General features: G+C 66.3%; 93 protein-coding genes, 1 tRNA gene and 1 riboswitch (2 of these 95 only partly in view). Of the genes, 56 read left to right on the forward strand and 38 right to left on the reverse strand.

Features of this window, described 5'->3' with window-relative positions; translation table 11 throughout:
• The 3 genes in view from IB257_RS00515 to IB257_RS00525 are tightly spaced (each overlapping or abutting the next) and all read left to right on the forward strand, a layout consistent with a single transcriptional unit that may run on beyond the window.
• Positions 1–141, forward strand: the final stretch of a protein-coding gene (locus tag IB257_RS00515; protein WP_175162590.1) for a DUF4105 domain-containing protein. The gene continues 894 nt to the left of window position 1, outside the view; the window shows 141 of its 1035 coding nt (coding positions 895–1035); its start codon lies beyond the left edge, outside the window; its stop codon occupies positions 139–141.
• Positions 138–2030 (forward strand): alpha/beta fold hydrolase, encoded by a 1893-nt coding sequence (locus IB257_RS00520; protein WP_192491705.1) that lies wholly within the window; start codon positions 138–140, stop codon positions 2028–2030. Before IB257_RS00515 ends, IB257_RS00520 begins: the two co-directional genes overlap by 4 nt.
• On the forward strand, positions 2030–2248 hold the full coding sequence (locus IB257_RS00525; protein WP_119449095.1) for a hypothetical protein: 219 nt from the start codon (positions 2030–2032) through the stop codon (positions 2246–2248). Before IB257_RS00520 ends, IB257_RS00525 begins: the two co-directional genes overlap by 1 nt.
• Positions 2249–2295: 47 nt before the next feature.
• Here the strand turns inward: IB257_RS00525 and IB257_RS00530 are convergent, their stop codons facing one another.
• A complete protein-coding gene (locus IB257_RS00530) occupies positions 2296–3576 on the reverse strand; it encodes an LLM class flavin-dependent oxidoreductase (protein ID WP_054456544.1) in 1281 nt (426 codons plus the stop codon).
• A 174-nt stretch (positions 3577–3750) separates the two neighbouring features.
• A riboswitch (TPP riboswitch) is annotated at positions 3751–3857 on the forward strand.
• 107 nt (positions 3858–3964) lie between these two features.
• Here IB257_RS00530 and IB257_RS00535 point away from each other — a divergent pair.
• Positions 3965–5416 carry a sodium:solute symporter family protein gene (locus IB257_RS00535; protein WP_119449093.1) on the forward strand — a complete coding sequence of 484 codons (1452 nt, stop codon included), beginning with the start codon at positions 3965–3967 and terminating at the stop codon, positions 5414–5416.
• Positions 5417–5463: 47 nt separating this feature from the next.
• Here IB257_RS00535 and IB257_RS00540 read toward each other — a convergent pair whose 3' ends face one another.
• Genes IB257_RS00540 through IB257_RS00550 form a run of 3 tightly spaced genes read right to left on the reverse strand, consistent with a single transcriptional unit; the run spans position 5464 to position 9340 of the window.
• Positions 5464–6969, reverse strand: a complete 1506-nt coding sequence (locus IB257_RS00540) for an AMP-binding protein (protein ID WP_192491706.1) — start codon at positions 6967–6969, stop codon at positions 5464–5466.
• Entirely contained in the window at positions 6966–8180 is a 1215-nt protein-coding gene (locus tag IB257_RS00545) for a thiolase family protein (protein ID WP_175162600.1), read from the reverse strand. Before IB257_RS00545 ends, IB257_RS00540 begins: the two co-directional genes overlap by 4 nt.
• A gap of 26 nt (positions 8181–8206) precedes the next feature.
• On the reverse strand, positions 8207–9340 hold the full coding sequence (locus IB257_RS00550) for an ABC transporter substrate-binding protein (protein WP_175162602.1): 1134 nt from the start codon (positions 9338–9340) through the stop codon (positions 8207–8209).
• 121 nt (positions 9341–9461) lie between these two features.
• Here IB257_RS00550 and IB257_RS00555 point away from each other — a divergent pair, with 121 nt between their 5' ends.
• Entirely contained in the window at positions 9462–10418 is a 957-nt protein-coding gene (locus IB257_RS00555; RefSeq protein WP_119449089.1) for a LysR substrate-binding domain-containing protein, read from the forward strand.
• 161 nt (positions 10419–10579) lie between these two features.
• Complete coding sequence (locus tag IB257_RS00560) at positions 10580–11293, forward strand: autoinducer binding domain-containing protein (protein ID WP_054456550.1); 714 nt, start codon at positions 10580–10582, stop codon at positions 11291–11293.
• A 134-nt stretch (positions 11294–11427) separates the two neighbouring features.
• On the opposite strand, the gene IB257_RS00565 is transcribed toward IB257_RS00560, so the two are convergent.
• A tRNA-Ala gene (locus IB257_RS00565) sits at positions 11428–11503 on the reverse strand.
• Between the two features lie 66 nt (positions 11504–11569).
• Entirely contained in the window at positions 11570–12352 is a 783-nt protein-coding gene (xth, locus tag IB257_RS00570; protein ID WP_054456551.1) for an exodeoxyribonuclease III, read from the reverse strand.
• 360 nt (positions 12353–12712) lie between these two features.
• On the opposite strand from xth, the gene IB257_RS00575 reads away from it, so the two are divergent.
• The 9 genes from IB257_RS00575 to IB257_RS00615 all read left to right on the forward strand — a co-directional run bounded on the left by IB257_RS00575 (position 12713) and on the right by IB257_RS00615 (position 33830).
• Positions 12713–13234, forward strand: coding sequence for a sigma-70 family RNA polymerase sigma factor (locus tag IB257_RS00575; RefSeq protein ID WP_054456552.1), 522 nt, complete (start codon positions 12713–12715; stop codon positions 13232–13234).
• A gap of 151 nt (positions 13235–13385) precedes the next feature.
• Entirely contained in the window at positions 13386–13634 is a 249-nt protein-coding gene (locus tag IB257_RS00580) for a DUF4880 domain-containing protein (RefSeq protein WP_175214466.1), read from the forward strand.
• Between the two features lie 287 nt (positions 13635–13921).
• Complete coding sequence (locus IB257_RS00585; RefSeq protein WP_119449085.1) at positions 13922–14176, forward strand: MbtH family NRPS accessory protein; 255 nt, start codon at positions 13922–13924, stop codon at positions 14174–14176.
• Complete coding sequence (locus IB257_RS00590; RefSeq protein ID WP_175214467.1) at positions 14176–14928, forward strand: thioesterase II family protein; 753 nt, start codon at positions 14176–14178, stop codon at positions 14926–14928. Before IB257_RS00585 ends, IB257_RS00590 begins: the two co-directional genes overlap by 1 nt.
• Positions 14906–15604 carry a 4'-phosphopantetheinyl transferase superfamily protein gene (locus tag IB257_RS00595; protein WP_175214468.1) on the forward strand — a complete coding sequence of 233 codons (699 nt, stop codon included), beginning with the start codon at positions 14906–14908 and terminating at the stop codon, positions 15602–15604. The genes IB257_RS00590 and IB257_RS00595 overlap by 23 nt, the downstream gene beginning before the upstream one ends.
• A complete protein-coding gene (locus IB257_RS00600; RefSeq protein WP_175214469.1) occupies positions 15601–16578 on the forward strand; it encodes a TauD/TfdA family dioxygenase in 978 nt (325 codons plus the stop codon). Before IB257_RS00595 ends, IB257_RS00600 begins: the two co-directional genes overlap by 4 nt.
• Before the next feature lie 26 nt (positions 16579–16604).
• Positions 16605–21878 (forward strand): non-ribosomal peptide synthetase, encoded by a 5274-nt coding sequence (locus IB257_RS00605; protein ID WP_192491707.1) that lies wholly within the window; start codon positions 16605–16607, stop codon positions 21876–21878.
• A gap of 4 nt (positions 21879–21882) precedes the next feature.
• Complete coding sequence (locus IB257_RS00610) at positions 21883–29736, forward strand: non-ribosomal peptide synthetase (protein WP_192491708.1); 7854 nt, start codon at positions 21883–21885, stop codon at positions 29734–29736.
• Positions 29736–33830, forward strand: coding sequence for a non-ribosomal peptide synthetase (locus IB257_RS00615; RefSeq protein ID WP_192491709.1), 4095 nt, complete (start codon positions 29736–29738; stop codon positions 33828–33830). Before IB257_RS00610 ends, IB257_RS00615 begins: the two co-directional genes overlap by 1 nt.
• Positions 33831–33913: 83 nt before the next feature.
• Here IB257_RS00615 and IB257_RS00620 read toward each other — a convergent pair whose 3' ends face one another.
• The 3 genes from IB257_RS00620 to IB257_RS00630 all read right to left on the reverse strand — a co-directional run bounded on the left by IB257_RS00620 (position 33914) and on the right by IB257_RS00630 (position 38211).
• Complete coding sequence (locus IB257_RS00620) at positions 33914–35200, reverse strand: lysine N(6)-hydroxylase/L-ornithine N(5)-oxygenase family protein (RefSeq protein ID WP_192491710.1); 1287 nt, start codon at positions 35198–35200, stop codon at positions 33914–33916.
• A 136-nt stretch (positions 35201–35336) separates the two neighbouring features.
• Positions 35337–36116: a siderophore-iron reductase FhuF gene (gene fhuF, locus IB257_RS00625; protein WP_192491711.1), complete on the reverse strand. Its 780-nt coding sequence runs from the start codon at positions 36114–36116 to the stop codon at positions 35337–35339.
• Positions 36117–36141: 25 nt separating this feature from the next.
• Complete coding sequence (locus tag IB257_RS00630; protein WP_370540081.1) at positions 36142–38211, reverse strand: TonB-dependent siderophore receptor; 2070 nt, start codon at positions 38209–38211, stop codon at positions 36142–36144.
• A gap of 392 nt (positions 38212–38603) precedes the next feature.
• On the opposite strand from IB257_RS00630, the gene IB257_RS00635 reads away from it, so the two are divergent.
• The 5 genes from IB257_RS00635 to IB257_RS00655 all read left to right on the forward strand — a co-directional run bounded on the left by IB257_RS00635 (position 38604) and on the right by IB257_RS00655 (position 44479).
• Entirely contained in the window at positions 38604–39437 is an 834-nt protein-coding gene (locus IB257_RS00635) for a N(5)-hydroxyornithine transformylase PvdF (RefSeq protein WP_192491712.1), read from the forward strand.
• Positions 39438–39503: 66 nt separating this feature from the next.
• The gene (locus IB257_RS00640; RefSeq protein WP_225588705.1) at positions 39504–42011 is read left to right on the forward strand and encodes a penicillin acylase family protein; all 2508 of its coding nucleotides are present in this window, start codon (positions 39504–39506) and stop codon (positions 42009–42011) included.
• A gap of 126 nt (positions 42012–42137) precedes the next feature.
• Entirely contained in the window at positions 42138–43799 is a 1662-nt protein-coding gene (locus IB257_RS00645) for a cyclic peptide export ABC transporter (protein WP_192491713.1), read from the forward strand.
• 200 nt (positions 43800–43999) lie between these two features.
• On the forward strand, positions 44000–44242 hold the full coding sequence (locus tag IB257_RS00650) for a hypothetical protein (protein WP_054456554.1): 243 nt from the start codon (positions 44000–44002) through the stop codon (positions 44240–44242).
• A gap of 18 nt (positions 44243–44260) precedes the next feature.
• Positions 44261–44479, forward strand: a complete 219-nt coding sequence (locus tag IB257_RS00655; RefSeq protein WP_125472666.1) for a hypothetical protein — start codon at positions 44261–44263, stop codon at positions 44477–44479.
• Between the two features lie 31 nt (positions 44480–44510).
• Here the strand turns inward: IB257_RS00655 and IB257_RS00660 are convergent, their stop codons facing one another.
• Together IB257_RS00660 and IB257_RS00665 are read right to left on the reverse strand one after the other, a co-directional pair.
• The gene (locus IB257_RS00660; RefSeq protein ID WP_175162609.1) at positions 44511–45296 is read right to left on the reverse strand and encodes a 3-oxoacyl-ACP reductase; all 786 of its coding nucleotides are present in this window, start codon (positions 45294–45296) and stop codon (positions 44511–44513) included.
• A gap of 18 nt (positions 45297–45314) precedes the next feature.
• Positions 45315–46118: a FadR/GntR family transcriptional regulator gene (locus tag IB257_RS00665; RefSeq protein ID WP_054456557.1), complete on the reverse strand. Its 804-nt coding sequence runs from the start codon at positions 46116–46118 to the stop codon at positions 45315–45317.
• A 248-nt stretch (positions 46119–46366) separates the two neighbouring features.
• On the opposite strand from IB257_RS00665, the gene IB257_RS00670 reads away from it, so the two are divergent.
• Together IB257_RS00670 and IB257_RS00675 are read left to right on the forward strand one after the other, a co-directional pair.
• Positions 46367–47800: an aldehyde dehydrogenase family protein gene (locus IB257_RS00670; RefSeq protein WP_370540082.1), complete on the forward strand. Its 1434-nt coding sequence runs from the start codon at positions 46367–46369 to the stop codon at positions 47798–47800.
• A 90-nt stretch (positions 47801–47890) separates the two neighbouring features.
• Positions 47891–48595: a riboflavin synthase subunit alpha gene (locus tag IB257_RS00675; RefSeq protein WP_192491714.1), complete on the forward strand. Its 705-nt coding sequence runs from the start codon at positions 47891–47893 to the stop codon at positions 48593–48595.
• A 37-nt stretch (positions 48596–48632) separates the two neighbouring features.
• Here IB257_RS00675 and IB257_RS00680 read toward each other — a convergent pair whose 3' ends face one another.
• The 3 genes from IB257_RS00680 to IB257_RS00690 form a co-directional block, all read right to left on the reverse strand.
• Complete coding sequence (locus IB257_RS00680; protein WP_175213187.1) at positions 48633–49154, reverse strand: 2'-5' RNA ligase family protein; 522 nt, start codon at positions 49152–49154, stop codon at positions 48633–48635.
• Between the two features lie 64 nt (positions 49155–49218).
• Positions 49219–50712, reverse strand: a complete 1494-nt coding sequence (locus tag IB257_RS00685) for a M81 family metallopeptidase (protein WP_192491715.1) — start codon at positions 50710–50712, stop codon at positions 49219–49221.
• A gap of 23 nt (positions 50713–50735) precedes the next feature.
• Positions 50736–52037, reverse strand: a complete 1302-nt coding sequence (locus tag IB257_RS00690; RefSeq protein WP_175162611.1) for an MFS transporter — start codon at positions 52035–52037, stop codon at positions 50736–50738.
• Positions 52038–52232: 195 nt separating this feature from the next.
• Here IB257_RS00690 and IB257_RS00695 point away from each other — a divergent pair, with 195 nt between their 5' ends.
• On the forward strand, positions 52233–53147 hold the full coding sequence (locus IB257_RS00695) for a LysR family transcriptional regulator (RefSeq protein ID WP_119449121.1): 915 nt from the start codon (positions 52233–52235) through the stop codon (positions 53145–53147).
• Between the two features lie 57 nt (positions 53148–53204).
• Complete coding sequence (gene speG, locus IB257_RS00700; protein WP_013393257.1) at positions 53205–53789, forward strand: spermidine N1-acetyltransferase; 585 nt, start codon at positions 53205–53207, stop codon at positions 53787–53789.
• Positions 53790–53849: 60 nt separating this feature from the next.
• Here speG and IB257_RS00705 read toward each other — a convergent pair whose 3' ends face one another.
• The gene (locus IB257_RS00705) at positions 53850–56258 is read right to left on the reverse strand and encodes a heavy metal translocating P-type ATPase (protein ID WP_370540083.1); all 2409 of its coding nucleotides are present in this window, start codon (positions 56256–56258) and stop codon (positions 53850–53852) included.
• Between the two features lie 133 nt (positions 56259–56391).
• Here IB257_RS00705 and cadR point away from each other — a divergent pair, with 133 nt between their 5' ends.
• From cadR to IB257_RS00735, 6 genes are all read left to right on the forward strand, one after another.
• Positions 56392–56826: a Cd(II)/Pb(II)-responsive transcriptional regulator gene (gene cadR, locus IB257_RS00710; protein WP_054456564.1), complete on the forward strand. Its 435-nt coding sequence runs from the start codon at positions 56392–56394 to the stop codon at positions 56824–56826.
• A 188-nt stretch (positions 56827–57014) separates the two neighbouring features.
• Complete coding sequence (locus IB257_RS00715; protein ID WP_054456565.1) at positions 57015–58196, forward strand: CaiB/BaiF CoA-transferase family protein; 1182 nt, start codon at positions 57015–57017, stop codon at positions 58194–58196.
• Between the two features lie 81 nt (positions 58197–58277).
• Positions 58278–59024 carry a FadR/GntR family transcriptional regulator gene (locus IB257_RS00720; protein ID WP_054456566.1) on the forward strand — a complete coding sequence of 249 codons (747 nt, stop codon included), beginning with the start codon at positions 58278–58280 and terminating at the stop codon, positions 59022–59024.
• Complete coding sequence (locus tag IB257_RS00725; protein ID WP_119449125.1) at positions 59021–59836, forward strand: enoyl-CoA hydratase; 816 nt, start codon at positions 59021–59023, stop codon at positions 59834–59836. The genes IB257_RS00720 and IB257_RS00725 overlap by 4 nt, the downstream gene beginning before the upstream one ends.
• Positions 59837–60013: 177 nt before the next feature.
• Positions 60014–60997: a tripartite tricarboxylate transporter substrate binding protein gene (locus IB257_RS00730; RefSeq protein ID WP_082401186.1), complete on the forward strand. Its 984-nt coding sequence runs from the start codon at positions 60014–60016 to the stop codon at positions 60995–60997.
• Between the two features lie 86 nt (positions 60998–61083).
• Complete coding sequence (locus IB257_RS00735) at positions 61084–61677, forward strand: nitroreductase (protein WP_041653427.1); 594 nt, start codon at positions 61084–61086, stop codon at positions 61675–61677.
• 60 nt (positions 61678–61737) lie between these two features.
• On the opposite strand, the gene IB257_RS00740 is transcribed toward IB257_RS00735, so the two are convergent.
• Positions 61738–62064: a hypothetical protein gene (locus tag IB257_RS00740; protein WP_192491717.1), complete on the reverse strand. Its 327-nt coding sequence runs from the start codon at positions 62062–62064 to the stop codon at positions 61738–61740.
• A gap of 144 nt (positions 62065–62208) precedes the next feature.
• On the opposite strand from IB257_RS00740, the gene IB257_RS00745 reads away from it, so the two are divergent.
• From IB257_RS00745 to lpdA, 7 genes are all read left to right on the forward strand, one after another.
• Positions 62209–62721: a sigma-70 family RNA polymerase sigma factor gene (locus tag IB257_RS00745; RefSeq protein WP_192491718.1), complete on the forward strand. Its 513-nt coding sequence runs from the start codon at positions 62209–62211 to the stop codon at positions 62719–62721.
• The gene (locus tag IB257_RS00750; protein WP_175182245.1) at positions 62718–63689 is read left to right on the forward strand and encodes a FecR domain-containing protein; all 972 of its coding nucleotides are present in this window, start codon (positions 62718–62720) and stop codon (positions 63687–63689) included. The genes IB257_RS00745 and IB257_RS00750 overlap by 4 nt, the downstream gene beginning before the upstream one ends.
• A gap of 61 nt (positions 63690–63750) precedes the next feature.
• Positions 63751–66147, forward strand: coding sequence for a TonB-dependent siderophore receptor (locus tag IB257_RS00755; RefSeq protein ID WP_192491719.1), 2397 nt, complete (start codon positions 63751–63753; stop codon positions 66145–66147).
• A gap of 172 nt (positions 66148–66319) precedes the next feature.
• Positions 66320–67552 carry a 3-methyl-2-oxobutanoate dehydrogenase (2-methylpropanoyl-transferring) subunit alpha gene (locus tag IB257_RS00760; protein ID WP_054456572.1) on the forward strand — a complete coding sequence of 411 codons (1233 nt, stop codon included), beginning with the start codon at positions 66320–66322 and terminating at the stop codon, positions 67550–67552.
• Between the two features lie 2 nt (positions 67553–67554).
• Positions 67555–68598 (forward strand): alpha-ketoacid dehydrogenase subunit beta, encoded by a 1044-nt coding sequence (locus tag IB257_RS00765; RefSeq protein WP_054456573.1) that lies wholly within the window; start codon positions 67555–67557, stop codon positions 68596–68598.
• 3 nt (positions 68599–68601) lie between these two features.
• Entirely contained in the window at positions 68602–69930 is a 1329-nt protein-coding gene (locus IB257_RS00770) for a dihydrolipoamide acetyltransferase family protein (protein ID WP_175213194.1), read from the forward strand.
• A 2-nt stretch (positions 69931–69932) separates the two neighbouring features.
• Positions 69933–71336, forward strand: a complete 1404-nt coding sequence (lpdA, locus tag IB257_RS00775; RefSeq protein ID WP_119449133.1) for a dihydrolipoyl dehydrogenase — start codon at positions 69933–69935, stop codon at positions 71334–71336.
• A gap of 56 nt (positions 71337–71392) precedes the next feature.
• Here lpdA and IB257_RS00780 read toward each other — a convergent pair whose 3' ends face one another.
• Positions 71393–72280 carry a LysR substrate-binding domain-containing protein gene (locus IB257_RS00780; protein ID WP_244958633.1) on the reverse strand — a complete coding sequence of 296 codons (888 nt, stop codon included), beginning with the start codon at positions 72278–72280 and terminating at the stop codon, positions 71393–71395.
• 113 nt (positions 72281–72393) lie between these two features.
• Between IB257_RS00780 and IB257_RS00785 the strand changes: the two genes are divergently transcribed.
• Positions 72394–73677, forward strand: a complete 1284-nt coding sequence (locus IB257_RS00785) for an amidase (protein ID WP_192491720.1) — start codon at positions 72394–72396, stop codon at positions 73675–73677.
• A 1-nt stretch (position 73678) separates the two neighbouring features.
• A complete protein-coding gene (locus tag IB257_RS00790) occupies positions 73679–74656 on the forward strand; it encodes a tripartite tricarboxylate transporter substrate binding protein (protein WP_192491721.1) in 978 nt (325 codons plus the stop codon).
• A gap of 3 nt (positions 74657–74659) precedes the next feature.
• Here IB257_RS00790 and IB257_RS00795 read toward each other — a convergent pair whose 3' ends face one another.
• The gene (locus tag IB257_RS00795; RefSeq protein WP_192491722.1) at positions 74660–76669 is read right to left on the reverse strand and encodes a PEP/pyruvate-binding domain-containing protein; all 2010 of its coding nucleotides are present in this window, start codon (positions 76667–76669) and stop codon (positions 74660–74662) included.
• A gap of 430 nt (positions 76670–77099) precedes the next feature.
• Here IB257_RS00795 and IB257_RS00800 point away from each other — a divergent pair, with 430 nt between their 5' ends.
• Both IB257_RS00800 and IB257_RS00805 read left to right on the forward strand, forming a co-directional pair.
• A complete protein-coding gene (locus IB257_RS00800) occupies positions 77100–78026 on the forward strand; it encodes a tRNA U-34 5-methylaminomethyl-2-thiouridine biosynthesis protein (protein WP_054456579.1) in 927 nt (308 codons plus the stop codon).
• A 16-nt stretch (positions 78027–78042) separates the two neighbouring features.
• Positions 78043–78861, forward strand: coding sequence for a tRNA U-34 5-methylaminomethyl-2-thiouridine biosynthesis protein (locus IB257_RS00805; RefSeq protein WP_192491723.1), 819 nt, complete (start codon positions 78043–78045; stop codon positions 78859–78861).
• A 61-nt stretch (positions 78862–78922) separates the two neighbouring features.
• Here the strand turns inward: IB257_RS00805 and IB257_RS00810 are convergent, their stop codons facing one another.
• Genes IB257_RS00810 through IB257_RS00845 form a run of 8 tightly spaced genes read right to left on the reverse strand, consistent with a single transcriptional unit; the run spans position 78923 to position 87165 of the window.
• Entirely contained in the window at positions 78923–80476 is a 1554-nt protein-coding gene (locus tag IB257_RS00810) for a fumarate hydratase (RefSeq protein ID WP_192492136.1), read from the reverse strand.
• Between the two features lie 38 nt (positions 80477–80514).
• The gene (locus tag IB257_RS00815; RefSeq protein WP_175163930.1) at positions 80515–81867 is read right to left on the reverse strand and encodes an MFS transporter; all 1353 of its coding nucleotides are present in this window, start codon (positions 81865–81867) and stop codon (positions 80515–80517) included.
• A gap of 53 nt (positions 81868–81920) precedes the next feature.
• Positions 81921–82589 carry a maleylacetoacetate isomerase gene (gene maiA / locus IB257_RS00820; RefSeq protein ID WP_119449485.1) on the reverse strand — a complete coding sequence of 223 codons (669 nt, stop codon included), beginning with the start codon at positions 82587–82589 and terminating at the stop codon, positions 81921–81923.
• Between the two features lie 12 nt (positions 82590–82601).
• The gene (locus IB257_RS00825) at positions 82602–83636 is read right to left on the reverse strand and encodes a fumarylacetoacetate hydrolase family protein (protein ID WP_192491724.1); all 1035 of its coding nucleotides are present in this window, start codon (positions 83634–83636) and stop codon (positions 82602–82604) included.
• Positions 83637–83692: 56 nt separating this feature from the next.
• The gene (locus tag IB257_RS00830) at positions 83693–84652 is read right to left on the reverse strand and encodes an MBL fold metallo-hydrolase (protein WP_192354152.1); all 960 of its coding nucleotides are present in this window, start codon (positions 84650–84652) and stop codon (positions 83693–83695) included.
• Between the two features lie 32 nt (positions 84653–84684).
• Complete coding sequence (locus tag IB257_RS00835; RefSeq protein ID WP_225588707.1) at positions 84685–85287, reverse strand: VOC family protein; 603 nt, start codon at positions 85285–85287, stop codon at positions 84685–84687.
• On the reverse strand, positions 85284–85490 hold the full coding sequence (locus tag IB257_RS00840; protein WP_192491725.1) for a DUF2783 domain-containing protein: 207 nt from the start codon (positions 85488–85490) through the stop codon (positions 85284–85286). Before IB257_RS00840 ends, IB257_RS00835 begins: the two co-directional genes overlap by 4 nt.
• Positions 85465–87165, reverse strand: coding sequence for an FAD-dependent oxidoreductase (locus IB257_RS00845; RefSeq protein ID WP_192491726.1), 1701 nt, complete (start codon positions 87163–87165; stop codon positions 85465–85467). The genes IB257_RS00840 and IB257_RS00845 overlap by 26 nt, the downstream gene beginning before the upstream one ends.
• A gap of 148 nt (positions 87166–87313) precedes the next feature.
• On the opposite strand from IB257_RS00845, the gene IB257_RS00850 reads away from it, so the two are divergent.
• The 4 genes from IB257_RS00850 (at position 87314) to IB257_RS00865 (ending at position 89227) form a co-directional block, all read left to right on the forward strand.
• The gene (locus IB257_RS00850; protein ID WP_119449488.1) at positions 87314–88123 is read left to right on the forward strand and encodes a helix-turn-helix transcriptional regulator; all 810 of its coding nucleotides are present in this window, start codon (positions 87314–87316) and stop codon (positions 88121–88123) included.
• Between the two features lie 56 nt (positions 88124–88179).
• Positions 88180–88404, forward strand: a complete 225-nt coding sequence (locus IB257_RS00855; RefSeq protein ID WP_225588708.1) for a LysR substrate-binding domain-containing protein — start codon at positions 88180–88182, stop codon at positions 88402–88404.
• A gap of 162 nt (positions 88405–88566) precedes the next feature.
• Positions 88567–88752, forward strand: coding sequence for a type II toxin-antitoxin system HicA family toxin (locus IB257_RS00860; protein ID WP_119449491.1), 186 nt, complete (start codon positions 88567–88569; stop codon positions 88750–88752).
• A gap of 55 nt (positions 88753–88807) precedes the next feature.
• Complete coding sequence (locus IB257_RS00865) at positions 88808–89227, forward strand: type II toxin-antitoxin system HicB family antitoxin (protein ID WP_054456849.1); 420 nt, start codon at positions 88808–88810, stop codon at positions 89225–89227.
• An 83-nt stretch (positions 89228–89310) separates the two neighbouring features.
• Here IB257_RS00865 and argH read toward each other — a convergent pair whose 3' ends face one another.
• Positions 89311–90729, reverse strand: a complete 1419-nt coding sequence (argH, locus tag IB257_RS00870) for an argininosuccinate lyase (RefSeq protein ID WP_054456589.1) — start codon at positions 90727–90729, stop codon at positions 89311–89313.
• A gap of 135 nt (positions 90730–90864) precedes the next feature.
• Between argH and IB257_RS00875 the strand changes: the two genes are divergently transcribed.
• From IB257_RS00875 to IB257_RS00885, 3 genes are all read left to right on the forward strand, one after another.
• The gene (locus tag IB257_RS00875) at positions 90865–92214 is read left to right on the forward strand and encodes a mechanosensitive ion channel family protein (RefSeq protein WP_119449493.1); all 1350 of its coding nucleotides are present in this window, start codon (positions 90865–90867) and stop codon (positions 92212–92214) included.
• A gap of 90 nt (positions 92215–92304) precedes the next feature.
• Positions 92305–94362, forward strand: coding sequence for an NAD(+) synthase (locus IB257_RS00880; RefSeq protein WP_192491727.1), 2058 nt, complete (start codon positions 92305–92307; stop codon positions 94360–94362).
• A 127-nt stretch (positions 94363–94489) separates the two neighbouring features.
• Positions 94490–94828, forward strand: a complete 339-nt coding sequence (locus IB257_RS00885) for a P-II family nitrogen regulator (RefSeq protein WP_013393295.1) — start codon at positions 94490–94492, stop codon at positions 94826–94828.
• A 117-nt stretch (positions 94829–94945) separates the two neighbouring features.
• Here IB257_RS00885 and gspF read toward each other — a convergent pair whose 3' ends face one another.
• Positions 94946–96151 carry a type II secretion system inner membrane protein GspF gene (gene gspF, locus IB257_RS00890; RefSeq protein ID WP_059374497.1) on the reverse strand — a complete coding sequence of 402 codons (1206 nt, stop codon included), beginning with the start codon at positions 96149–96151 and terminating at the stop codon, positions 94946–94948.
• A 176-nt stretch (positions 96152–96327) separates the two neighbouring features.
• On the opposite strand from gspF, the gene gspD reads away from it, so the two are divergent.
• Positions 96328–98685, forward strand: coding sequence for a type II secretion system secretin GspD (gspD, locus tag IB257_RS00895; RefSeq protein WP_054456591.1), 2358 nt, complete (start codon positions 96328–96330; stop codon positions 98683–98685).
• Complete coding sequence (gene gspE, locus IB257_RS00900; RefSeq protein ID WP_175163913.1) at positions 98682–100109, forward strand: type II secretion system ATPase GspE; 1428 nt, start codon at positions 98682–98684, stop codon at positions 100107–100109. The genes gspD and gspE overlap by 4 nt, the downstream gene beginning before the upstream one ends.
• A gap of 36 nt (positions 100110–100145) precedes the next feature.
• Here the strand turns inward: gspE and gspN are convergent, their stop codons facing one another.
• The 9 genes from gspN to IB257_RS00945 form a co-directional block, all read right to left on the reverse strand.
• Positions 100146–100898: a type II secretion system protein N gene (gene gspN, locus IB257_RS00905; RefSeq protein ID WP_192491728.1), complete on the reverse strand. Its 753-nt coding sequence runs from the start codon at positions 100896–100898 to the stop codon at positions 100146–100148.
• Between the two features lies 1 nt (position 100899).
• Complete coding sequence (gene gspM / locus IB257_RS00910) at positions 100900–101487, reverse strand: type II secretion system protein GspM (RefSeq protein ID WP_192491729.1); 588 nt, start codon at positions 101485–101487, stop codon at positions 100900–100902.
• Complete coding sequence (gene gspL / locus IB257_RS00915) at positions 101484–102494, reverse strand: type II secretion system protein GspL (protein WP_225588710.1); 1011 nt, start codon at positions 102492–102494, stop codon at positions 101484–101486. The genes gspM and gspL overlap by 4 nt, the downstream gene beginning before the upstream one ends.
• The gene (gene gspK, locus IB257_RS00920; protein ID WP_175182102.1) at positions 102473–103417 is read right to left on the reverse strand and encodes a type II secretion system minor pseudopilin GspK; all 945 of its coding nucleotides are present in this window, start codon (positions 103415–103417) and stop codon (positions 102473–102475) included. Before gspK ends, gspL begins: the two co-directional genes overlap by 22 nt.
• Positions 103414–104019 carry a type II secretion system protein J gene (locus tag IB257_RS00925; RefSeq protein WP_192491730.1) on the reverse strand — a complete coding sequence of 202 codons (606 nt, stop codon included), beginning with the start codon at positions 104017–104019 and terminating at the stop codon, positions 103414–103416. Before IB257_RS00925 ends, gspK begins: the two co-directional genes overlap by 4 nt.
• A 2-nt stretch (positions 104020–104021) precedes the next feature.
• Entirely contained in the window at positions 104022–104423 is a 402-nt protein-coding gene (gene gspI / locus IB257_RS00930; RefSeq protein ID WP_175163274.1) for a type II secretion system minor pseudopilin GspI, read from the reverse strand.
• Positions 104410–104898: a type II secretion system minor pseudopilin GspH gene (gene gspH, locus IB257_RS00935; protein WP_175213208.1), complete on the reverse strand. Its 489-nt coding sequence runs from the start codon at positions 104896–104898 to the stop codon at positions 104410–104412. Before gspH ends, gspI begins: the two co-directional genes overlap by 14 nt.
• On the reverse strand, positions 104870–105298 hold the full coding sequence (gspG, locus tag IB257_RS00940) for a type II secretion system major pseudopilin GspG (RefSeq protein WP_054456600.1): 429 nt from the start codon (positions 105296–105298) through the stop codon (positions 104870–104872). Before gspG ends, gspH begins: the two co-directional genes overlap by 29 nt.
• A gap of 133 nt (positions 105299–105431) precedes the next feature.
• The gene (locus IB257_RS00945) at positions 105432–105866 is read right to left on the reverse strand and encodes a general secretion pathway protein GspC (protein WP_192491731.1); all 435 of its coding nucleotides are present in this window, start codon (positions 105864–105866) and stop codon (positions 105432–105434) included.
• 211 nt (positions 105867–106077) lie between these two features.
• Between IB257_RS00945 and IB257_RS00950 the strand changes: the two genes are divergently transcribed.
• The 3 genes from IB257_RS00950 to IB257_RS00960 are packed head-to-tail and all read left to right on the forward strand — an operon-like array spanning position 106078 to position 110492.
• Entirely contained in the window at positions 106078–108084 is a 2007-nt protein-coding gene (locus IB257_RS00950) for an alkaline phosphatase family protein (protein WP_192491732.1), read from the forward strand.
• Between the two features lie 18 nt (positions 108085–108102).
• On the forward strand, positions 108103–108285 hold the full coding sequence (locus IB257_RS00955; protein WP_054456602.1) for a hypothetical protein: 183 nt from the start codon (positions 108103–108105) through the stop codon (positions 108283–108285).
• Positions 108286–108320: 35 nt separating this feature from the next.
• Positions 108321–110492 carry a phosphocholine-specific phospholipase C gene (locus IB257_RS00960; protein WP_192491733.1) on the forward strand — a complete coding sequence of 724 codons (2172 nt, stop codon included), beginning with the start codon at positions 108321–108323 and terminating at the stop codon, positions 110490–110492.
• Between the two features lie 3 nt (positions 110493–110495).
• On the opposite strand, the gene IB257_RS00965 is transcribed toward IB257_RS00960, so the two are convergent.
• A complete protein-coding gene (locus tag IB257_RS00965; protein ID WP_054456604.1) occupies positions 110496–111398 on the reverse strand; it encodes a LysR family transcriptional regulator in 903 nt (300 codons plus the stop codon).
• A gap of 93 nt (positions 111399–111491) precedes the next feature.
• On the opposite strand from IB257_RS00965, the gene ggt reads away from it, so the two are divergent.
• From ggt to IB257_RS00980, 3 genes are all read left to right on the forward strand, one after another.
• A complete protein-coding gene (ggt, locus tag IB257_RS00970; protein ID WP_054456605.1) occupies positions 111492–113120 on the forward strand; it encodes a gamma-glutamyltransferase in 1629 nt (542 codons plus the stop codon).
• Positions 113121–113155: 35 nt separating this feature from the next.
• On the forward strand, positions 113156–114667 hold the full coding sequence (locus IB257_RS00975) for an ABC transporter substrate-binding protein (RefSeq protein WP_175182115.1): 1512 nt from the start codon (positions 113156–113158) through the stop codon (positions 114665–114667).
• Between the two features lie 126 nt (positions 114668–114793).
• On the forward strand, positions 114794–115343 hold the 5' portion of the coding sequence (locus IB257_RS00980) for an ABC transporter permease (RefSeq protein ID WP_054456607.1). It continues 395 nt past the right edge of the window; the window shows 550 of its 945 coding nt (coding positions 1–550); the start codon lies at positions 114794–114796; its stop codon lies off the right edge, out of view.

The raw sequence follows: 115343 nt of genomic DNA on the forward strand, positions 1-115343 counted from the left end.
CAAGGCGGCCTGGATACCCGCAAGCCGCTGGCCAAGCTGCGCGAACAAGCCTACCTTGGCAAGCCCGCATTGCCGGGCCCCGATCCGGTCGAGTTTTCGCGGGCCATCCGCCAACCGGCATCCGCTGGGGCCGCGCAGTGAGCGGAATCCGGGCGGCCGGCGCGATCCTGGCCCTGCTGCTGTGCGCCGGCTGCGCAGGCGTCAAGGTGTCTTCCGTCAGCACCCAGGACTACATCGCCCAGCGCCGCGGCGACGTGCTCACCACCGGCCAGTTGAGCGCCTCCGCGCGCGAGTCCATGGCCGTGCTGGGCCTGAACGCGCAGGAATGCCGCAAGGATCGCGACGCCTGTACCCGCGCGCTTGCCACCATGGATGGGCTGGACAGCGAACGGCGCCTCTCCACGCTGTCTGAAGTCTGGCTGATGGAGGCGTTGGCCACGGAGAAGCAGCGCCCCGACGGCCAGGCCGGCCAGGACGAGCTGCTGGACGCCTATCTGCAGACGGCGCGGGCCGCCTATGCCTATCTGTTCTTCACGCCGCGCTCGCCCAGCGACCGCGCCTTCGAGGACCGCCAGACCCAGGTGCGCGACTATTACAACTACGCGGTGCAGCAGGCCGTCACGCGCCTGTTCGAGCAGCATCGCGGCCGCCCGCCGGAACCCGGGGCCAGCATGGCGGCGGGGCCCTGGCAGGTCGTGGGCGAGATGTCCGATGTCAAGCTGCCCGGCGGCAAGCAGTTTCCGCACGAACTGGTGCCCGCGGCTAACTTGACCTTCCGGGGGCTGCGCAGCATGTACCGGCGCGACGGCTTCGGCGCCGAGTTGGTGGCGGTCACGGCGCGCCGTGTCAACGATGCCGACACCTTCAAGACGCCGTACAGTGAAACGCCGTTTCCGGCAGTGACCGTCATCATGGCTTTTCCCGGCGGCACGCTGGAGGAAGTCATGGCCACGCACAATGCGACCGTGGCGGCCTACGATCCATACAAGCGGGACTCGGTCGAACTGGCCGGCACGAAGGTGCCGCTTGCCGCCAACTTCACGTCGGGCTACGGCCTGTGGCTGGCGCGGTCGGGCTTCGCCACCCAGGCGCTGCGCAACGTGCTGGGCAAGGAAGAGGGCATCGAGGCGCCGCACGTATATCTGTTACAGCCCTACGACCCGGACCGGCGCACCGTCGTCATGCTGCACGGGCTGGCGAGCAGCCCCGAGGCCTGGATCAACGTCGCCAACGAGGTGCTGGGCGATGAAACCCTGCGCCAGAATTACCAGATCTGGCAGGTCTATTACCCGACCAACACGCCGCTGGCGCTGAACAACCGCGCCATCCGCGATGCGCTGCGCCAGACGATCGAGCATTTCGATCCCATGGGGGCGGCGCAGGCTTCACGCGACGCCGTTATCATCGGGCACAGCATGGGGGGCGTGCTGAGCCGGCTGCTGGTATCCTCGTCCGGCACCGTGCTGTGGGACGCATTGCGCGACCACGCCAAGCTGGACGAGACCCGCCTGGCCGAGGCGCATGCTGAATTCGACCCGGTGCTGAGCTTCGAGCCATTTCCCGGCATCTCGCGCGCGGTGTTCATCGCGGCGCCGCACCGGGGTACGCCATTTGCCGAGAACACTTTGTCGCGTTGGCTGTCCAACCTGATCACGCTGCCTGTGACCGTAGTCAGGCAGTTCGCCAAGCTCAACAGGCTGGCCGACGCCGATGGGCCGCCCCGGCCAGAAACCTCGATCCGGGTGCCCAATGGCGTGGACAACCTGAGCGAAAAGGACCGATTTGTGAAACTGACCGAGTCCATGCCGATTTCGCCGGCGGTGCGCTACCACAGCATCATTGCGAACAATACGCCCGGCGTCCCGCTGGCGGATTCGGACGACGGGCTGGTGCCGTACCGCAGCGCGCATCTGGAAGGAGCCGAGTCCGAGAAGATCATTCCGTTCTCGCACAGCGTGCAGGAGACGCCGCAGGCGATCCTGGAACTCAGGCGCATTCTGCGGCTTCAGCTGGAACAGGGAGCGCGCTGATGCACGGGTTGTTGTTCGGCCTGCTGGGCGCCGCCGCCGGTATCTTGACCGCGGCGCTGTTGCGCCAGCCGGGCGTACTGCTCTACGACTGGATCGCGACGCGCGCAGCGGCCAGGCGCCAGGCCACTTCGCGTAAACGCCAGGCCCTGATCGTCGAGGCAGCCGCGCGCGATGCCGCGAAGGCCAAGCACAGGCGGCCTGTCACGCAAGCCGGATAATCCTGCGCGCAGGACCGAAATGGCCGGCCAGGGGCCGCTGCGCCGGCCTATCGGGATTCCAGCCCCAGGTGCCCGCGCAGCGTGCGGTGCTGGTACTCGGTGCGGAACAAACCCCGGCGTTGCAACACCGGAATCACTTGTTCGACGAAATCGTCGATGCCTCCGGGCAGGGAAGGCGGCATCAGATTGAAGCCGTCGGCGCCTTCGTTGCGGTACCAGTGTTCCATCCTGTCGGCGATCTGTTCGGGCGTGCCCACCATGGTGCAGTGGCCGCCGCCGGCCGCCAACCTTCCGAGCAACTGGCGCACGGTGGGCTTTTCGGTTTCGATGATGCGCAGGATGGTGGCGTAGCGGCCCTTGGGGCCGGTGAATTCGGCCAGGGGCGGCAGGGTGGGGACGGGCGCGTCCAATTCCCAGGCGGAGCAATCCTGCAGCACGAACATGCCCAGCTGGCGCAGCGATGCGTCGCTGGGCAGCAGCGTGTCCAGTTCGCGCTGCTTGGCCCGGGCTTCGGCCTCGGTCGAGCCCACGTAGGTGACCAGACCCGGCATGATGGGCACGAAATCCGGGCGTCCGGCGGCCAGCACGCGCCGCTTGATGTCGCGGTAGTAGGCCTGCGCCGCGGGCAGGTCGTAGGCGACGGCGTAGATCGCTTCGGCGCGCCGCGCGGCCAGATCGCGGCCCTGGTCCGAGGCGCCGGCCTGGAACAGCACCGGGCGGCCTTGCGGGGGACGCGGCACCGTCAGGGGGCCATCGACCAGGAAATGCTCGCCATGATGGCCGATCTTGTGTACGCGCGCAGGCACGCCATAGTCGCCGGCGCGATCGATGGCCAGGGCATCCGCGTCCCAAGAGTCAAACAGCTTCAATGCGACGTCGACGAACTCCTCGGCGCGCGCATAGCGCCAGTCGTGCCCCGGCATGGACTCGTAGCCGTGGTTGCGCGCTTCGGCGTCGAACATGGACGTGACCACGTTCCAGCCCATGCGACCGCCTGAAATATGGTCCAGCGAGGCCACCATGCGGGCTGCGTGAAAGGGCGTGAAGAAGGTGCTGGAGACCGTGCTGATCAGGCCGATGCGGGAGGTGGCGCGCGCAATCGCGGCCATGGCGGTCAGCGGTTCCAGGTGCCAGCGCGGGCCGTCGCCGATGTTGTCGACCGATTGTCCGTCGGCAAAGAAAATGGCGTCCAGCTTGCCGCGTTCGGCGGTGCGCGCCAGTTCCTCGTAATAGGCGATGTCGCCCAGCCGCTCGGCGGCCGAATCCGGATGGCGCCAGGCGGCGCGATGGTGGCCGCAGCCGAAGATGAACAGGTTCAGATGCAGCATGGCGATCCGGCCAGGGCAGGGGCGGTAAAAGGCGCGATAGGCATGGTCAGGCTCTACGATTGCGGCGGCGGGCAGGAAAACTGCCGCCGCACGCGGGCGAACTTAGCACAAAAGCCGTGGGCGGTCGTCCGTGCCTGGCGCGTTGACATTGCCGTGCCGCTCTCCTAATCTTGCGGCAATTCCTGGGGGAGCCCTGCAAGGGCTGAGATTCCGCGGCATCGCGGTAACCCTTTGAACCTGATCCGGGTAATGCCGGCGAAGGGAAGGACATCGCGCAGTCCGCGCGCCCTCCCTAGACTTTCATTCATCTTGCGGCCTGCGCACCAGCGTGGCGGGGCCGCCGCGTTGCGCGTCCGGCTGTCCGCCGGCAGCGGGAGGACCGATACCCATGTTGACCCAATCAACCGCCCTGATGTGGCTGCTGCTGTTTTCGGGCGGCTTTGCCGTGGCCAGCGTGCTGTACACCCGCCGCAAGCGCGGCACGCTGGAAGACTACATCGTCGCCCGCAACAGCCAGGGCGCCTTCGGCACCATCCTGACGCTGATGGCCTCGACCCTGGGCGCCTGGATCCTGTTCTCGCCGGCGCAGGCGGCGACCTGGGGCGGCCTGGCTGCGGTCATCGGCTACGCGCTGGGATCGATGTCGCCGCGCCTGGTCATGATTCCGCTGGGACGGCGCATGCGCGAACTGATCCCCCACGGCCACACCCTGACGGAATTCCTGATGGCGCGCTACGGCCGGCCCATGTACGGCCTGGCGCTGTTCATCATGCTGTTCTATCTCTTCATTGCGCTGTCGGCCGAAGTCACGGCGATCGCCAAGCTGGTCACCATGCTGGCCCCCGTGCCGCTATGGGCCACCGCCGCCATCGTGATGGGCACCACCTTGCTCTACACCACCTACGGCGGCCTGCGCTCGTCCATCTTCACGGACCAGGTGCAGATGATGGTGATCGTGCCCCTGCTGGTGATCCTGTGCCTGGTCGGCTGGCAAGCCGCGGGCGGGGCCATGCCCACCATCGAAGCGCTACAGGCCAAGGCGCCGCAGTTGCTGGACCTGACCGATCCGGTGGGCATCAAGGCGGGGCTGACCTTCTTCGTCGCCATCCTGCTGACCGGGATATTCCACCAGGGCAACTGGCAGCGCATCTATGCCGCCCGCGACGCGCGCTCCATGCGCAACGGTTTCCTGCTGGGCGGCCTGCTGGTCGCGCCCTTCATCTTCCTCATGGGATTGTTCGGCCTGGCCTTCGTCGGCCTGGCGCCGCAGGGAGACAGCTCCATCGCGCTCTTTAGCGTCATCATGCCGCATGCCCCCGCATGGTTCGTGATCGCGCTGATTCCATTGGGGCTGTCGCTGGTCATGAGCACCGCCGACACGGCGATCAGCGCCGTCTCCAGCATCATCGCGGTCGACATGCGCCGCCTGATGCCCAACGCCAGCTCCATGACCATGAAGCGGCTGGCGCGCTGGCTGGTGCTGTTGATGGCCATTCCGGTCATGATCGTGGCCTCGCAAGGCTACAGCGTGCTGTACCTGTTCCTGCTGGCCGACCTGCTGTGCTCCGCAGCCGCCTTCCCGGTCTTCTACGGATTGTTCAGCCGCAAGCACGACGGCCTCACCGCCACCGTCGCCACCATCTCCGGCTTGGCGGCCGGCCTGTTCTACTTCCCGGCGCCGGGCGACAAGCCCTCGTTCCTGCTGGAGTCCTTCCTGCTGGCGGCGGTGGTGCCGGTGGTGACGACCGTGCTGATGCGCTGCCTGTTGCGCGGCCGCAAGGAGTTCGATTTTTCGACGCTGAGCGCGGCGGTGCGCCGGCTGGATCGGGATCCCGTCTAGGCGCCCGCTTTGCAGCGCGGCGCTTTTCAGCGAGCGCCGCGCTGCGTTCATGGCGCGCGCAGCGCCTTCTTGTCCACCTTGTTGGCGCCCGTGTAGGGCAGGGCGTCGAGTATGCAGATGACCGCCGGCACCTTGTAGCGCGCCAGATTCGATTGGCAGTGCGCGATCAGCCCGGCTTCGTCGATTGCCGCGCCCGGCCGCAGGACGACGAAGGCGCGGATGACCTCGCCGCGGTAGCTGTCGGGCCAGCCCACTGCCGCGGCTTCGGCCACGTCGGGATGCAGGTATAGCACTTCGTCGACCTCGCGCGGGTAGACGTTGTAGCCGCCGGAAATCACCAGATCCTTCTTGCGGTCCCGGATGTACAGGAATCCGTCCTCCGCGAATTCGCCGATGTCGCCCGTGTACAGCCAGCCGTCGCGCAGGGTTTCAGCGGTAGCGTCGGGCCTGGCCAGATAGCCTTGCATGATCTGCGGCCCCCGCGCGCGGATTTCGCCGCGCTGGCCGGGCGGCAGCACGACCGAGCCTGTTTCCAGGTCGACCACCTGCACCTCGGTGCGCGCGACGGGCGTGCCAACCGAGCCATGGCGGGTTCCGGCCGGGCCGTTGTAAGTCAGGATGGGGCCGGCCTCGGTCTGGCCATAGCCTTCGTAGATCGGCGCGCCTACCGCAGCTTCCCAGCGCCGGTGCACCTCTTCGGCCAGCGGCGCGGAACCGGAATAGCAGGCCCGCACGCTGGACCAGTCGGTGCCGCCAAAGCGCGGATGCGACAGCAGGCCGGTATAGATCGTGGGGCTGCCCGGAAACAGCGTGATACGCTCGCGCTCCACCGCGTCGCAGACGTCGTCGGGCCGGTAGCGCGGCAGCACCACCAGCGTGGCCGCGGCGCTGGCGGCCAGGAACAGGCCCATGGCCATGCCATAGGAATGGAATAGCGGCATGGCGCAAAGCACGCTGTCGGCGCCGTAGCGGGTGGGCAGCGCCAGTTCCCGCTGCAACACATTGGTGGCGATGGCGTCGCGTCCGAGGATCACGCCCTTGGGATGTCCGGTCGTGCCGCCGGTGTATTGCAGCAGGGCCGGCGCCTGGGCCTCGGCATCGTCCAGCGGCGCATCGTCCATGCCAGGCTTCAGCCACGCACGGGCTTCGTCTTCCGCGACCAAGCGGATGCCCAGCGCCGCAGCCAGCGGCGCCGCAACGGCGATGGACGCGGCATCGGCAATCAGCAGCGCGGGCTGCGCGTCGCGCAGGATGAATTCCAGTTCGCGCGCCGTATAGAGCGGATTGAGCGGCACATGCTGGTTACCGGAGCACTGCAACGCCAGCGTCACCACACAGGCCAGGTCCGAATTGCCCAGCAGGGTTGCGATCCGCGCGCCGGACACCGTACATGCTTGCAGACGGCGGGCCGTCGCCCAGACTTCGGCGGCGTAGCGCCGGTAATCGACGCGCCGCGCGCCGCAGACCAAGGCCGTGCGTTCGGGCCAGTCGCGCACCGCGCGGGCCAGCAGCGCGGGGATGCGCAGGACGCCTTCGAGGCTGGATTGGCTCATCGTGCAGCTCCGCCAGCGTCCACGCGCAGGACCACTGCCATTGCACTGTCGCCGGCCGCGCAGCCCGTGAAGAGGCCCAGTCCGCCGCCGCGCTCGGCCAGTTCCTCGATAAGCTCGATGACGGACCGCAGGCCGGTCGGGCTTTGGGGATGGCCCCACACCAGCGAGCAGCCATAGTTGTTCATGGCCATGACGTCCAACCCCGTGGCGCGCGCCAGCGCGATGTCGGAGACCACGAAGGGATTGTGCGTCTTCACCGCATGCAGGTCGGCCGCGGCCAGGCCGGCGCGTTGCAGCGCATGGCCGGCGGCTTCGATGGGCGCCTGCGGCATGTAGCCCTTTTCGGTGCGCGACTGGCCGAAGCCCAGTATCTCGATGCCGATTTCAGGACGTTGTGACAACTCACGCGCACGTTCGGCGGTTGCCAGAATCATGCCGGCGTTGCCGTCGGCCGGATGCGTCTGCCCGCCATAGGTAATGGTGCCGCCGGGCAGCACGGGCGTCAGCCGCGCCAGACCCTCCGCCGTCGTCGCGTGGATGCCTTCATCGCCTTCCAGCACCGATGCGGTCTTGGCGTAGCGCGCGTCGGGCACCTCGAAGGGCAGCGTCATGTAGCGCTGCTGGAACCGGCGGCCGTCGGCGCAGGCCTGCGCATATTGCTCGTAGCGGCGCAGCGTGACCGCATTCTGCTCGTCCGTGGAAATGCCGTGGCGCTCGGCCACGCGCTCCCCGGTCTGCAGCATGGACAGGCCGCTCCAGGGATCGTGGGAAAAATTGTCCAGCACCCAGTTTTCATGCGCGCCGGAGCCACCCGGGCCGGCGGGATCGGGATGGTAGAGCTGCGGTCCGTTGGACACGCGGTCGGCCATGAGGACCAGCGAGGTCTCGGCGTTGCCGAGCATGAGTTCGGCCGCGGCCGTGGCCAGGCCCCGCGCCGAGGTGGCGCAAGCCTGCGAAACCACCGGCCCCGCCAGATGGGGCGCGCCGAGCATGCCGGCCACCCAGGGCAAGCCGTAGAACGAGCCCTGCTGCGGCACCGAGCAGCCCAGCACCGCGCTCTGCAGCGCCGCGGGCGCGATGCCGCGGCGTTCCAGTTCGCGGCTCGCGGTCCAGGCCGCGAAACGCAGGCTGTGCAGGCGTGACAGGCTGCCCTGCCAGCGCGAGAAAGGCGTGCTCCAATACGCGCCATAAGGAATGTGTACGCCGGTCATGCGGACTCCTGCTGCAAATGGGCGGCTTACGGCAGGAACTGCCAGGCGCCCGAACGGGCCTGCATCAGCACGACGCCGCGCTCGTCCAGGCCGTTGTGGTTGGTGGGCGACATCATGTAGATGCCCTGTGTGCCGACGGTGCCCTGCAGGCTTTCCAGGGCGTCGCGCAGCGCCTGGCGGAAGGCCGGGGTGCCAGGCTGGGTGCCCGCCGGAATCTTGGCCACGGCCGCGTCCAGCAGCAGATAGGCGTCGTAGGTATATGGCGCGAAGGCGTTGCGAGAGTCGGCGCCGTAGGTCGATTCATACTGCTGGGCGTAACGCGTGGCGACCGGCTTGATCGGGCTGTCCGCGGGCAGCTGTTCCACCACCTGCACGGGCCCGCTGGGCACGATCACGCCATCGACTCCCTTGCCGCCGAGCTTCAGGAAATCCTTGTTGATCACACCATGCGTGTTGTACTGAACGCCCTGATAGCCGCGTTCGCGCAACGACAGATGGGGCAGGGCGCCCGGCGTGCCCGAGCCCCCGACCAGCACCGCGCCCGGATTGAGGGCGACGATCTTCAGCACCTGCGCCGTGACCGAGTTGTCGGTGCGCGCATAGCGTTCGTTGCTGAGCACCTTGATGCCGCGCTTGGCGGCCGATTCCTGCAAGGCGCGGTAGACAGCGTCGCCCCAGGCGTCCGAAAACCCGATGTAGGCCACGCTCTTCACGCCGCGCTTGACCATGTCGGCGGTCAGCGAGTCCACCATGAGGTCTATGCCGTGGGCCACCACGAAGATCCATTCGGCGCGGTCCGGGCTGACCGCGATGGGTGCCAGCGAGAGTTGCGGCGTGCGGGCTTCGCGGGCGACTTCCGTGACCGCCATCGAGGTTGGCACGTTGCTCGGGCCGATGATGGCGTCCACCTTGTTTTCGGTGATCAGCTTGCGGGCGGTCCTCACCGCGGACGACGGATCGGTCGCATCGTCCAGCGCGATGTATTCCACCGGCTGGCCGCCCAGCGTCTTGGGCAGGAGCGGCACGGTGCTGCGGTACAGCGAACCCATGGAGGCTCCGGGTCCGGTGCTGCTGGCAATCACGCCAATGCGGATGTCGGCGGACGCGGCGGCAGGCGCCAGGGCGCAGGCCAGCGCCAGCGCGGCAAGACGATGAAACATGGCTATTCCCCTTTTTTGGATATCGCCCGACTAGCGGGATGCCCCCAGTATGGGCGTGTCGGCGATAACTGGATAATTGCGGTTCCTTATCAATCGATAACCAACTCACCGACCGCATTCCATGCCGGACATCCCCACTCTGCAGCAGCTGCGATCGCGCCTGCGCATCCGCCACCTGGTCTTGTTGCACGAGCTGGGACGGGTCGGAAATCTGCACCGGGCAGCCGAAGCCATGCACCTTAGCCAGCCCGCGCTGAGCAAGCTCCTGGGCGAGGCCGAGGCGCTGGCAGGGCAGCCCTTGTTCGAGCGTTCGCATCACGGCGTCGCGCCGACCGCGCTGGGCCTGCTGATGATCGATCGCGCGCGTCTGCTGCTGAATGAGCTGGACGCCACGCACGCCGAACTCGCGGCGGCCGCCAACGGCGCGACCGGCAAAGTCCGGGCAGGCATTTTTCCGGTGGTCGCGCACCTGCTGGTGCCGCTTGCGGTGCAAGGCCTGCAAGAAAGCCATCCAGCTCTGCGCATAGAGCTGTCCGAGGGCCTGGAAAAGCAGTTGCTGCCCGCCTTGCGTGCGGGCGAGCTGGACTGCGTCGTGGGACGGCTGGGGGTGGAGGGTGCGGACGCGGATCTGCAATGCGAGATCCTTTACGACGAGGCTACCGCAGTCGTCTGCGGCCCCGCCCATCCGCTGGCCTCGCGCAGCCGCCTGAGCGGCGCCGCGCTGGACAACTGCCGCTGGGTGCTGCCGTCGCGCAACGCCGCGCTCTACAGCATGGTCGCCGCCGCCGTCTCGGCGCGCGGCGCGGGCTTTCCGCAGGTAGCCATCGAATCCAGCGCCATTCTGACCATCGTCTCGTTGTTGCAGCGGACCTCGCTGCTGTCGGCCATCCCGCTGCGTGTGGCGCGCTCTCTGGCGGCAAACGGGCAACTGGCCATCCTGCCGCTGGCCTTGCAGGCGCGGCTGCATCCCGTGGGCATCATGACGCGACGAGATGCGCGCGCCGCGGCTGCGGCATCGTTGTTCCTGGATGCGCTGCGAGTCGCTGCGACGACGGTGCGCGCCGACGCAAGCGTTTGAATGCCGGCAGTCAATAAATAAAATATAAACAAGTAATCATGTTTGTTTATATTTTGAAATATTTCAGGAGTTTAACTATATTGCGACAGCGGCCTTTTCTTGATTTCAGCCGTGCGATTTTCAAATGATTGCGATGCAAATGCACGGGGACGGAATTCGGAATGAAGCCGTGGGCACAAGACCTTCTATTGGCGACTAATAGCGCAACCACTGAGCAAGCTGTTTTCACGAAGGTGGCAGCCGCTGCATTGGATTTGGGGTTTACTTATTGCGGGTATGCAGTGGGGACGGCCTTGCCGTTTACCAACCCTCAGGTCGTCATGATCAGCAATTATCCGACTGTGTGGCAGGAGCGCTACGCACAGGCGCGTTACGTGGAAGTCGACCCTACCGTAAAACACTGCAGCCAGTCTGCGCTGCCTATCGTCTGGTCGGAGAGGGTATTTGCCGAAACGCCAGAGCTTTGGGACGAGGCGCAGGCAGCCGGGCTTTGTGTGGGATGGGCCCAGTCGAACCTGGACGCGTACGGAACCGGCGGAATGCTGACGCTGGCCAGGCAGAAGGAGCAACTCTCCGATGAGGAACTGCTCAGCAAGGAATTGCGCATGCGATGGCTGGTGACCGTTGCGCACCTGGCGCTCAGCAGGGTCTTGCTGCCGCGATTTAAATTAACGCCAGATACTCCGCTGACCCGCCGCGAGACCGAAATTCTAAAATGGGCGGCGGACGGCAAGACCAGCAGCGACGTGTCCGAAATACTGGCGATTGCCGAGTCGACGGTCAGATTCCATACGAAAAACGCCATTTCCAAGCTCGGCGCCCGGAATCGGACTGCAGCCGTCGCTCGCGCCGCGTTGCTCGGACTTCTACGATAAGTGGGCGGCGCCTTGGCAGCCAGTCGATTTCCGCACGTTGCGGGATCGAGATTCGGCAGATGCCGGAACCCGGCGCATAAAGCAAGACAGGGCACTACATCGTTAAATGTAGTGCCCTGTCTTGGCGGGAATTTTGGTGGAGCGGAGGAGGATCGAACTCCCGACCTTCGCATTGCGAACGCGACGCTCTCCCAGCTGAGCTACCGCCCCAATGAAGCAAGACCAAGACTATACAGGAATGTTCTTGGCCTGCGCAATATGCCGCCGAACAAAAAATCAGGCGAATGCCAAGGTCGCAACGACCGGGGCGTGATCGGACGGTTGTTCGTTGCGGCGCGGCTCCTTGTCGATGACGCAGGCGGTGCAGCGCTTGACCAGCGGCGCGGACAGAAGGACATGATCGATGCGCAGGCCGGCATTGCGGCGGAACGCGAACTGGCGGTAGTCCCACCAGCTGAAGGATTTCTCCGGTTGCTCGAAAAGGCGGAAGGAATCCGCCAGTCCCAGGTCGAGCAGGGCGCCGAAAGCCTTGCGCTCCGGCTCGGACACCAGCACCTGGCCTTCCCATTTTTCGGGGTTGTGCACGTCTTCGTCGGCCGGCGCGACGTTGTAGTCGCCCAGCACGGCCAGCCGCGGATACTGCTTGATCTCGTCGGCCAGCCAGGCTCGCATGGCTTCGAACCAGTCCAGCTTGTAGGCGTACTTGTCCGAACCCACCGACTGGCCATTGGGACAGTAGGCGCAGACCACGCGCACATCGCCTTCGGGGCTGGGGAAAGTCAGCGCCAGGACGCGCTGCTGCGGATCTTCATACCCGGGAATGTTGCGCACCATCGACGTGCCGGGCACGCGCGAAATGATGGCGACGCCGTTATAGGTTTTCTGGCCCGCCCAGACGGCGTGGTAGCCGGCTTCGGTGAAGGCGGCCTCGGGGAACTTGTCGTCCGTGAGCTTGAGTTCCTGGATACACAGCACGTCGACGGGATTGGCTGCCAGCCAGTCCAGCACCTGCGGCAGGCGCACATTCAGGGAGTTCACGTTCCAGGTGGCTAATTTCATGGTTTTTGTAGACCGTTCATTCATGCGGCTTGCGGCGGCGTCGCCTGCCACGGTCCCGGTTCCAGTTAATCATCTGGCCATACATCCGGGGCGTGGTCGGCGGTCGCCGGGGACAGACGCAGATGATACCGTGGCCGCGCCGCTCGAGCCGGCGGGCTGTCCATTCTGAAGTTGACGTAGAGGCTTTCGAGGCTTCGTGCCGCAAGCAATCTGGAGCAGATTCGAAGCCCTGTAAAAAGCGCCAGGTTAGGGCGAAAACGAGGGCGCGGCGATAGACATTCGATTTTTCATTAATGATAATTTTTCGCAATAGATTGAGTTATTACAAGTCACCATAAATCTTTGCGCGGAGGCGCTTCAATGTCCATGGGTACGCAGGGAGTGGGGCTTGGAGACATATTCATTGCGCATCGGGCGCAGCTTCGTCGCATCGCGCAAAGAATCGTGGGCACGCCGGAGATCGCGGACGAAGTCACGCAAGACGCCTACCTGAAACTCATGGAAGGGGCATGCGCGCGCGATGTCAGCAAACCTTATAGCTATTGTTGCCAAGTGGTCCGCAATCTGGCGTTGGACCACTGCCGCCGTCAGGCCGTCGAATCTACGTATCGCATCTATACCGACGACGGGGAATTGCCGCAGGTCGCCGGCGGCTGCGTGCCGGACCGGCGCTTCCAGGAGCGGCAGGTGATCGATGCCATTGACCAGATCCTGGGCACCTTGCCGCCCAGGACGCGGCGCGCTTTCGAACTCTACAGGCTCGGTGGTTTGACGCAGCGGGAGGTTGCGCGGCAAATGGGCTGCTCAGCCACGCTTGTGAACTTCATGCTCCGGGATGCCGCCGAGGCCGTCGCCAGCTGCCGCGATTTGCTGGAGGCCTGAGCCCGCAGGCATCAGGCTGCGCAGTTGCCCCTGCGGCCAGGTGGGCGCAGGCATGCGGTTTGGACAGCATGTCGTCCCTCAGAGAGGTTATCGTGGATAACCTTTTCCTTTACCATAGCGCCAACCAGCCTTTTAGCCCCCAAGGTAGCCTATGGGCGATGACATCAATTCGAAGCAAGACCCGGTCTGGGATGTTGCCTGGTCCTGGGTGCTGCGCCAGCACGAGCACGATAGTTTCGATGCAACCGACGAAGCCGAGCTGGTGCAATGGCTCGCCGCCGATGCGGCACATCGCCAGGCCTACGACAAGGCTGGCCGCCTGTGGTTGATGGCGGGTCTGGTTCCTTCCGCGAACGATATCGATGTTCCGGGCGCCGAGGACCTCGGCGGCAAGGCCTAGTTTTCAGGCCTGTTCTCGCCACGTCTGCCTCCATTGACGCCATGCCGCCATGCGCGGCTTGCATCTCCTGCCGCGCAGCAAACTCGATCAGCGTGGCATCCGCAAGGATGCGTTTGCATGTGTCCGCGCGCAACCAACGTGTGTAGAGAAGTTCGCTCTTGTCCGCTCCGGGAGGACGTCGCGGGTAAACAAACCGAACAGCTGACTCGTCTTTGCTTGCGGTGACCCGCAAGTCGGCATTGGGCCGGCGCAGCGAGGGTCACCTCCTTCAATGCGCGAGGCAGCCCATGTCGACCAGTTGTTTTGACCGCGAGGACGAGACTTTCATCGTTCTCGTCAATCACGAAGAACAGTATTCGATCTGGCCTCACTGGAAGGCCGTACCCGGCGGCTGGCGCGCCGTCGACGGCGTCAAGGGAGACAAGAAAGCCGTTCTCGACTATGTCGAGAAGACCTGGACCGACATGCGGCCTCTGTCGCTGCGCCGATGGATGGACGAACAATCCGCGGTCGCGGTTCAATCCAGCGCCACGGCGGCCTGATGTCCAGCGCCACGCATACGCCATCCATCAATCTGCTCGTCTTGCCCTGCGCGGGCGCGAGCGCAACCATGTATCTGCGGTGGCGCCGCCACTTGCCGGCATGGATCGGCATCGTTCCGGTGGAGCTGCCCGGGCGCGGAATTCGGCTGGACGAGCCGTACGTCGAAGATTTTGCGCAACTCGTCGAGCGGATCTGCGATGAACACGCCGCGGCGATGCAAGGCCGCTATGCATTGTTTGGCCACAGCATGGGAGCCTTGCTGGCCCATGCCGTGGCTCAGCGTCGGCATGCGCTGGCCCTGCCTCTGCCCCAGGCTGTATTCGTGTCGGCCAGCCCGGCGCCGTCGCGCCGGGATCCGGATCGCTTTGCCGACCTGGACAATGACGCCGCCTTGATGGCGGATCTGCGCAAACAGGGTGGCACGCCGCAAGCCGTATTCGACAGCGTCGAATTGCTGCGCCTGACCCTGGATGCGCTGGCTGCTGACTACCGCGTTTGCGGAAGCTTCCGCTATCGCCTGTCCGAGCCGCTACCGGTGCCGGTGCATGCCTTTGCCGGAAGACTGGACGACATCGACGCGGAACGTATCGAGGCCTGGCGACGTGAGACCCGTCATGACTACACGCTCGACTGGTTCGATGGCGGACATTTCTTCATCCGCCAGCACGAGCAGCAAGTGCTGGCGGCCATTACGCGCGAGTTGGCTCGCCAATGTTCCGGAGCAGGCCATGCAGCCGCGGCAACTGCCTGATCCGCTGCCGGCGGGCATCCAGGTGTTCCAGCTTGCGGTCGATCTGGCCGCACCCGTGGCGGAAAGCGACCTGGCTTTGCTCAGCAGTGAAGAGACCGCGCGCGCGCAGCGCTTCCATCGGCACGGCGACAAGGTCCGCTTCGTCAGCGCGCGGGCGGCATTGCGCAGACTGCTGGGCGCGCGCCTGGATTGCCGCCCGGAACGCCTGAGGTTCGCGGCCAACAAGCATGGCAAGCCGCGTCTGGACGTAGCGTGCTCCGCCGATCCCGCTCCGTACTTCAACGTTTCCCATGCCGGAGACTACGCCTTGATTGCCTTATCGGACAGCGTTCCGGTCGGTGTCGATATCGAACGCCGCGATCCGAATTGCGATTTCGCGGGCCTGTCCCGGTTGGTGTTGTCGATGCAGGAATGTGAGCTGCCCGCAGCGCGGCGGCTCGATTTTTTCGATTGCTGGACCGCCAAGGAAGCCGTGCTGAAAGCTCTGGGCCTGGGCGTGTCGGAGCACTTGCAGCGCTTGTCGGTACTGGCGCCCGATCCGGGTGAGGGTAGCCGCTATGTGTTGCGTCGTGTGGATCTGCAAGGGCCGTGCGTGGATGTTCTGCGTCTCGGCGCTCCGTCCGGCTATGCCGCCGCCTTGGCCTGGCAGCCCGACGCCAAGGGAGGATTGCGATGAATGATCTGGTGACTCGATTTGAACGCCGGGCTCCGCCTGGATCCGATCTGCCTGCACTGATTACGCCCGCCCGCGCGGGCGAGCCCTTGCTGGATGCCTTGCCGCGCTTGCGCGCCGAGATCGAGGCTAAGGTGGCGACCGTCGGCGGGGTATTGCTGCGCGGCTTCGACGTACCTTCCGTGGAGGGCTTCCGGGAGTTCGCCGCCCGCTTCGGGCATCCGCTGTTGAGCTACGAGTTCGGCTCCACGCCGCGAACGGCCGTGGGCGGCGGGGTCTACACCGCGACCGAGTATCCGGCCCACCAGTCCATTCCACTGCACAACGAACAGGCCTACACGCGCCAGTGGCCGATGAAAGCCTGGTTTCATTGCGTGATGCCCGCGCTGGAGGGCGGCGAGACGCCGATCGCCGACAGCCGTGCGATCTACCGGCGCATGCCCGCTGCGATCCGCGACCGCTTCGCGCCCGGCGTCATCTATGTGCGCAACTATGGCGACTTCGATGTGCCCTGGCAGGCGGTGTTCAACACAGAGAACCGCGGCGAGGTCGAAGCCTTCTGCCGCAACAACGGCATCCACTGGGAATGGAAGTCCGATGGAGATCTGCGCACGACCCAGCGGTGCCAGGCCATCGAGACGCATCCAGTGACTGGCGAGGTGGTCTGGTTCAACCAGGCCCATCTGTTCCATGTTTCCAACCTGCATCCCGAGGTGCGCGACTCTCTGGTTGAGCTGTTGGGCGTGGACAACCTGCCGCGCAACACCCTTTTCGCGGACGGCTCGCAGATGCCGGACGCAGTGCTCGACGAAGTGCGGGCCGTGCTGGACGCCGAGACCGTTTCCTTCAAGTGGGAGCAGGGCGACGTCACGATGCTGGACAACATGCTGGTCGCCCACGCGCGCTCGCCCTTCAAGGGACTGCGCAAGGTGGTGGTGGCCATGGCCGAACCGCACGGCAATCTGGGCAAGTTCTGAACGCATCGCCGAACAAGGGAATCCTCATGACGAAGCTGGCCATGCCGCAAGAGAGTTTTTTACACCCCGAGAATTTTGTCGACGGCCTGCGCCTACTCGCTGCCGACCGTCCCGAGGACATCGCGCTGACAGTGGTCGCGGATCGGGAAGGCGAGCTCGTCGAGACCGCCTTGACCTATGGCGCGTTCGCCCAGCGTGTGTTGGCGCTTGCTGCGGTTTTGCAAGTGCGCTATCGCAAGGGCGACCGCGCGCTGATCCTGCTCGACAACGATGAGCACTATGCGGTCAGCATGTTTGCCTGCTTCCATGCCGGCGTGATTGCGGTGCCGGCATTCCCCCCCGAATCCGCGCGTCCGCAACATCTGGCGCGGCTTAGAGGTATAGCCGAGGACGCCCAGGCGCGGGGTGTGCTGACCTCCGGCGCGCTATGCGCACTGGTCGAGGAGGCGGCGCGCCAGTTCGGCATGCTGGATATCGTGGCCGTGGACGAGGTCGACCTGGCGGCTGCGAGCCTCTGGCACCCGCAGCGGCCGGACGGCGCGGACGTCGCCTTTCTGCAGTACACCTCCGGATCCACCTCCGCGCCCAAGGGCGTGATGGTCACGCACGCCAACCTGATGGCCAATGAGCGTGCCATCCGCGCAGGGCTTTCGATCGGTCCCGAGGACAAGTTCGGCGTGTGGTCGCCCTTGTTCCATGACATGGGCCTGATCGGCGGACTGTTGCAGCCCTTCTACAGCGGCATCCCCTGCGTGCTGTCATCGCCGCGCTTCTTCCTGGAGCGCCCGGTGCGATGGCTCGAGACGATCTCGCGTCATCGGATAACGATTAGCGGCGGTCCGGATTTTGCCTACCGCTTGTGCCTGGATCGAATCAAGGAAGGCCGCGCGGAGGGCCTGGATCTGTCGAGCTGGCGCGTGGCCTACACCGGCGCCGAGCCTGTGCGGCACGACACGATGGAAGCGTTTGTCGAACGGTTCGCGTCGGTGGGATTCAGCGCCGGCGCCGTTTACCCCTGCTATGGCCTGGCCGAGGCGACGTTGTTCGTCACCGGCGGGCGCAGGGGGAGCGGCATGGCGGTGGGCCGCTATGACTGCGAAGCGCTTGCAATGCGGCAGGCGATAGCGCGAGTCGATGGCGCCGTGCTGGTCGGATGCGGCGGCGTGGCGTCGGAGCATGAATTGCGGATTTCCGATCCGGTGTCCGGCGCGACCGCGCCTGAGGGTGTCATCGGCGAAATCTGGGCTGGCGGGCCCAGCATCGCAGCGGGCTATTGGAACAAGCCACGCGAAAGTGCCGAGACTTTCGTCGAGTGCGACGGACGCCGCTGGTTGCGCACTGGTGACCTGGGCTTTGTGCAGGATGGTCAGCTCTTTGTTGCTGGCCGGCTCAAGGACATGATCATCGTGCGCGGGCACAATCTGTACCCGCAGGACATCGAACGCGTGGTGGAAGAGCAGGTCGAGGCCGTACGCAAAGGCCGGGTGGCGGCCTTCGCGGTGGAACTCGACGGACAGGAAGGTATAGGCGTCGCGGCCGAGGTGTCGCGTGGTCTGCAAAAGCTCGTGCCGCCGCAGGCGCTGGTCGATGCCCTGGGCGCGGCCGTGAGCGAGCAATGCGGAGAGGCGCCGAGAGTGGTTGTGTTGCTGCAGCCCGGAGCGTTACCCAAGACTTCCAGCGGCAAGCTGCAGCGCGCCGCTTGCCGCAAAGGATGGGCCGAGCGCACGCTCGATGCCTACGCGCTGTACGAGAGCGGGCGTTTCGTGGCGGGCGTGAACATTGGCGCGGCGGCTGTGGATGGCATAAATGTCCACGCAGAGGATCAGATCCAGGCGTTGGCGAACGTTTGGCGCGAGGTTCTTGGACACGAAGAGGCACGGCGGTACGGCAGTGAAGCGCACTTCTTCACGCTGGGCGGGAATTCCCTGGCCGCGATACAGTTGGCTGCACGCATCTCTCAAATCTGGGAGACAGACTTCCCGGTACGCCAGGTGTTCGAATCGCCGAGGCTGAGCGAGCAGGCTTTGGCCTTGAAGACCTGCCTGCGAGTCGGATCGCGCACGCGTTTGGCCTGCATCCCCGTGCTGTCTGCGGAACGGCGCTCCAAGCCCCTGCCTTTGTCGCCCGCCCAGCAGCGGCAGTGGTTCCTGTGGCGGCTGGATCCGCACAGCACCGCATATCATGTTCAGGGCGCGCTGCGTATCGCGGGCGCGCTGGATGTCGAGGTCTTGCGTGCGGCCGTAGCTGGTTTGACCACGCGTCACGAGGCGCTGCGCACCCTGTTCCGCGCGCGGCCGGATGGCGAGGTGGAGCAGATGGTCCTCCCTGGGGGCGGCCTGGAACTCCAGGTAGTTGACCTGCGCACCGTGGCGCGCGCCGAGCGTGATGCGCAGGCTGGAAAATCGCTGCGCGCATTTCTGGCGCCGCCCTTCGATCTGACGGTCGGCCCCTTGGCGCGGGCGGCGCTGATACGACTCGACGATCAGAGCCATATCCTGACGCTGGCAATGCACCACATCATTGCCGATGGCGCTTCGATGCAGGTCTTGGTTGACGACCTGGCTGCGCTGTATGCGGCAGGGCCCGCGGCCGACGAGGCGCCGCCTGCCTGCCCAATCCAATATGCTGACTATGCCAGTTGGCAGCGCGACGCCGCCGTGCGGGATGCTCAGGAGCGCCAGTTGGCGTATTGGGTGGAGCAGCTCGGCATGCCCCCGGGCGAGCCACAGCCCAGCCTGGCGCTGCCTGTCGATCATCCCCGCCTGCCGGTTGCTCAATACCGGGCGGGATTGCATACCTTCGAACTCCCGGTTGAGCTGCTGGCTGCCCTGCGTCGCCAGGCCGAAGCCCACGGCGCGACCTTGTTCATGGTGTTGTTGGCCGCCTTGCAGGCGTTGCTGTACCGCCATACCGGGCAACGGGACGTCCGCGTCGGTGTGCCTGTCGCCAACCGCCCGCGAGCGGAACTGCAGGGCGTGGTGGGCATTTTCGTCAATACGTTGGTACTGAAGAGCAGTATCGAGACTCGTCAGAGCCTGGAGCAGGTGCTGGCTCAGGTCCGGGAGCGCGTGCTGGGCGCGCAGGCAAATCAAGAGGCGCCGGTCGACCAGGTCGTCGAGGCGCTGCGGCCAGTGCGCAGTGCAGGCGCCGCGCCGCTTTTCGACGTGATGTTCAACCATTTGCGGCGAGACTACTCGCTACTTCAACAGCGGCTGGGCTGCCGAGTGTCTGAAGAGCCCGCGGGTAATGAGCATGCGCAGTTCGAGCTGGCCGTAGACACGGTGGAAGATGTTGACGGGCGCTTGGTCGTGAACTTCCGTTATGCGGCTGAGCTGTTTGATGCTGCGACCATGGCACGGCTGGGTGGGCACTATGTTGCGATGCTCGAAGCGCTGGCGGGCGCGCCACGCCAGGCGGTGGGCGAAGTCGAGTTGTTGAGCGGCGCGGAGAGGAACAAACTGAGGGCCTGGGGCGAGAATCCGCTCCGGCCTTCCAAGATGGAGCCGGTGCACCGACAGATCGAGCAACAGGCGGGGGCCCGTCCGCGGGCCGTGGCGCTATGGTTCGGCGAGGAGAGCGTGAGCTACGAGGAGCTCAACCGCCGCTCCAACCGCCTGGCGCACCGGCTGATCGGCCTCGGGGTCAAGCCGGAGACGAGAGTCGGCATTGCCATGGAACGTTCCATCGAGATGGTGACGGGGTTGATGGCGATCCTGAAGGCGGGGGGAGCCTACGTGCCGCTGGAACCGGAACTTCCCGGCGAGCGGCTGGCGTACATGGTGGAGGACAGCGGCATCGAGCTGCTGCTTACGCAGCGCTGGGTCCGGGGCCGGCTCTGCGTGGACAAGAGGCTGCGGTTGCTGGAGGTCGACGCGCTGGATCTCGACGGCGAGCGGGAAGACGATCCCGGCGTGGTCGTACACGGAGAGAACCTGGCGTACGTGATCTATACCTCGGGTTCCACGGGCAGGCCCAAGGGAGCGGCTATCCGCCACCGGTCGCTGGCGATCTGCATGAATTGGATGCAGCAGACCTATGGCCTGACCTCCGAGGATGCCGTGCTGCACAAGGCGCCGTTTGGGTTCGATGTATCTGTCTGGGAGATCTTCTGGCCGCTGACGGCCGGGATACGGCTGGTGCTGGCCGCGCCGGGCGATCACCGTGATCCCGAGCGGATCACGGCACTGATCCGTCGGCATCAGATCACGACGCTGAATTTCGTGCCGGCGATGCTGCAGGCCTTTCTGGCGCATGAAGGCATCGAGACGCAGACGCGGCTGCGGTACGTGATGTGCGGCGGCGAGGCCATTTCCGCGGCCATTCAAGGCGAGGCACTGCGCCGGCTTAGGGGGGGGAGCCTGCAGAATCTTTACGGCCCGACCGAGACGACCATCCACGTGACGCAGTGGACGTGCCGGGACGACGGTCAAAGCCGGGTGCCGATTGGGCGGCCGATCGCCCAAACCAGGTCCTACGTATTGGATGCATCGCTGAATCTGGTTCCGCAAGGAGTGGAAGGCGAGTTGTACATCGGTGGCGATCTACTGGGCCGTGGCTATCTGAGTCGACCGGGTTTGAGTTCGGAGCGTTATGTGGCGGACCCGTTCGACGAGGCGGGCGGCCGGCTGTACCGCACGGGAGACCTGGCGCGGTGGAATGGGGAGGGGCAGCTGGAGTTCCTGGGCCGGACGGACCATCAGGTGAAGATCCGCGGCTTGCGGATCGAGCTGGGGGAGGTGGAGGCCCGGTTGCTGGCCCAGCCTGAGATTCGCGAGGCGGTAGTAGTGGACAAGGGCGCCCGATTGGTCGCTTACGTGTCCCTGGCGACCGAAAAGATGCTTGATGTGCGCGAACTGCGCGCTCGGCTTGCCCGGGCGCTGCCGGATTACATGGTGCCTGGCGTGATCATTTCAATGGAATCCTTGCCCCTCAACGCCAACGGCAAGGTGGATCGCCGCGCGCTGCCGGAACCCGAAACGCCGACCCTCCCGATGTTCGAGATGCCTGTGGGTGAGGTGGAGACCGTGTTGGCACAGCTCTGGACCGAGGCGCTGGGCGTCGAGCGTGTTGACCGTAATGACAACTTCTTCGAATTGGGCGGGCATTCGCTCATTGCGGTCCGGATGGCGGCGGTTCTGGCGAATCGCTATGCATGCGACGTCCCGGTGCGCATGTTCTTCGAAGCGCCGACCCTGCGCGACTTTGCGTTTCGCCTTTCTGAGGAACGGATGCCCGACGCAGGCTCGCGTCAGGACCGACTTGCGCTGATGCACAACCTGATGAGCGAATTCGAGGTCTGAAACGATGGAACTGGACGAAAAAAGCCTAGCCCGCCGCTTTATGGCGCTGTCCCCGGAAGCGCGGCGGGGATTTCTGACGAAACTTGGAGAAGCGGGTCTGAGTTACGTCGATTTGCCCATTGTTCCGGTGAATCGTAGCGAGGCGCTGCCGATCTCTTATGCGCAGAGAGGCCTTTGGTTGACCTGGCAGCTTGATCCGTCCAGCCCAGCCTACAACATGCCGGGGTTCCTGCGCTTCAGGGGCGCGTTGGCCAAGGATGCAATGCTTGCCGCGATGCGAGATCTGGCGCGACGACATGAAACTCTGCGCACAATCTTTCGTGTCGGCATCGACGGTGAACCCGCCCAGGTGATTCTGCCGTCGGAAGCCGTTCAGGTGAATGTGGCGGATCTCCGCGCGGAGCCTGAAGACAGGCGCGTGCGGACGCTGAATTCACAGCAACAGGCTCTGGTTCGTCAGCCATTCAAGCTCGATGCCGAACCGCCGGTGCGGGCCACGTTATGGGAGGTCAGCGAAGATGAGCATGTGCTGGGCATCGTATTGCACCACATAGCGGGGGATGGCGCGTCCGTGCGAATACTGCTGGACGAACTCCTGATTCTGTATCGAAATGCTTGCGGCGCACACTCGCAAGAGCTGGATGCTCTGCCAGTGCAGTTTGCCGACTATGCCGTCTGGCAGCGGAATTGGTTCGATGCCGGCGAGCGCGACCGCCAGTTGGAGTACTGGCGGTCGCGGCTGGGTATCGAGCATCCGCCCATCGAGTTGCCTATGTTGCGACCGAGAGGCGGCGTTATCGAATCAAAGGAAAATCACTACGAGTTCCAGCTGCCGCGTGAATTGAGCGAGCGCATTCGCGTTCTGGCACGGTCTCACCGAGCCTCGCTGTATATGGTGATGCTGGCGTTGTTGAAACTGACGCTCCATCGTTTCAGCGGTGCGCAGGATGTACGTGTCGGCGCCCCGGTCGCCAACCGCAGGAAGGCCGAAACACAGGGGCTGGTCGGCTACTTTCTCAACTTGCTGGTCATGCGCACCCGGGTGGATCCGGCGAGCAGCTTTGTAGATATTCTCGGTCGGGTTCGTGAGACAGTGCTGGATGCACACGCCCATCAGGATTTGCCCTTCGACCTGCTGGTCGATGCGCTTCGACCGGAACGGGACGCCGGGGTACATCCGTTTTTCCAGGTCAAATGTACTCAGCAGGAGCATGTCCCGGAAATCAGAATCGCGGGCGATCTGGAGGTGGAGTTCGTTCCCGTATCCAGTGGCCAGGCTCATTTTGACTTGAGTCTGGATTTTACTGATCGCGATGACGGCATACGTTGCGACTTGATCTATTCGGAAGCGCTGTTTGACGAGGCAATCGTTCATGCGTTCGCCGCCACCCTGGAGAGCTTCGCGGCGCAGGCAGTCGACTTTCCACACAGGATGGTGGCGGATCTTTCCTTGCCGCTTCCCGTTTCCGACGCCGCGGGCGCGCAACGCGAATTCGGCGCGCCAAGTGTGGTCCGGATGTGGAAACTGGCCGCCGAGGCGGGTTCGGCGAAGTTTGCGGTAAGAGACGAAGATCAGTGCCTGACTTACGCCGAACTGGACCAACAGTCCGGCCGTCTGGCGCAGACGCTGATCGCAAGAGGGGTCGGTTGCGACGTCCGCGTGGGCGTATACGCGGAACGATCGTGCCGGTTCGTTGTTGGTTTATTGGCCGTGTTGAAGGCGGGCGGCGCCTATGTCCCTCTCGATCCCTCCTTGCCGCCAGATCGGTTGGCCTTCCAGTTGCGGGATAGCGGTGCCGCGCTGTTGCTGAGCAGCGGAAGACCGGCCTGGCAGCCGGATATTCCCGTTTTTCCGCTTGAACTTGCCGTCGCACCGGAACAGGATCCTGTTCGAGTTGTGCCGTCGATACATCCCTCGCAGGCCGCCTACGTCATCTACACATCCGGTTCCACCGGGAATCCAAAGGGGGTGGTGATCAGTCACGGCGCATTGGCCAACTATGTGCAGGCCTTGCTGGAGCGCCTCGATCTTCCCGAAAGCGCGCGCAGCATGGCGATGGTTTCGACCGTCGCGGCCGACTTGGGGCACACGGTGCTGTTCGGCGCCCTGTGCTCCGGACGGGAATTGCATTTGATCTCCACGGAACGCGCCTTCGATCCGGATGCCTTCGCCGAGTACATGAGCAGACATCAGGTAGATGTACTAAAGATCGTGCCCAGCCACCTTCAGGCTCTCCTGAATGCGGGTACGCCGGAAGAAGTGCTGCCGACGAGTCGGCTGGTGGTTGGAGGCGAGACGACACGGTGGTCGCTGCTGAAGCAGGTCGCGGACTTGAAACCGGGGTGCCAGGTACTCAATCACTACGGTCCGACCGAGACCACGGTGGGTATTCTTACGCAGGAAGCGCGTGTGGCGCTGCGCACGGCCAGCGCCTTGCCCGTCGGGAAACCGCTAGCCAATGGCTATGCCTGCGTACTGGATGTGAATCTCAATCCGGTGCCGTTCGGGGTGGCCGGCGAATTGTATGTGGGCGGTCCGGGCGTGGCGCGCGGCTACCAGGGGCGTGCCGCACAAACAGCCGAACGCTTCGTCGCTAGTCCATCCAAGACAGGCGAGCGCCTCTATCGCACGGGAGACCGGGTGAGGATGCTGGAGGACGGCAATCTCGAATACCTGGGCCGGGCGGACGACCAGGTGAAAGTGCGCGGCTATCGGGTGGAGCTGCGGGAGATTGCCCAGGCGTTGCTCGGAATGACCGGCGTCATGGCGGCCGAAGTCATCATCCGCGAGGACGAGGATCGACAAACTCAAATCCACGCATATGTCGTGCCCCAGACCGGGGAGAAGCTCGCGGCGGAGGACTTGAGAGAAAGGCTCGCTCGAAAGCTGCCAGAGTACATGATGCCCAGCGCGATCATGCAACTGGACGTCTTGCCGCTGACGGCTAACGGCAAGGTCGACCGCAAGGCGTTGCCGCTGCCCGAGGAGCGCGCGGCGGGGCGTTACGAGGCGCCCCAAGGCGAAGTGGAACAGGCGCTGGCCGACGTATGGAAGCAAGTACTTCGAGTAGATCAGGTCGGCCGGCATGACAATTTTTTCGAACTTGGCGGTGACTCGATCCTCACCCTTCAAATCATCGCGCGGGCTCGCAAGCAGGGACTGCGCTTCACGCCAAAAGAACTGATGGAGCGTCAGACCGTCGCCGCAGTCGCGGCGGTCGCTACCCAGGAAGCTGCGCCGATGGCGACCGCCGCAGCGACCGCGGCGTCGTCCGAGGCAGGCATGCGGTTTGCGCCGATACCCGTGCAGGCTTGGTTTTTTGAACAGAAGTTCGAAGACGATCACCACTGGAACCAGTCGCTGCTCCTCAGCGCTACCGAGGTGATTGAACCGGCACAGGTGCGGCGGGCTGTCGAAGCCCTCGTCGTGCATCACGAGGCTTTGCGTCTGACTTTCGAACGTGGCGCCGACCACCGCTGGTCGCTGTGCAGTTTGCCGCCAGGCCATCCAGTCTTCGAGGAGATCGATCTCGCCGCAGAGGGCGATATCGCTGTGGCCATCGAGAATGCTGCCGATCGCGCTCAGCGCAGTCTGAGCCTGCAACGGCCATTTAAAGCGGTGTGGATGAATCTGGGCGGCGGGCGTGCCGGCCGCTTGCTGCTGGTTGCCCATCACCTCGTCGTCGACGGTGTTTCGTGGCGTGTGATTCTTGATGACCTTCAGGCCGTGTGCGGGCAGATTCGAGAGGGACGTACGCCGGATCTTCCCCCTGTGACCACGTCATTGCGGGATTGGTCCACAGCGCTGGCACGCTATGCCGATAGCGCCAAGCTGCGCGACGAACTGACCTATTGGGAGAGCGTCGTTGGGGGAGCGGAACAGCCGCTGCCCGGTGTCGCGGACGGCAGCAACACGGTGGCCGACGCGCGCACGCTCATTACCTCGCTGGGTGAGGCACGCACGGAGCAGCTCCTGGCCGATGTGCCGCAAGCCTACCGCACGCGCATCGACGACGTCCTGCTGACAGCCCTGGCGCGCACCTTGTGCGCCTGGGATGGGCGCGAACATGTCTTGGTCGAACTCGAGGGCCATGGTCGGGAGGAGCAACTTTTCGATGGCGTGGACCTGAGCCGAACCGCGGGCTGGTTCACCACGCTGTATCCGGTACGTCTGGCGCCGGGAGATACGAGCCGGGAAGCGGATGGGAGCCCTGGCGGCAGCCTGAAAGCCATCAAGGAGCAGTTGCGGCAGGTGCCGAACAAGGGGATCGGCTACGGCGTGCTGCGCTACCTTGGAGACGAGGGGCGTGTGCTTGCCGATGGCGCCTATCCTCAGGTCACGTTCAACTATCTCGGTCGGATCGATCAGAGCTTCGGTGTTGACTCGATATGGCGGCTGGCTCGCGAGAGCGCGGGACAGGAGCGTGCTCCCGGCAGCCGGCGCCGGACGTGGCTGAGCATCGACGCGGAGGTGCACCGCGGCGAGTTGCGCGTGCGCTGGACCTTTAGCACGGCGGTCCACGACGAGGCCACGATAAAGGACCTATCCCGACGGTTCCTGGATGAACTGGAAAACTTGATCGAGCACTGCCTGAACGGCGCGCAGGGTGTGACGCCGTCTGACTTCCCGCTGGCCAGGATCAGCCAGGATAGACTCGACGGATTGCGGCTGCCATGGGATCGCGTGGCTGACCTCTATCCACTGTCGCCGATGCAGTCCGGGATGTTGTTTCACAGCATTCTCGAGCCGGAAGGGACGGTGTACGTCAATCAGCTCCGGCTGGATCTGGAAGATCTTGACGCTGCCCGCTTCAAGGCGGCATGGAAGACGACGCTCGATCGACATGAAGTGTTGCGCACGGGCTTCATGCAGGGCGAAGCCTCGCTTCAATGGGTAGCTCGATCGGTTGAATTGCCACTTGTCGAATACGACTGGCGTGACCGAGTCGACCTCGACGCTGCGCTCGACGCATTGGCCCAGGCCGAGCATGAGCGGGGCTTCGACCTGGCCACGCCGCCGTTGTTGCGGTTGGTGCTGGTTCAGTGCGGCGCGGGTCGATATCACCTAATCTGGACGCGTCACCATCTGTTGCTGGACGGTTGGAGCACTGCGCGACTGCTGGCCGAAATCCTCACCCGCTATTCCGGGAAAAGCCCGCTTCCTTCGCGAGGACGCTACCGGGACTACATCGCCTGGTTGCTAGCCAGGGACGGCGCGGCTGCGGAAATGCACTGGCGGACACTATTGGCAGACATCGATGGGCCGACGAGGATCGGCTCCGAGCCCAAACCGTCGGCAGACGGGCAGGGGCAGCAGGAACACATTCAGGTGTTCGATGCCGCGGAGACGGCGCGCATGGCGGAGTTCGTCCGGGCTGAGCGGATAACCTTGAATACGCTGGTTCAGGCAGCGTGGGCGCTATTGCTGCGGCGCTACACCGGACAGGCAGGCGTGTGCTTCGGTGCGACCACGTCGGGTCGCCCGGCGGAGTTGCCCGATGCCGACGAGGTGTTGGGGGTGTTCATCAACACTCTTCCCGTCGTGGCGCGCCCTCGGCCGGAGCAGCGGATAGGTGATTGGCTGCGCATGCTGCAAGCGCAGAACATCGCATCACGTGAACACGAGCACACTCCGCTTTTCGAAATTCAGCGTTGGGCTGGCTCCAATGGGCTGGGATTGTTCGACAGCATCCTGGTGTTCGAGAACTATCCGGTTGACGAGGCGCTACGGCAGCCAGGCAATGGGGCGCCACGTGTCTCCATCGCTGGCAATTGGGAAGAGACCAACTACCCGATGACTTTGACCGTAACTGCGGAGGATGCGCTGACGATCGGCTATTTTTTCCAGGAAAAATGCTTCGCGGCGGAGCAGGTAGCGCTTCTGGCCGGCCATATGCGGAACTTGCTGATGTTCCTCACTGGGTCGACGCAGCGTTGCCTGGGAGAAGCTGATGCGGTGAGCGGGGCCGAGCGTCGGCAATTGAACGAGTGGGGCGTGAATGCTCACCGGTACCCGGATGCGGAGCCGGTACACCGGCTGATCGAGCGCCGCGTACGGGACTATCCACATGCGAGCGCACTATTGTTCGGCGATGAGTCGCTGACGTATGCGGAATTGAACTTGCAGGCCAACCGTCTGGCGCACCGCCTGATCAGGCTGGGGGTAGGGCCGGACGTTAGGGTTGGGATCGCGGTGGAGCGTTCCATCGAGATGGTGGTGGGGCTGCTGGCGATCTTGAAGGCTGGCGGCGCGTATGTACCGCTCGACCCCGGGTATCCCGTGGATCGGCTGGCCTACATGATGGTGGATAGCGAGATCCGGCTATTGCTGACGCAGCGCGAAGTGAGGGATCGGCTGCCGGCGCTGGACGGGCTCGAGGTTCTGGAGCTTGAAACGCTGGACGTGGCGGATGAATCTGGAAACGACCCAAGAGTCGATGTACACGGCGAGAACCTGGCGTATGTGATCTATACCTCCGGATCCACAGGGCGGCCAAAGGGGGTTGGCATCCCTCATCACAGTTTGGTCGAGCATGCCCAAGTAGCGGTTGATTTTTTCGGTCTCACCAAAGCGGATCGGATGCTCCAGTTTGCGACCTTGAACTTCGACGGTTGCATCGAACAGTTGTTTCCACCCCTGATCGAGGGGGCTGCGGTGGTATTGCGCGGCCCTGCTTTGTGGGATAGCTCCACATTCCATCAGGAACTGATGGCAAAGCAGATCAGTGTCGTGGATATCACGACGGCGTACTGGCTATTGCTGGTACAGGACTTCGCACGGCAAGGCGTCCGAGACTATGGTGCGTTGCGTCAGGTTCATGCCGGTGGCGAGGCCATGCCGCCGGAAGGCCTCAATGCCTGGCGTGCAGCCGGGCTGGAGCGCGTCAGGTTGTTGAACACGTATGGACCGACAGAGGCGACCGTCACTGCCTCCACGCTGGACTGCCAGCCCTATGTGAATGCAAGCAAGCCGCTCCCGCTGCAAATGCCGATCGGCACGCCCTTGGCTGGCCGGGAACTCCGGGTTGTAGATGCCGATTTCAACCTTGCGCCACAAGGAGTGTCAGGTGAATTGCTTATCGGTGGAGAATTGCTGGCGCGCGGCTACCTGGGCCGTGCGGGTTTGAGCGCGGAGCGCTTCGTGGCGGACCCGTTCGGCAAGGCTGGCGGCCGGCTTTACCGCACTGGCGATCTGGTGCGCTGGAACGCCGAGGGCCAGCTGGAGTACCTGGGACGGATCGATCATCAAGTCAAGATCCGGGGATTGCGCATCGAACTGGGCGAAGTGGAAGCGCAGTTGCTGTCGCAGCCGGAAGTCAGGGAGGCGGTGGTGGTGGCGCGCGACGGGCCGGGCGGAGCACGGCTGGTGGGTTATGTGTCAGCGCAGGTCGGAAACACCGTCGACGTCGGAGAACTGAGGGAGCGTCTGGGTCGGCAGTTGCCGGACTACATGGTGCCTGGCGCGATCGTGGTGCTGGAAAGCCTGCCGCTCAATGCCAACGGCAAGGTGGACAGGAAGGCGCTGCCCGAGCCCGGGCTGGAGAGCATGCGGGCGTACGAGGCGCCGCAGGGCGAGGTGGAGCAGGTCTTGGCGGCGATCTGGTCGGAGGTGCTGGGAGTCGAGCGCGTGGGGCGCCACGATAACTTCTTTGAGTTAGGCGGACATTCGCTACTTGCGCTGCAAGTGGCCGCCCGTGTCCAGTCTCACATTCAGAAAGATATAGCCATTCGAGATTTCTTCGCCAATCCGAGTCTGGCCGGGATGAGCATCCTACTTGAAGCTGAACCGCACACAAAAGCAAGAAGTCAGTCTCTGTCGGAAATTGACTCATTCATTGATGACTTGGAAACCGCGTAATGGATAGTTTGGCTACTCATCGTATCGCAGAGCGTTTTGCGCGGCTCGGGCTTGATCAGCGTAAGGCAATCTATCGGAAAATCAGACTGGAGGGGTTGGCTATTGGGCATTTTCCAATCCTTGTCCGAGAAGCATCGGATTTCTCCCGTTGCCAGGCTTCGTACGCTCAGGCGCGCCAATGGTTCCTTTGGCAGCTTGATCCACTAAGTACGGCGTATCACATCAGTGGCGCACTGAAAATCAAGGGTGTGTTGAATGTCGAAGCACTCAGAGAAAGCTTCGACGCACTGGTAGCGCGGCACGAATCCTTGCGCACAGTGTTTCGCCCAGGGGAAGACGGTAGGCTTGAGCAGGTCATCCGGGCAGACGGTCTCATGCAGGTTGATGAGATTGATCTCAGCGGGGTAACGGCCGGAGAGCGCGAGGCGAAGGTGAAAGCAGCGGCGACGGAGCTGTATCAGACACCTTTCGACCTGGAGGCGGGGCCATTACTGCGAGTGGGCTTGATTCGGGAAACTGCGGACGAGCACGTGCTGGTGGTGGTGATGCACCACATCGTCTCGGATGGCTGGTCGATGCAGATCATCGTGGATGAGTTCGTCACGCAATATAGCTCTCGGGTACTAGGCCAGGTTCCACGACCGCCTTCGTTGCCGATTCAGTACGCGGACTATGCAGCCTGGCAGCGCAACTGGTTGGAAGCCGGGGAGCGGGACCGGCAGCTCGCGTACTGGAAGGCCCAGTTGGGTAACGAAAACCCGGTGCTGCAATTGCCTACGGATCGTCCGCGCAATGCCGACGGCGTGTATGGGGCGGTTTGCCATCGCATTGCATTGACCGATGAGTTGGTGCTTGGGTTGCGAAAGTATGTACAGGCTGAGGGAGCGACGCTGTTCATTGCGCTTCTGGCCGGCGTGCAAGCGTTGCTCTACCGGTATGGCGGCCAGGAGGACATCCGGGTAGGCGTGCCTGTCGCCAATCGCCATCGGGTGGAGACCGAAGGCGTGGTGGGCTTTTTCGTCAATACGCAGGTTCTACGCAATGTGATTCACGGACGTCAGAGCCTGGGACAGATATTCAAACAGGCCAAGGAGGCGGCGCTAGGCGCGCAGGCCCATCAGGATCTTCCTTTTGAGCAACTGGTCGAAGCGCTGCAACCGCAACGAAATCTGGGCATCAATCCCTTGTTTCAGGTGCTGGTCAATTATCAGCGCCAGGACCGCCGCTCGCTGCAAGGAATGCCCGGACTTACGCTGGAAGACTATGCGCTAGGCGAAAAAAGGGCGCAGTTTGAGTTGACGGTGGACCTGAGCGAGGACACAGAAGGCCAGGTGCAGGTGAGTTTCACCTATGCCAGGGAACTGTTCGACGCGAGCACTGTGGCCCGCATGGCCCAACACTATGTTGCGGTGTTGCAGGCGCTGGTCCACTTGCCCGGGCAGGCAGTGGTCGAAGTTGAACTGTTGGGCGAAGCGGAGCAGCAACAGATTCGCAGATGGGCAGTGAATGAGTGCCAACATCCCAATGTTCATCCGGTGTACGAGATGATCGAGCGGCAAGTGCGAGAGAATCCAAACGCGCTGGCGCTGGTGTTCGGCGACGAGTCCTTGACGTATTTGGAATTGAACGTGCAGGCCAACCGGCTGGCGCACCGTTTGGTCAGACTTGGGGTAGGTTCCGATGTTAAGGTCGGGATCGCGGTTGAACGCTCCATTGAGATGGTGGTGGGGCTGCTGGCTATCCTGAAGGCGGGGGGTGCCTACGTACCGCTGGATCCGGAGTATCCAATGGATCGTCTGGCCTACATGGTGGACGACAGCGACATCAAGCTACTGCTGACTCAGCATGCGATACGGGATCGATTGCCGCCGCTGGACGGGTTGGAGGTCATTGAACTCGACGCACTGGACGTGACGCAGGAACGCGAGCACGACCCGCGGATCGCAGTGCATGGTGACAGCCTGGCGTATGTGATCTATACCTCGGGTTCTACAGGACGACCCAAGGGCGCATCGATTCGTCATGGCGCGTTGAGCCGCTGCATGACATGGATGCAAGAGACTTATGGCTTGACTGCGGCAGATGCCGTATTGCATAAGGCTCCATTCAGCTTCGACGTGTCGGTATGGGAGATCTTCTGGCCCTTGACTGTGGGTGTGCGGCTAGTGGTGGCAAGCCCGGGAGACCATCGCGATCCGCAACGGATCATTGAGCTGATCGTCAAGCACGGGGTCACGACGATCAACTTCGTGCCGGCGATGTTGCAAGCGTTTTTGGCGCAGGAGGGCATAGAAGAACAGACGCGACTGCGCTATGTGATCTGCGGTGGCGACGCCATGCCCGCCGCCACGCAGGGGGAGGCACTGCGTAGACTCAGGGGCGTGAGCCTGCAGAACCTGTATGGCCCGACGGAGACGACGATCCATGTCACGCAGTGGACGTGCCGGGAAGACGAACAAGATATGGTGCCGATCGGGCGGCCGATCGCGCAGACGCAGGTCTACGTGCTCGATGAGTCGCTGAAATGGACGCCCCAAGGGGTGGCCGGCGAACTGTATATCGGGGGTGAATTGCTGGGCCGCGGCTACTTGGGACGTCCCGGATTGAGCGCCGAACGCTTCGTTGCGGACCCTTTTGGCGAAGCCGGAGGCCGGCTCTACCGCACCGGCGACCTGGTGCGGTGGAATGCCGAAGGCCAGTTGGAGTACCTTGGACGGATCGACCACCAGGTCAAGATCCGCGGACTGCGCATCGAGCTGGGCGAGGTGGAAGCCCAGTTATTGTCGCAGGCGGACGTCAGGGAGGCGGTGGTGGTTGCGCGTGACGGGCCGGGTGGAACTCGGTTGGTGGCCTATGTGTCCGTACAGGCGGGAAAGACTCTCGACGTTGGGCTGCTGAGGCAGCGGTTGAACCGGCAATTACCTGGCTATATGGTGCCGAGCGCGATCGTGGAACTGGATAGCTTGCCGCTCAATGCCAACGGCAAGGTGGACCGGAAGACGCTGCCGGAGCCCGGGTGGAATAGCGCATGGGCGTACGAGGCGCCGCAGGGTGAGGCCGAGGAGGCGTTGGCCACGATCTGGGCCGAAGTGCTGGGAATTGAACGCGTAGGGCGGAACGATAATTTCTTCGAATCGGGTGGGAATTCGCTGGCAGCGTTACAGCTTGTCCGACTCGCGAGCAAACTTCCCGGCAGGCGCATCTCGTTGAAGGATGTTTTTTCCAGGCCCAGCTTGGCTGGACTTGCCGGGGAGCGTGTACGTTTCCAGTATGAAACCCCCCTGAATACGGTGGCGCAGACGCTGCGAACGCTTTTTTTGCTGCATGACGGCTGGGGGAGCGTGTTGGATTACACCTCGTTGGCGAGAGCGCTGGAACGCGCCAACTGTGCAGTGATCGGCCTGCCATATCCGGCCGAATCCATGGCGGCGCCGCACGATCTGGCACGACTCGCGGACTGGCATGCCTGCGCAATTCTCGCATCTGGCCGAAAGGGGCCGTTTCTGGTCGCGGGCTGGTCTTTGGGCGGCGCGCTGGCTCTTTTGACGGCGCAGTCGCTTGAACGCAGGGGACATGCGGTGGAGTTCGCGGGAGCAATCGATCCTTTCGTACCTCCTGCGTACGGATGTGAAGAGTCGATCAGCTACGAGACCGAGCTGCAGGAGTTTCTTGGAATCTTGCTGCCGCAGAGCCATCACGAACGTCTACTGCATCATCCAATGTTGCAGGAGCCGCTTGAACAGGCCTACCGCGACCCCGATAAGCTGATTCCCCTGCTGCGGGCGGTGCTCGCGCAAACACTGCCTGAAGATCTGCATGAGTATGGCGCATTGGGAGAGAAAGAACTGGCCAGGTTGTTCGCGGGGGCGCGGGCGCTGCGTGCTGCAGGGAACAAGCCGCATGCACGAGTCGAACTAGGCGGACGCATCAAGGTGTGGTGGTCGGAAGATCGCGTCGCATCAGAAAAGAAGGCGTTTGAAACTTGGGTGAAATCTCGAAAACCTATCGCAGAGGCCACCCTGGCGGCCGATCATTTGCGCGTGGTGCGCACACCGATGCTGTTTGACCAGTTGCGTCAAGAGTTGCGTCTGTAGGAAGAGGCGCCCGCCATGGACGGCGGCGGGCGCTCACTGAAACCCGCGTAGCTCGCCCACGGAAATGCGCAATTCGGCTGGCGCTAGCTCTGCACCGGACCCGTGGCCGTTTCAGGCTCCGCAGCGGCCGATAACGCAGCGCTGATCTCCCCCGTGCGCACCGCGGTCACGGACAGCAATGTGTCGCTGATCCCATGTGTCGGCTCGCTGGCGCCCTGCATGAAGATGGCGGGGTGGAAGTCCGGGGAGGTCTTGAGCCGGTATTGGCGGTCGATATCGAAGTCGTCCAGATAAGGCGAGAGGGCGGCCAGCATGGTCTTGTGCTGCTGGCGCTCGTAGCCGGTGGCCAGCACTACCGCGTCATAGCGGACGGTCTCGTCCGGTGCGCCGGCCGCGTCGTTGAGCGTCAGATGGATTCCGCTCTCGCCGGCGCAAGCTGCCGCGACCGCGCGCCGCGGCAGGATGCGGTGCCGCGCTTGCGCCTTGACCTTCTGCTCATACAGGACCTTGAAGATACTCTGGATCAGCGCCAGGTCCGGACTGGCATAGTTGGTATGGCGGAATTCGCGCAGCAGTTCCTGGCGCTCGGCCGGCTTGCGGCTGTACACGTGGTCGACGAAGTCGGTATTGAAGATTTCGTTGACGAAGGGGCTGTCGTCGGACGGCTTCATGGTCCGCGCGCGCATGATGAGATCGACGTGAGGAGCATTGGACCGGCCATGAAGGTCCATGAATATCTCCGCCGCGCTCTGGCCGGCGCCGATGACGGCGATTTTTCCGGCCTGGCCGTTGGCGGCAATGCTGTCCAGATAGCGGTGGGAATGGAAGATCCGGGGATCGTCACGCAAGCGCTGGAAGCTCTCTGGGATGCGGGCCGTGCCGCCCACGCTAACCACCAGGTTGCGCGCCAGGCGCTCGTGTACTTCACCGGTCAGGTCGCGCGAGCGCACGCGCAGCAGGCTGACTATGTTGCCGCGCTTTTCGGGCAGCACCTCGAATACGCTTTCGCCGTAGACGCAACGGTCCTCGAAATGGGCCGCGGCCCAGGCGAAGTAGTCGCTGAACTCATGGCGGCTGGGGAAGAACGTCTTGAGATTGATGAAGTCCTGCAGCCGCCGCTTTTCGTGCAAATAGTTGACGAAGGTGTATCGGCTGGTCGGATTGCGCAGGGTAGCCAGATCTTTTAGGAAGGATACCTGCATGTGCGCGTGGTCGAGCGCCATGTCCGGGTGCCAGGCAAAAGTCGCCTGGCGTTCGATGAAGAGTGGGCTGAGGCGTGGACCGCCGGCCTGCCGCTGCTCCTCCACGGCAATGGCCAGGGCAAGATTGGACGGGCCGAAACCGATGCCGATGAAGTCATGAATGGCCAATAACGCGCTCCTTGGTCTGATTGGGTATGCATTGCGTGGCGCCGAACGATCGGCAACCGTTTCGGCGGGGCGAGATGCTGATATCTAGACGAGGAGTTCTGGTCTTTGTTTAAGGGTTCGCTGCTTGGTCGATGCATCATCGCCGAACAATCCCGTCCGTCGGCTTCGGCTCTGCCCTATGCTCGGGCGCCAAGGGGCAGGCATGGCAATGGCTGTACCCGGGCAGACGGTAGAACAGGCAGCATTGGCGGTGCAGGAGGAGAGGGGTATTGATGTGGTCTTGAGTGAGCGGGGAGACGCGTTGCGGAGCAAAAAGGGGATTGGGCGCGCCGTCCGGACCCGTCGGCCGCTGCAGCAGGAATTGTTTGTCCTGGGCGACGTGGTTGGCGTTGCCGGTCAACGTCAGCGCCTGGTCGAGTATGGTTTCGAGGCAACGCGCCGCGTTGCCCCAAAGGATCTTCTCGGCAAGGCGGGTCTGCCAGACGATGGCCTTGAACAGTGGACGCAGGTGCGCGTCCAGCAAAGGGCCGTAGCGGACGGCCGCGGGAGTCGCGGGCGCCGGACGGCCTTCATGGCGGATATGAAAGCGGATAGGAACGCCGAAATCGTTCAGATTCAACGCAAGATCCTCGGCTCGCAGGGGAAAGGCGCGTTGCAGTACGCTCGCCGCGGCGGCAGTCGCTGGCAACAGGGCCCACAGGTAGTCCAGGCTCCAGGCCGAGGCGGCGGCCCGCAAATCGTTGCCCGAGACGTTCAGGTGCGCGGCGTACCGTCGTATCGTGTCGCCAAAAAGCGGGTCGCGGCCCAGCAGGCGCGTAACGGGAACCGCGCCTGCCGGCCATTCAGGGGCGCAGTGCAGTGCCTCTGCGTAGGCCGCCCAGTCACCATGGAACAACGGGGAAAGCAGGGGAATCATCGCCGCTTTCCGGACATGATGAGGCTCAAAAGCGATACCGTGCGTTGAGCACGACGGTCCGTTCCTGGCCATACTGGCACTGGCTGCCATCGCCGACCGACTGGTAGCAAGTTGCGACATACTCCTTGTCGGCCAGGTTCTGGACGTTCAGCGCGAAGCGCCAGGGTCCTGTGTCGTATTGCAGGGCGGCGTCAAAGAGTGTGAACGACGGCGTTTTCCAGGTGTTGGCTTCGTCGTTGTAGACGGATCCGACATAGCGCACGCCAATCCCGATGCCGAGGCCGCGCAGCACGGAGTCCGGCAGGCGGTAGTTCAACCAGGCCGATGCCATCTGCTTTGGCGTCGCTGTCGGCACCTTGCCCTTATCGGGGCCGTTGCTGTCGGTGATCTTGACGGCGCCGTAGGTGTAGGTGGCGATGAGGTCCATGCCGGGGGCCAAGGCCGCTTTTGCTTCCAGTTCGATGCCCCGCGACCGCACGGCGCCGTTCTGTGTCTGATAGTCGGGGTTCGTCGTGTCCACCGTCAGCGCATTGGTCTTGCGCAGGTCGTACAAGGCGACCGTGTACAAGCTGCGTCCGTTGTCGGGGGTGAATTTCAGGCCCACTTCGTATTGTTTGGCTTCCGTAGGCTTGAAGGGCGTATTGTCGGCATCGCGTCCGACGGTCGGCAGGAACGACTCGGCATAGCTGAAATATGGCGTCCAACCCGTGCCGGTGAGATAGCTGATCCCGAGGCGCTTGGTGAACTTGTTGTCTCTCTGCGTGGTATCGGTTTCCGCCAGACGATCGAGGGATCTCAACGTTGTCCAGTCCATGCGTCCACCCAGCGTGATCAGCCAGTGTGGCGTCAATTTGATCTGGTCCTGCACGTACAGCCCGAGTTGACGCAAGCGCTGCTTGGAGTCGTCGAAGTCCGCGATCGGCGACACCGTCACGGGCTGGCCGTACACGAGGTCGTAGATGTCGAGCGGTCCCGTCTCGCCCGTGTAGACCCGCCTGGCATTGTTCTGCCTTTCTGCGTCCAGGCCGAACAGCAACGTGTGCGCGATGCTGCCGGTCTTGACCTGGCCTTCGACCTGCGTGTCTATCGCAATTTGTCGGTTTTCGTCCTTGAACTTGCGTACCTGGCGTTGCATGGTCCTGCCATCGTCCTCCAGGCTGAGCGACATGATGCGACGATAGGTCACGTCGACCTCGGACAAACGCGTGTTCTGGCGCAGGGTCCAGGCGCTGCTCAGCTTGTGCTCGAACAGGTAGCCGACGGTAGCCTGGTCCTGATCGAAGCCCGAATACCCGGGTTCGCCTTCGAGCAGCGACGCGGATTTCCGGGTCGACGCACCGGGCGGTGCATAGCGGAATGCAAACCCGTCGTTGCGATCGCGGAGGAATTCTGACAGCAGCGTCAGCGAGGTGTCCGGGGTCGGTTTCCAGGTAAGCGATGGCGCCAGATAGCGGCGCGTGTTCGAGACTTCATCACCGCTGGCATACCTGTCCTGCGTGTCCGCGTTCATCCCGAGGCCGATGATCCGATACAGGATCCGTTCCTCTTGGTCCAGCGCGCCGCCCACGTCCACAGCAAGCTGGCGCCGGTCCTCGTTGCCGATCTGGACCTCGATTTCGCGCGGCGAGTCGGCGGCGGGGCGCTTGCTGACGCGGTTCACGATTCCGCCCGCGTCGCCTTTTCCATAAAGCACCGAGGTGGGGCCGCGTAGGACTTCGATGCGTTCCAGACCGTAGGATTCGCTGCGCTGACTCGCAAAGGTGCCTGCGTTGGTGTTCATCCGCAAGCCGTCCTGGTATAGCGACGTGCCGTAGCCCGAGAAACCGCGCAGATTGATCCAGTCGTCTTGTCCGCGGATGTCCGCGCCATACGTCTGGCTGGCCACGCCAGGTACGTAACGCAGCGCCTCGACCACGGACAAGGCGCCACGATCATCCAGCTCGTCTCGGCCGATGACGGAAATGGACTGCGGTACTTCGGTGATCGGCGTGCTGGTCTTGGTGCCGGTAAGGCTGCGTTCGGCAACATAGCCGGACACCGGTCCGGTGGCGGAATCCCGGTCTGCCTCCACTCTTACTGTGGGGAGAGTGACCACGATGTCGGCTTGGCCTGGTTCTTGGGCCAGGGATGTGCCGGTGACGGCGATGGTCAATAGGCCGGCCTGGGCGACGCGCGCTATGGGTGCGAGAGGCCGCGCCGGCGGTTCGCTGTTACGCAGCGGATAGTGGATTCTCATCATTTTGGTTTTGACGGTTGAAATGGCGATGCGTCGGCGGGTAGGTTCGCGAGTTCGCTGGCTGCATCGATGTAGCGAACTAGACGTTGCGCATCGGGTTTTGTTTAGGCGGGCCGAGCCAGCTTTACCCGGGACGTACCGCGGAAGGGCGGGCCGGGAAGTTGCTGCTAAACAAGCGAGTGGTTATTTCGTCTTGTTTGCGTGGCGTGCGGGGTCTTGTGGCTTTTCAAATCTTCTTTCTATTGGCGCAGATGACGAAGACGAAGCTGGTTTACGTTTGGTCCTTGAGAAATGCCGCGGCCGACAGGGCCGGGCAGCACATTGAGTACAAGGGTGGACGGCGCTATATGAAGTCGCCGCTGGAGTACCTGGCTGAAACCTTGAACGGGACCGAGCTGGGGGATGCCTATTCGTTGGAAGCGGTCATCTTCGACGACGACGAGGGCTCGGTCCGGGACCGCGAGAGCGTGGGGGACTATGGCTTTTCATGGCGGCCCGGCGGGCAATGGTTCTATCCGCCTGCGCTCGAGGCGGGTGAGCGGCGGGTGAACGACCTGCTGTGTTCGGTTCCATCGACCTATCGGCGGCTGCCGCTGGACGCGGCGGACCGGCCCGCTGGTAAGTGCGCCTTCGAGGCGCGCCTGCTGGACAAACTGCTGGTCCTGGGCGCCGAACTGGTGGTGCTCGATGGCCTGCTGGTCATACTGGACGAACTGGTGCGCCCTGGTGCGCCGTTCCATCGGAAGATCGTCAACATCCACCCTGGCATCACCAGGATCGAATCGCCCTATGAGCGCCGGGGAGCCTACGCGACGCTGGACGCCTTGCATGGAGCTCGCGGACAGAAGGTCGTGGATTGGCAGACCGGCGAAACGAAGCAGGTGCCGGTGGTGGACATGACCGGAGCGTCGTTTCACTACGTCGACAATGGCATCGATTCAGGCGAAGTGATTCTGGACGTGCTCAATACGCGCATCGACCCGCGGGACACGATCCTGGAACTGCGCTGGAACAACTTCAACAACAGCCTGTTTCCGGCCCTGCGCCAGGGGCTGGCGCACATGGCGGCGATGCTGGCGGCATGACGCCTCAGCGCGCCGAAGCCGGATGGTCGGCATCGGCGCGCCATACCTACAGGAAGGATTTGAAGGATGGGCTTCGCGTACCGGTTTGCGGCGAAACGGCGCCAGATCATTGCGTGTGTCTGGAGATTGATGCTGGGCGGCGCGTTGGCGCTGGCCGGCGGCGCCCATGCAAAGGCGGATGAACCTGGAGTTCGAGCGCAAGCAACAGGCGTCGAGATTCGACGCACCACCGATGGTATCCCTCATGTTCGCGCGGAAAGCTGGCTAGGGCTCGGCGTCGGCGTCGGCTACGCGCAGGCCCAGGATGCGCTGTGCACCCTGGCCGAAGCGTTCGTGACCTACGAGGGCAGGCGGGCGTGGTTCTTCGGCGCCGAAGAGCGGCCGGCGCGGGACTCCACCTTCGGGCGGCCGAAGAACGTCGATCTGGATTTTTTCTTTCGCGCCTACGCCGATGGAGAGGTCTTGGCCCGCTATCGGGAGCAGGAGCCGCCCGAACTGAACCAGCTCGTCGAAGGGTTCGCCGCGGGCTACAACCGTTACCTGGCCGATGTCCGCGCCGGTCGGGCGTTGGCGGTCGGCCGTCCTTGTCTGAATCAGCCCTGGGTGCGCGATATTTCGGCGGACGACGTCCATCGGCGCATGTATGCGGCCCAGATCGCCGCCGGTTATGCCAAGTTCGTCACAGAGATGGCCAACTCCAGGCCCGCTGATCCCGCTGCCGTGCCGCAGGAAGGGGCGGGCGGACGCGCCGCGTTGCGCAGCCGGTTGGCTCAAACCATCGGTGCGCAGCCCGGCATCGGCAGCAATGTACTGGCCTTTGGAAGCGCGGCCACCGGCGGCGACGGCGCGGTGCTGTTCGGCAACCCGCACTGGTATTGGGGCGGGCCGGATCGCTTCTACCAGATGCAGCTGACGATTCCTGGGAAGCTCGACGTGGCGGGCGTGGCCTTTCTGGGCTTGCCGATAGTCATGATAGGTTTCAACCGCGATGTGGCCTGGAGCCATACGGTGTCACAGGCGCGCCGCTTCGGATTGTTCGACCTGGCGCTGGATGCGGCGGATCCGACGCGCTACCGGGTCGACGGCAAGATGGAGGCGATGACGACACGCGAAGTCGCCGTCGAGGTGCGCGCGGAAGACGGAAGTGCGCAGCGCCTGACGCGTACCTTCTACCGGACCCGATACGGGCCGGTGGTGGATCTGGGCGGACACCACGCGGCATTTGGCTGGGGCACGGCGCACGCATTGGCGATCCGCGATGTGAACGCCGACAACTTTCGCATCTTTCGCAATTTCTTCTACTGGAACCAGGCGAAGTCGCTGGACGACTTCATCGGCATCCAACGCCGCGAGGCGGCTATTCCCTGGGTCAACACGGTGGCGATAGGTCGTGGCGAGGGGCGTGGGGCCGGCCGGGTCTGGTTTGGAGACGTCGGCGCGGCGCCAAATGTTCCGGATGCGCTGCGCAAAGCGTGCGTCACGGCGCTGGCGGAAGCGTTCGCCAGCGTGGACCCTATCACGCCGGTTCTCGACGGCAGCCGTTCGGATTGCGAATGGCAGTCGGATCCGGCGGCGGCGCAGGCCGGCGCGATGCCGGCTGCGGCAATGCCTTCGCTGCTGCGTGAGGACTATGTGGCGAACATGAACGACAGCTACTGGCTCAGCAATGTCGCCCAGCCGCTGGAGGGATACGCGGCGGTGTTGGGCGGAGAGCGCCAGCCGCTGGGGCTGCGGGGGAGACTGGGGCACCGCATGGCGCTCGACCTGATTCAAGACAAGGCCGAGTCCTCGGAAGCCCTGAGCCGGCGACTGATGCGGGAGGTGCTCGTGCCCAGGAACCATGCCGCCGAGTTGTTCAAGGACGAGGTGCTGGTCCAGGCTTGCGTGCGGTCGGAGGTCGAGCTGGATGCCGATGCGTTGGCGGCTGGGGAGCCGGGAGCATTGCGTAAAGGGGAGTCGGTCTCGCAAAAGGTCGACATAGCGCCAGCGTGCGAAATCCTGCGTCGTTGGCCGAACAAGGCTGATGCGCATGACCGGGGCGCCTTGCTGTGGGAGGCGCTTTGGGCCCGCTTGGAACGGATTCAGGCGGACGATCTTTATGAGGTGGCGTTTGCCAGCGAATCGCCGCTGGAAACTCCTCGCGAGCCGCGCGCGGGGCGGGGCGCGGCGGCCCGGGCATTGGCGGCGACCGTGCTCGAGTTCAGCGACAAGGGTTGGCTGTTGGATGGCGCGCTGGGAACGCGCCGCTTTGTGACCAGCGGCGGGCGACACCTTCCCCTCTATGGCGGATGCGACTCGGCGGGCTATTTCACCGTGGCTTGCAATGAAGATCGCGGTGCCCGGATGGGCCCGGACACCCTGGGCAACAGCTATCTTCAGGTCGTGCGTTTCAGCCCGTCCGGCATGCAGGCGCATACGCTGCTGGCGCACGGCCAGGATGAGAACGCGGTGGCCAACGGTCAGGGCTGGGGGCCCGTGCTGCGGTACGCCCGCAAGGCTTGGCTGTCTTTCCCATTCAATGAGGAGGAGATCGAGCGGGATCCTGCGCTGGAGCGGTTGCGTCTGCTTCCTTGATGCCGTTGGCGCATCGCTCACGTAAACATATGGCCGCGCCGCTCGTCTAGGTGTAGATGGTTCCCGAAGCCATGGCCGCGCGAGCCGTGCCCGCGTCCCTCTCCATCCCAGTCCGAGGCGATTCCCTTGCTTTCTTACCTGATTCGACAGTCGCGCAAGCTGCTGATGGCCGCGGCATTGGCCAGCATTGCCCAGGGCGTGTGCGGCGTGCTGCTGCTCACTCAGATCAATGCGGCCTTGACCGCGGCCTCTTCGGCGGAGCGCGCGGCGCTGGCATGGCGCTTCGCGGCCTTCGCGGTGGCGGCCATGCTGAGCCAGATGACGGCCTCGGTGCTGTTCGAGCGGTTGAACCAACGCGCCCATGCCGACCTTCGGCGCTTCATCTCGGCGCGGGTTGTCGCCGCGGATTACCGGCGGCTGGAGGAGATCGGCGGTCCCAAGGTGCAATCGGCCCTGTCGGAACACAGCGCGCGGGTGGCCGAGTTCTTTGTGAGCTTTCCGACGATCCTGGTCAACGCCATCATCGTGGCGGGATGCCTGGCCTATATGGCATGGCTATCCTGGCAGGTGTTTCTGGCGGCGGTAGCCGTCATCGGGCTCGGTTCTCTTGGGTACCATCTGGCGCATCTGCGCGCGATCCGGCATTTGGAGGTGGCTTCCAAGGAGCAGGACCGCTTGTTCGGCCATTTCCGTTCGCTGGTGGAGGGGGCCAAGGAACTGCGTCTGCACGCCGTCAAGCGCCGCCGCTTTGCCGACGACGTGTTGGGCCGCTCCATTGAGACCGTGCGACGCGAACGCGCGCTGGGCATGTCGATCTTTCTGGTGTCGTCGGCCTGGGGCAATTTCCTGCTCTACGGCTTTATCGGCTTGACCTTGTTCGCGCTGGTGGGCGATGTGCCCGACCGCGCCAGCGTCATGACCGGCTTCGCGCTGATCTTCGTCTACATCGTGGGGCCCCTGGAAAATCTGTTGATCGCCTTGCCGCGCGCCAATCTGGCTCAGGTGTCGGGTGCGCGCATCGACGAAATCACCTCGCAGCTTGAACATGATGAGGGCGATGGCGCCCCCGCGACTACACCGGGTTTGACGAGTGTGGCGCTGCGGGGCGTTTGTCATCGCTATTACCACGAAGGGGCTGACGACATGTTCACCCTGGGGCCCGTAGACCTGGATTTTTCGCCGGGTCAGATAACCTATCTGGTCGGGGGGAACGGCAGCGGCAAGACCTCGCTGGCCAAACTGCTTGCCGGGCTATATCGGCCGGAGCAGGGCGCCATCCTGCTCAATGGCGAGCCGGTGGACGACCGCAGCCGTGATCGCTATCGCCAGACGTTTTCGGCCATTTTTTCCGACTTTCACCTGTTCGAACATACGCTCGATGCCGCGTCCGCCGAACTGGACGCGCAGGGCAACGCCTTGCTTGAAAAGCTGCGTTTGCAGCACAAGGTGCAGGTGCGCGACGGGGCCTTCACCACGCAAGCCCTGTCGCAGGGGCAGCGCAAGCGCCTGGCCCTGGTGGTCGCGTACCTGGAGAATCGGCCTTTCCTGTTGTTCGACGAATGGGCGGCCGATCAGGACCCGCTGTTCAAGGACGTGTTCTACCGCGAATTGCTGCCGGAGTTGCGGGCCCGCGGCAAGGCGGTGCTGGTGATCTCCCACGACGACCGCTATTTCCATCTGGCCGACCGCCTGATACGGATGGAGAACGGCCAGATCGTGGCAATCGAAACGCCGGTTGCGCGCGATCCGGCGACCTTGGCGCCCGCCGAGCTGGCTGCCGCGCAATGAGAGGCAGCCGTTCCTCGGCGCCACCCAGATAGTTTATGTGTGAATTTTTATTTCCACCCTGCGTGGCGTGCTCAGCCAGGGATGATTGCTCCGCGCCGCTGGCGGGGAATACACAAAATGTTCTATTTTTTGCGGTTTTCTAATGCCTGAGAATTGACCCGGCGTCTACGCTCCCTACAGTTCCCTGAACGGAGAGGAGTATGAAGCCCCTTGATTTGGATCAGGTTTCTCCTGGTGTGGCCGTCATGCCTGGCGTCCCCATCGTCGGCTGGTTGCTGGACGGGCCGCAACCCGAGTTCACCGATGTCGTCAGCGTCGCCCGCCAATGGATGGCGGACGGGCAGCGCGTGTCAGAAGTGGTGCGGGCGCAGGACTACCGCGCAACGCCCGCGGGGCCTGGGCACATCCTGATGCGCGCCTGCGCCATCGCGGGCCAGCGTTGAGGCGCCGGGGAGAAAACAATGAGAACCGGAGTGATCAGGCTCAACGGGCATCAGCTCGAATACGAACTCAGGCCGCTTGCGTCCCAGCAAGGCTACGAAGCCTGGGTGCGCACCGCGCCAGGCCGCGAATGGACGCGGATAGGCGTGGGCGATTCCGCCTTCGTGAGCGAGGACGCCGCGCTCAAGGGCATCAAGTACGCCGCAGTGGAAATCAGCGCGAGACGATTGCAGGCATAGCGCGCGGCGCGCCGTGTTGGCGCAACGCGGCTCAACCCTTCACCAGTCCGCCGTCGACGATCAGGTTCTGGCCCGTCACCGCGCGCGACCAGGGGCTGGCGAAGAACAGCACGGCGTCGGCGAATTGCTCGGGCGTGGTGACTTCGCGCAGCGGCGTGCCCGCGGCAATCATGTCGAAGACCGCGTCCGGCGTGGCCGCCGAGGCGTCGGTGGTGCGCAGCAAGCCTCCCGACACCATATTGACGGTGATGCCGTCCGCGCCCAGTTCATGCGACAAGGTGCGGGTGAAGGCCAGCAGCGCCGCCTTGGCCGCGGTGTAGTCGTGGTACGGCACCACCGGGTTCTGGACCAGGTTGGTGCCCACGTTGATGATGCGCCCGCCGCCAGCGGTCCGCATGGCCGGCAGAGCGGCCTGCGTGGTGTTGAGCGCGGCGCGCACGCTGCCTTCCAGCTGCGCGTTCATCTGCGTCCAGTCCAGCGCGCCGGCATGCGGACGGGCATCGCCGTTGAACTGGAAGGCGGGCAGGGCGTTGTTGACGACGGTGGTCACGGGCTGGCCGAAATGCTTGGCGGCTTGCGCGAACATGGCGGCGACGGCGGCCGGGTCGCGCACGTCGGCCTGCAGCGCGATGGCGCGGTCCGGCGCACTGGCGGCCAGTGCCTGCGCGCGTTCGGCGCTGTTCAGATAGTTGACGACGACCTTGGCGCCTTCGCGCAGGAAGGCGCGGGCGATGGCGGCGCCCAGGCCGCGGCTGGCGCCGGTGACGACGACGAGCTGCTGGTTCAGGTCCAGGGAGGGGCGTTGTTGCGATGACATGTAGTTAAGGCTTCCTGCTCAATGTTCCGAGCCGCTGTTCAGCATGCGGCTGCGGGCTTTTTCAATATGGGCGCGCATGACGTTGCGCGCGCCTTCGGCGTCCTGTTCCTGGATCAGCCGGTAGATGTGGCGGTGTTCTTCGATGGCGGCGCGGGTGCGCTTCCAGGGTTCGCTGTGGACCAGGTGGCGCATGACGTTCACGGCGTGGCTGACGTCGTACTCCAGGGATTTCAGCACCTGCACGAAGCGCTGGTTGCTGGTGGCCGCGGCGATGGCGCGGTGGAATCCGTAATCGTGATGATGGGCGATGGCGCCGGAAGCGTCGGCTTCTTCGTAGCCGGTCAGCATGCGGTCCATTTCGCGCAGGTCTTCGTCGGTGCGGCGCAGCGCAGCCAGGTAGGCGCATTCGGGCTCGATCACCATGCGCAGTTCCAGGCCTTCCAGGATATGACCGACGCGGCGCGCCGGGTCGACCGCGGGCATGCCGCCCATCAGGTCGGGTTTTGCGCGTACATAGGTGCCCGAGCCGCGGATGGAGTCCACCAATTGGTCTTCGCGCAGCCGATCCAGCGCCTGCCGCACCACAGGTCGCGATACCTCGAACAGCGCGGCCAGCTCCAGTTCCGTTGGCAGCTTGTTGCCGGGCGCGATCTTGCCGGTGGCAATGGCATAGAACAGGCTTTCGTAGACGCGCTCGGCAAAGCGTTCGGCGCGCACGTAGCCCAGGCCCGAAGCCACTTCCGCCAGCACGTCCAATTCAGGACGGGGGCGGTCCACGGCTTGCAGCAGCGATTCCAGCTGTGGATCCCGCACATTGCTCATCGTCATTCCTACATGCATTGCCGGGCTTGTCAGTCACCATGACAAATCCGGGGTGGCGTTAAGCCGCTGAATTATTAGGGATTACCCGAGGTGGTCGGGAAATATCCTGACTCTTGGGACAAAAGCTGTCAATTCAATTGACAAGTTGCGGCGCGCTCCCGTACCTTGATCCGAAACCAAAACGCAACCCGCGCGCGACGCCATATCCCCGCAACCGGCCGTTCGGCCGCTACTTTACTCCGCACATCGTGACTCAGAAGAACTTTATCGCCAACCAATGGGTGGCCGCCGCCACCGGTGAAACCATTCCCGTCCTGAACCCGTCCGATGGCAAGCCCTTCGAGGCGATCGCGCGTTCGGGCGCGGCGGACGTGGACCGCGCCGTGACCGCGGCGCGCGAGGCTTTTGAAGGCGAGTGGGGCCAGATGGCGCCCGCTGCGCGCAGCCGCCTCTTGATGCGTATCGCCTTTGCGCTGCTGGAGCGTCAGGAAGAGCTGGCGCAGCTGGAATCGGCCGACACCGGCAAGCCCATCAAGCAGGCGCGCGCCGACGCCGCCTCCGTTGCCCGCTACTTCGAGTTCTATGCCGGCGCGGTCGACAAGCTGCATGGCGAGACCATTCCCTACACCCCGGGCTTCACCGTGCTGACGGTGCGCGAAGCTCACGGCGTCACCGGCCACATCGTGCCCTGGAACTATCCGCTGCAGATCTTCGGCCGCAGCGTCGGCGCGGCCCTGGCCGCGGGCAACGCGTGCGTGGTCAAGCCCGCGGAAGACGCTTGCCTGTCGCTCTTGAAGCTGGCGGAGATCGCGGCCGAGGTCGGCCTGCCGGCAGGCGCCTTGAACATCTGCACGGGCTATGGCCATGAAGCCGGCGCGGCGCTGTCCGCCCACCCGGGCATCGACCACATCTCGTTCACCGGTTCGCCGCAGACGGGCAAGATGGTGGCGCATGCCGCCGCCGAAAACCACGTGCCGGTCACGCTGGAACTGGGCGGCAAGTCGCCCCAGATCGTGTTCGACGATGCCGACCTGGACGCCGCCATGCCGGTGCTGCTGGCCGCCATCATCCAGAACGCGGGCCAGACCTGCTCGGCCGGCAGCCGCGTGCTGATCCAGCGCGGCGTGTACGAAACGGTGCTCAAGCGCCTGTCCGACGCGTTCTCGGCCACCGTTACCGGTCCGGCCGCGGCCGACCTGGACGTGGGCCCCCTGATCAACGCGCGCCAGCAGGACCGCGTGCGCGGCTTCCTGGCTGAAGCCGAAGCTGAAGGCATGAAGGTCGCGGCCCGCGGCAAATTGAAGGAAGGCACGCCCGAGGCCGGTTTCTACCAACCGCCCGTGCTGTTCCGCGACGTGCCGCCCAACAGCCGCCTGGCGCAGGAAGAAGTCTTCGGCCCGGTGCTGGCCGCCATGGTGTTCGACACCGAGGAAGAGGCGCTGGAAATCGCCAACGGCACGCTGTACGGCCTGGTGGCCGGCGTCTGGACCCGCGACGGCGGCCGCCAGCTGCGCCTGGCGCGCAAGCTGCGCGCAGGTCAAGTCTTCATCAACAACTACGGCGCTGGCGGCGGCGTGGAGCTGCCTTTCGGCGGTTCGCGCCAGTCGGGCTATGGCCGCGAGAAGGGCTTTGAAGCGCTGTACGGCTTCACCACCCTGAAGACGATCGCCATCCGCCACTGATCCCGGCTTGCGGGCGGTCCGGCCCCTGGCAAAATATCGGTTAACGTTGATGTTTTGCTTCAGGGGCGCCGCCCCGCATTCAGGATCCGTATGTTCACCGGTATTGTTCAAGGCACCGCGAAGATCGCCAAGATCGCGGATCGCGAAGGCCTGCGCACTTTCACGCTGGATTTCCCCCCTGGTTTTTGCGTGGACCTGGCCATCGGCGCCAGCGTGTCCACCGATGGCGTCTGCCTGACCGTCACGGAAATCCTGTCCGAGACCCAGGCCACTTTCGACGTCATGCTGCAAAGCCTGGCCATCACCACCCTGGGCAGCTACCAGGAGGGCGACCGCGCCAACGTCGAGCGGGCCGCCAAGGACGGCGCCGAGATCGGCGGCCATCCCTTGTCCGGGCACGTGGATTTCACCTCTGAAGTGGTGATGGTGAAGTCGTCCGATACCAACCGCCTGATGCGCTTCAGCATCCCCGAGGCATTCCGCAAGTATGTCTTCGCCAAGGGCTATATCGCCATCAACGGCGCCAGCCTGACCGTATCGGAGGTCAACCGCGCCGAGGGCTGGTTCGAGGTCTGGCTGATTCCGGAAACCCGCCGCATGACGGTGTTCGAGGACAAGCAGGTGGGCGATTTCGTCAACATCGAGATCGAACGCAGCACCCAGGTGGTGGTCGATACCGTGCGCGAAACCGTGCAGGAAAGCCTGGGCAAGCTGCAGCCGCTGCTGGAAGCCATCCTGAAGGAAAAGGGGCTGACGCTGGAAGACTTCGTCAGTCCGCAGGGCAAGCTGAAGTAGTGAGCGGGGGCGAGCGGGGCAGGCGGCGCTTGGCCCCTCAGCCGGAAAGCCGGGCCGAAGTCAGGTCCGTCAGCACGCCATTTTCCAGGACAGCCATCGTCAACTTGTCGACCGTGCCGCGGATTTCAAGTCCGTTGCGGTTCAATTCATCGCACAGCGATTTCATCAGCGCCCGGTTGGTGGACGACCCCATGGTGATGTGCGGCACATAAGGAATGTCCAGGCGCAGGGTCGGCGCCAGCACCTGGCGGTACAGGGCGTCATGCAGCCGCGACAGCTGGCTGTGGCCTTCATCGGGAACCAGGTACGCGTAAGCGTGCGCGGGGTCGGCCCCCAGCATGGCGTAACGGCATACGAAGTCTATCGGGCCGTGCAGGCCTGCGACCTCTTCGAGGTGCTGCTGGTAGGCCTGTTCGTCGATGCCCGCGCAGCCGAATGCCATGGTGAAGTGCGCCTGCACCAGCGGATGCTGGCCGTCATGCTGGCGCCGGAACTCCTCGATGAACGCGGAGTCCGGCGCGCCGAGGCGCGGATAGGCGAGCGTATGGAGCTTTTTCATGCTTCCAGTCTGCCACTGCGCCGCGCGAAAGCAAACCCCGCCGGCTGGCGGCGGGGCGGGGCGTTCAGTAAGAGAACGGCTTGCCTTGCGGCCGCACGCGGATGCCGGGCTGCAGCCGGGTCCAGGGCAGGTCGGCCGGGTCGGCCTGCATCGGGCCGGGCGCCTTGGCCACCAGCACTTCGTGGGCGATGGGCTGGAAGTCCGCGCGGAAGTGCACGGAACTCTTCACCACCAGTATCGCCATCTCCTCGGGCTGCACGCCGCCGACGCGGAACAGGTTGCGGTCCAGCATCTGCGACTTGGTGGCGCTGACCACCACCCGCACGCCGCCGATGCGCAGGCCGGCCACGGCTTCCAGGTCCACGTCCATGCCGTTCATCATCGGCCCGTCAAAGCGCAGCTTGCCGGGCGACAGGGTTTCGACCACGAACTCGCCTTCGAAAGCGGAGTCGCCCGCCACGCCCGATTGGCCTCCCAGGCTCAGGCGGACCTTGCCGCCGATGCCGGCCGCCGTGGCCTGGCGTACCGCCTCGGGGTCGTAGAACAGCCCCAGCGCGGCATTCTGGGCATCGGCCTGCACCAGCGCGCGCAGCATGCCGGTGGTGTTGGCGTCGCCGCCCGCGCCCGGATTGTCCTGCGTGTCGGCGATGACCACGGGGCGCGATGCGCCCGCCGCCAGCGCCTGCGCGCGGCGCACGGCCTCGGACGGATCGAGGAAGTCGGGCGACCATTGCGGCTCCAGTTCCAGCACGCGCTGGTACAGGGTTTCGGTCACGCGTTCGACGGCTGCCGCATCGGTGCCGTAGGCCCAGACCACCGGGCCGCACTCGGGGAAGTCCGCCGCCGGAAAGCCGGGCGCGAACGAGATGGAGGCCACGCCCGGAGTCTGCTCCAGGCTTTCCAGCAGCTCGTACACACCCTTGGACGGCTGCAGCATCGTGCACATGCCGTTGATCGGAATCAGGAAGGGCAGGCGGCGTTCGCTGCGGCTCCAGCTGTCGCCGGCCGCGATACGGGCCTGCAGCAGGCGCGCCGCGTGCTCGCCGGCGTCGGCCATGTCCACATGCGGATAGGTGCGGAACGCGGCCAGGCCGTCGGCTTCCTGCAGCATCTGCGCGGTGACGTTGGCGTGCAGGTCCAGGCTGGCGATCACCGGCACGTCGGGTCCGACGATCTGGCGCACGCGCGCCAGCAGTTCGCCTTCACCGTCGTCCAGGTGTTCGGCGACCATGGCGCCGTGCAGGTCGAGGTAGACGGCGTCGTAGCTGCCGTTGCGGGCCGCGTCCAGGATTTCGCCGGCGATTCGTTCGTAGGCGTCGCGGGTTACATGGGCCGAGGGGCTGGCGCCCGCCCAGATCACGGTCTCGACCGTATGGCCCTGGGCCAGCGCCGCGTTGATGAAGCCGCCGGCGGGGATGTTGACCTCGCGCAGCGCCAGCATGTCCTTGCCGCGCACCATGGCGGGGAATCCTTCGCCGCGCACGAAGTTGTCGTAGGCGGCGAGCGACGGCGCGAAGGTGTTGGTTTCGTGCTGGAAGCCAGCAACCAGAATATGCATGATCGTTTCCTGTGAGTTGGACTTCAGGCGCGGGCGGGCGCGGAACGGGGCGGACGGTTCACCAGCAGGAGCAAGGCGCCTGCCACCAGCAAGGCGGAGATCACGTACAGGCCGCCAGCCAGCGTGCCCGTGGCTTCCTTGGACCAGCCGATGATGGACGGGCTGAGGAATCCGCCGAGCAGGCCGATGCTGTTGATGAGGGCGATGCCGCCGGCTGCTGCCTCTCCTTTGAGGTACTGCGAAGGAATCGCCCAGAATACCGTGTAGGAGGCCCACATGAAGCCCGTGGCCAGGGTGATCGCGCTCAGGGATAGCGCGAATTGCGTCGGCGCGGCGGTGGCGATGCACAGGGACACGCCGGCCAGGAGCGCCGGAATCAGCGTATGCCAGCGCCGTTCCTGCATGCGGTCCGAGCTGCGCGCGAACCACAGCATGAAGACCGCCGCGGCGATGTAGGGGATGGCGGAATACAGGCCGATCTCCATGGTGTCGTGCACGCCCGCCAGCTTGAGCAGCGTGGGCAGCCAGAAGCTGACGGCATAGATGCCGCAGATCAGGCAGAAGTAGGTCAGGGCCATGCCGTAGATGACGGGGTCGCGCAGCACCTGCTTGAAGGCGTGCTTCTGCTGCGTGCCGCGGGTCTCCAGGTCGGCCGCCAGCAGCGCTTTTTCGTCGGCGCTGAGCCACTTGGCCTCGGCCGGCTTGTCGTCCAGGTAGCGGTACGCGATGACGCCCAGCAGCACGCAGGGCAGGCCTTCCAACAGGAACATCCATTGCCAGCCGTCCAGGCCGTGCGCGCCCGAGAACGCGGTCATGATCCAGGCCGACACGGGGCCGCCGACGATGCCGCCGATGGGGCCGGCCAGCATCACCACCGCCATGACGCCGGCCATGCGCGACTGCGAGTACCAGTAGGTCAGGTAGAAGATCATGCCGGGCGCGAAGCCGGCTTCGAATACGCCCAGCATGAAGCGCAGGACGTAGAAGCTCCATTCGCCCTGCACGAACAGCATCGAGGCCGAGGTCAGGCCCCACAGCACCATGATGCGGCTGATCGTGCGGCGAGCGCCGATGCGGGTCAGCAACAGGTTGCTGGGCACTTCGAAGATGACGTAGCCCAGGAAGAAGATGCCGGCGCCCAGGCCGTAGACGGCGTCGGAAATGCCGATGTCCTGCTGCATCTGGAGCTTGGCGAAGCCGATGTTGATTCGGTCCAGGTAGGCAAAGACGTAACAGAGCAGCAGGAAGGGCAGCAGGCGCCACGTGATCTTGCGATAGAGCGGGGCCAGGCGCGGGTCCGCGCCCGGCGTGGTCGGATGGGGCATTGCATGTCTCCTCGCGCGGGTCTGGCGCCCGCGCTGGCTGGGGTTGGGCCGGAAACCCTGTGGCTTCCGCGGCCGCCATTATTGGAAGACAGGGGCGTTCCGAACAATGACCGGGGTGATAAATTATCGTTGCCCTGTGGGCAACGCTTGTATCACCTTCAACCGGCGCCACCCGGCGCCCCAGGAACGCGGGACATGCAGGAAATCAGCCAGGTTCGCCTGAAGTACTTCAACGAGGTCATGGCCTGCGGCTCGATCCGGGGCGCGGCCGACAAGCTGGATACCGCGGCCTCCGTGATCAGCCGGCAGATCCAGCTGCTGGAAAAGGAACTGGGCGTGCAGTTGTTCGAGCGGCGCTCGCGCGGGCTGACGCCCACCGAGGCCGCCGATATGCTGCTGGAGTACCACCGCGGCTGCCGGGCCCAGCAGGAACATCTGAATGCGCGCCTGCAGGAATTGCGCGGCATGCAGCGCGGCAACGTGCAGTTGATGATCAGCGAAGGCTTTATCGACGGCCTGATGGAACACGTGGTCGGGCCATTCTGCATCGAATATCCGCAGATCAACATCAGCGTCAACGTCGGTTCGGTCAATGAGGTGGTCGAGGCGGTGGCCTCGGACGCGGCCCACATCGGGCTGGCCTACAACCCGCCGGTGGACCCGCGGCTGCGCTGCCGCGCCAGCCGCAAGCATCCGGTCTGCCTGCTGGCGGGCCGCGGCCATGCCCTGGCCGCAAGGCGCGGGCCGCTGACCATCGCCGACATCATGCCGTATCCCTTCGCGCTGATGTCCGCGCCCTACGGGCTGCGCCAGGCGGTGGACCTGCTGGAATTCACCGAGCGCATCCATCTGACGCCCAGCCTTACCACCAATTCGCTGCGCGTACTGAAGCAGTACGCGATGACCGGAGCGGGCGTGACGCTGATGCCGAACCTGGGCGTGCATCATGAGCTGGCCAGCGGCGAACTGGTGGCGATTCCCATCGCGCATCCCATCCTGAGCGCGCCCGAATGCCAGGCGCTGCTGCGGCTGGGGCGGCCGCTGTCGTCCGCCGCCAATGAGGTCATGCGGCGCATAGAACAACGCCTGCCGGCGTTCTCGGGCGGCTGAGCGCCAGCGCGTCGGGCCGCGCCCGCTTACAATGGGCGCACTTTCGGAGGTATCACCATGTCGGTCACAACCGATATCAAAATACGCCCCCTGGAGCGTGGCGACCTGCACTTCGTGCACAAGATCAACAATAACGACGTCATCATGCGTTATTGGTTCGAAGAGCCTTACGAGGCCTACGACGAACTGGTCGCCCTGTATGACCGCCACTTGCACGACCAGAACGAGCGGCGCTTCATCATCGAGCACGACACCGGGCAGCCCGCCGGCCTGGTCGAGCTGGTGGAAATCGACTACATCCACCGCCGCGCCGAATTCCAGATCATCATCGCGCCCAGCTATCAGGGCCGGGGCTACGCCAAGGCGGCGACGCGCATCGCTGTGGGCTATGCCTTTCGCGTGCTGAACCTGCACAAGGTCTATCTGGTGGTGGACAAGGACAACACCGCCGCCGTGCACATCTATGAGCGCTGCGGCTTCCAGATCGAAGGACTGTTGAAGGAAGAGTTCTTTTCCAACGGCGGCTATCGCGACGCCTACCGCATGGCGCTGCTGCAGCACGACCATCTGCGCGACGTGGGGCCTGGCGCGCCGGACGCGCCGGTGCTGCGCGACTGGCCGCAGGAAGAGCAGGCGGGCTGAGGCCTGCTTTTCCCGGCGGCCATGCAATGCATGCGCCACCGGGAATCGGACTGCTCCGCGTCAGTGTGCCGCAGGCGCCGCCCGCAACAGCCGCAGGCCGTTCGCCACCACCAGCAGGCTCGCGCCCACGTCGGCGAACACCGCCATCCACAGCGTGGCGTTGCCGGTCATGGCCAGGGCCAGGAACACGGCCTTGATGCCCAGCGCCAGCGCGATGTTCTGCACCAGCACGCGATGCGTGGCGTGGGACAGACGCAGGAAAGTGCCGATCTTGCGCAGGTCGTCGTCCATCAGGGCCACGTCCGCCGTTTCGATGGCGGTGCCGGTGCCCGCCGCGCCCATGGCGAAGCCGATGTCGGCGCGCGCCAGGGCGGGGGCGTCGTTGATGCCGTCGCCCACCATGCCGACGCGACCGCCAGACGCCAGCTTGCTTTCGATGGCGGCCAGCTTGTCTTCGGGCAACTGATCGCCGCGCGCTTCGTCGATGCCGACTTGTTGCGCGATGGCTTGCGCGGTGGGCGTGTTGTCGCCCGTCAGCATCAGGGTGCGTACGCCCAGGGCGTGCAGGTCCGTGATGGCGGCGGCGCTGGTCGGCTTGACCGTGTCGGCCACGGCGGCTACGGCCAGCACGCGATTGCCGTCGGTCAGCGCGATGGCGCTCTTGCCCTGGCGTTCCAGTTCGTCCAGGCGCGCTTCCAGCTTGGGGCTGGAGACGCCCAGTTCGCGCATCAGACGGCGGTTGCCCAGCTGGAAGGTCACGCCGTCCAGCGTGGCGCTGACGCCGCGGCCGGGCAGGGCGGTGAAGTCCTGCACGTCCAGCAAGGCCGTGCCGGCGTCGCGCGCGGCATTGGCCACGGCCAGCGATACCGGGTGGTCGGAGCGGGCGGCCAGGCTGGCGGCGACCAGCGCGGCCGGCTGGCGGCTTTGGTCAGACACGTCCCAATCCTGGATGTCGGTCTGCACCGGCTTGCCGTGGGTCAGGGTGCCGGTCTTGTCCAGCGCCAGCCATTTCAGGTTGCGGCCTTCTTCGAGGTACACGCCGCCCTTGACCAGGATGCCGCGGCGCGAGGCCGCGGTCAGGCCGCTGACGATGCTGACCGGCGTGGAAATGACCAGCGCGCAGGGGCAGGCGATGATCAGCAGCGCCAGGGCGCGGTAGATGGCGTCGAACCAGGGCTGGTTCCAGAACAGCGGCGGCAGTACCGCCACCAGCACCGCGATGCCCACCACGGCCGGCGTATAGATGCGCGAGAAGCGGTCGATGAAGCGCTGGGTCGGCGCGCGCGCGCCTTGCGCCTGTTCGACGGCGTGGATGATGCGCGCCAGCGTGGTGTTGCCGGCGGCCGCCGTGACGCGGTATTCGAAGGAGCCGGCCGCGTTCACGGTGGCCGCGTAGACCGGGTCGTCCTGCGTCTTTTCCACGGGCAGGCTTTCGCCGGTGATGGGGGACTGGTCCACCGCCGAGCTGCCGCTGACGATGATGCCGTCGGCGGCGATGCGTTCGCCCGGGCGTACCCGCACGATATCGCCCACCTGCAATCTGGCGGCGGGCACTTCGAGCCAGTCGCCATTGGCCTGGCGCACGGTCGCCGTTTCCGGCGCCAGGTCGAGCAGGCCACGGATGGCGTTGCGCGCCCGGTCCAGGGAGCGGGCTTCGATCAGTTCGGCCACGTTGAACAGGAACATCACCATCGCCGCTTCGGGCCATTGGCCGATCAGCACGGCGCCGGTGACGGCGATGCTCATCAGGGCATTGATGTTGAGGTTGCCGTTGCGTACGGCGATCCAGCCCTTGCGGTAGGTGCTGATGCCGCAGGCCAGGATGGCGGCCACGGCCAGGGCTGCGGTGACGCCCAGCGGCCAGCCGGCGAAATGCGACAGTTCCGACAGCGCGGCCAGGACGCCGGAGCCGCCGATCAGCCACCAGTTCACCGGTTTGGCGGCAGGGGCTGGCGTGCCGGGAGCGTTGTCGGCCAGGGGCTCGGGCGTCATGTCCAGCGACTTGATGGCGGCCATGACACGGTCCAGCGCGCCTTCGGCGTGCACCACGGTCAGCACGCGCTGCATCAGGTTGAAGTCCAGCGCGTGGACGTCGGCCATGTTGTCGAGCTTTTTGCGGATCAGCGTTTCCTCGGTGGGGCAGTCCATCTGGCCGATGCGCAGGCGCGCCAGCGACTGGCCCGGGCCCGCGGTCAGCGTGGCCGCGCCGGCGCCCGAAACGGTGAAGGGCTGGCCATCACCATGGCCGCAGCAGGCGTCGCCGCCGTGGTCGTGCTTGTGGCTGCGATTGTGCTTGTGATCGTGCGCGTGGTCATGGCCGGCATGGTCGTGGCTGTGATCGTGGCCCGCGTGGCTGTGATCCGCGTGATCATGGCCCGCATGATCGTGTCCGGCCTGGGCCTGGGCGTTCTTGGCGGGCGCGTCGCAGCCGTCGTGCGCGCAGCAGGCGCCGCCTTGCCCGGCGGGCATATGTTCGTGTTTTTTGACCGGAGGTAAAGACATCGTCCTCTGCCTTGAAATAAGCTGGTGACGCTATTCCACACCTTGGAGTTACTATAGGGTCAACCCCCTATATCAATCGGATGCGATCCGGGAGGCAGCGATGCGTATCGGCGAATTGGCCACGGCGGCCGGAACCACGGTCGAGACCGTCAGGTATTACGAGAAAGAAGGGCTGTTGCCGGCCCCGGAAAGGGGACTGAACAACTACCGCAGCTACGGCCAGCCCCATCTGGAGCGGCTGCGCCTGATCCGCAACTGCCGCGCGCTGGACATGACGCAGGACGAGATCCGCGCCATCCTGTCGCTGGCGGATAACCATCAGAGCGGTTGCGGCCCCATCAACGAACTGTTCGACGAGCACATCTCCCACGTGGATGAACGCATCGCCGAACTGACCCAGCTCAAGACCCAGCTCACGGAATTGCGCCAGCGCTGCCTGTCGGCCCGGCCCGACACGGAAGACTGCGGCATCCTGCATGGCCTGAGCGAAATGCAGGTCGAAGAGCGCCAGGAACGCCACACGCACCTGGGCTGACAGCGGCCCTGGATAGGGCGGCATCACGTAGCACGGGCCTGATGGCCTAGGGAAAACCCGCCGCGCAAAAAGCGCGGCGGCGTCTTGTTGCGTCCAAAATCAGCATGTAAGATGTCCAACATCCAACAAATAATGACAAGGCAGCCGCGGTCGACGATTGGCGACGCCACACAGAGAGGCAGACAAGCATGGATTCCAAGCCCTTGGGCCGATTCACCGTTCTGGACCTGACGCGAGTGCGCTCGGGTCCCGCCGCCGTGCGCCAGTTCGCGGACTGGGGCGCCACCGTCATCAAGATCGAAGAGCCGGGCGACGAGCAGGACGACAAGCCGGGCGGCTCCGCCCAGTTCGCGGACTACCAGAACACCCACCGCAACAAGCGCAGCGTCACGCTGAACCTGAAGCATCCGCAGGGCCGGGCGCTGTTCCTGGACCTGGTGCGCCAGGCCGACGTGGTGGTGGAAAACTACCGGCCCAACGTCAAGTTCAAGCTGGGCATCGACTACGAGACGCTGCGCCAGGTGAACCCGCGCATCGTCTACGCCAGCGTGTCCGGCTTCGGCCAGGACGGCCCCTACGCCGGACGCCCGGGGCTGGACCAGATCGCGCAGGGCATAGGCGGGCTGATGTCGGTGACGGGCGAACCCGGCCGCGGCCCCATGCGGGCGGGGATTCCGGTGGCGGACCTGACCTCCGGCCTGTTCTGCGCCATCGGCATCTTCATCGCGCTGCTGGAGCGCGAGGTGTCGGGGCAAGGGCAGTGGGTGCAGACATCGCTGTTGCAATCGCAGGTCTGGATGATGGATTTCCAGGCGATGCGCTGGCTGATGAACGGCGAGGTGCCTGGCCAGAGCGGCAACGACCATCCCACCAGCAGCCCGACCGGCGTGTTCCCCACCAGCGACGGCTATATGAACATCGCGGCCATGGGCAACGACATCTATGCGCGCCTGTGCCGCGTGCTGGAATTGCCGGAACTGATCGAGGACGAGCGCTTCCTGACGGTACCGCTGCGGGCGCGCAACCGACCCGCGCTGAACGCGGCCATCGGCGCGCGCACCGCGACCCGGCCCACCGCCGAATGGATAGCGCTGATGAACAAGGAAGGCGTGCCTTGCGGTCCGATCCTGGGCATGGACCAGACATTCGAGGATCCGCAGGTGCGCCACCTGGGGCTCAGCCGGGAGATCCGCCATCCCGCGCTGGGGCCGATTTCGGTGGTGGGGCAGCCCATGATCCTGAGCCGTTCCACCACCGGGGAAATGGCGCCCGCGCCCGAACGCGGCCAGCACAACGGCGACGTCTATGGCGGCATGCTGGGATTGGCGCCTGCCGACTTGCAGCAGCTGGCCCGCGAAGGCGTCATTTAAGGGATACGTCCAGGCACCGAGCATAAAATCGCCGCCAAGGCCGCCCGCGTATCCGGCGGCCCAGACGGAGACAGCCCAGACATGAACGCACCATCCACCGCCGCCGCCGACCAGGTCTTTTCCAGCCTGGGACGCCCCGACAACCTGCCGGACGAGATCGCTTCGCAGATCCGCCAGAAGATCGTGGCGCGCGAATTCGAGCCCGGCCAGCGCCTGCCCACCGAGTTCGAACTGGCGCAGATGTTCGCCGTCAGCCGCAATGTGGTGCGCGAGGCGATCGCGAGGCTGAAGCTGTCGGGGTATGTGGATACGCGGCGCGGCGTGGGGTCCTTCGTGGCGCAGGACGTGGGCACGCGCAATTTCGAAATCGCGCCGGAAGACCTGCTGCAGCCCGAGCCGCTGGCGCACATCTTCCAGCTGCGCGTGGAACTGGAATCCGGCGCGGCCGCGCAGGCGGCCCTGCACCGTACCCCCGAACAAATCGAAACCCTGCGCCAGGCCCTGCAACGGGTCGACGCGGCAGGCAATGACTGGCAGGCCGGCGCCGACCACGCGCTGGACTTCCACATGGCCGTGGGCGAGGCCACCAACAACCCTTATTTCGTGCGCCTGTTGGCGCACCTGCGCCACGTGTTCCGCGGCGCCGTGCGCACGCTGCGCTACACCAGCGCCGGCACCGAGCGCGTGCCGGAAATCGAACGCGAACATCACCGCATCTTCGATGCCATCGTCGCCGGCGACAGCGAGGCAGCGCGCCTTGCCATGCGCGTCCACCTGACCAACGGCATACAACGGCACCAGACAGTCATACAAGGAAAGCAACCGTGACCATACAACGCATCCTGCAGGGCGACATTACCGACAACATCGTGGCCGAGAAGCGTGGCGCGATAGGTTGGCTGACTTTCAACGATCCGCAGCGGCACAACGCCGTATCGTTCGCCATGTGGGAAGCGGTGCCGGTAGTGCTGGAAGCCTTTCGCCAGGACCCGGAGATCCGGGCAGTGGTGCTGCAGGGCGCGGGCGGCAAGGCCTTCGTCAGCGGCGCCAACATCTCGCAGTTCGACAAGCTGCGCAGCGGCGAGGACGCGGTGGTGGAGTACGAGCGCGTGGCCGAAACCGCGCAGCTGGCGCTGTACGACTACGACAAGCCCACGATCGCGTACATCCAGGGCTATTGCATCGGCGGCGGCCTGAACATTGCCCTGTGCTGCGACATCCGCATCGCTTCCGACAACAGCAGCTTCGCGATTCCCGCAGGCAAGCTGGGCCTGGGCTACCGCCTGACCGCGATCCGCAACCTGGTGACGGCGGTCGGCCCGGCCAACGCGCTGGAAATCTTCCTGACGGCGGCGCGCTATGACGCCCGCGAAGCCAAGGAGCTGGGCCTGATCCGCAGGGTCGCGCCGGTGGACGAACTGCCGCAGGTGCTGGAAACCATGCTGGCCCAGATCCAGGCCAACGCCCCGCTGACGCTGCGCGCCGGCAAGAAGATGATCCGACAGCTTCAGCAGCTGGGACCGGAGGTCGACGTGGAAGGCATGCGCCGTCTGGTGCTGGAGTGTTTCGAAAGCAATGACTACCGCGAAGGCCGCAAGGCGTTCGCGGAAAAGAGAGCGCCGGTGTTCACCGGTACCTGATCTCCGGCCGCGGGCCGGATTCCCTACGCGGCTTTCAGGTCCGCGCCGTCGCCGGCGCGGCCCGGGGAGGCTTGCGTCCTGAATCCGCCGCGGACCGGATCAACCCGGCCACCGATCCCACCGGGGACGGCCTGGCCATAGACCGCGCAGCAGAAGCGCGGCGACGAGGAGACAGACATGAAAGCGGTTTATCTGAGGGCAGGCCTGGCTGGCCTGGCGGCGTGGCTGTGCGCGGCGCCGCTGCACGCGCAGGGGGCGTACCCAAGCCAGCCGGTGCGCATCGTGGTGGGCTACGCCGCCGGCGGCACCACGGACATCCTGGCCCGGGCGCTGGGCGAGCAGTTGAGCAAGGAGCTCAAGCAGCCCGTCATCATCGAGAACAAGGCTGGCGCCGCCGGCAACATCGCCGCGGCCTCCGTGCAGCAGGCCGCGCCGGATGGCTACACCTTGTTCATGGCGACCGTGTCCAGCCATGGCATCAATCCGGTCGTGTACAAGAAATCGCTGGGCTACGACCCGGTGGGCGGCTTCACGCCGGTCAGCATGATCGCGTCCATCCCGCTGGTGCTGGTGGCCAATCCCAAGCTGCCCGTGGCGTCGGTGGCCGACCTGGTCAAGCTGGCGCGCGAGAAACCGGGCGACCTGAACTATTCCTCCAGCGGCAATGGCTCGCCAGTGCACGTGGCCGGCGCCATGTTCGCCTCGGAGGCCAAGGTGCAGATCCAGCACGTGCCGTACCGCGGCGGGTCGCTGGCCAATTCCTCGGTCATGAGCGGCGAAACCCAGTTCAGCTTCGCCACCTTGCCGGCTGCCTTGCCGCAGGTTCGCGCGGGCGCGCTGCGCGCCCTGGCCGTGACCACCCGCGACCGTTCGGCCGAACTGCCCGACGTGCCCACGGTGGCGGAGGACCCGATGTTCAAGGGCTACGAGATCAACACCTGGAATGCGTTGATGGCGCCCAAGGGCACGCCCGATGCGGTGGTGGCGGTGCTGAACCAGGCGGTGGCGCGCTCGCTGGCCGTGCCGGCCTTGCAGACCCGCTTCAAGGGCGAGGGCGCCACGCCCGGCGCCAGCAGCCCGGCCGAGCTGGGCCAGTTCGTCAACGCGGAGCTGACGCGCTGGGCGGGGGTCATCAAAGAGGTCGGCATCCAGATCGAATGACCTCTGGCGGTCCGGGGGGATGACGGCCTGGGGCGGCGGAGTGGCGTAATATGAATTGTGTTTCTTTCTCATTGACGCCCGATCCGATGACCACGACCCAGACCGCCACCCCGCTGCACGCCCTGAATACCCGCCGTTCCTTCAAGTTCCTCCGCGCCCCGGCGCCCAAGCCCGAGGAACTCGAACAGATCCTGCAGGCGGCGATGTCGGCGCCCGACCATGGCGCCTTGCGCCCGTGGCGTTTCGTGGTGATCCAGGGCGAGGCCATCGGCAAGCTGGCCGATCTGGCGTTGGACGCCGTCAAGCGCAGCGGCGATCCGCGCATGACGCCGGAAAAGGAAAAGTCGGTGCGTGAATGGATGGCCGGCGTGCCGCTCTTCGTCGCGGTGGCGCAGAAGATTGCGCACGACAACACCAAGATCCCGGAGCAGGAACAACTGCTGGCCACCGGCGCCGCCACCATGAACCTCCTGAACGCCGTGCACATGCTGGGCTACGGCGCGTTCTGGAGCACCGGCATCGGCACCTACGTCGAAGACGTGCAGAACGCGCTGGGCCTGGACGCGCTGGACTACCGTTTCCTGGGCTTTCTGGCCATCGGCACCCCGGCTTGCGCCGTACCGCCGGCCAACCGCCCGGACTACCGCGAATTCGTCACGGAGTGGACCGGTCCGGTCTGAGTCTGCCGCCCTGGATGAAGCAAACCGGCCCATGGCCGGTTTTTTTATGGCATCTCCGGCTTAGCGCCGGCCCGGGATCGGCCGGAATGCGGCGCGCACGAGCTTCTCCAGGCCCCAGCCCGCGAAGTAGAAGAGGGCCAGCGTGGGCAGCCCGATCAGCAGATAGCCGCCGACCCAGGACAGGTCTCCCAGCAGGCGGTCCAGGTTCAGTTCATGCAGCAGCGCCAGTTGCGGCGCCAGCGGCAACTGCAGCAGCACGAAACGCCCCTTGTCATCGCCGTCGGCCGAGAGCGCGCCGGCAATGCAGAGGATGACGATGGCGAGGTACAGCGCGGCGAAGACGATGCCGGTCCAGCAGAACCATCTTGAGGCTGTCGATCCGGGCACGTGGCTTTCCAGGGAATCAGGGACGGCAAGTATAGAGCGCTCCAAGCCTGGGATGGGGCAGGCGGGGCGCATGCCGCGCTTGCGTGGCGGGGAATAAATAACAATAATTCTTATTTTTATTGACCCGCTACCGCGCCTTCCCCCATGTCCCATTCTGCGCAGCCGACGCAGCCTACCGCCGCCCAGCTGTACGAGGCCCATCATCCATGGTTGCAGGAATGGCTGCGCCGCCGGCCGGGCTGCCGCCACGATGCGGCCGACCTGGCGCACGACACCTTCGTGCGGGTGCTGACCGGCAGTCGGGCCGAGGTCATCCGGGAACCGCGCGCCTTCCTGACCACGCTGGCACAGCGCACGCTGTACACCTTCTGGCGTCGCCGCGAACTCGAGCGGGCCTATCTCGACAGCCTTGAACTGCTGCCGCAGGCTCATGCGCCCAGCGAGGAACAACGCGCGCTGGCGGTCGAGGCCCTGATGCAGATAGACCGCGCCCTGCAACGCCTGCCGGCGCGCACGCGCCAGGTCTTTCTGCTGAACCAGCTGGAAGAACTCACGTATCCGCAGATCGCCGAGCGCCTTGGCGTGTCGGGCATCACCGTCAGGCGCTGCATGAAACAGGCCGTCACGCTCTGCGTCGCGGCGCGCCTGGCGGCATGAGCGGGCCCACGCTGCCGGCGGACCTGGAGGCCGCGGTCGACTGGATGGTGCTGTTGTCGTCGGGCGTGGCTGGCGACGCCGACCGTGCCGGCTTCGACGCCTGGCGCCGCGCCGACCCGCGCCACGCAGCCGCCTGGGAGACGGTCGCCGCGGCGTTGAAGAACACGTTCGCGCCGTTACCCGACGGGGTCCCGGCGCGCGCCGCAGGAGCCGCCCTGGCTACCGCGCCGGCGCGGCGGCGGGCCTTGCGCAACGCATTGGGGCTGGCATTGGCGGCCGGGGGCCTGGCTGTCCTGGTCGACCGGCAGACGCCATTGCGCACGTTGGCCGCCGATCTGCATAGCGGCACCGCCGAGCGCAGCACGCACACATTGCCGGACGGCAGCCTGCTGACCCTGAACGCCCGCTCCGCGGTGGACCTGGAATTTGGCGGCCGCGCCCGCGTGCTGCGGCTGCGGGCCGGCGCGGTGTACGTGCGGGTGGCGGCCGATGCTGCACGGCCGTTCATCGTCGCCAGTCCCGATGGCGAGGTGCAAGCCCTGGGCACGGTGTTCGGGGTGGCGCGCGATGAGCGGGGCAGCATCGCCAGCGTGATTGAACACAGTGTCGAAGTGCGCGCGGCCGGCCAGCGGCGGGTCCTGGCGGCGGGCGAGGGCGCGCGTTTCGGCGCGGATGGCGTCGGCGCGCCGGACGCCGCGCTGGCCGAGGCTGCAGCCTGGCGGGACGGCATGCTGGTGGTGCGCGACCGGTCGCTGGGCGAGGTAGTGTCGGCCTTGCGGCCGTACCGGCGCGGTTTCCTGCGTATCACGCCCGAAGCCGCCCGGCTGCGGGTGCTGGGGGCCTTTCCCCTGGACGACACCGATCAGGTGCTGGAGTCCTTGCGCCAGACCTTGCCGATCGAGGTGCGCGCCCTGACCGGCTGGCTGGTCAGCATCGACCTGCGCAGCCCGTCAGTCGAAAAAAAATGATCGCCTGCGCCGGGTCCGCTGGACATACCTCCTGAAGCACACACTTGCAGCAGGAGATTCCATGTTCCCCGTTCGTTCCGCGCCGCGCCTGGCGGCCGCGTTCCTCATTGCCCTGGCGGTGCCGGCCGGCCCCGCCCAGGCGCAATCCAGCACCCAGGCGGGCGCATCCGCCGCGCTGCGCTACGACCTGCCGGCTGCGCCGCTGGCCGACACCTTGACCCGCATCGCGCGCCAGAGTGGCCGTGCCGTGTCGGTCGAGCCGGCGTTGGTGGCGGGTCGCCAGGCCCCCGCCGTGGTCGGCGTCTACACCGCCGAACAGGCCTTGCGGCTGGCCCTGATGGGTAGCGGGCTGGAGCTGCGGATCACCGCCAACGGCACCTTCAGCGCGCAACCCCTGCCGCAGGGCGGCGCGGCCATGCTGGAGCCCGTGCGCGTGACCGCCGCGGCCGAATCGCCCACCGGCCACGTCGACGGTTACGTGGCCCTGCGCAGCATGGCCGGCGCCAAGACCGACACGCCGCTGATCGAGACGCCGCAATCGGTGTCGGTGGTCACCAGCGACCAGATCCGCGTCGTCAAGGCCGCCAGCGTCGCCGACGCGCTGGGCTACACGCCGGGTGTGGCGGCCCAGTCGCCGGCTTTCAGCCGCATGGTGGACGACCTGATGTTGCGCGGCTTCAACGTGGCCACCGGCAATTCGGGCCTGCTGCGCGACGGACTCAAGCTGCAGTCCAACGTCTACGATGGCGGCCAGGAACCCTATGGACTGGAACGTGTCGAGGTGTTGCGCGGCGCGGCCTCGGTGCTGTATGGCCAGCTCACGCCGGGCGGGGTGGTCAACACCGTCAGCAAACGCCCGACCACCGAGCCGCTGCGCGAACTGAACCTTGAGACCGGCAGCTACGCCCGCCGGCAGGTGTCGGGCGATTTCGCTGGCGCGCTGACGGAAGATGGCACCTGGTCCTATCGCCTGACCGGCCTGGCGCGCAACGCCGACAATTGGGTCGATCACGTGCCCGACGATCGCACCTACCTGGCGCCGGCCCTGAGCTGGCGGCCCAACGCGGCGACCTCGCTGACGCTGCTGGCCAGCTACCAGCGCATCCGCACGCGTTTCGCGGCTCCGATGCCGGCGGCCAACACCTTGAACGGCCAAATCCCGCGCGACCTGTTCATCGGAGAACCGGACTTCGATCGCTATGACACTGACACCTACACCGCCGGCTACGTGTTCGAGCACGCCTTCAACGAGCGCGTCAAGCTGCGCCAGAGCGCGCGCTACTTCACCGCTTACGGCGAGTGGGACTATCTGTCGTTCGGTGGCCTGCAACCCAATGGCACTACGCTGCGGCGCGGGGTTGTGAGCCGAACCGAGAACTCGTATGGCATCGCCGCCGACACCTCGCTGGAATTCAAGCTGGAGGGGGGCGGGTTGCAGCACACGGTGCTGGCAGGCCTGGACTATTACCGCAGCAACTACGACACCAGCCGCCACTCGGGCACGGTGGCGCCCTTGGGCGACATCTATCATCCCGTCTATGGCGCGGTGCCGGTGGTGAACACCGCGCGCAACAACGGCTTCGTGACGCGTTCGAACGGCATCGGCTTCTACCTGCAGGACCAGATCAAGATCCATGACCAGTGGGTGGTGGTGCTGGGCGGGCGCCAGGACTGGGCCGATACGGACCAGCGCAGCCATGGCAGCGGCGCCGCCACCCGGCAGCGGGACACGGCCACCACCGGGCGGGTCGGCCTGGTGTACCTCGCGCCGGCGGGCCTGGCGCCTTATGTGAGCGTGAGCCAGTCTTTCGCGCCCACCGTGGGCATGGACCGCGCCGATAATGCCTTCAAGCCGACCAAGGGCGTGCAGTACGAATTGGGTCTGCGCTACGAGCCGCCTGGCAGCGACATGCTATACAGCGCTGCCGTCTATGACCTGACGCAGACCAACGCCCTGACCGCCGATCCGGTGGATCCGACCTATTCGGTGCAGACCGGCAAGGCGCGCTCGCGCGGCCTGGAACTGGAGGCCAAGGCGCGGCAGGGGGCGCTGAACCTGACCGCGAGCTATGCCTACACCGATGCGCGCACCATCCGCAGCACCTTGCCCGAACTGGTCGGCCAGCGCACCACGCTGGTGCCGCTGCATAGCGCCGCGGTGTGGGCCGACTACAACCTGACGGCGGCGGGCGTGCCCGGGCTGACCCTGGGCGCCGGCGTGCGCTACGCCAGTTCGACCAATCTGCCGGGCTATCCCGCGGAGGTGCCGGGCCAGTTCCTGGTGGACGCGATGGCCGCGTACGACTTCGGCGCGGTCTCGCCCCAGTTCAGCGGCCTGTCCTTGACCGTGAACGCGCGCAACCTGTTCAACCGTGGTTACCTGTCGTGCGCCGGCGCCACCGGTTGCCGCTACGGCGATCCGCGCACGCTCTACGCGACTCTCAGCTACCGCTGGTAGCGAGGCCCGGCGCGGCCCCTGTCTCGGGGCTGCGCCCTGTGCTACTCTGGCTGCCGGTCGTGCATGTTCATCCCTTTGCACCGGCCGACGATGGCAATGTCCGAGGTCACCCCCTTGGGCAGTGTCTTGGTAAGAAGAATGCGCATGACACGATCAAGCGTGGAGACAATACATGAGCCAATATGGGCCGTTGAAGTTGCACGTCCCGGAGCCTACAGGGCGCCCGGGTTGCAAGACCGATTTTTCCTACCTGCACCTGTCGCCGCCCGGCGATGTGCCCAAACCCCCCATTGATGTTGCCGCGGTCGATACCGGCGGACTGGCATACAGCCTGGTCCGGGTGATCGCGGACGACGGCAGCGCCGTCGGACCGTGGGCGCCGGAACTCAGCCACGAGCAGCTGCGCGCGGGCATGCGCAACATGCTGAAGACGCGTCTGTTCGATGCGCGCATGCTGACCGCCCAGCGCAAGAAGAAGATCTCGTTCTACATGCAGAGCCTGGGCGAAGAGGCCATCGGCACGGCCCACGCCATGGCGCTGGAGCAGGGCGACATGTGCTTCCCGACCTACCGCCAGCAAAGCATCCTGCTGGCGCGCGACGCCTCGCTGGTCACCATGATGTGCCAGTTGATGTCCAACGAACGCGATCCGCTCAAGGGCCGCCAATTGCCGGTCATGTACTCCGACCGCGAACGGGGCTTTTTCAGCATCTCGGGCAACCTGGCCACGCAATTCATCCAGGCGGTGGGCTGGGGCATGGCCTCGGCCATCAAGGGTGACACCCGCATCGCCTCCGGCTGGATCGGCGACGGCGCCACCGCCGAGGCCGACTTCCACACCGCACTGACCTTCGCCCACGTCTACCGCGCGCCGGTCATCCTGAACGTGGTCAACAACCAGTGGGCCATCTCCACCTTCCAGGCGATCGCCGGCGGCGAGGGCGCGACCTTCGCGGGCCGCGGCGTGGGCTGCGGCATCGCCTCGTTGCGGGTGGACGGGAACGATTTCCTGGCGGTCTACTCCGCCTCGCGCTGGGCCGCCGAACGCGCCCGCAGCAATCTGGGACCGACCCTGATCGAATGGGTGACCTACCGCGCCGGGCCGCACTCCACGTCCGACGATCCCTCCAAGTACCGCCCCGGCGACGACTGGAGCCACTTCCCGCTGGGCGATCCGATCGCGCGCTTCAAGAAGCACCTGATCTCGCTGGGCATCTGGTCCGACGAAGAGCATGAAGCCGTCAAGGCCGAGCTCGACGCCGAGATCCTGGCGGCGCAGAAGGAAGCGGAAAGCTACGGCACCCTGGTGGACGGCCACGTCCCCAGCGCCGCCAGTATCTTTGAAGACGTGTACAAGGACATGCCGGAGCATCTGCGCCGGCAGCGTCAGCAGCTCGGAGTCTGATCATGGCTATCGATAACAACGCTGGTCCGGCCTCCGCGCCGATGACCATGATCCAGGCTTTGCGCTCGGCCATGGATGTGATGCTGGAGCGCGACAACAACGTGGTGGTGTTCGGGCAGGACGTCGGCTATTTCGGCGGCGTGTTCCGCTGCACCGAAGGCCTGCAGACCAAGTACGGCAGCTCGCGCGTGTTCGACACGCCCATCTCCGAAGGCGGCATCGTCGGCGTGGCGGTGGGCATGGGCGCCTACGGCCTGCGTCCCGTCTGCGAGATCCAGTTCGCCGATTATTTCTATCCCGCTTCGGACCAGATCGTGTCCGAGGCCGCGCGCCTGCGCTACCGCTCGGTCAACGAATTCGTCGCGCCCATGACCATCCGCATGCCTTGCGGCGGCGGCATCTACGGCGGCCAGACGCACAGCCAGAGCCCCGAGGCCATGTTCACGCAGGTCTGCGGGCTGCGCACGGTGATGCCGTCCAACCCGTACGACGCCAAGGGCCTGCTGATCGCGGCCATCGAGAACGACGACCCGGTCATCTTCCTGGAGCCCAAGCGGCTCTACAACGGCCCGTTCGACGGCCACCATGACCGGCCCGTCACGCCCTGGACCGGACGGCCGGGCAGCGTGGTGCCCACCGGCTACTACACCGTGCCGCTGGATACAGCAGCCATCGTGCGCCCCGGCAACGCGCTGACCGTGCTGACCTACGGCACCACCGTGCACGTGTCGCTGACGGCCGCCGAGGAAACCGGCATCGACGCCGAGATCATCGACCTGCGCAGCCTGTGGCCGCTGGACCTGGACGCCATCGTCAACTCGGTCAAGAAGACCGGCCGCTGCGTGGTGGTGCACGAAGCCACGCGCACCTGCGGCTTCGGCGCCGAGCTGATTTCGCTGGTGCAGGAACACTGCTTCCATCATCTGGAGGCGCCCGTGGAGCGCGTGACCGGCTGGGATACGCCGTATCCCCACGCGCAGGAATGGGCGTACTTCCCCGGCCCGCGCCGGGTCGGCGAAGCGTTCAAGCGCGCGATGGAGGGTTGAGAGATGGGTATTCATGTCATCAAGATGCCCGACATCGGCGAAGGCATCGCGGAAGTGGAACTGGTCGCCTGGCACGTGAAGATCGGCGACATGGTGGCCGAGGACCAGCCGCTGGCCGACGTCATGACGGACAAGGCCACGGTCGAGATTCCCGCGCCGGTGGTCGGCCGCGTGGTCGCGCTGGGCGGGGACGTGGGCCAGGTCATGGCGGTGGGCGGTGAACTGATCCGCCTGGAGGTCGAAGGCGAGGGCAACCTGAAGCCGGGCGCCGATGCGCCGCCGGCCAAGGCGGCTGCGGCTCCCGCTGCGGCACAGCCTGCCGCCGCAGCGCCTGCGCCGCAGCCCGCGCCAGCGCCGAAGGCTGAGCCTGCCGCACCCGCGAAACCGGCCGCGCCGCCCGCTGCGCCGGCCAAGCCCGCGCGCCAGGCGTCCGCCGCTGTCGCGCGCCAGCCCGGCGACAAACCGCTGGCCTCGCCGGCGGTGCGCAAGCGCGCCTGGGACCTGGGCATCGAACTGCGCTACGTGCACGGCAGCGGCCCGGCAGGCCGGATCCTGCACGAAGACCTGGACGCCTATCTGCAAGGCCAGGGCGGGGGCGCTCAAGCCCGCGGCGGCGTGGCCTACGCCGAGCGTAACGACGAGGAAAACGTGCCGGTCATCGGCCTGCGCCGCAAGATCGCGCAGAAGATGGCCGAGTCCAAGCGCCGCATTCCGCACTTCAGCTACGTCGAGGAAATCGACGTGACCGAGCTGGAAGAGCTGCGCGCCAGCCTCAACCAGAAGTGGGGCGCGACGCGCGGCAAGCTCACGCTATTGCCGCTGCTGGCGCGCGCCATGGTGGTGGCGCTGCGCGATTTCCCGCAGATCAACGCGCGCTACGACGATGAGGGCGGCGTGGTCACGCGCTACGGCGCGGTCCACATCGGCATCGCCACGCAAAGCGACGGCGGCCTGATGGTGCCGGTCATGCGCCACGCCGAGGCGCGCGATCTCTGGTCCATGGCGGCCGAGATCGTCCGTCTGGCCGAGGCGGTGCGCACGGGCAGCGCCAGCCGCGACGAACTGTCGGGGTCGACCATCACTATCACCAGCCTGGGGCCTTTGGGCGGCATCGTCACCACGCCGGTGATCAACCATCCCGAGGTCGGCATCGTGGGCGTGAACCGCATCGTCGAGCGGCCCGCCATCCGCAATGGCGCCGTGGTGGCGCGCAAGCTGATGAACCTGTCGTCGTCCTTCGACCACCGCGTGGTGGACGGCATGGACGCGGCGCGCTTCATCCAGGCGGTGCGCGCGCTGCTGGAGCAACCCGCGCTGCTTTTCGTGGAGTAAGCATGAGCCAGATCACTAAGACTACGACTTTGCTGGTGATCGGCGGCGGCCCTGGCGGCTACGTCGCCGCCATCCGCGCCGGCCAGCTGGGCGTGCCGACCATTCTGGTCGAAGGCGCCCAGCTGGGCGGCACCTGCCTGAACATCGGCTGCATCCCCTCCAAGGCGCTGATCCACGCGGCCGAGGAATTCGACAAGGCGCGCCACTACGCGGGCAAGTCGGCGCTGGGCATTTCCGTGTCGGCGCCCGCCATCGACCTGGCCCAGACCGTGGCCTGGAAGGACGGCATCGTCGGCAAGCTGACCGGCGGCGTTGCTGCGTTGTTGAAGAAGAACGGCGTGGAAGTGGTGCGCGGCTGGGCCCGGCTGCTGGACGGCAAGACCGTGGAAGTGGATGGCGGCGAGTCCGGCGCCATCCGCATCCAGTGCGAGCATCTGCTGCTGGCGGCGGGCTCCGAACCGACGCCGCTGCCGTCCATGCCGTTCGGCGGCATGGTGGTGTCGTCCACCGAAGCCTTGTCGCCTTCCAGCATTCCCAAGCAATTGGTGGTGGTGGGCGGCGGCTATATCGGCCTGGAACTCGGCACCGTGTACCGCAAGCTGGGCGCCGAGGTGGCCGTGGTGGAAGCGCAGGACCGCATCCTGCCAACCTACGATGCCGAGCTCACCAAGCCGGTGGCTGCCGCCTTGGCGAAAATGGGTGTGGACCTGCACCTGGGCCGCAAGGTGCTGGGCCTGAACGGCGCCGGCAACGCGGTGCGCGTGCAGGACGCGGCGGGCGTCGAAACCCTGCTGCCGGCAGACCGCGTGCTGATCGCGGTGGGCCGGCGTCCGCGCACGCAGGACTGGGGGCTGGAAAGCCTGCAGCTCGACCGCAAGGGCAACGCGCTGCGCATCGACGACCAGTGCCGCACCTCCATGCGCGACGTCTGGGCCATCGGCGACATCGCCGGCGAACCCATGCTGGCGCACCGCGCCATGGCGCAGGGCGAGATGGTGGCCGAGCTGGTTTCGGGCAAGCGCCGCCACTTCCTGCCTGCTTCGATCCCGGCGGTCTGCTTCACCGACCCCGAAGTCGTGGTGGCGGGCCTGTCGCCTGCCGAGGCGGAAAGCGCGGGATTGGACTGCCTGACGGCTTCCTTCCCCTTTGCCGCCAACGGGCGTTCGATGACGCTGGAATCCACCGACGGTTTCGTGCGCGTGGTCGCGCGCCGCGACAACCACCTGATCGTGGGCTGGCAGGCGGTGGGACGCGGCGTGTCGGAGCTGTCGACGGCGTTCGGCCAGTCGTTGGAAATGGGCGCCACGCTGGAAGACGTGGCGGGCACCATCCATGCGCATCCGACCCTGGGCGAAGCGGTGCAGGAAGCGGCGCTCAAGGCGCTGGGGCACGCGCTGCATATCTAGGAGGCGCAATGGAACGCCGCGCTTGCGCGGCGTTCCACCGCAAGCCCGGACAGTGCCTAGCGAGGGGTTACGGCTTGTGCCAATGCGGCGCTGAATCCTTCCACCGCAGGGTTGCCTTGGTCGCGCAACGCTGCCAACACCACCTGGGCCGTGGCTCCAGCCACATCGCGCAAAGGCAGGAAGCGCAATGAATCCGAACGCATTCGGGACAACGATTGGGGCACCAGTGCAGGGCCGACGCCGGCTTCCACCAGCGTCAGCAAGGTGGGAATGACGCTTTCCTGCGCGATTTCCGGCTTCAGCTGCGCACGCGCGTACAGCGCCTGGATCATATTGCGGAAGTACGGCGAGATGTCCTGGCGGTAGCCCACCAGGGGAAATTCCAGCAGTTCTTCCAGCGAAACATCACGCTGATGCGCCAGCGCATGATCATGGCGCAGCGCCACGCGCAGGGGCTCTTCGTAGACGACGCGGGTCACGATATCCGCATCCAGCGGATGCGGACGCATCAGCGCCACATCGACCGCGCGCGACCGCAGCGCGGGCTCCATGTCGACGGAGTTCATTTCGCGCAGATCGATGCGGACTTCGGGGTGCGCATCGCGGTAATGGCTGAGCGCCGACACCAGCGGCGAGCTTGCCGCGCTGGGCGTGATGCCTATCACCAGCGACCCGGTTTCGCCGCGGGCCGTGCGCCGCGCCTGCCGCAGCATCAGCTGGGTGTCCGCCGCGATCTTGCGCGCCCGCTCGTACATGATTTCGCCGGCGGGCGTCAATTTCACCGAGCGCGTGGTGCGCACGAACAGCGGCACGCCGACGATCGCTTCCAGTCGCTTGATCTGCTGCGTGAGGGGCGGTTGGGTCATGAACAGGCGTGCCGCCGCCCGCGCGAAGTGCAGTTCTTCCGCCAGCGTGCAGAACAGGACCAGCAAGCGACCGTCCACGAAGATTAATTCTGATTTCGACATAATTAGGGCGAAATTACATATTGGACATAGATTAGTCGAGTTCCTAAGATGCCGCATCGCTACACACCGCCGGCATTCCGGATCCGCACATGTCCCTCGCTTCCATTTCTCCGTCAGTCGCTGCCATCGCTCAAAGAGTGCGGGATGGCGAAGCGGCGGTGTTCGCGGCGGCGCGCCAGAGCCTGGCGGCCATCGCGCGGCAAGATCCGGCAATCCGCGCATGGAGCCATGTGCTGCCCGCCGTGGCGCTGGAGCAGATGGAACCGGCGCGGCACGCCGCCGGCGCGCTTGCCGGCGTGCCCATCGGCATCAAGGACGTGATCGACGTGGCCGACATGCCCACCGGTTTTGGGGCGCCTGCCTTGATTGCCGGCAATGCGGCGTTCGACGCCTGCAGCGTGGGCATGTTGCGCGCGGCGGGCGCGATTCCGGTGGGCAAGACCGTGACGGCCGAGTTCGCGTTCAGGACGCCGGGCCCCACCCGCAATCCGCATGCGCTGGCGCACACGCCTGGCGGCTCCTCGAGCGGTTCCGCGGCCGCGGTGGCGGCCGGCATGGTGCCAGCCGCGCTGGGCACGCAGACCGGAGGTTCGATGATCCGCCCGGCGGCGTATTGCGGAGTGGTGGGATTCAAACCGAGCGCCGGGCGCGTGTTCCGGGACGGCATGAAGCTCACCTGCGAATCGCTGGACACCATAGGCTGGTACGCGAATAGCGTGGCGGACGCCCAGCTCATCGCGGACGTGCTCGTGGGCGGCGCGCACGCGCCCGTACCGTCCGGCCGCCAACTGACCGTCGCGGTGCAATTGAACAATCCGAAAGCCGGATTGTGTGCCGAGAGCCATGCCGAGATCGATCGCGCCCATGCGGTTCTGGCCGCGCATGGCGTGCAGTGCGTGCCAGTGCAAGCCGAGCGCGAGACGGCGCTTTTGCTGCAGGCGCACGATGTGATCATGCACTACGAGTTCGCGCGCAGTCTGGGGCCGGTGGTGGAACGCCAGGGTCATGCATTGAGCGCCGTCTTGCGCCAGGCGGTGGCGCGTGGCCTGGCCATCGGGGCAGGGGAGTACCACGAGATGCTCGGGATTCAGGCCGCGCTGCGCCACGGATGGGGCGCGCTCTATGGCGGCGCCGACCTGGTGCTTACGCCCAGCACGCCGGGTCCGGCGCCCCTTGGGCTGGAGCACACCGGCGACGCTTCATACAACAAGATCTGGTCGGTGCTGGGGTGGCCTTGCCTGCACCTGCCGACCGGATTCAGCCGCGCGGGACTGCCCATGGGCATGCAATTGGTCGGCGATCTGGGCAAGGACCTGGCCTTGCTCGCCGTCGGCCGGGATTTACATCATCTGCTGAAACAGCAAGGGGAATGAAATGGGATTCAAGAAACTGAGGCAGGGCGTGCTGGCCCTGTGCGCCGCCGCGGTGGTGACGGGATTGGGGCAGGCGCATGCCGCTTTTCCCGACCGTCCGATCAATGTCGTCGTGCCTACCGCGGCCGGCGGCACGGTGGATATCGTTGCGCGCATCATGGCGGAAAAACTCGGCGCTGAACTGGGACAGCCGGTGGTTGTCATCAACAAGCCCGGCGCTGGCGGCGTCGTGGGCACGCAGGCGTTCCTGCGCGAGCCGCAGGATGGCTACACCGTGCTGTTCACGGCGAACAGCAATCAGCTGATCGTGCCTTGGGTCTACAAAGACGCGAAGTTCGATCCCATCAAGGACTTCGCGCCGATCGCCGCAGTGGGTGAAGTGCCCAACGTGCTGTGCGTGAACCCGGCCTTTCCCGCGAAGGACATGAAGGAATTCATTGCCTTGATCAAGGCCAATCCGGAGAAGTACCAGTACGCCTCGGCCGGGGCGGGAACCTTGAACCATTTGCTGGGCGTCATGCTGGACCAGATGGGCGGGCTGCGCATGCAGCACATCCCCTATCGCGGCGTGTCGCCAGCCATGGCGGATGTGATGGGCAATCAGGTGCCGATGCTGTTCGCCAGCCTGCCCTCGGCCGTGGAAGGCATCAAGGCCGGCAAGCTGCGCGCGCTGGGCGTCAGCAGCGAAAAGCGCAACGCCTTGCTGCCCGACGTCCCTGCCATCAACGAAGCCATACCGGGATTCCGCGGCGACCTGTGGGTGGCGTTCTATGGCGCAAAGGAAGCGCCCCGCGCGGCGATCGACACCTTGCATCTGGCCATCCGCAAAGTCCTGGCCGACCAGGCGCTGCAACAGAAGTTCGACCAGCTGGGGGTCACCATGATGCACGACGGCCCGGCCGAGCTGGCGGCGCGGCAGCAGGCCGAGTACATGCAGTGGAAGCAGGTCGTGCAGGCCTCGGGAGCGAGTCCGGATTAAGGCCTAACGGCTGCCGTCGATATACGGCCGGGCCTGCAGGATCAGGATGTTGTCGCCCTGCACGGCCCATTCGATATCCTGGTCCGCGCCGCCCAGGCGCTGCTTGACCTGGCTGCCTACCGCGGCCAGGCGCGCCACCAGGGCATCGTTCAACACCTGGCGCGCGCCCTCGATCGGCACTTCGCGCACGCCGCCCGCCGCATCCGCCACCAACTGGGTGTCCTCGGCTGAGCGGGTCAGTACCTGCACTGCCTTGGACCAGCTGGAGTACATCAGCTGTTCGGCCTGCCGCTTGCCTTCCACCACCTTGATGCCCAGGCCGCGCTTGGCCGAGATGTAGGTGACGTAGCGGCGCGAGGCGTCGAAGGGATCGCGGGTGATCATGACGCCCGAGCTGTCAGACGCGGCGGCCTGTTGCACCAGCACCGCCATCACCACACCGTCCTGGCCGATGCCGGCCGCGCGCCGGGCTTCGTAGGCTTCGTAGTTGTAAACCGAGGCCCACACGGTCTGCACGGCTTGCGCCAGCGCGTCGGCCTGCGTCACGTTGGGCACGGTGGTGTAGAGCCCGGCGCCGCTGAATCCCGGCAGGTCTTCGGAATTGGACGAGCTGCGCACGAATACGCCGCGGCCCTGCAACTGCTTTTGCCAGCGTTCGCGCCAGGCCGCGGCCAAGGCCGGATCGGGCTGGGCCTGGATGATGTCCTGGCGCAGCGCGGCCAGTTCGGCGCGGCGCACGTTGGCATCGCTGGCGAAGTCCGCCCGCTGTTCCAGCGCGGCGATGCGTTGCGGCACGCGCAGCTGCGCCATGAATGCCGCGTACTGCGCGAAGGGGATGCAGAAGCCGTCCGGCACGGTGGCCGCGGGTGGCAGCGCCGACTTCAGCGCGCCCAGGTTGGCCGCCTTCACGCCGCAATGGCGGCTGTCGCGTGTGACCATGCCGGAGAGCGGCTTGATTGCCTTCACCGTCAGGTCGGGCTTGGGCAGCGGCCGCGCGGTCTTGGGCGGCGGCGCGGTTTCAGGCTTGCCGATGCGCTGCACCTGATAGGCATTATTGGTGACGGTCAGCTCGACCCACTGGCCGTCGTGCTCGCGCAGCGTCGCCACGGCATCGCGCACATAGGCATTGGGGATGCGCCAGCCTTTGGCCAGCAGATTGACATGGGACAGCAGGGTGGAGGGCCGTTGCGTGACCAGGCCGGCCACGGGCGGCAGCGCGACCGGGACCTCGTCCAGCACCAGGATGTCGGTCGGCGCCAGATCCGGCGTGTCGTCAACCGAGGCCACGATGCGTAGCCGGCCCTGGGCCTGCCCCGTGTTCAGCGGCAGGAAGGTCTGTTCGCGCAGCAGCGATTCCTGCGTCACGGCCTTCAGGCCGGCGTTTTGCGCGAGCTGTTCATGCAGCGTGGAATTGGCCTTGAAGCGCACCGGTTGGTAGAAGCTGGCCTGCAGTTTCTCCTCGGTCAGCTGCAGCAGTTCCGGAGTGAGCCGGTCGCCTTCCCAGAATTCATAGGTGTAGCCGGGCAGGTCGCGCTGCCAGCTCAGGGTGCCGAACAGCAGACGCCGCTGCGGGTCCTTGTACTGGGCGATCAGCGTGGCTTTGTCGTCGGCGGGCAAGAGGCGACGTTCACGTGCGAAGTGCTCGTGCAGCGAGTAGCGCGGTGTGTTGAGGTAGTAGATCTTGCCGCCCTGTTTCCGGTCGATCACGAACAGTACGTGCGGGATTTCCAGCGGCGTGCCGGGGTTGTAGACCCGGGCCAGCTGCAGGAATTCGGCCTGGGTCTGGATTTTCCCCAGAAAGGCCGGCCCCGCCTTTTTAGCGTCTTCCGCTGGCTGCGCCGCGCGCTCGTCGGGAGTCAACGGCCGCGAGTTCTCGTAGGGCGAAGGCTTGCGGGCAGTCTGCGCCTGGACGGACGGGCCGAAGCCGGCGGCTGCCCCAGCCAATGCGGCCAGGACGATCAGGCGGGTCAGGTGGCGGGAGGAAAGGCGGCGGCGGGCGGGTGATGGACGCATGGACGGGCGGGCGGGGCGCAGGGAGCCGCGATGATATCGGAGTGGCGCGGGCGGTTGTTTCTGGATGTGGCCAACTATGCGTTGACGTTGCTGCCGGACGCAAAATACCCAATTTCAGTGATATGCATGGGGCCAAAGATGGCGTGTAATGCCGCCCAAGGCTATATCGCGCCCGCCGGCGCCGCGAGAAACCGGCCATCTCCGCACGCGATGATGGAAACGGTTTTTCGTAGGGTCTTTTCAAAGGAGCAGCCATCGCTGCTCCTTTTTTTCGTGGCCGCTCGGGGAAACTCCCTATCTTCTGAGGACGCGCCGCCCGTTGACAGCGGCCTTGCACGAATCGATACTTGAATCAAGTACGTATACGTACAAAATGACAGGCGTCGCATCGGCCTAACGGGTTCCCACTGCTCTCGCAAAGGAGTAAGCAATGAAGGACGGCGAAATTCTTTCCGGATTCCTGGCTCCCCACCCGCCGCACCTGGTGTACGGCGAGAACCCGCCGCAGAACGAGCCGCGCTCGCGCGGCGGCTGGGAAAGCCTGCGCTGGGCCTACGACCACGTGCGAGAGAGCATCGAACGCCTGCAGCCCGACGTGCTGCTGGTGCATTCGCCGCACTGGATCACCCAGGTGGGCCACCATTTCCTGGGCGTGCCGCGCCTGGCGGGCCGCTCGGTCGATCCGATCTTTCCCGACCTGTTCCGCTACGACTTCGGCATGGACGTGGACGTGGAACTGGCCGAAGCCTGTTGCGAGGAAGGCAGCAAGCTGGGCCTGGTCACCAAGATGATGCGCAATCCGAAGTTCAGGGTGGACTACGGCACCATCACCACGCTGCACATGGTGCGGCCGCAATGGGACATCCCGGTGGTGGGGCTGTCGGCGAACAACACGCCGTACTACCTCGACACCCAGGAAGGGCAGAAGGAAATGGACCTGCTGGGCCGGGCCACGCGCGAAGCCATACGCAAGAGCGGGCGGCGGGCGGTCCTGCTGGCCAGCAATACGCTGTCGCACTGGCATTTCCACGAGCAGCCCGAGGTGCCCGAGGACATGTCCAAGGAGCATCCGGCGCGTTACGACGGCTATCTGTGGGACATCCGCATGATCGAACTGATGCGCAAGGGCAGGATGGGCGAGGTGTTCGAACTCCTGCCCCAGTTCATCGACGAAGCCTTCGCCGAAGTGAAATCCGGCGCGTTCACCTGGATGCACGCGGCCATGGGCTATCCGCAACTGGCGGGCAAGTTCCATGGCTACGGCACCGTGATCGGCACCGGCAACGCGGTGATGGAATGGAATCTGCAGGAGGCCGGGCTGTCCCGCCTTGAAGCCCCCGCTGGCGTTACGGCCTAGCCGTTGGAGACATGCCATGACCCTCGTTTCCGCATTTCTCGTTCCCGGCAGCCCGCTGCCGCAGTTGCGCAGCGACGTGGCGCCCTGGGGGCGGCTGCATCAGGCGCTGCGCGCGGCCGGCGAGTCGCTCGCCGCTTCCCGGCCCGACGTGGTGCTGGTGTATTCGACGCAGTGGATGGCGGTGCTGGACCAGCTGTGGATCACCCGCGCGCGCAGCACCGGTGTGCACGTGGACGAGAACTGGCACGAGTACGGCGAGCTGCCCTTTGACATCGCCAGCGATACGGGCTTGGCAGAAGCCTGCGTGCAGGGCTGCCGCGACGCCGGCATCCATGCGCGCGGCGTGGACTACGACCAGTTTCCCATCGATACGGGCACCATCACGGTCAGCACGCTGATGGGCTTCGGCAGCGACAAGCTGCCCGTGACGCTGGCGGCCAATAACCTGTATCACGACAACGCGCAGACGGAGCAGCTCAGCCGCATCGCCTTGCAGGCGGCCGCGGCCCAGGGCAAGCGGGCGGCGGTCATCGGCATAGGCGGCCTGTCCAACACCATGTTCCGCGAGCCTGTGGCGCCGGAATCCGACCGCTTGATCTCCCAGACCGACGACGACTGGAACCGCCGCATGCTGGCGCTGCTGGAAAGCGGCGACGCCGGAAAACTGCGTGAACTCATGCCCGAGTACGCCGGGCAGGCCAAGGCGGAGATGGGCTTCAAGCACATGTCCTGGCTGCTGGGCGCGGTGGGCGACCGGTTCCGCGGCGCCAATGTGCTGGAATATGCGCCGCTTTATGGCAGCGGCGGAGCCGTGGTGGAATTCAAGCTGGATTGAACACGCGCCGAGCCGTGGCGCGTACCGCGCGGCGCCTTCGAGGGGGCGCCAATCCCCGTGCTCAGGCAGCGCCCGCCAGCGTCACCGGTATCTCCCTGGCCCCCGCCGTGCGGCGCCATTGCGCCGGCCCCGACACATGCAGGTTGCCGCCCGCCGCGTCCACCGCCACGGTCACGGGCATGTCCGTGACTTCGAATTCGTGGATCGCTTCCATGCCCAGGTCCTCGAACGCGACCACCCGGGCGCTGCGGATGGCGCGGGAGACGAGATAGGCCGCGCCGCCCACGGCGATCAGGTAGGCCGCCCGGTGGCGTCGGATTGACTCGACCGCCTGCGGGCCGCGCTCGGCCTTGCCTATCATCGTCAGCAGTCCCGTGCGCTCCAGCATCATGTCGGTGTAGCCGTCCATACGCGTGGACGTGGTCGGGCCGGCAGGGCCGACGGCCTCGTCGCGCACGGCGTCCACCGGGCCCACGTAGTAGATGGCGCGGCCGCGGAAGTCGGCGGGCAGGGGCTCGCCGCGGGCCAGCATTTCGCGGATGCGCTGGTGCGCGGCATCGCGTCCGGTCAGCATGCGGCCGTTTAGCAGCAAGGTTTCGCCGGCGCGCCAGGACCCGACCTCCTCGCGGGTGAGGGTGTCCAGGTTCACGCGCCGACCGGCGCTGGATCCGCGCCCGGGTCCCAGGTCGGGCCAGAGATCCAGCGAGGGCGGGGCCAGGTGCGCGGGGCCGGATCCGTCCAGCACGAAGCTTGCATGGCGCGTGGCCGCGCAATTGGGGATCAGCGCGATGGGCTTGGCGGCCGCATGCGTGGGGTAGGTCTTGATCTTCACGTCCAGTACCGTGGTGAGGCCGCCCAGGCCCTGCGCGCCCACGCCCAGCGCGTTGACGCGCTCGTGCAGTTCCAGCCGCAGCGCGTCCTCGGGCGTCAGTGCATCGCCGCGCTGCGCCCGCGCCTGCAGTTCGTGCATGTCCAGCGGCTGCATCAGGCTTTCCTTGGCCAGCAGCACCGCTTTTTCGGCGGTGCCGCCCACGCCTATGCCCAGCATGCCGGGCGGACACCAGCCCGCGCCCATGGCGGGTATCTGCGCCAGCACCCAGTCGACGACGCTGTCGGCCGGGTTCAGCATGGCCAGCCGCGCCTTGTTTTCCGAGCCGCCGCCCTTGGCCGCGACCGTGACGGCCACGCTTGCGCCCGGCACGATGCGTGTGTTGATAACGGCGGGCGTGTTGTCGCGGGTATTGCCGCGGCTGAACAGCGGGTCCGCCACCACCGAGGCCCGCAGCGGATTGTCCGGGTCCAGGTAGGCGCGCCGCACGCCGGCGTTGACGGCGTCCTCCAGGCTGCCGCCAAAGCCCTCCCAGCGCACGTCCATGCCGACTTCCAGGAAGACGTTGACGATGCCGGTGTCCTGGCAGATCGGCCGCTTACCGATGGCGGCCATGCGCGAGCTGGCCAGGATCTGAGCCATGGCGTCGCGCGCTGGCGCGCTGGCTTCGCGTTCATAGGCGCGGGCCAGGTGCGCGATGTAGTCGGCCGGATGGTAATGGCTGATGTATTGCAGCGCGCTGGCGATGGATTCGATCAGGTCGTCCTGGCGGATGAAGGTGCTCATGGCGTGCGAGGGCAGGTGGCTTTGGCAGAGGATCAAGTTCAATCGGCGTGCAGCGTGACGCCGGGCCGGTCCTTGACCAGGCTCACGGCGACGAACGACACCACGGCCATGGCGATGACGTAGACGCCTACGTGCCAGGACTGTCCGGTGGCGGTGATGATGGACTGCGCGATCATCGCGGCGAAGGCGCCGCCCAGGATGGAGCCCAGCGCGTAGCCTGCCGACACGCCCGAGTAGCGCACGTCGGCCGGGAACATCTCGGCGTACAGCGCGGCCTGCGGGCCGTAGGTCAGGCCCAGCGGCACCGACAGCACGGCCAGGGCGAAGGCGAATTGCATGACGTCGCCGGAGTCGACGAAGGACCACATCGGTATGGCCCACAGCGCCAGCAGCACGTAGCCGAGCTGGAAGGTGCGCACGCGGCCGATGCGGTCGCCCAGCCAGCCGCCCAGCAGCGTGGTGCCCAGCCAGCAGGCCGCGGCCAGCGTGCAGATCATCAGCACCTGCTGTGGCGGCATGCGCAGCGCCCGGCTGCCGTAGCTGATGAAGAAGCCGACCAGCAGGTAACCCGCCGTGCTGTTGCCCACGAAGATCAGCGTGGTCAGCAGGATCTGGCGCGGATGTTTGCGCAACAGCGTGCCCAGCGGCGCCGAGGAATGGCTGCGGCGCGACTGCATCTCCAGGAACACCGGCGATTCCTCGACTGCGCGGCGGATGAAGACGCCGACAATGATGAGCGCGATGGACAGCAGGAAAGACACGCGCCAACCCCAGGCCATGAAGTTGTCGGGGCCGACCAGGGAGGTAATGCACCACAGCACGCCGGTGGCGACGATCATGCCCAGCGGTACGCCGATCTGGGGGAAGGCGCCGAACAGCGAACGCCGGTCGCGCGGCGCGTGCTCGACCGCCATGAGCGCCGCGCCGCCCCATTCGCCGCCGGCGGAGAACCCTTGCAGCACGCGCAGCGTCACCAGCATCACCGGCGCCCAGATGCCGATCTGCGCGTAGGTGGGCAGCACGCCGATTAGCGCGGTGGACACGCCCATCAGGATCAGCGTGGCCGCCAGCACCCGCTTGCGGCCGTAGCGGTCACCCAGATGGCCGCAGACGATGGCGCCCAGCGGCCGGAACAGGAAGGCCACGCCCACCGTCGCGAAGGACAGGATCAGCGACAGCTCGGGATTTTCCTTGGCGAAGGGCGCGAAGAACAGCGAACCCAGCACCAATCCCGCGGCCTGGACGTAGATGAAGTAGTCGTACCACTCGATGGCCGAGCCGACCAGGGTGGCGGCCAGTACCTTGCGATCGTCGGCGCTGACCAGCGGGCCGGATGCGGACCGGCGGGCGGAAGCGACGGCGGCGCCGTCGGCGGGAATTTCTGTCTGCATGGTTGTCTCCGTGGGGGAATGCGGCGGTTCAGCTTCTTATTGGGAGGCGTTGCCTAGGCCGCGGCGCTCTGCGGCGCGTCGGGCTGGTTTTCCGGACGGGCCGCTACGAACGCGGGCAGGCTGGCGCAGGCCTGGACGATGGCGCGGACCCGTTCGAAGGGCGTCAGGTCCGCGCCGTAGCGCAAGGCGTTGTAGACCTGCGGGATCAGATAGCACTCGACCAGCGTGGGCGCGGCGCCCAGCGCGTAGCCGCCGTCCTGCGCCACGGGCAGCGCCGCCTCGAAGGCCTGGAAGCCCTCGGCGCACCAGTGGCGGTACCAGTCCTGGATCTGTTCGTCATCCGCGCCGAACTGGGCGCGCAGGCGCTTGAGCGCGCGCAGGTTGTTGAGCGGATGCATTTCGCAGGCGACCAGTTGCGCCAGCGCGCGGGCCTGCGCGCGCAGCGCCGGATCGGCCGGCAGCAGCGGCGCGCCGGGATGCCGCTCGTCCAGGTACTCGATGATGGCCAGCGACTGCTGCAGGCGCAGGCCGTCGATTTCCAGCATGGGCACCAGGCCGAAGGGCGCGAGCGAGCGGTAGGCGGGCTGCTGGTGCTCGCCCTTGACCATGTGCCAGGTGACCTGCCGGTAAGGCAGGCCTTTCAAGGCCAGGGCGATGCGGACCCGGTAGGCCGCGGAACTGCGCCAGTAGCTGTGCAGGGTGAGGGCAGGCGTATCGGCCATGGCGGTCTCCGGTCAGGCGGCGGCGGGCTCAGAAGCGTCGGCCGATACGGTGCCAGGCATGGGGCGCGTGCCGGGAATGCGCACCTGCTGGTCGATGTCGCCGAACAGGCTTGCGCCCGCGTCGTCGCGCATGCCGATGCGCACGCGGTCGCCATGCTTGAGGAAGGGCGTGCGCATTTCGCCGTCGCGCAACTTCTCCCGCACGCGCGCCTCGACCAGGCAACACACGCCGGCCGCGTCGCTGGCATTCGAAATGGTGCCGCTGCCCACCAGCGTGCCCGCGCCCAGGCGGCGCGTGCGGGCCGCGTGCGCGATCAGTTCGCCGAAGTGGAACTGCATTTCCTCGCCCGCCTGGGGCCGGCCGATCTGTTGGCCGTTGAGCCACACCTGCATGGCGCGGTGCAGCTTGCCGCCGCGCCAGTAGGGGGCGAGCTCATCAGGCGTGACGAGTACGGGCGACAGCGCCGAGGCGGGCTTGCCCTGCAGGAAGCCGAAGCCCTTGGACAGCTCTGGCAGCACCACGTTGCGCAGGGTCACGTCGTTGACCAGGCCCAGCAGCACGATGTGTTCGAGCGCCGTGTCGGCGTCCACGCCCAGCGGCACGTCGTCGGTCACCACCACGATCTCCGCTTCCAGGTCCACGCCCAGTTCCTCGCTGGCGGCGGTGATGTCTTCGCAGGGGCCCAAGAAGTCATCCGACGCGCCCTGGTACATCAGCGGATCGGTCAGGAACGAAGGCGGCATCTCGCCGCCGCGGGCGCGGCGCGTCAGCTCCACGTGGTTCAGGTAGGCCGATGCGTCCAGCCATTGGTAGGCGCGCGGCAAGGGGGCGGCGCAGCGGGCGGGGTCGAACGGGAGGCTGGCGCCGTCGCCGGCGTTCAACGACTCATATTCGGCCTGTAGCAGCGGCGCGGCGCGGGCCCAGTCGTCCAGCGCCTGCTGCAAGGTGGCCGCGATGTGCGGCACGGCGCGCATGCGGGTCAGGTCGCGGTTGACGATGGCCAGGACGCCGTCGCGGGCGCCGTTGGTCAGGGTGGCGAGTTTCATCTTCAGGTACTCCGTATCGGATAGGCAGGCCCGCGCCGGGGCCTTGTCGTGCGGGATCAGGCGGTGAGTTCGGCCCACATGTCGCGGTCGCGCTGGGCGGTCCAGACGCGCGGATCGGCGATGCCGCTGGCCTCGTCATAGGCGCGCGAAACATCGAAGGGAATGGCGTGTTCGTAGATGACGACGTGACCGAACTCGGGGTCCATGACGCGGCGCGTGTCCTCATAGACCTGCTTCAGGCTCTTGCCTTGCTCCACGCCCTGGCGCGCGCAGCCGTACAGCGTTTCGACCCAGCCGCGCGTGTAGCCGATGGCTTCGCGGCAGGCGGCGGGCGTGGTCAGCGCCGGGCCGCGGCCCGGCACCATCTGGCGCGGTTGCAGCGCTTGCAGCGCGTCCAGCGTGGCGGGCCAGTCGGACAGATAGGCGTCGCCCGTGTACACGCCCGCGTTGAACTCCACCAGGTCGCCGGAAAAACAGATGCCCTGCGAAGGAATCCAGACGATGGAGTCGCCGCGGGTGTGGCCTGCGCCCAGGTGCAGCATGCGCACTTCGAGGCTGCCCAGGAACACGGTCAGTTCGCGCTCGAACACCACGGTGGGCCAGGTCAGCCCGGGGATGGTCTCGGCGGACTGGAACAGCCGCGGGAAGCGGCCGATCTCCGAGTCCATGTCGGCCTGGCCGCGTTCGACGATGAGCTCATGCGTGCCGCGGCTGGCGTACACGTTGGCCGCGCCCTCGGCGGCGAAGGCCGACGCGCCCAGCACGCGCACGGCGTGGTAGTGCGTCAGCGCCACGTGGCGGATGGGCTTGTCCGTGACGCCGCGGATCGCGCGGATCAGCGCCTGCGCCATGGCCGGCGTCGCGGTCGCGTCGACCACCATCACGCTGTCGTCGCCGATGATCACGCCCGAGTTTGGGTCGCCGTCGGCAACGTAGGCGTAGGCGTTGTCGGACAGGCGTTCGAAGGAGATCTTCTTTTCCGCCAGGTCGGCCTGGGAGGCGAAGGGTTTGCTCATGGTGTTCCTTTAATGAATGGAAAGTGGGCGGTTCAGCTGGCGTGGACTTGGCCGCGCTGCTGGCTGCTGGTGCCGGTGGCGCCGGGCATCAGCCCGGCGGCCTTGTCGCGGGTCCAGGCGGCCAGGTCGTCGTGGGCGCTGCGGCGCTTGCGGGCCACGTAGTCGTCCACGGGCAGGCGCAGGGTCAATTCGAGCCGGATGCCGTTGGGGTCGAAGAAATAGATGGAGCGGATGAAGTGGTGGTCGGTCGGCCCCACCACGTCGACGCCGTGGGACAGCAGTCGCTGGCGCATCCCTTCCAACTCGGCCTCACCGCGGATTTCCATGGCGAAGTGGTTGACCCAGCGCGGCGTGGCGGGATCGGGCTGGCTGAGTCCGTTGTCGCCCAGATCGAAGAAGGCGATGTGGGAGCCATCGGCGAATTCGAAGAACAGGTGCACGAAGGGGCAGTGCTCGCCCGTGGAGGGCACGCGTTCTTCCTTGACCACGTGCACCAGCGGCAGGCCCAGGATGTCTTCGTAGAAATGCCGGGTTTCTTCCGCGTCGCGGCAACGCCAGGCGAAGTGGTGCAGGCCCTGGATGGCGGGGCAGGCAGGGGGGTGTTGCAGCGTCATGGCGCCGTCTCCGTGGTTCATGGAATGTTCAAGGCGGGCGAACCGGGCTGGCTCGCCAGTATCTCGTCGACCGCCGCCTGCACACGGGCCGCGTCGTCCACGGCTTCGATGAGCAGAAGCGACAGCCGGGCCAGGCTGTCGCGCTGGGCCGCGGGGTCGGGCACGTTGGTCAGTGCAATGAGGCGCTCGAGCAGGTCGTCAAGCTGTTGCTGGGATAGCGGCATGGCTGGCGCCTCCGGTTGAGCGGTAGAGGCCGCGGGCCTCGGGCAGGGATTCGGGACAGGCGCCGGGCGCATCCAGCGCCGCGCTGATCCAGGCCTGCACGGCCTGGGGATCGCGCGTCTCGGGCGTGGCGGCGGCCATGACGTGCTGGTCGGGGCGCAGCAGCCAGGCCTGGCCATCCAGCGTCTGGCCGAGCTGGTGCGCCAGAGCCGCGCGTCCGCGTTCATCGCACAGCGGTCCGACGGCGGCCCAGCGCAGCAGGCCGTCGTCGTTCTCTACGCCGGCCGGCAGGGCATCGCCGAACACCAGCACGGTGAACCAGGGGCCAAGCAACCCGTGCAGCGTCAGGCCGTCGCTTTGCCGCAGCACCACGTTGGGCAGCGCGCGCCCGGCCAGGGCGTGCGGGCCGCAAGCCAGCGCAGATTCGGGATAGATGGCCGGCATGCACAGGCGGCCGGTGTTGATCATGCGGGCGGCGACGGCGTGGCGCGGCGCCAGGTCGATGATGGCGTCGCGCCACAGCGCGGCCGAGCGGGCCGCGCCCGGGTAGACGAAGCGCGAGGAGCGGCGCGCCTGGCGGATGTTCTCCATCGCGGCGTGCTTGCGCTCCACGCTGTAGGTGTCCAGCAGGGAGTCGCCCGCGCGGCCTTGCAGCAGCAGGGCCAGCTTCCAGCCCAGGTTGTCGGCGTCCTGGATGCCGCCGTTGCCGCCGCGCGCGCCGAAGGGCGCGACCAGGTGGGCCGAGTCGCCCGCGAACAGCACGCGGTCGTGGCGCAGGCTGTCCAGGCATTCATGGCGGTAGGCCCAGACGCCGTGCCAGGCGATGTCGAATTCCACGCGTTCGCCCAGCAGGTCCCACACGCGCTGGCGCATCGCCGCGTCCGTTGCCGCCTCGGCCGGGTCTTCGTCCGCGCGCAGTTGGAAATCCAGCCGCCAGGTGTCATCGGCCATCTTGTGGCGCCAGACCGCGCGGCCATGGTTGCTGCGCGCGTCCAGCCAGGTCCAGCGTTCCTCCGGCCAGGTGGTGTCGCGCAGCACGATGTCGATGATGATCCAGCGGTCCTCGGTCTGGTCGTAGACCCGCGGACTCAGGCCCAGCATGCCGCGCACCGCGCTCTTCGCGCCGTCGCAGGCGACGACCCATTGCGCGCGGCACAGATAGACGCCGTCGGGCGTCTCCACCTGCAGCGTCGCCGGGCCGTCCGCTTGCGGTTCGATGCCGGCGACGCGGTTCAACCAGCGCAGCTCGGCCAGCGGCTCGCGCATCAGCGCGTCCACCAGGAAGGCTTCCAGGTAGTACTGCTGCAGGTTGACGAAGCCGTTGTGGCGCATGTCGGGCTGGTCTTGCAGCGTGAATGAGGCCACCGCCATGTCGCGGCACAGCACGCGGCCCACGTTCCAGCGCACGCCCTTGCCGACCACGTCGCCGGCCATGCCGAGCCGGTCGAAGATGTCCAGCGTGCGCTGCGCCCAGACCATGCCGCGCGAGGCCAGGCCACGCACGCCGACGGTGTTGTCGTCGTCCAGCACGACCACGGGGATGCCGCGCCGCACCAGATCCAGCGCCAGCGTCAACCCGGTCAATCCGGCCCCCACGACCGCCACCGGATGCGGATCGCGGCGCGGGCGGTCCATTTCCTCGGGCCTGACGTATGGATAGATGGGAAGCTCTTTCATCGTTTTCCCTAGTTCGATGTGGTTTGTTGCAGGCCCCACTCTAGGAGCGCCGCGCGGGTCCGTCATGTCCTCACGGAAGAGGACATCGCGGCGGCGGGGGATGACCTTAGAATCGGGAAAACACGCGCAAGCGGGGGAAAACGACACCATGGAAGAGACAAACAACCCTATGCCCGCGGGCGGGGGGCCGGACCGTTGGGCCGAGTCCGCCGTCATGGACCTGGGCGGTCCGATGTTCCATGCCGCGCTGTTGCTGGCGTTGCGCGAAACCGTGGCCGCCGACCACGTGTCGCACGTGTTCTACGGCCACGAGGGCTCGGTGCAGTATTCGTCGGCCGCCAGCCTGCTCAACCAGTCCCTGATCGAATGGACCACGAATGTGTTCGTGGACAACGAGTTCTACCGGCGCGACCCCAATTACGGCCTGCTGCGCGACATGGCGTGCCGGCCCGGCCACCATCCCGACCTGGTCGTCCAGACCGCGTCGCCCGAACGCATCGCGGATGACGAGTACCGCCGCGTATTGTTCGAGCGCCCGGGATTTGCCAGCAAGATTTCGCTCATCGGCTGCCGCGACGAGGGCATCAGCTACCTGAACCTGTATTTCTCGCACGCCCATTCGCCGGACGTAGCCGAACTGATGCGCGGGCGAGCGCCCCTGCTGATCGCGTTGGCGCGGCGTCATCACCAGTTGTGCCGCGCGGAAACGGACGCGCCGCGCGCGCCGTCCTGGTGCAGCGGCCTGTCGCTGCGCGAGATCCAGGTGGCGGACTTGCTGCGCCAGGGCCATACGGCGAAGGAAGTGGGGCGCGAACTGGGCCTGTCGCCCACCACCGTGGTCACCTACAAGAACCGCATCTTCAAGAAGAACAACGTGGCCAGCCTGAAGGAGTTCCTGATCAAGGCGCCGGCCGCGCGCGCCGTGCCGGCCTGTATGCCGGAGGCGGGCGGACGCTGAGCGTCGGGGCTGCTGCTGCCGGGTTTCGGCGCCGGCTCGCGGGCGTCGGGTAGCGCTTGCCCGCGGCCCAGGTCGACGCCGTCGCCGCCGGCTTCGGCATCGCGCAACTGGCGACCTGGCTGGCGGCCGACGCCTTGCGCGACGGTCGGGTGGTCGAGGTGCTGCCGCAATTGGCCACCGAAGGCCTGCCGCTGTACCTGGCGTGGCCGCTGGGCAAGCAGTTGCTGCCCAAGGTGGATGCGGTGGTGGAAATGCTGGGGGAGTCACTCAGCATCGTGTAGCGGGCGGCCGCAATATCGTTTGGTCTGAGAAAGTGACGGCCCTGCGCCGCGCTGTTCCTACGTCTTCTACGCTCATGGTGGGAGGAGGACGGCTCAAGTAAACAGTTCTGTTTATTTATTCAACATTTTTGTTTATGCTCAATCAGGCCGTGACCATCGGTCATGAAATACAGCGAATTCAAGAGATGGCTGGAACGACAAGGGGCAGTGTTTGTGCCGCATAAGTCAGGCAGCAGCCATTACCGGGTTACCTTGAACGGCGTGACCACTATCTTTCCACATCATGGGTCCAAGGAAATGGGCAAGCATCTGGAAAGCGAAATCAAGAAACAGCTCGGTTTGAAATGACGCCGTGCGTCACGTGGATAGCCTTGCCTGGCACATTCATCAAACGGAAGCCCAAATGCTGACCTATCCCTATACCCTGACTCGCGACTCCAACGATACGTGGCTAGTCCGGTTTCGCGATATTCCAGAAGCGCTAGCCGTAGGGCAGGACGTCGATGAGGCGGCAATCAACGCCGAAGAGGCGCTCGAAGCTGCGCTGGAGATCTACTTCGAGGCGCGTCGCCCCATTCCCATGCCCTCCAAACCTGCCAAGGGCCAGGCGTCAGTAACCTTGCCCGCCTTGGTCACCAGCAAGGTTTTTCTGTCGAACGAGATGATTCTTCAGGGGGTGCGCAAGGCCGAGTTGGCGAGGCGCATGGGGGTTCACATGCCGCAAGTGGACCGGTTGCTCAACGTGCGACACGCATCCCGGATCGAGCAAGTCGAATCCGCTCTCGGGCAGCTTGGGCGCCGCCTGGACGTGTCGATTGCCTGAGGCTGGCAAGCCTGCAAGTCCCGCATGTCAATGAAAATCGGCCCCGCTAACGGGGCCGATCATCTTGCATCGGAAAACCAGGCTTACTCCGCAGTTTCCTGCAGCACGCGCCGGGCTTCCTCGGCCACGCGCTCGGGGGCGGTGCCGCCCACGTGCTTGCGGGCCGCGACCGAGCCTTCCAGGGTCAGGACCTGGTGCACGTCGTCGCCGATGCTGGCGTGGTAGGCCTTGAGTTCGTCCAGCGACAGGTCGGCCAGGTCGCAGCCGCGCTGTTCGCAGTCGCGCACGGCGTGGGCCACGACTTCGTGGGCGTCGCGGAACGGCACGCCGCGCTTGACCAGGTAGTCGGCCAGGTCGGTGGCGGTGGCGAAGCCTTGGAGGGCGGCGGCGCGCATGTTGTCGGCCTTGACCTTGATGCCGCCGGCCATGTCCGCGAAGATCGTCAGCGTGTCGCGCACGGTGTCGACGGTGTCGAACAGGCCTTCCTTGTCTTCCTGGTTGTCCTTGTTGTAGGCCAGGGGCTGGCCTTTCATCAGGGTCAGCAGGGCGACCAGGTGGCCGTTGACGCGGCCGGTCTTGCCGCGGGCCAGCTCGGGCACGTCGGGGTTCTTTTTCTGCGGCATGATCGAGCTGCCGGTGCAGAAGCGGTCGGCCAGGTCGATGAAGCCCACGCGCGGGCTCATCCAGAGCACCAGCTCTTCGGACAGGCGCGAGACATGCGTCATGATCAGCGCGCCGGCGGCGCAGAATTCGATGGCGAAGTCGCGGTCGGACACGGCGTCCAGCGAATTGCGGCACACGCCGTCAAAGCCCAGGGTCTTGGCGACGCGCTCGCGGTCGATCGGGTAGGACGTGCCGGCCAGGGCTGCGGCGCCCAGCGGCAGGCGGTTCACGCGGCGGCGGCAGTCGGCCAGGCGCTCGGCGTCGCGGCCGAACATTTCGGCGTAGGCCAGCAGGTGATGGCCGAAGGTGACGGGCTGGGCGACTTGCAGGTGCGTGAAGCCGGGCATGATGGTGCCGGCGTTGTCCAGGGCCACCGTGGCCAGGGCGTGGCGCAGCTGGCGCAGCAGGTCCAGCAGGTTGTCGATTTCGGCGCGCAGCCACAGGCGGATGTCGGTGGCGACCTGGTCGTTGCGCGAACGGCCGGTGTGCAGGCGCTTGCCCGCGTCGCCCACCAGTTCCACCAGGCGCTTTTCAATGTTCAGGTGGACGTCTTCGAGGTCGAGCAGCCATTGGAAACTGCCGGCGTCGATTTCGGACAGGATCTGTGTCATGCCGCGCTGGATGTCGGCCAGGTCCTGGGCGCCGATGATGCCCTGGGCGGCCAGCATGTCCGCGTGCGCGAGCGAACCCTGAATGTCGTAGCGCGCCAGGCGCTTGTCGAAATCCACGGACGCCGTATAGCGCTTGACGAGTTCGGAAACCGGTTCCGAGAACCGGGCGGACCAGGCCTGCGCCTTGTTGGCGAACTGGTTTTGATCGGGGGAGGGAGTGTTTGCCATGATGGGCGGAATTATAGGGCCTGGCGCGCAAGGCCGCGCCGCCGGGCGCGGGTTCCGCGGGGGCGAACCCTCCGGCCCGGCCTTTGTCGGATAATCCTGGATTAGTTTCAAGACCTTAGAGCAGGAAGAGAGTCTATGCCCCTGGAATGGGAAGAGCTGGTCACCCAATTGGATACCCATCTGCCGCGCGAAGCCTGGGCGCAGACGCTGATCGGAATCGCCGCGCTGATCCTGACGGCGCTGTTCGTCCAGTGGGTCGTGGCCCGGGTCGTGCTGTTGCTGGCCCATCGCGTGCTGGTGCTGAGCGGCCGGGGCGACTGGGACAAGGCCCTGCAACGCCGCCGGGCATACCAGAACCTCTGGTACGCGGTGCCGTTCGCCGTGGTGTCGCTGGGCATAGGCCTGGTGCCGCACGTCGAGCGGGCGGTGACCATCGTCGGCCGGCTGGCGCATGCCGGCGCCTGGATCTGCGTGTTCGTGGCGTTTTCCGGGGTGCTGAGCGCCTGGCAGGATACCTATTCCGCCACCACCCGGGCGCAGACCCGCTCCATCAAGGGCTATATCCAGATCGGCAAGCTGATCCTGATGGCGGTATGCACCGTTTTGGTGCTTTCCATCCTGATCGACCGCTCGCCGCTCTGGATGATTTCCGGCCTGGGTGCGCTGTCCGCCGTGTTGCTGCTGGTGTTCAAGGACACGCTGCTGTCGCTGGTGGCCAGCACCCAGCTGACCAGCAACGACATGCTGCGCATCGGCGACTGGATCGAGATGCCGCAATCGAACGCCGACGGCTTCGTCAAGGACATCGCGCTGCACACGGTCAAGGTGCAGAACTGGGACAACACCGTCACCACGGTGCCCACCTACAAGCTGTTCTCGGAAAGCTACCGCAACTACCGCCACATGTTCGAATCGGGTGGACGGCGCATCAAGCGCACCGTGCGCATCGACTCGGCCAGCGTGCGCTTCCTGACCGACGACGAGGCGCAGCGGCTGATGCGTTTTCGCCTCTTGCATGACTACCTGCAGGCCAAGACCCACGATATCGCCCAGGCCAACCAGACCATGGGCGAACTGGCCAGCGTGCCCGCCAACCGCCGCCGCCTGACCAATATCGGCACCTTGCGGGCCTATGCGTTGGCCTATCTGAAACAGAATCCCGAGGTCCGCCAGGACATGGCGATGATGGTGCGCATGATGGAGCCCACCTCCGAAGGCATCCCGGTCGAGGTCTATTGCTTTACCGCCGTCACCGCCTGGGTCGAGTACGAGCGCATCCAGGGCGACATCTTCGACCATCTGCTGGCCATCCTGCCCGAACTGGGCCTGCGCCTGTACCAGCAGCCGTCCGGCGCCGATATCGGCGCAATGGGCGTCCACCTGCGCGAAGGCGCCTTGCAGGCCGCGCTGGCGGGCGAAGGCGGCCGTCCGGGCCTGGCCGCGCCGTCGGAACGCGGCCTGACCGACGAGAAGATGCCGCGCTAGCGGACAGCAGGCGCGGCAAGGCGTGGGGGCGGGGCCGGCGGGTGGCCCCGTGAGATAATCCAGGCGTTGAAATCCCTGGCGATAGACCCGATGTCGAACCCGTTCTTCAACCTGTATTCCCACGGCTTTGCCCGGGTGGCCGTCGGCGTGCCCGAATGCAAGGTCGCGGACCCCGCCTTCAACGCCGCCCAGACCATCGCGCTGGCGCAGCAGGCCGCCCAGGGCGGCGCGGTGCTGGCGGCGTTTCCCGAGCTGGGCCTGTCCGCCTATACCTGCGACGACCTGTTCCACCAGAAGGCCCTGCTGGACGAATGCGAAGCCGCGCTGGCCCAGGTGGTGGCGGCAACCGCTGAAATGGACATCGCCGTCGTGGTCGGCGCGCCGTTGCGCGTGGCCCATCAGCTGTTCAATTGCGCCGTGGTCGCCGCCGGCGGCCGCGTGCTGGGCGCGGTGCCCAAGAGCTACCTGCCCAACTACGGCGAATTCTACGAAGCGCGCCAGTTCAGCGCCGGCGATTGCGCCACCGCATCCGAGATCCGCCTGCTGGGGCAGACCGTGCCGTTCGGATCCGAGCTGGTCTTCCAGATGGAAAAGCTGCCGCTGTTCCAGTTCCACGTCGAAATCTGCGAAGACGTCTGGGTGCCGATCCCGCCGTCTTCCTACGCCGCGCTGGCGGGTGCCACCGTGTTGGTGAACCTGTCGGCCTCCAACATCGTGGTCGGTAAGTCGGAGTACCGCCACCAACTGGTGGCGCAGCAGTCGGCGCGCTGCCTGTCGGCTTACATGTACACCTCCGCCGGGCGGGGCGAGTCGTCCACCGACATGGCCTGGGACGGCCAGGCACTCATCTACGAAAACGGCGAACTGCTGGGCGAATCCGAACGCTTCCTCGGCCATTCCCACCTGCTGTTTGCGGACGTGGACCTCGAACGCCTGTCGCGCGAACGCATGCGCCAGACCACATTCGGCCAGTCCGTGCGTCGCCACCAGGACGAAGTCCGCAAATTCCGCAGCGTGGCGGTCCCCGTGAATCCGCCGCTGGAAGACGCCGAACTGCCGCTGGAGCGGCGCGTGGCGCGCTTTCCCTATGTGCCGGCCGACCCGCAGCGCCGCGACGCCCGCTGCAAGGAGGTCTACAGCATCCAGGTCCAGGCCCTGGTCCAGCGCCTGTCGGCCAGCCGCATGTCCAAGGTCGTCATCGGCATTTCCGGCGGGCTGGATTCCACCCATGCGTTGCTGGTCTGCGCCAAGGCCATGGACGCGCTGGACCTGCCGCGCTCCAACATCCTGGCCGTCACCATGCCGGGCTTCGCCACCAGCTCGCGCACGCTGCAGCAGGCGCGCAAGCTGATGGAGGTGGTGGGGTGCACGGCTTCCGAGATCGACATCCGGCCCAGCTGCCTGCAGATGCTCAAGGACCTGGGCCATCCCTATGCCGACGGCAAGCCGGTCTATGACATCACCTTCGAGAATGTGCAGGCCGGCGAACGCACCAACCACCTGTTCCGCATCGCGAATTTCAACAACGCCATCGTCATCGGCACCGGCGACCTGAGCGAGCTGGCCCTGGGCTGGTGCACGTACGGCGTGGGCGACCACATGTCGCACTACAGCGTCAATGCCAGCGTGCCCAAGACGCTCATCACCCACCTGGTGCGCTGGGTCGCGGAATCCGGCCGCCTGGGCGACGAAGGCGCGCAGGTGCTGCTGGACGTGCTGGGCACCGACGTCAGCCCCGAACTGGTGCCGGGCGGCGCGGACGACAAGCCGGTGCAGAAGAGCGAAGACTCCATCGGTCCCTATGAACTACAGGACTTCAACCTGTACTACACGCTGCGCTACGGCTTTGCGCCGACCAAGGTGGCGTTCCTGGCGCTGGCGGCCTGGCGCGACCGCGAGGCCGGCGCCTGGCCCGAGGGCGGCCACGTGGCCCGCAACCAGTACGATCTGGCGGCCATCAAGCGCAACCTGAAGATCTTCCTGGACCGTTTCTTCCGCCTCAGCCAGTTCAAGCGTACCTGCGTGCCGAACGCGCCCAAGGTCGGCTCCGGCGGTTCGCTGTCGCCGCGCGGCGACTGGCGCGCGCCCAGCGACTCCGAGTCGGCGGTGTGGATGCGCGACGCCGAACGTATTCCCGACGAGGCCTGACCGGGATTTCCCGCCCAAGGGGGACCCGGCGTCCGGGCCCCCGCGGGTGGTATTCTCTTATCCGATGCGCCCTGCAGCCATGCCGTGTCAGGGCGACGCAACAGATCAAAAACCCAGGACGACCAACGTGAAACAAGTCACCGCCATCATCAAACCCTTCAAGCTCGACGAAGTCCGCGAAGCGCTGGCCGAAGTCGGCGTCAGCGGCCTGACCGTTACCGAAGTCAAGGGTTTCGGCCGCCAGAAAGGCCATACCGAGCTCTACCGCGGCGCCGAGTACGTGGTGGACTTCCTGCCCAAGATCCGCGTTGAAGTGGTGCTGCCCGACAGCCAGGTCGAAGCCGCCATCGAAGCCGTGGTCAAGGCTGCCCGCACCGGCAAGATCGGCGACGGCAAGATCTTCGTCACGCCGGTCGAACAGGCCATCCGCATCCGCACGGGCGAAAGCGACGAAGAGGCGCTGTAAGTTCCTGGGGACTTGCGGCTGGCCGGATCCGCCGGCAGCCGCGAGACCGCAGCAGGATATTGCGGGCTTGGCGCGGCGGGGAAGCTGCCGCACCAAGCCCGCAACGCATTTTCCCGCCTAGCGGATGAGCTGATTCATCTCCAGGATCGGGCTCATCACCGCCAGCACGATCAGCAGCACGAATCCCCCCATCAGCAGTATCAGCGCCGGCTCCAGCAAGGCCGTCATGGCCATGGCGCGCCGCTCCAGATCGCGCGACAGGTTCTGCGCGCCGCGGTCCAGCAGTTCGGGCAGGCGGCCGGTCTTCTCGCCGCTGGCGATCAGATGCACCAGCAGCGACGGAAACACCTTTTGCGCGCCCAGCGAGGCCGACAGCGACGCGCCTTCGCGCACGCGCGCAGAGGCTTCGTCCACCGCCTGGCGCAGCACATCGTTGCCCAGGGTGCGGCGCGCCGCCTCCAGCGCCGTCAGCAATGCCACGCCACTACCTGAGAGTATCGCCAGCGTGGAAGCAAAGCGCGCGGCATTCACACCCAGCACGAAGCGTCCCGCCAAGGGCAGCTTCAGCACACGCGCATGCCAGGCCCGCCGCGCAGCGGGCGCGCGCAACGCATACCGCCACAGCGCGACGGCCGCCGCCAACGCCGCGCCCGTCGCCACGCCCCATTCGCGCACATAGTCCGACAACGCCAGCATGATGCGCGTCAAGAGCGGCAGTTCCTGCTTGGCCTGGCTGAACGCCGACACCACCTGCGGCACCACATAGCCCAGCAGGAAGATCACGATGATCACCGACACGCAGGCCACCACCGCCGGATAGATGAACGCGGTCAGCACCTTGCTGCGTAGCGCGTTGCGCTCCTCGATGTAGTCCGCCAGCTTCTCCATCACTTGCGCGAGATCGCCCGATTCCTCGCCAGCGCCGATCAGCGCGCGATAGATCTCCGGAAAGTCGCGCGGCCGGGCGGCCAGGGCGGTCGACAGCTTGTGGCCCGCGCGCACGTCGTCGCGCACGCCGCCCAGGGTGGCGGCGATGTGTTTTTTCTCGGCCTGTTCCAGCGTGGCGCTCAGGGCCGCGTCCAGCGGCAGGCTCGCGGCCAGCAGGCTGGCGAGCTGGCGCGTCAGCCAGGCGAGATCCGCATCCGACAGGCGCGTGCGCAGCGATGCGCCGAACCCTTCGGCGCGCGCCGCGAGGGACGTGGACAGCGGCAGCAGGCCGCGGCCGCGAAGCTGGTTGCGGGCGCCGCGTTCGCTGTCGGCGTCGATCGTGCCGCGCACGATCTTCCCTAGTGCGTCGGTGGCTTCGTAACGGAAGGAAGGCATCTGGAAAGCATGGCCAGCACGCATTCAAAAAGCGCGCAAAGCCCCGAATTTAAAGGGTTTCAAGGCCGCTACGATGCCTGCGGATTATGACCGTAGTGTTGCACTGTCACCACGTATACTCCGACGCGCTTTCACGTTTTTTCACACGATTTCACGTTTCAGGCACCTATCCCGTCATGCGTCATATTGCGCAATTCAGCCTTGCGGTACTGCTCGCCGCAAGCCAGCTCGGACCCGCAGCCAGCAGGGCTCACGCTCAACAGACCGACAATCGCGTCAGTCTGAATTTCGTCGACACCGACATCCCCGCCGTGCTGCGCGCGCTGTCGTTGTTCACGCAGCGCAACTTCCTGGTGGATCCGCGCGTCAAGGGCAAGCTGACGCTGGTGTCGGACCGTCCCGTGGACAGCGCGCAGGCGTTGTCGATGCTGACGGGCGCGCTGCGCATGCAGGGTTTTGCCATCGTCGAGGTCGACGGCGTGACGCGCGTGGTGCCCGAGGCCGACGGCAAGCTGCAAGGCAGCGTGGTCGCGGGCAGCGCGCGTCCCGCGCAAGCCGTGGGCGGCGCGGGCCGCGGTCCGGTGCCAGTGTCCGCGTTTGCCAAGGGCAGCAGCGGCGAAATGCTGACCCGCGTCTTCCCGCTGAAGTACGAAAACGCCGCCAACCTGGTGCCGGTGCTGCGCCCCATGGTGCCGCCCAACAACCCGATCAACGCCTATCCCGGCAACAACACGCTGGTGGTAACGGACTACGCCGACAACCTGGAGCGGATCGCGCAGGTCATCGCGCGCATCGACGTGCCCAGTTCGATCGACACCGACGTGGTGCCGGTGCGTTCGGCCGTGGCCACCGACCTCGCCATCCTGGCCTCGCAACTGCTGGATACGCAAAGCAGCGACCCGACCCAGCGCATCGCCGTGGTGGCCGATCCGCGCAGCAACAGCGTGCTGGTGCGTTCCGGCAGCCCGGCGCGCACGCGGCTGGCGCGCGACCTCATCATGAAGCTGGACGCGCAGCAGAACCGCGCCGGCAACCTGCACGTGGTCTACATGCGCAACGCGCAGGCCACGCGCATCGCCGAGGTCCTGGGCGGGTTGCTGACGGGGCAGGCGAATTCCGCGCCCGGCGCCACGGGCGGCGCCAGCGGCGGCACGGGCGCGCAGGGCGGAGCGCGCACGCAGAACGCCGCGGCTGGCATGCCGGCCCAGGCGACAGCGGGCATGGCCGGCATGTCCGGTTCGAACACGGGCGGATTGTCGGGCGAACAGGAACGCATCTCGCGCGAAGACAACAGCACGCAGGCCGTGTCGTATTCGGCCGGCGGCGCCACCATCCAGGCCGATCCGGCTACCAACTCGCTCATCATTTCCGCGCCCGAGCCGCTGTACCGCAGCCTGCGCGAAGTCATCGACCAGCTCGACCAGCGCCGCGCGCAGGTGCTGGTGGAAAGCCTGATCGTCGAAGTCAGCGAGGCCAAGGCGGCGGAGTTCGGCATCCAGTGGATGACGGGCGCCGGCAACATCAACAGCGACGGCACCAGCTTCATCGGCGGCACCAACCTGGGCGGCAGCGGCATCACCGGCAAGGGGCCGACCACCATCGACGGCATCGGCAGCGGCCTGAGCCTGGGGGTGGTCAAGGGCACGGTCGACGTGCTGGGCAACAAGGTGATCAACCTGGGCGTGCTGGCCCGTGCCATGGAGAACACTGGCGAAGCCAACATCCTGTCCACGCCCAACCTGCTGACGCTGGACAACCAGTCGGCCAGCATCCTGGTGGGCAAGACCGTGCCGTTCGTGACCGGGCAGTACGTGACCTCGGGCAGCAACGGCAGCACCAATCCATTCCAGACGATCGAACGTGAGGACGTGGGCCTGAAGCTGAACATCCGGCCGCAGATTTCCGAGGGCGGCGCGGTAAAGCTGGACATCTACCAGGAAGTCAGCAGCATCGACGAAAGCCGTTCCAACTCCACTACCGGCATCGTGACCAACAAGCGGGCCATCGACACCAGCGTGCTGATCGACGACGGCCAGATCATCGTGCTGGGCGGCCTGCTGGAAGACAACGTCACGCTCTCCACCAACAGCGTGCCGCTGCTGGGATCCTTGCCGGTGATCGGCTCGCTGTTCCGCTACGACACGCGCAAGCGCACCAAGACCAACCTGATGGTGTTCCTGCGCCCCTACGTGGTGCGCGACGCCAACCGCACGGCGGGCGTCACCATGGACCGCTACGACTACATGCGCCGCGCGCAGGCGGCGGTGCAGCCGGGCCAGCACTGGGCGCTGCCCGACATGCAGGCGCCGATGCTGCCGCCGCCGGGCTCCGCGCCCTCGGTGTCCAACAACGCCTATGACCTGCGTCCGGAACATCAGGCTGAAACGCTGCGCCGGCCGGCGCCGGTCACGGCTCAGTCCTTCGCCGTGCGCCAGTATGCCGGCATGGAACCCGCGCGCGACGCCTCGGGCGCCATCCGCGTGTCGCGCACGCTGATGCACAGCGTGGCCGTGGACCCCGATACGCTGCTATGAGCGCGCACCCCTTGCCTTATGCCTGGGCGCGGGCGCAGCGCGCGCTGCTGTCGCTGCGCGGCGGCCAGGCCCGGCTGACCGTCAGCCCGCGCACGCCGGAATGGGCGGTGCGCGAGATCCGCCGCTGCCACGGCGACATCGAGTTGGCGCAGGTCGAGGACCAGGCGCTGGAAACCTTGCTGACCGCGGCCTACAGCCATTCGGAGGATGCGGCCTCGGTGATGGGCGTGGCCGAGAACGAGATCGACCTGGACCGCCTGATGCAGGACATGCCCGAGGTGGCGGACCTGCTGGAGGCCCAGGACGACGCGCCCGTGATCCGCATGATCAACGCGCTGTTCGCCCAGGCGGCGCGCGACGGCGCCAGCGACATCCACATCGAACCCTTCGAGACCCACTCGGTGGTGCGCTACCGGGTCGACGGCACCCTGCGCGACGTGGTGTCGCCGCGCAAGGCGCTGCACGCCGCGCTGATCTCGCGCATCAAGATCATGGCGCACCTGGACATCGCCGAAAAGCGCTTGCCGCAGGACGGCCGCATCGCGCTGCGCGTGGGCGGACGACCCATAGACGTGCGCGTGTCCACCTTGCCCACCGGGCACGGCGAACGCGCGGTGCTGCGCTTGCTGGACAAGGAAGCGGGGCGCCTGCAGCTGGAGAAGCTGGGCATGGACGCGGGCGTGCTGGGCCAGCTGGACCGGTTGATCCGCCAGCCGCACGGCATTGTGCTGGTGACGGGGCCCACCGGCAGCGGCAAGACCACCACGCTGTACGCGGCTTTGAGCCGCCTGGACGCGTCCACCAGCAACATCCTGACGGTCGAGGACCCGATCGAATACGATCTGGCCGGCATCAGCCAGACGCAGGTCAACGCCAAGATCGACATGAGCTTCGCGCTGGCCCTGCGCGCGATTCTGCGGCAGGACCCCGACGTCATCATGATCGGCGAAATCCGCGACCTGGAGACCGCGCAGATCGCGGTGCAGGCCTCGCTCACCGGTCACCTGGTGCTGGCTACGCTGCACACCAACGACTCGGTGTCCGCCGTGACCCGACTCACGGACATGGGCGTGGAACCTTTCCTGCTGGCGTCATCGCTTTTGGGCGTGCTGGCGCAGCGCCTGGTGCGCAAGCTCTGCCCGGCCTGCAAGAAACCCGCCACGCAGGACGGCGCACGCGTGTTCCATCCGGTGGGCTGCGACGCCTGCAACCATACCGGCTACAGCGGGCGTTCCGGCATCCACGAACTCTTCACGGTGGACGACGAGGCGCGCCGGCTGATCCACGAAGGGCGTGACGAACGCGAACTGCGCCGCGCGGCGGCCGCGTCAGGCATGCGCACCATGCGTGAGGACGGGCAGCGCTGGGTGGATAGCGGGCAGACCTCGCCGGAGGAAATCCTGCGGGTCACGCGGGACGCCTAGCGGACGATGGGGAACGCCAGCGACTTGTCGCTGTGCCTAGGTGCCGAACGACGCCACATCCCCCGAACGCCGTCCCAGCGCCGACAACAGTCCGTCCAGCGCCGCCCGATCCGCCTCGCGCGCGGCGCCGGCATAGGTTGCCTGGCCCTGGAACTTCAGGCCGCCGCGCCCGCCCGCGCTGCCCTGGCCGCTGACGTCCAGCAGGCCGCTTTCCGTGCTCAACGCCAGCGTGGCGCCAGACTTGCCGCCTTGTACCCGCAACAGATACGAGCCCACGGGCGCCACCGGCGTCAGCGCAGTGCTGGCGTTGCGCCAGCGCAGTTCGGCCAAGGGGCCGGCGGGCAGGGGCGCGCCCAGCCGCAGCGGCTGCCAGCGGACTTCCAGCGTGCCCTGGGGGGCAATGGTGTTCCACGGCGCGCCCAGCGCGGACAGGATGGAGGCGGGCGCGCGCAGCGACTGGGCCGGCACGGACACGCCGTTCCAGCCGGGCGTGGCGCGCAAGGGACCTTGCAGCCAGGGGTGGGAGATATCCAGAGCGAGCACGTCCCAGCGCCATTGCCATTGCACCGGTTGCGGCAGCATGCGGCGCGCGCCAGGCGGGCCCAGCGCGATCCAGGCGCTGCCGCGCCACAAGGTGCCGCTGGCGTCGGCCAACGTGACCGGCGCCTTGTCCGGCAGCAGGGCCAGCAGCCAGCGCGCGGGCAGCACGGTGACGGCGGCCGCGGCGGCGCAGACGGCGCCGGCCAGGAGCAGGGCGGCGGAACGTTTGGAAAGCGGGAAGCCGGACATCTCAGCCACGCTCCGAAGCTTGCGGCGCCATCAGGCTCACCTTGCCATTGACCAGGCCGGGCAGCGGCCGCCCGTTGACATTGGCGGCACGGGTGAGCTGCACTTCCTTGACCGCCAGGCCCCAATCGCGCGCTGCTCCGTCGAGCCAGCGCAGCAAGGCCGAAGAGGGCGCCTGCTTCAGCGTCAGCAGCACGCCCGGGCCGTGTTCGGGCTCGCCCAGCGCCCACTGTTCCGCGGCGAGTCCGGCGCGCTCCAGCGAGGCGCCGATTTCCGCGGCGCTGGGCATGGCGCCGGCGGGCGCCGCGGATTTACGCCGCAACGCCGTGGCTTGGGCGGTCAGGTCCGCGACCGTGGCCGCCTGGCCGCGCAGCGCGGGCAATTCCGTTTGCAGTTTGCGCAGCGTGTTCAGGGGCGGTTCGATCAGGGTCACGAAGACCAGCGCGCCGCCCAGCAGCAGGGCAGCCGCGGTCACCAGCCGGCGCTCGCGCGGCGCCAGCGCCTGGTAGCGTAGTCCGGCGCGCGCCAGCGCGGGAGTCAGGGTCTTGGCCAGCGACTGTCTGGCCGCATGCAGGGCTTGCGGGAGTTTCATGGTTGCGCGCGCACGATGCGCCAGGTGGTGTCGTTGTCGCCGCGTTCGAGCTTCAGGCCCAGGGCCGCGGCTTGCTGGATCAGCGCGGGCGTCTCAGCCACGCGTTGCGACTGCTCGCCGGCATCCGCCAGTTGCAGCGTCAGCGCCTGTTCGGCGTAGCCCAGGCGGGCTACCTTGTCGGCGGCGAAGGGCAGGGCCTGGGCCGCGGCGCGCGCCAGGGGCAGGAAGTCGGCGGCATTGGCCGCGCCGCGGTTCGCCTGCAGCGCGTCCAGGCCTTGCTGCGCCTGGCGCGGCGGATCCAGGACCACCGGCAGGTCGGGGAACGCGGCCAGGACCTGCGCGTGCATGCCGTTGCGCAACGCGTCGGCTTCGGCTTGCAATTGCGAGGCGTACAGGTTCAGCCCGCCTATCCAGACCACTGCCGCGGCCGCGCCCCAGCGCCAGGCGGGGCGCCAAGCCGAGACGCGGGCCGGCGCCAGCTGGGGCATGGCCAGCGACCACGAAGGCGAGGGCGCCTGCCAGCGAGGATCGGCAAAGTCGCGCAATGGCGCCGTGGTTTCGGCCCCCAGCGCTTGCGGCGCGATGAGCGCCTGCGTGCGCAAGCCCTGCGCATTCAGCAGGCTCCAGCCGCGGCGCACGGGTTCGCGCGCGGCCCAGGCCAGCGGCACCGTGCCGTCGGTCGAGCGCGGGCCGTGGCCGATGGCCAGCGCGTCCAGGTCGCTGAGCACCAGCGGTTCCAGGGCGCTGTGCACCGCGGCGGCAAATCGGGCGCGCGCCACCGCGGGGATCTGCACGCTGGCGGCGATCACGTCGGCGGGATGCAGCACGGCTTCGCAGGCGGCGTGGGGATAGGCATGGCCCAGCGCCTCAAGCGCGAGCTCGCCCTGGCGGGCGCAGCGGCCGCGCCGGTCGAACCAGGCATAGGGCAGGAGAGAGCCGGCGCCGAACTCGTCCAGCGGCGGCAGCGCGATGCGCAGGATGTTCTTCAAGGTATTTCTCTGGTCCATAAGGTGTCTGGGGCGGCGGGCGGTGAACTGCGCAGCAGCGCCTGCATGGAGATGCGCGCCCGCTCATAGGCCACGGTGCCGCTGGCCAGGAACCAGCCGCTGGTGGTGGCGACGGCGGGCGCAGGCGCTTTGACCCCCGCGCCCGCCAGACGATTGGCGAAATCGCCGGAATTGTTGAACCAGTTGCCGCGGTCGCGCTCGCCCGCCATGGAACGCGCCTGGCTGAGCGACAGGCCGGGCACCAGTGCCGCAAGCACCTCCGCGGGCGCGGTGTTGACGTTGACGCTGGTGGAAACGGGCAGCACCGTCATCGTGCGGCGCAGCTCGTTGCGAGCCGACGGCTCCAGCGCCAGCAGGGCCGCCACTTCGTCCACGCCGCGCGGCAAAGGGGCGCGGGCGTCGGGCGCGGGCCGTCCTGGCGGCGCCGCCGGCGCATCCGCCGGCGGCGCCACGGGCTGCGCGGCCGACATGATGTCCACCATGCGCGCGGCCAAGGTGTCGGGCAGTTGCAGCGTGTTCAGCAGCCGGCGCAGCACCCGTTCCTGCTCGGGCTGCGGCACGCCATTGTTCGCCAGGTTATAGAGGTTGTACTTGCCTTGTTCGTCCTGCACGCGGCCGGAGAACACCGCGACGCGTTCGTCGCCGGGGCGTTCGATGCGCGTGTCGAGCACCGGGGTGGCCCAGATCTGGTCGCCGCGGGTGATGGATTCGCGCTTGCTGTGGTCGCGCACGATCAGGCGGGCCCAGTCTATGCCGCCCGCCAGCATGGCGCGCGCCTGCACCCGCGCCATCTCGTTTTCCACGCGCCGCGTGCTGGCGGTCTGGCGCTGGAACAGGCCGGTGGTCAAGGCCGCGACGATGGCGACAATGATGAGCGCGCTGATGACCGCTGCGCCGCGTTCTGCGTTACTCGGGCGTCTCATGGCAGCTCCAGCACGCGGGTATAGCGCTCGGGGGATCCCGGGGCGCCGCGTTCCAGCACGATCTCCAGGCCGGTCGGAGCGGCGGCCTGATTGCCTTCGCCATTCACCCAACCGGTACCCGGCACCCAGGCGCGCAGCGTCAAGGCTCGCGTGCCGGGCAGCAGGAGGATGCCGTTGTCCGCCGCGGGCAGCGGACTGCGCGCCGCCGATGGCCCGCTGGCGCGCCACAGGCCGTCCTTGCGCACCTGCCATTGCACGCGCTGCCACAGGCCGTTGTCGTCAGGGTCGGGGCGCAGGATCTCGAACACGGGCCCGCCGCCTGCACGGCGCAGCAGGCGCAGGCCGCTGGTGTAGGCCTGCGCGTCCAGACCCGCCGGCTCGAAGCCGGGTCCGGTGTAGGACAGCTCCACATCGCGCGCCATCTGGCCCAGTGTGCGGACGATGGCGTCGATGTCCTCGGCCTGTTCCTCGATCCGCTCGCGCGCGCCGGACACGCTGGCCAGGCCGCGCCAGGCCATCAGGCTGACCAGCGCCATCAGCGCCAGGGCCACCAGCACTTCGATCAGCGTGAAGCCGGCTTGGGATCGGGGAGGGCGGCGCATGGCTATCTCAGGCTGGACAAGAGGCCATCCAGCTGCAGCAGTACGGCGTCCGCCTGCGCGGCGCCGGCGTCGCGCACCCTGATCGACACCTGGCGGAAGCTGCGGTTCATCGAATTCGTAAACTCCATTTCGCACTGCAAAGCCCGGCCGCCCTGAGCACAGGGCGCGCTGCGCGTGCCTGCGCGCGGCAGCGCTTGTTCCAGCCGCAACTGGGCCAGCGCGTTCTGCGCAGCCAGCAGCGCCAGCGTCTTGTCCTGCAGGGCGCGGTTGTTTTCCGCCATGACGCCGGTCGCGCGCAGGGCGGCGCCCATGGCGACGGCGATGATGGCCAGGGCCACCAGCACTTCGATCAGCGTGAACCCGCGCTGCCGATCGGGCGGGCGGGGCGGTTCATTGAATTTCATAGCGGCCCGCGGCGTCGCGCTGCAAGGTGACGCGGGCATCGCCCGCGCTCAGTGTCAGCGTGACCGGCGCGGCGACCCATTCCGTGTTGAACACCAGCGGCCGGTCCGGATCGAGCCGTAGCGCCACCGGCGCCGCCGACCAGGATTGCGGGCGCAGCACCTCGTCGCGCTCCAGCCGGTCCGGCGGCAGCGGCCTGTCTTCCTCGGCGTTCGGGCCTGGCAGCCGCCCCTGGCGTTCGAACGACCAGCCCTGGCCGTTGGCGAGCCAGCGGATGGGACGGCCGTCGCTGCGGGCCTCGCTCTGGGCCACGGTGAAGGCGTCGGCCAGGCGCAGGGCGTCGCCGCGCAAGCGGTTCTCGCCGCGGCCCACGGACAGGCTCACCATGCTGGCCGCGATCGCCACGATCACCAGCACCACCAGGACTTCGACCAGCGTGAAGCCGCGTTCAGAGTTCCCAGGAGCCGATGTCGGCATCGCCGCTCTCTCCGCCGGGCTTGTTGTCGGCGCCGAACGAGAACACGTCGATATCGCCTTTGACGCCAGGGCTCAGGTATTGGTAGGGATGGCCCCAGGGATCGTTGGGCAGCTTGTCCAGGTACCCGCGCCAGTTGTTCACGCCTTCGGGCTTCTGCACCAGCGCGCGCAAGCCCTGCGCAGTGCTGGGGTAGCGGCCATTGTCCAGGCGGTACAGCTTCAACGCCTGCATGATGCCGGCGATGTCCTGGCGCGCGGCGACCTGGCGGGCCTGGTCGGGACGATCCAGCACGCGGGGGACGATCAGCGCCGCAAGTATCCCCATGATCACAATCACCACCATGATCTCGATGAGGGTGAAACCTTGCTGGCGGGCAAGCCCGCGCGGTAACTGACGCACTTGATGACTCCGGTCTTTCAGTAGGAGCGGAGGATTGTGGACATGAAATATGACAGCAATAGTGACGGCGCGGCCAAATGCGGGCAGGTCCGGTCTGCGCCCGGGGCGCGCGTCGCAGCGCCTGCGGTGCGGCTCACTTTTCGCGCAATATGCCGGCGGGAGCGGGCAGGGCGGCCGGGGCCGGCAGGCGGCTGGCGCGCCCAGCCTGTTCCACCGTCACCGCGTCCGCGGCGACTTCGCGCAGCACGATGCCGGGGGCCACTTCGCCGCCCGTGCGCCAGGCCAGCGGCGGGCCGCCGTCGATGCTGAGCACGGCGGCGCCATCGGCGCCTGCGGCGATCACGCCCAGCACGGTGATCTGTGTGCGCATGGCCTCGTCCTTGCCGAACCACAACGCCACGGGCGTGTTGTCGGCAGCGCGCGGCGCTTGCGCCGACACCGCCGGAGGTAGGGCGCCCGCCTTGGGCGCAAGCAGGATCGACGCCCATACGCCCAGGCCGGCGGCCAGGGCCAGCACGGCGAGTATGCGGAATGCGGCGGGCAGGGTCGGGCGCAGGAACAGGGGCATGGATTGAACGTGCGTGGCGGGTTGAGACCGCGCCGACTATAGCCGCCGCACATGACAAGCCCGCGATGCGCGGCGCCTGCGCCATGGCTGCGCGCAAAAGAATCCTGATCCGTCGATCAAGGTTTCTCTTCTTTGCTTCACGGGGCTTTCACCTTGGCTGGCCATCATGTGGCCCTGCATAAAACCCTGTTCATGACTAGAGAAGAGAAGCATGCAAGCATTGAATTGGAGAAGATGGTGCGCGGCCCTGCTGGCGACCAGTGCCCTGGCGGGCTGCGGCGGCAGCGACGATGACGACGACACCGACGCGCCGCCGACCCAGCCGCCTGTGACCCAGCCGGACCCGACGCCCGCCGACAAGGTGCTGTTCATCGGCGTCGACGGCCTGACCTATGACGCGATGCGCCGCGGCGTGGCCGACAAGGCCTTGCCGAACCTCGCGCAGCTCAACGCCACGCGCGCCTGGACCGGCGGCGTGACGGACGCGCCCACGCAGCAGCCCACGTTGCTGGCGCCGGGCTGGGCGACGCTGCTGACCGGGCAATGGGCCGACCAGCACGGCGTGCGCTACAGCGTGCAGGGCGAAACACTGCAATCGCCGACCCTGTTCCAGCGCATCAAGCAGGCGCGCCCCGAAGCGCGCACCGCCGCCGCCTTCAATTCGACCGTGGTGGCCGGCCTTATCGCCGGCCAGCGCGACGCGGGCTATCTGCAGTCGCTGACCGACTGCGCCGGCGCGGACGATTGCGTCGCCGCCCAGGCGCGCGACCGCATCACCGAAGGCTATGACGTGGTGGTGGCGCAGTTCGGCGCGCCGGAACGGATTGCCTCGGAGAACGGCTTCGGCTCGGCCTATGACAGCGCGATCCGGCAGGCCGACGCCGCCATCGGCGCGCTGACCAAGCAGATCGCCGACCGCAAGGCGGAGCACCCCGGCGAGAAGTGGCTGGTGATCGTGGCTTCCAGCCACGGCCTGGGCAAGACCGGCGCCAGCGACGGCCGTCCCATGTCCTCAAACAAGACCATCCTGTTGGCCGCCAACCAGCCTGCGCTGCTGGGCGGCAGCGCCGACGACGCGTCGTTCGACGGCCTGTGGGACAACAACTGGTACGCGCTGCCCAGCGCGGCCGATGTGGCGCCGACGGTGCTGGACCACCTGAAGGTCCTGCCTGCCGCCGCCAAGTACGACATGGCGGGCACCTCGCTTGCCGGCAAGCTGGCACTGCGCCACACCGCGGCCCGCACCTCGACCGACAACAAGAGCGTGACGCTGAGCTGGGTGCGCGTGGGCGAGCCGGCCGGCGACATCGTGGTCAGCCGCGACGGCGTGGAGATCGCACGCGTGGCCGGCACGGTCGCCGAGTATGTGGACAAGGGCTTCAAGTTCGACACCGAGGGCGTGCACACCTTGAACTACAGCGTGGCGGTCGGCAGCGCGGTCAGCGCCGCGCGCACCACCGTGGCCTACACCAAGCCGCTGCCGTTGCTGGCTTCGCTGCGCACTGGCCTGACGATGCTGTTCCCGTTCGAAGGCAATATGACCGACATCGCCGCGGGCGGCGGAGCCATCACGCCGTTCGACGGCACGCAGGCGCCGGCCTATGCCGACACGGGCGTGTTCGGCAAGATGTTCAAGAACGACCGCAGCGCGGCGGCCCTGGGCGGCTTCAAGCTGGACTATCCGGCAGGCATGCTGGACGCGGCCCAGGCCTTCACCATCGGCTTCTGGTACCAGTCCGACGGCACCGCCAACGACCGGTCCATCCTGGGCAACAAGGACTACAACTCCGGCGGCAACCCTGGCATCACCATCGCGCAGTGGGCAGGTCCGGTGCTGTATTTCAACCTGGCTGGCGGCGGCTCGCGTGTCGACATCAACAACGTCAAGTTCACCCCGAACAAGCCGGTCTACGTTGCGATGACCGTGAACAAGACGGCCAAGACCCTGACGGCCTCCGTCTACGACAGCGAACTGGGCTTCTCGCAGCGCACCATCGGCACGGGCTCGGTCGACCTGACCAAGATCGCTGGCGTCTACGGGCCGCACCTGGGCCTGAACGAAGACGGACGCGGCACCTATGGCGTCTGCTGCGCCGGCACCAAGGGTCCCTACACGATGTATTTCGACGACCTGGCGTACTGGTCGCGCGCGCTCACCGAAGCTGAAGTGAAGTCGCTCGCCCTGTCCGGCAAGTCCGTTTCCGAACTGTTTCCCTGATGTACCGAGGATAAAAAAATGAGCATGTCCATGATCTTGCGCGGTTTCCTGCGCCTGGGCGCGGTGCTGATGCTGAGCGCCACGCTGGCTGCCTGCGGCGGCGATGACGGCGACGACGACGGTGGCAAGGACCCCGGCACCGGCCAGCCCGAAACGCCGAAGCCCGAGCCCGTCAAACCCGAATTGCGTTGCGCGCCTTGAGCGGCGCTCCCTCCAGATCCATAGGAATAGAATCCGTGACGTTCGATAAAGACCAGGTCCACGCCGGCAAGCGCCGCTTCCTGCGCAACGCCGCCGCCTCGACCGCAGGCCTGACCGCGCTGTCGATGTTCCCGCCGGCGATCCGCCGCGCGCTGGCCATCCCCGCCAACAACCGCACCGGCACCATCAACGACGTCGAGCACGTGGTCATCCTGATGCAGGAAAACCGCTCCTTCGATATGTACTTCGGCACCTTCAAGGGCGTGCGCGGCTTCGGCGACCGCATCACCATTCCGCTGCCTGAAAAGCGCTCGGTCTGGGAGCAGAGCAACGGCACCCGCGTGGTGATGCCGTATCACCTGGACAGCAGCCAGGGCAACGCCCAGCGCGTGGCCGGCACGCCGCACGACTACGTGGACGCGCAAATGGCCTGGGACGGCGGCCGCATGGACCACTGGCCGCGCTACAAGCAGAACCAGTCCATGGGCTACTACAAGAAGAAAGAGGTGGAGTTCCAGTTCGCGCTGGCCGAAGCCTTCACGCTGTGCGACGCCTATCACTGTTCTACCCACGGCGGCACCAACACCAACCGCCTGTTCCACTGGACTGGCACCAACGATCCGCTGGCCCTGGGCAACGGCCCCTCGACCCGCAACCAGTGGGACAGCCTGGGCGCCTCGTCCACCGGCTGGACCTGGAAGACCTATCCCGAACGCCTGCAGGAAGCCGGCGTCAGCTGGAAGGTCTACCAGAACCTGCCCGAAAACTTCGGCGACAACCCGCTGGCCGGCTTCAAGCAATACCGCCGCGCCAACGAGCTGGCCGGCAACAGCGCCAACGGCGCGCCGTATCCGGCCTGGACGCCGTCCATGGACGCCGCCAACCCGCTGTACAAGGGCACGGCCAACACCATGCCCGACGGCGGCTTCCTGAAGGCGCTGCGCGAGGACGCCGTCAATGGCACGCTGCCGCAGGTGTCGTGGATCGTGGCGCCCGCCACGTATTCCGAGCACCCCGGCCCGTCCAGCCCGATCCAGGGCGCCTGGTACATCCAGGAAACGCTGGACGCGCTGACGGCCAACCCCGAGGTCTGGAGCAAGACCGTGCTGCTCATCAACTTCGACGAGAACGACGGCTATTTCGACCACCTGCCGCCGCCCGCCGCGCCCTCGCTGAACCCGGACGGCTCGATGGCCGGCGCCTCCACCGTCAACACCGACCTGGAGCGCCATACCCATGCCTCCGCCCAGGACGCCGCCGACGACCGCGTCTACGGCCCGGGCCCGCGCGTCCCCATGTACGTGGTGTCGCCGTGGAGCCGCGGCGGCTGGGTCAACTCGCAGGCATTCGACCACACTTCGGTGCTGCGCTTCCTGGAAGCCCGCTTCGGCGTGGCCGAGGACAACATCAGCCCCTGGCGCCGCGCGGTGCTGGGCGACCTGACTTCGGCCTTCAACTTCGCCACGCCCAACAACGAAAAGCTGCCCGACCTGAACCTGCTGACCCGCGCGGGTTCGGACAGCGAGCGCAGCGCGCAGGAAGCGCTGAAGGCCGTGCCGCTGCCCGATCCCAGCACCCAGGCCAAGCCGGTGCAGGAGCAGGGCGTGCGCTATTCCCGCGCCTTGCCCTACGAACTGCACACCAGCGCACGCGCCCAGCCGGACACGGGCGCCATGCGCCTGGTGTTTTCCAATACGGGCAAGCAGGCGGCGGTGTTCCACGTCTATGACCGCCTGCTCCTGGACCGCCTGCCGCGCCGCTACACGGTAGAGCCGGACAAGCAGCTGGAAGGCAACTGGGACACGGCGGCCGACGGCGGCAAGTACGACCTGTGGGTGCTGGGCCCCAACGGCTACCACCGCCATTTCGCGGGCGACCTGGCCCAGGCCCGCACGTCGGCGCTGGCGCCGGAGATCCGCGTCTGCTACGAAATCGCCAAGGGCGACGTCTACGTCAGCTTCATCAATGGCGGCAAGAATCCCTGCACCTTCGAAGTCGCGCCCAACGCCTACTACGCCAACCACGAGCGCTGGAAGTTCACGGTGCCCGCGGGCGGCCAGGTCGAACAGCACTGGGCGCTGGAAGGCAGCCAGGGCTGGTACGACTTCACCGTGCGCCTGGCCGAAGACCCTGCCTATCTGCGCCGCTTTGCCGGCCGCGTGGAAACCGGCCGCCCGTCGGTGACGGACCCGGCGATGGGGCTGTAAGTCTCAGGCGGCGGTCTGCGGTTCGCGCGCCTGGAACGCCTGGGCGCAGGCCTCGCAGATCGCCGCCGTGATGCCCTGGCGCGCATGCTCGCGCCGCTCCAGCATGCCGATGGCGCGCGCCATCGGTCCCAGGTCCTGGGGCAGGGTCAGAATCCGCAGTTCCGGGCTGTGCTGCCAGTTGGAGCCGTTGATCAGCGGCAGCAACGTCACGCCGACCTCCTGGCGCACCAGCTCGACCAGGGTCTCGATGGCGTTGAGTTCCAGGTATTCGTTCAGCGGCACCGCCAGGCGGCGCAGCAGCCGGTCTATTTGCAGGCCGGTGCGCTGGGTGCGGTCAAAGCGCAGGAAGGGGTTCTGCGCCAGTACCTGGCGCGCGTCTTCGCCCGGCGCCGAGCGCGGCGCGATGACGACCAGCTGCTCTTCATATAGCGCGGTCCAGCGGGTGCTGGCCATCTTGCGCCCGGCCTCCACCAGGAAGGCCGCGTCCAGCTCGCCGTCCTCGACCTTGCCCGCCAGCTCGCTGGCCTTGCCCGACAGGATGCGCACGTCCAGCTTGGGGTGCTGCTTCTTCATGCCCGACACGACCTTGGACAGGGTCCCCATGCACGACACGATGCTGCCCACGGCGACCGACCCGGCCAGCTCGCCGGGCACGGTGCGCGGCAGCCGCATGCGGTCGTAAAGATCCAGCAAGTGCTTGATTTCCGGCAATAATTCCCGGCCGGCGGCATTCAGGATGGCGAGCCGTCCGCTGCGGTCGAAGAGTTCGCGGCCCAGTTCCGTTTCCAGGGAGCGCATCTGGAAGCTGACCGCGGCCTGGGTCAGCGCCACCTGTTCGGCCGCTTCGGAGAAGGAACCGTGGTGCGCGACCGCCAGGAAAGTGCGCAGAAAACGGATGGTACTCACAAAAATCTCTTTTATGACGGAACAAAATTTCAAATTGATTTAATTAAACCACGGGAGTAACTTCGGCCGCTTACCCGTTATGAGACTAGCCACATGAAATCCTTCGACTGGGGCAACCCGTATCCTTCCGTCCGCATTCCGCTGTTCGCCCGCAACGTGGTGTCCACGTCGCATCCGCTGGCGGCGCAGGCAGGGTTGCGCATGCTGCTCAAGGGCGGCAATGCCGTGGACGCCGCCATCGCTGCGGCCGCCACCATCGTCCTGGTCGAACCCGTGTCCTGCGGCCTGGGCGGCGACTGTTTCGCCATCGTCTGGGACGGCAAGGAATTGCACGGCCTGAACTCCTCGGGCGTGGCCCCCGCGGCCTGGAGCACCGAATACTTCAAGCGCAAGCACGGCGTGGGCGCCGACGGCCTGGCGATCCAGCCCAAGCGCGGCTGGGACGCCGTGACGGTGCCGGGCGTGGTGGCCGGCTGGGCCGCGCTGCATGAAAAACTGGGCAAGCTGCCGTTCGAGCAATTGTTCGAACCCGCCATCGAGATCGCCGAGCGCGGCTACGCCGTGCCGCCGGTGGTGGCGCACAAGTGGGCCGCAGCCGCCGAAGAGCTCAAATCGCAACCGGGCTATGCCCAGGCCTTCCTGCCCGAGGGCCGCGCGCCCAAGGTCGGCGAACACTTCCGCTTCCCGGACGCCGCCAACACGCTGCGCCGCATCGCCGCTTCCAAGGGCCGCGACTTCTACGAAGGCGAACTGGCCGAGCGCATCGCCGCCTTCAGCCAGGAATGCGGTGGCGCCATGACCCTGGAAGACCTGCGCAACTACCGCCCGGAATGGGTCAAGCCCATTTCCAAGTCCTACCGCGGCTACGAGCTGCACGAGATCCCGCCGAACGGGCAGGGCATCGCCGCGCTGATCGCGCTGGGCATCGTCGAGCGCTTCGACATGGCCGACATTCCGGTGGACTCGGTACAGTCGCAGCACATCCAGATCGAAGCCATGAAGCTGGCCTTCGCCGACCTGTACAAGTACGTGGCGGACCCGCGTTCCATGCAGGTGACGCCGGAACAGATGCTGTCCGACGCCTACCTGGACAGCCGCGCCAAGCTCATCCGCCTGGACCGCGCCACCCATTTCGAGGCGGGCCGTCCGCACGCCGGCGGCACCATCTACCTGACCGCTGCCGATGAAAACGGCATGATGATCTCGTTCATCCAGTCCAACTACATGGGCTTCGGCTCGGGCGTGGTGGTGCCGGGCACCGGCATCAGCATGCAGAACCGCGGCGTGGGCTTCTCGATGGATCCGAAGTCGGCCAACGTGGTCGAAGGCGGCAAGCGTCCGTTCCACACCATCATCCCGGGCTTCCTGACCCGCGGCGGCAAGCCGGTCATGAGCTTTGGCGTGATGGGCGGCGACATGCAACCGCAAGGCCACATGCAGACAGTGGTGCGCATGCTGGACTATCACCAGAATCCGCAGGCCGCCTGCTGCGCGCCGCGCTGGAAGGTCAACCGCGATTTCACGCTGGACATCGAGACCAATATGAAGGCTTCCACCATTGCGGGCCTGAAAGACCTCGGGCATGCTTTGAAGTCGGTCGACGATCCGTACATGGATTTCGGCGCGGGCCAGTTCATCTGGCGCATGTCCGAAAACGACAACGAGCTTGGCTACGTCGCCGCCAGCGACAGCCGGCGCGACGGTCAGGCGGTCGGCTTCTAATACGCAATAGCGCAGCCACAAGGGGAATCTAAATAATGAAACGCTTGACCTTGACCTTCGGCGCCAGCCTGCTGGCGCTGGCCGCGGGCGCGGCTTCCGCCCAGAACATCCGGATCGGCCTGCAGGAAGATCCGGACGTGCTGGACCCGCACCGGGCGCGCACGTACGTGGGCCGCATCGTCTTCACCTCGCTGTGCGACAAGCTGATCGACATCGATCCCAAGCTGCACTTCGTGCCGCAACTGGCCACCTCGTGGTCGTTCAGCCCCGACAACAAGGTGCTGACCTTCAAGCTGCGCGAGGACGCGCTGTTCCATGACGGCTCCAAGTTCGATGCCGCCGCGGCCAAGGCCAACCTGGAACGCGCCATGTCCCTGCCGGACAGCCTGCGCAAGGGCGAACTGGCCTCGGTCGAAAAGGTCGACGCGCCTGATGCCACGACGCTGGTGCTGACGCTGAAAAAGCCCGACGCCACCCTGCTGGCGCAGCTGTCCGACCGCGCCGGCATGATGCTGTCGCCCAAGACCTTCAGCGACGACGTGGCCGCCGTGGGCCGCAAGCCCGTGTGTTCCGGTCCCTACAAGTTCGTCGAACGCATCCAGAACGACCGCATCGTGCTGGAGAAATTCGACCAGTACTACGACGCCAAGGATTTCGCCTTCAAGCGCGTGACCTTCCTGCCGATCCCGGACACCACCGTGCGCCTGTCCAACCTGCGCGCGGGCGACCTGGACATGCTGGAGCGCCTGAATCCCTCCGACGTGCCGCAGGTCAAGAGCGACGCCAGCCTGACCTTCGCGCCGGTGGCCGGCCTGGGCTTCCAGCAGTTCATGTTCAACGTCGCCAACGGCAAGCGCGCCGAGGACAATCCGTTCAAGAACAAGCTGGTGCGCCAGGCGTTCCAGTACGCCATCGACCGCAACGCCATCAGCGAAGTGGCCGGCGGCGGCATCTTCGATCCGGCGCAGCAGCCGTTCCCGCCCGCCAGCCCCTACCACAGCGACAAGTTCCCGCCGACCAAGCGCGACGTCGCCAAGGCCAAGGCGCTGCTCAAGCAGGCGGGCTTTGACCGCGTGAAGGCCGAGGTCATGTTCGGCAACAACACCACCACGTCCTCGATCGCCGAGATCGTGCAGGCCATGGCGTCCGAGGCGGGCTTCGACCTGTCGCTGCGCCCGACCGAGTACGCCGCGCTGCAAAAGGAATCGGCCGGCGGCAACTTCCAGGTCGTGATGCTGGGCTGGTCGGGCCGGGTCGATCCGGACGGCAACATCCACGCCTTCGTCACCTGCAAGGGCGCGCTGAACGATGGCCACTACTGCAACCCGGAAGTGGACAAGCTGCTGAACGAGGCCCGCACCGTGCCCGACGAGGCCAAGCGCCGCGCTATCTACGACCAGGCCCAGACCATCATCCAGGACGAATTGCCCGGGGTGTATAACTACTACCAGCCCTGGCCCTTCGCCATGGCCAAGAAGGTCAAGGGCTTCACGCCTTATCCTGACGGCATGATCCGCCTGAAAGGCGTGACCTACGCGCAGAAGTGATCGCGGCGCGGCAGTCAAGCGCCGCGCCAGCCGGACGCGCCTTGCGCGTCCGGTTGTCGTTTGCGGCGGCAGGGCGCGGTTTATCCTGCGCGTCCCGTCCGCCGTTCCTGTCTTACGGTTTCTCATATGCTTAAACTCATCTTGCGCCGCGTGCTCGTCGCGATACCGACACTGATACTGGTGTCGATGATCGTCTTCATGCTGCAGAAAATCCTGCCCGGCGACCCGGTGCTGACACTGGCCGGCGAAGAGCGCGATCCCGCCGTCCTGGACTACCTGCGGGACAAGTACCGCCTCAACGATCCGCTGCCCGTGCAGTACGCCGCCTGGGCCGCGCAGGTCGTGCAAGGCGACCTGGGCAAGTCGCTGCGCACCGACGTACCCGTCACCACGCTGATCGGCCAGAAGCTGCCGGTCACGCTGCAATTGGCCGCCATGGCCATGTTCTTCGCGCTGCTGATAGGCATCCCCATGGGGATCGTCGCCGCGGTGCGCAAGGGCAAGCCCATCGAAATGGGCGCCAACATCGCCGCGCTGTCCGGCATGTCCATCCCCAATTTCTGGCTTGGCATCATTCTCATCATGGTGGTGTCGGTGCAATGGAAGCTGCTGCCGGCCTCGGGCTACGTGTCGCCGTCCGAGGACTTCTGGCTGTCGATCAAGACCATGCTGATGC

It is taken from the genome of Achromobacter sp. ACM03, from assembly GCF_014851665.1.
In the GTDB taxonomy this organism is placed as follows: domain Bacteria; phylum Pseudomonadota; class Gammaproteobacteria; order Burkholderiales; family Burkholderiaceae_B; genus Achromobacter; species Achromobacter aegrifaciens.

Coding starts and splice junctions, on each gene's coding strand:
- IB257_RS00800 (WP_054456579.1), top strand. CDS start 77,100: ATGAAGGACGGCGAAATTCTTTCCGGATTCCTGGCTCCCCACCCGCCG.
- IB257_RS00770 (WP_175213194.1), top strand. CDS start 68,602: ATGGGTATTCATGTCATCAAGATGCCCGACATCGGCGAAGGCATCGCG.
- IB257_RS00690 (WP_175162611.1), bottom strand. CDS start 52,037: ATGCCCCATCCGACCACGCCGGGCGCGGACCCGCGCCTGGCCCCGCTC.
- IB257_RS00875 (WP_119449493.1), top strand. CDS start 90,865: ATGCCCCTGGAATGGGAAGAGCTGGTCACCCAATTGGATACCCATCTG.
- IB257_RS00680 (WP_175213187.1), bottom strand. CDS start 49,154: ATGAAAAAGCTCCATACGCTCGCCTATCCGCGCCTCGGCGCGCCGGAC.
- IB257_RS00865 (WP_054456849.1), top strand. CDS start 88,808: ATGCTGACCTATCCCTATACCCTGACTCGCGACTCCAACGATACGTGG.
- IB257_RS00795 (WP_192491722.1), bottom strand. CDS start 76,669: ATGCGTCCATCACCCGCCCGCCGCCGCCTTTCCTCCCGCCACCTGACC.
- IB257_RS00555 (WP_119449089.1), top strand. CDS start 9,462: ATGCCGGACATCCCCACTCTGCAGCAGCTGCGATCGCGCCTGCGCATC.
- IB257_RS00735 (WP_041653427.1), top strand. CDS start 61,084: ATGACCACGACCCAGACCGCCACCCCGCTGCACGCCCTGAATACCCGC.
- IB257_RS00760 (WP_054456572.1), top strand. CDS start 66,320: ATGAGCCAATATGGGCCGTTGAAGTTGCACGTCCCGGAGCCTACAGGG.
- IB257_RS00550 (WP_175162602.1), bottom strand. CDS start 9,340: ATGTTTCATCGTCTTGCCGCGCTGGCGCTGGCCTGCGCCCTGGCGCCT.
- IB257_RS00580 (WP_175214466.1), top strand. CDS start 13,386: ATGGGCGATGACATCAATTCGAAGCAAGACCCGGTCTGGGATGTTGCC.
- IB257_RS00530 (WP_054456544.1), bottom strand. CDS start 3,576: ATGCTGCATCTGAACCTGTTCATCTTCGGCTGCGGCCACCATCGCGCC.
- IB257_RS00720 (WP_054456566.1), top strand. CDS start 58,278: ATGAACGCACCATCCACCGCCGCCGCCGACCAGGTCTTTTCCAGCCTG.
- IB257_RS00695 (WP_119449121.1), top strand. CDS start 52,233: ATGCAGGAAATCAGCCAGGTTCGCCTGAAGTACTTCAACGAGGTCATG.
- IB257_RS00755 (WP_192491719.1), top strand. CDS start 63,751: ATGTTCCCCGTTCGTTCCGCGCCGCGCCTGGCGGCCGCGTTCCTCATT.
- IB257_RS00745 (WP_192491718.1), top strand. CDS start 62,209: ATGTCCCATTCTGCGCAGCCGACGCAGCCTACCGCCGCCCAGCTGTAC.
- cadR (WP_054456564.1), top strand. CDS start 56,392: ATGCGTATCGGCGAATTGGCCACGGCGGCCGGAACCACGGTCGAGACC.
- gspH (WP_175213208.1), bottom strand. CDS start 104,898: ATGCCGACATCGGCTCCTGGGAACTCTGAACGCGGCTTCACGCTGGTC.
- gspE (WP_175163913.1), top strand. CDS start 98,682: ATGAGCGCGCACCCCTTGCCTTATGCCTGGGCGCGGGCGCAGCGCGCG.
- gspN (WP_192491728.1), bottom strand. CDS start 100,898: ATGTCCGGCTTCCCGCTTTCCAAACGTTCCGCCGCCCTGCTCCTGGCC.
- IB257_RS00880 (WP_192491727.1), top strand. CDS start 92,305: ATGTCGAACCCGTTCTTCAACCTGTATTCCCACGGCTTTGCCCGGGTG.
- IB257_RS00845 (WP_192491726.1), bottom strand. CDS start 87,165: ATGAAAGAGCTTCCCATCTATCCATACGTCAGGCCCGAGGAAATGGAC.
- IB257_RS00585 (WP_119449085.1), top strand. CDS start 13,922: ATGTCGACCAGTTGTTTTGACCGCGAGGACGAGACTTTCATCGTTCTC.
- argH (WP_054456589.1), bottom strand. CDS start 90,729: ATGGCAAACACTCCCTCCCCCGATCAAAACCAGTTCGCCAACAAGGCG.
- ggt (WP_054456605.1), top strand. CDS start 111,492: ATGAAATCCTTCGACTGGGGCAACCCGTATCCTTCCGTCCGCATTCCG.
- IB257_RS00540 (WP_192491706.1), bottom strand. CDS start 6,969: ATGAGCCAATCCAGCCTCGAAGGCGTCCTGCGCATCCCCGCGCTGCTG.
- gspF (WP_059374497.1), bottom strand. CDS start 96,151: ATGCCTTCCTTCCGTTACGAAGCCACCGACGCACTAGGGAAGATCGTG.
- IB257_RS00635 (WP_192491712.1), top strand. CDS start 38,604: ATGACGAAGACGAAGCTGGTTTACGTTTGGTCCTTGAGAAATGCCGCG.
- IB257_RS00595 (WP_175214468.1), top strand. CDS start 14,906: ATGCAGCCGCGGCAACTGCCTGATCCGCTGCCGGCGGGCATCCAGGTG.
- IB257_RS00610 (WP_192491708.1), top strand. CDS start 21,883: ATGGAACTGGACGAAAAAAGCCTAGCCCGCCGCTTTATGGCGCTGTCC.
- IB257_RS00830 (WP_192354152.1), bottom strand. CDS start 84,652: ATGAGCAAACCCTTCGCCTCCCAGGCCGACCTGGCGGAAAAGAAGATC.
- IB257_RS00650 (WP_054456554.1), top strand. CDS start 44,000: ATGAAGCCCCTTGATTTGGATCAGGTTTCTCCTGGTGTGGCCGTCATG.
- IB257_RS00675 (WP_192491714.1), top strand. CDS start 47,891: ATGTTCACCGGTATTGTTCAAGGCACCGCGAAGATCGCCAAGATCGCG.
- IB257_RS00545 (WP_175162600.1), bottom strand. CDS start 8,180: ATGACCGGCGTACACATTCCTTATGGCGCGTATTGGAGCACGCCTTTC.
- IB257_RS00605 (WP_192491707.1), top strand. CDS start 16,605: ATGACGAAGCTGGCCATGCCGCAAGAGAGTTTTTTACACCCCGAGAAT.
- IB257_RS00560 (WP_054456550.1), top strand. CDS start 10,580: ATGAAGCCGTGGGCACAAGACCTTCTATTGGCGACTAATAGCGCAACC.
- IB257_RS00975 (WP_175182115.1), top strand. CDS start 113,156: ATGAAACGCTTGACCTTGACCTTCGGCGCCAGCCTGCTGGCGCTGGCC.
- gspI (WP_175163274.1), bottom strand. CDS start 104,423: ATGAAATTCAATGAACCGCCCCGCCCGCCCGATCGGCAGCGCGGGTTC.
- maiA (WP_119449485.1), bottom strand. CDS start 82,589: ATGGCCGATACGCCTGCCCTCACCCTGCACAGCTACTGGCGCAGTTCC.
- IB257_RS00750 (WP_175182245.1), top strand. CDS start 62,718: ATGAGCGGGCCCACGCTGCCGGCGGACCTGGAGGCCGCGGTCGACTGG.
- IB257_RS00790 (WP_192491721.1), top strand. CDS start 73,679: ATGGGATTCAAGAAACTGAGGCAGGGCGTGCTGGCCCTGTGCGCCGCC.
- fhuF (WP_192491711.1), bottom strand. CDS start 36,116: ATGATTCCCCTGCTTTCCCCGTTGTTCCATGGTGACTGGGCGGCCTAC.
- xth (WP_054456551.1), bottom strand. CDS start 12,352: ATGAAATTAGCCACCTGGAACGTGAACTCCCTGAATGTGCGCCTGCCG.
- lpdA (WP_119449133.1), top strand. CDS start 69,933: ATGAGCCAGATCACTAAGACTACGACTTTGCTGGTGATCGGCGGCGGC.
- IB257_RS00640 (WP_225588705.1), top strand. CDS start 39,504: ATGGGCTTCGCGTACCGGTTTGCGGCGAAACGGCGCCAGATCATTGCG.
- IB257_RS00825 (WP_192491724.1), bottom strand. CDS start 83,636: ATGAAACTCGCCACCCTGACCAACGGCGCCCGCGACGGCGTCCTGGCC.
- gspL (WP_225588710.1), bottom strand. CDS start 102,494: ATGGACCAGAGAAATACCTTGAAGAACATCCTGCGCATCGCGCTGCCG.
- gspD (WP_054456591.1), top strand. CDS start 96,328: ATGCGTCATATTGCGCAATTCAGCCTTGCGGTACTGCTCGCCGCAAGC.
- IB257_RS00785 (WP_192491720.1), top strand. CDS start 72,394: ATGTCCCTCGCTTCCATTTCTCCGTCAGTCGCTGCCATCGCTCAAAGA.
- IB257_RS00575 (WP_054456552.1), top strand. CDS start 12,713: ATGTCCATGGGTACGCAGGGAGTGGGGCTTGGAGACATATTCATTGCG.
- IB257_RS00705 (WP_370540083.1), bottom strand. CDS start 56,258: ATGCCCGCCGGGCAAGGCGGCGCCTGCTGCGCGCACGACGGCTGCGAC.
- IB257_RS00765 (WP_054456573.1), top strand. CDS start 67,555: ATGGCTATCGATAACAACGCTGGTCCGGCCTCCGCGCCGATGACCATG.
- IB257_RS00840 (WP_192491725.1), bottom strand. CDS start 85,490: ATGCCGCTATCCCAGCAACAGCTTGACGACCTGCTCGAGCGCCTCATT.
- IB257_RS00600 (WP_175214469.1), top strand. CDS start 15,601: ATGAATGATCTGGTGACTCGATTTGAACGCCGGGCTCCGCCTGGATCC.
- gspM (WP_192491729.1), bottom strand. CDS start 101,487: ATGAAACTCCCGCAAGCCCTGCATGCGGCCAGACAGTCGCTGGCCAAG.
- IB257_RS00660 (WP_175162609.1), bottom strand. CDS start 45,296: ATGTCATCGCAACAACGCCCCTCCCTGGACCTGAACCAGCAGCTCGTC.
- IB257_RS00815 (WP_175163930.1), bottom strand. CDS start 81,867: ATGCAGACAGAAATTCCCGCCGACGGCGCCGCCGTCGCTTCCGCCCGC.
- IB257_RS00525 (WP_119449095.1), top strand. CDS start 2,030: ATGCACGGGTTGTTGTTCGGCCTGCTGGGCGCCGCCGCCGGTATCTTG.
- IB257_RS00925 (WP_192491730.1), bottom strand. CDS start 104,019: ATGCGCCGCCCTCCCCGATCCCAAGCCGGCTTCACGCTGATCGAAGTG.
- IB257_RS00950 (WP_192491732.1), top strand. CDS start 106,078: ATGCAAGCATTGAATTGGAGAAGATGGTGCGCGGCCCTGCTGGCGACC.
- IB257_RS00945 (WP_192491731.1), bottom strand. CDS start 105,866: ATGCCCCTGTTCCTGCGCCCGACCCTGCCCGCCGCATTCCGCATACTC.
- IB257_RS00810 (WP_192492136.1), bottom strand. CDS start 80,476: ATGAGCACCTTCATCCGCCAGGACGACCTGATCGAATCCATCGCCAGC.
- IB257_RS00715 (WP_054456565.1), top strand. CDS start 57,015: ATGGATTCCAAGCCCTTGGGCCGATTCACCGTTCTGGACCTGACGCGA.
- IB257_RS00955 (WP_054456602.1), top strand. CDS start 108,103: ATGAGCATGTCCATGATCTTGCGCGGTTTCCTGCGCCTGGGCGCGGTG.
- speG (WP_013393257.1), top strand. CDS start 53,205: ATGTCGGTCACAACCGATATCAAAATACGCCCCCTGGAGCGTGGCGAC.
- IB257_RS00850 (WP_119449488.1), top strand. CDS start 87,314: ATGGAAGAGACAAACAACCCTATGCCCGCGGGCGGGGGGCCGGACCGT.
- IB257_RS00655 (WP_125472666.1), top strand. CDS start 44,261: ATGAGAACCGGAGTGATCAGGCTCAACGGGCATCAGCTCGAATACGAA.
- IB257_RS00835 (WP_225588707.1), bottom strand. CDS start 85,287: ATGAACCACGGAGACGGCGCCATGACGCTGCAACACCCCCCTGCCTGC.
- IB257_RS00535 (WP_119449093.1), top strand. CDS start 3,965: ATGTTGACCCAATCAACCGCCCTGATGTGGCTGCTGCTGTTTTCGGGC.
- IB257_RS00860 (WP_119449491.1), top strand. CDS start 88,567: ATGAAATACAGCGAATTCAAGAGATGGCTGGAACGACAAGGGGCAGTG.
- IB257_RS00805 (WP_192491723.1), top strand. CDS start 78,043: ATGACCCTCGTTTCCGCATTTCTCGTTCCCGGCAGCCCGCTGCCGCAG.
- IB257_RS00685 (WP_192491715.1), bottom strand. CDS start 50,712: ATGCATATTCTGGTTGCTGGCTTCCAGCACGAAACCAACACCTTCGCG.
- IB257_RS00590 (WP_175214467.1), top strand. CDS start 14,176: ATGTCCAGCGCCACGCATACGCCATCCATCAATCTGCTCGTCTTGCCC.
- IB257_RS00615 (WP_192491709.1), top strand. CDS start 29,736: ATGGATAGTTTGGCTACTCATCGTATCGCAGAGCGTTTTGCGCGGCTC.
- gspK (WP_175182102.1), bottom strand. CDS start 103,417: ATGAGACGCCCGAGTAACGCAGAACGCGGCGCAGCGGTCATCAGCGCG.
- IB257_RS00730 (WP_082401186.1), top strand. CDS start 60,014: ATGAAAGCGGTTTATCTGAGGGCAGGCCTGGCTGGCCTGGCGGCGTGG.
- IB257_RS00665 (WP_054456557.1), bottom strand. CDS start 46,118: ATGAGCAATGTGCGGGATCCACAGCTGGAATCGCTGCTGCAAGCCGTG.